We start from the raw sequence: 114,855 nt of genomic DNA, 5'->3' as shown, positions 1-114,855 counted from the left end.
GCGCCATCTGCATGCCAGCCGTCTTCAGTTCGGTTTCGAACGGAACGACTTCCTTGGCGCGATACTGCGGCGTGCTCGCATTGGCGATGTTCGTGGCGACAACTTCCTGACGGATTGAAAGCCACTCGGCCTGCCGGGAGGCCAGCGCAAACAGCTGAATGGGCTGCATGACAATTCTCCGTGTTTAATCTGCCTCCGGTCTAGACCCACAATCTTGCGCGGGACTTACCCGTGGGTCGGGCACTCATTTGGTGGGCGTCACTTCCACAATTCGCCGTGGCATTAACCATTTGTTTGCCATGGCGCTTTAGATTTCATTGATATTTCCGCCAGACGGACGGCTCTTACATCCCTGCGGGTTCGCAATGGCTCTTCATACGCAAACACATGTCGGTTCGGTTACGGAGCAGGCTGCGACAGGCAGATGGCGGCGTGTCGTCGTGCCCGCGGCTCTCGTTCTGATGTTCGCGACAGCGGGTGCTATCCTGCCGTCCGCATTCCTTCCATCGCCGTCTGCAGGATATGTCTCGCACGCCGTCGTCAGAGTTTCAGCCCCAGGCGGGAGCCCAGTCGATACCGGCCGGGTGGCTGCGTCCATGCAGCAGAGCCTGCTGTCCCCGGTGGCCCTCACGCTTGCCATTTCAGAGCTGAAGCTCAAGCCTGGCGATGTTACGGGCATTGTTGAAGAGGGACGCCTCGCCATGCTGGCGAACCTGCTTTCAGGCGACGTGCAGCCAGCAACCCCCGTCAACGCCATCGAAGACGCGCTTCGTCAGTCCGTCAAGATCACCTCGGCATCGAAGACGGACATCGATGTCGGTGTTACCGCCGCAACGCCTAAGGCCGCAGAGCGGATCGTCGATTATCTCGCTCGCCAGGTCGTCAAAGGCGTGGGCGGCGATCATGCCGAACCCGCCTTGCAAGCGGTGGAAAAAGCACGCACCGCGCTCGACGCGGCGGAGGGCGCCCTGACCGGATTTCAGATGCGCCACGGCAACGATATTGTCTCGCGTATCCAGGGCCTGCAGCAATCGCTTCACGAGGCGGACGCAACGATTGCGGCTTTGGGTGAGAAGGAGCACGACCTCGCCCAGGCTGTGACCAAAGTCTCGGCGATGAAGACGGACGATGTGCTCACGAAGGCACTGCCGCCGCTTCCCGTCTTCGAAACTCTCGCGCCCGTCAGAGACAACTACACCACTGCAAAGCTTGCGCTTGACGACGTCAATGTCGATCACGGACCGAAACACCCGCGCACCATTGCGGCCCAAGGCGCTGTCGATGCCGCAAGATCTGCCGCCATGCCGGCTCTGCGCCGTGCGCTGGACGGTGCCAAGGCGGAGTTGAAGGACGTTGCCGCCACGCTTGACGCTGAGACCCGCGCGAAAGCCGTCGTTGAAGAACAATTGCGCGCTATGGGTAATGCACCGGAAGAGCTTGCCAAGCTGGAAACGGCTCTCGAAAAAGCCCGGCGCGATTATCTTGCAGCAAGCGAAAAGGCCGGTCCCTTCGCAGCACCGACCGTGACGGCCGCGATCGCGAAGCCCGCATCACCCGCGGTGCTGCAGGAAGAGGGTATTCTGCCGCAGATGATACCTGGCGCGATGGCAGCCGCCGGCGCTCTGGTGGGAGTACTGCTCGCGCTCTTCCTCATCAGCTTCCGCCGCACGGAGACGCAGGACCGGGTCGGGGCCGCCATTCAAATGGCAATAGAGGCGGAGACGGCTTTCGAGGCAACCCCTGCAAAGGTTGAAGCGCATGATGAGCGGTTCGAGATCGAGCCGGACATCTTCCATGATCTGGTCGAGGACGATGTCGAGCCCGTCTACGCCAGCGAGCGCTACGATGTGACCGAAAACGATACGTGGGAATACGATCTCCACGATGAGCCTGCCAATGATATCCCGCTCGATGAACGTGTCCGCCAAGTCCTACTCGCCAACCGCGTCCGGTATGCGGAGACGGCGCAAAAGGAGGATGGCTTCCGTCTGCCGCCTTTGCTGGCCGCCGCTTTGGAAGGCAAGGCAGACCATGCACAGGCCGAAACGGACGAGCTACGAACGCTTCGACAGGAACTCGCTTTGCTCAAGCAAAGATTGAACGGCTTTGTCGAAGACGACATGCGGCGTCGCGGCTGATCCACTGATTTTCCCTTGCAATCTGTAGCTTCGCGCAGCATTAGGGGTTTTACCCCTCAAGGCTGGTTTGCGGGTTCTCAGGAGGCAGGCATATGGTGGTTGTGATCGACGGCAAGGCCAAGGCGGCATCCGTGACGGATGCTGTGCGAGACGCGGCTGAGCGTCTGGAGAATGAGACCGGCAAGAAGCCTGGTCTCGCTGTCGTCATCGTCGGCGATGATCCTGCAAGCCATGCCTATGTGAACTCCAAGAGCAAGATGGCCAAGCAATGCGGTTTCAACTCGGTCCAGCATACGCTGCCGGAAGAAACGACACAGCAGGAGCTCGCAGTCCTGGTCGCAACGCTGAATGCGGACGCATCGATCCACGGCATTCTCGTTCAGTTACCGCTTCCAAAACACCTCGATTCCGACCCGATTATCCAGTCGATTCTGCCGGAAAAGGATGTCGATGGTCTGAGCGTCTTGAATGCCGGAAAGCTCGCTGTCGGCGATCTGAAGACAGGCCTGCTCTCCTGCACCCCGGCCGGTGCCATGCTTCTGGTTCGCAGCATCCATGGGGATGATCTGTCCGGCCTGAACGCCGTGGTAATCGGTCGTTCCAACCTGTTCGGCAAGCCGATGGGTCAATTGCTGCTCAACGCCAACGCAACGGTGACGATGGCGCATTCGCGCACCAAGGATCTGGCCTCCGTCTGCAAGTCCGCCGACATTCTGGTTGCCGCCGTCGGGCGCGCGCAAATGGTGAAGGCCGATTGGGTCAAGCCCGGCGCTACCGTCATCGATGTCGGCATCAACCGCATTCCGGCACCCGAGAAGGGCGAGGGCAAGTCCAGGCTCGTCGGCGATGTGGCGTTCGAAGAGGCAAGTGCGGTCGCTGCGGCCATCACGCCTGTCCCGGGCGGCGTTGGCCCGATGACGATTGCCATGCTGATGGCCAACACGGTGATCGCTGCGCACCGCGCGCTCGGCAAAGACGCGCCGACGTTCTAATCCAGTTACCGAGGGGCGGGCCCGGTGGAGGCGCGCACCACCAGTTCCGCTTTCCAAAGCTCGTGAAACGGCTCATTTTGCCCGGTCTTGATCTGGGCAATCAGCCGTTCGGCAACGCGCATGCCTGCTGCCCGAAGCGAAGACCGTGTCGTGGTCAGCGGCACGGAAAAGTTCACCGGTTTCAAGAGTGGCAGCACGTCGTCATGGGCGATGAGGGAAATATCCCGCCCGGGACGCAGGCCCCGCTGGTTGAGCGATCGGATGGCGCCGAGCGCAAGTGCGGTGGAGGCACAGAGAACGGCGGTCGGCTGTTGCTGCTGGTCGAGCAGCCGTTCCATCATCAAGAACCCGGCCTCGTCGGTCATCACGCTGTGGCTGACCTTGTCAGGATCGAGTGAATGGCCCTGAGCGGCCAATGCCGCTTCCACACCGCGGTAGCGACGGAAGGTAAAGTCATAACCCTCCGGCCCATTGATCAGCGCGATGTTTTCATGGCCGAGTTGGAGCAGCAGCGATGCGGCGTCATGAAAGGCGCCCTCATTGTCGACATCGAGAAAGGGGTAATCCGGCTCGATCCCCCAGGAGCGGCCATGCACCATGAAGGGGATCGACAGGCTCTTCATCATCGCGATGCGACGATCGTTCTTTTTCATATAGGCGAGATAGATGCCGTCCACCGTGCCATTGGCGGCGAGATCCTGCAACGCTTCGTCCTCGTCACGCGGATCGGTCGGCATGATAACCAAGTGAAATCCGTTTCTCGCCGAGACCTCCCCAAGCCCGTTGAGGAACTCCCCGAAGTGAACGTCGGATTGATGTTCTGCACCCGTGGGCATCACGAGACCGATGGAGCCGACCTTGCCGGTCGCCAGCCGCTGCGCTGCCGCGTTGGGTCGATAACCGTTCTGGCGCGCCGCCTCGATGATCTTGCGGCGCGTCTCGGCATTGACTTCGGGATAGCCGTTCAAGGCGCGGCTGATCGTCGTCTGAGAGATGCCAAGCAACTGCGATAGTTGTTTCAGATTCATGCCCAGCCTCCCTCTGCTGCTCAAGCCTGCGGACTCTGGAAAGGGACGGCTCCTCCACCGTCTCCAAACCGCTTTGAAGGCTAGCAAGTGTTGGAGCGCTAGACAATTCAAAAAACTCTGCTGCAGCGCAAATACAGTCTCCCGCACAGCAAAAGAGGACCAAATTTGGGATGATCATCAACCCTCTTGACTCCGAGCAATTCTCAATGAGATGAATAGGCAGCCAAAGCGCTTTGAAAAGACGCGCCGAAGCCGATTAATGTGATGGGAGGTAGATCACATGAAAAAAATATTTTTAACGACCGTTGCCGTAGCCACGCTTCTGTCGGGCGCATCCTTTGCCGCCGAACTCAAATTCAAGCCGGGTGAAGACAGCAAGTTCAACTGGAAGAGCTACGAAGCCTTCAAGGCCGCCAATTCCAGCCTAAAGGGCGAAACGCTGACGATCTTCGGACCGTGGCGCGGCGAAGACGAAGCGCTGTTCCAGTCCGTGCTGGCCTATTTCGCCGATGCGACCGGCGTCAATGTCCGTTACTCGTCTTCGGAGAATTACGAACAGCAGATCGTTATCGATACGCAGGCTGGCTCGCCGCCAAACGTCGCGATCCTGCCGCAGCCTGGCCTTCTCGCTGACCTCGCCGCCAAGGGACTTCTCACTCCGCTCGGTGACGAGACGGCAAATTGGGTGAAGGAAAATTACGGCGCAGGCCAGTCCTGGGTCGATCTTGGCATGTACAAGAACAAGGACGGCAACAAGGCCTATTTCGCCTTCCCGTTCAAGGCCGACGTCAAGTCGCTGGTCTGGTACGTTCCTGAGAACTTCGAGGAAGCCGGTTACAAGGTGCCGGAAACCATGGAAGATCTCGTCAAGCTCAGCGACCAGATCGTTGCCGATGGCGGCACGCCATGGTGCATCGGTCTCGGCTCTGGTGGCGCGACCGGCTGGCCGGCAACCGATTGGGTGGAAGACTTCATGCTGCGCACGCAGCCGCTCGATGTCTACCAGAAGTGGACGACGAACGAGGTGAAGTTCAACGATCCGCGCGTCGTCGCCGCCATCGAGGAATTCGGCAAGTTTGCCAAGAACGACAAGTATGTTTCGGGCGGTGTTGCCGCTGTTGCCTCTACCGACTTCCGTGACAGCCCGAAGGGTCTCTTCGACATTCCACCGAAGTGCTACCTGCACCGTCAGGCTTCCTTCATTCCATCCTTCTTCCCCGAGGGAACGAAGGTCGGAACGGATGTCGACTTCTTCTACATGCCGACCTTCGCTTCCAAGGCAGATCTTGGCAAGCCGGTTCTGGGTGCTGGAACGCTCTTCACCATCACCAAGGATTCCAAGGCTGCGCGCGCGCTCGTCGAATTCCTGAAGACGCCGATCGCCCACGAAGTGTGGATGGCGCAGTCCGGCTTCCTGACACCGTTCAAGGGCGTCAACAAGGACGCCTATGCCAATGATCAGGTGAAGCGTCAGGGCGAGATTCTGACGACGGCCACCACCTTCGGCTTCGACGGTTCCGACCTCATGCCCGGCAAGATCGGCGCTGGCGCGTTCTGGACCGGCATGGTCGATTATGTCGGCGGCCAATCTGCCGAGCAGGTCGCCAACGATATCCAGAAGGCCTGGGACGGCTTGAAGTAATCCTCAGATCCAGCCCGGCAGTCATCGCTGCCGGGCTGTCATCGATAGAACGGCGCGGGAAACGCGCCGAATATAAGTAAGATCGGGGAGGGAATGATGATCACGCAAATCGTATCCGCGCTGGGTGTCGTTATTGTCGGCGTCTTTGCCTGCGCCGCCTATTACTGGCTGTCGGACAAGGCGTTGCAGCTTATTTTTCCGGTGCGGGACGGCGATGTCATTCATGCGTCGCGAAATCTCAACCGGCGCGCCGCCATTCGTCCCTGGCTCTTCGTCGGACCGGCCCTGCTGCTGCTTGCCGTCTATCTTGTCTACCCGGTCGTTGCGACCTTTATCCTGTCTTTCTACGATCGGACAGGAGCCAATTATGTCGGTTTCTCCAATTACGTCTGGGCCTTCTACGACGCCGGTTTCCGCCAGTCGATCTTCAACAACATTCTCTGGCTTGCCGTCGTCCCCGCCGCTTGCACCTTTCTGGGCCTCGTCATCGCGGTCATGACCGACCGCATCTGGTGGGGCAATATCGCCAAGTCCATCGTCTTCATGCCGATGGCGATCTCCTTCGTCGGCGCCTCCGTCATCTGGAAATTCATCTATGAGTATCGCGGTGAGGGCCAGACGCAGATCGGCCTTCTCAATGCGCTGGTGGAGTTCTTCGGCGGCAATCCGCAGGTGTGGATTTCCATGCCCTTCTGGAACAACTTCTTCCTGATGGTCATCCTGATCTGGATCCAGACCGGCTTTGCCATGGTCATTCTGTCGGCAGCGCTTCGCGGCATTCCGGAAGAAACCATCGAGGCGGCGGTCATCGATGGCGCCAATGGCTGGCAGATTTTCTGGAAGATCATGGTGCCACAGATCTGGGGAACCATCGCGGTCGTCTGGACCACCATCACCATTCTCGTCCTCAAGGTCTTCGATATCGTCCTGACCATGACCAATGGCCAGTGGAACACCATGGTTCTCGCCAACCTCATGTTCGACTGGATGTTCCGTGGCGGTGGCGATAGCGGGCGAAGTGCGGTCATTGCGCTCGTCATCATGGCGGCCGTCACACCGATCATGATCTGGAACATCCGCCAGGCGAACCGCGAGATGGAGGGCCGTTGATATGAACATCGCAACCCGTCTGCGCCGTATCGGCCTGCCCCGCCTCATCGTTCACGCCAGCGTCCTCTTCATCGTTCTGCTCTGGCTTCTGCCGACGCTCGGCATTCTCGTCAGCTCGCTGCGAGACAAGGACCAGATCGTCGTTTCCGGCTGGTGGACGGCCTTCTCCAGCTCCAACCAGACGCAGGCGCTGCGCCTTGGCGATCCATCGACCCAGACCCAGCAGGGCGATCGCTTCGTCATTGCCGGCAACGTCTTCGGTGAAGGCAAAAGCGGCCATGTTTCGGCCTACGGCGTGCGCGTTCAGGAACCGGCCGCCTTCAAGGCCGGGACGCCCGCCGATCTCGGTGATGGCGAAACGCTTCAGCTCAACGAGGACGGTAGCTATCAATATAGCAAGAATGCCAGCTTCGAAGGATCGCGCGCAAAACGCGTCTATGTCGTGGTTTCCACGCCACCGATCTTTACGCTCGACAATTACCGCACCGTTCTCCTCTCCGAAGGCATCGGCCAGTCCTTCGTCAATTCGCTGACGGTCGCCATTCCTGCAACGATCATCCCGATCCTGATTGCCGCTTTTGCTGCCTACGCGCTTTCATGGATGCGCTTCAGCGGTCGATCCTTGATGATTGCACTGGTCGTCGGTTTGATCGTCGTTCCGTTGCAGATGTCTCTCATTCCGTTGCTGCAACTCTACAATTCCATCGGCAACATATTCGGCATACCGTCCAAGACCTATGCCGGGATCTGGCTGGCGCACACCGCTTTCGGTCTGCCGCTCGCCATCTATCTGTTGCGCAACTATATCTCCGGTCTGCCGAAGGAAATCATTGAGAGCGCCCGTGTGGATGGCGCCAGCGATTTCGAGATTTTCGTCAAGATCGTGCTGCCGCTCTCCTTCCCGGCGCTTGCCTCCTTCGCCATCTTCCAGTTCCTCTGGACGTGGAACGACCTTCTCGTCGCCATGGTCTTCCTCGGCACGCAGAAGGATGAGCTGGTGCTGACCGGCGCATTGAACGCGCTGCTCGGTTCGCGCGGCGGCAACTGGGAAATTCTCACCGCGTCGGCCTTCGTCACCATTATCGTGCCGCTCTGCGTCTTCTTCGCGCTCCAACGCTACCTTGTGCGCGGCCTCTTGGCCGGCTCCGTCAAGGGAGGCTGATCGAACCATGAATGCTTTCAATCAACAGGACACTACCATGACCGCGACCGTTTCTTCTGCCCTTACTCCGGACAAGGATTGGTGGCGCGGTGCTGTGATCTATCAGATCTATCCGCGCTCCTATCAGGACTCCAACGGCGATGGCATCGGCGATCTGAAGGGCATCACCTCCAGGCTTGAGCACATCGCCAATCTCGGCGCGGATGCGATCTGGATTTCGCCGTTCTTCACCTCGCCCATGAGGGACTTCGGCTATGACGTGTCGAACTATGTCGATGTCGATCCGATGTTCGGAACGCTCGCCGATTTCGACGGTCTGATTACAGAGGCCCATCGCCTGGGCATCCGGGTGATGATCGATCTGGTTCTGTCGCACACCTCCGACCAGCATCCCTGGTTCGTTGAAAGCCGCTCCAGTCGCAGCAACCCGCGCGCCGACTGGTATGTGTGGAGCGATGGCAAGCCGGATGGCACGCCGCCCAACAACTGGCTCTCGATCTTCGGCGGCTCCGGTTGGCAGTGGGACCCGACCCGCATGCAATATTACATGCACAACTTCCTGACTTCCCAGCCGGATCTCAACCTGCATAATCCGGAAGTGCAGGAAGAGCTGCTGAACATCACCCGCTTCTGGCTGAAGCGCGGCGTCGATGGCTTCCGTCTCGATACGATCAACTTCTACTTCCACGACAAGGAATTGCGCGACAACCCGGCACTTGCGCCGGAACGCCGCAACGCCTCCACCGCGCCTGCGGTGAACCCCTACAACTTCCAGGAACATATCTACGACAAGAACCGTCCGGAAAACCTGGAATTCCTCAAGCGCTTCCGCGCCGTACTGGATGAGTTTCCGGACATTGCCGCCGTCGGCGAAGTCGGTGACAGCCAGCGCGGTCTGGAGATCGTCGGCGAATATACATCCGGCGATGACAAGATGCAGATGTGCTATGCGTTTGAATTCCTGGCACCGGATGCGCTGACCCCCGCCCGCGTTGCAGAAGTTCAGGCAGCCTTCGCTCAAGCAGCACCTGAAGGCTGGGCCTGCTGGGCTTTCTCCAACCACGACGTCGTGCGCCATGTGACCCGCTGGGGTGAGACGGTCGAGGACAAGGACGCCTTTGCCAAGGTGCTTTCGGCTCTGTTGATGACGCAGCGTGGCTCTGTCTGCATCTATGAAGGCGAGGAGCTTGGCCTGACGGAAGCCGATATCGCCTTTGAAGATCTCCAAGACCCCTACGGCATTCAGTTCTGGCCGGAATTCAAGGGTCGCGACGGCTGCCGCACGCCGATGGCTTGGGATGCCGGCCACGCGCAGGCGGGCTTTTCCACCTCGGATAAGACCTGGCTTCCCATTCCTGCCGAACATAAGAAGCGCGCGGTCAGTGCGCAGCAGGGCAATGAGGCGTCCGTTCTCGAGCACTATCGTCGCTTCCTCGCCTTCCGCAAGCAGCACCCGGCGTTCGCCAAGGGCAAGATCGAGTTCCAGGACGCGGATGCGACCGTCTTGAGCTACACCCGCACACTTGGCAACGAAACCGTGCTTTGCCTCTTCAACCTTTCGGCCGTGCCAGCAACGGCAAAGGTGCCGGATGGCGAGTGGAACGAGCTGGAAGGCCATGGCTTTTCGGCCGAACGGAATGGCACAACCGTAGAACTTCCGGCATGGGGCGCGTTTTTCGCCCGCCACGCGTAACACCATAGGGAGGAGCACCGCATGACTGGCCTTATTCTCAAGGGCATCCGTAAATCCTACGGTGAGGTGAAGGTCCTGCACGGGATCGACCTCGATATCAAGCAGGGCGAGTTCATCGTCTTCGTCGGCCCGTCCGGCTGCGGCAAGTCGACGCTGTTGCGTATGATCGCCGGTCTGGAAGAGATCACCGGCGGTGAAATGTATATCGACGGCCAGTTGGTCAACGAAATCCCGCCATCACGGCGCGGCATCGCCATGGTCTTCCAGTCCTATGCGCTCTACCCGCATATGACGGTCTACGACAACATGGCCTTCGGCATGAAGATCGCCAAGGAAAGCAAGCAGGAGATCGACCGCCGCGTTCGCGCTGCTGCCGAAATCCTGCAGCTCACGCAATATCTGGAGCGCCTGCCGAAGGCGCTCTCCGGCGGTCAGCGCCAGCGCGTCGCGATTGGCCGCGCCATCTGCCGCAACCCCAAGGTCTTCCTCTTCGACGAGCCGCTCTCAAACCTCGACGCGGCCTTGCGTGTCGCGACCCGCATCGAGATCGCCAAGCTCAGCGAGAAGATGGCCGATACCACCATGATCTACGTGACGCACGATCAGGTGGAAGCCATGACGCTAGCAGACCGGATCGTGGTATTGAATGGCGGCCGCGTCGAGCAGGTGGGAGAACCGCTGGAGCTTTACGAGAACCCCGCCAACCTTTTCGTCGCCCGCTTCATCGGCTCCCCGGCCATGAACATCATTGCCGGCACAGTGAAGGCGACCGGCGAAACTACCACGCTCGATCTCGCGGCCGGCAAGACACTCGTCGTGCATATTCCGACGCCATCGGGCGAAGAAGGCAAGGCAGCATCCTTTGGCGTGCGTCCGGAAGACTTGTTCATCGCCGACGGCGACGATTATCTGTTCGAGGGCAAGGTGTCGATCGTTGAAGCGCTGGGTGAAGTGACGCTGCTCTATCTTGAGGCACCCGCGGGTGAGGAGCCGGTCATCGTCAAGATCCCAGGCATTGCACCGGTGAAGAAGGGTCAGACGCTGCGCTTCTCCGCGCCACCGGAAAAGCTTCATCTTTTCGATGCGCTGGGAAAAACCTACCGCCGCTAACTCAGCTGGCGTGGTTGCAGCTCACGCCGTCAGGACATAAAAAAAGTGAGAGCAAATCAGTTGCCGCGAGGCCGCTTGAATTGCGCTCACTCTCTACGTGTGTCTTAGAGCGTTCTTTGGACGCACAAAAAACGCTCTGTCTTCTTTGATAGACGCATCGTGCTTTCCGAAAATCGATCCGACTTTCGGGCCGATGCTGTAAAGCTCGCCGGCGATCAGCTGAGCCCCGTAAGAACGGTCTGTTTCAACTTCACATCGGGCACTTCGCTGAAGGTCAGATCGTCACGGCCGAAATAGGATTTCTGATTGGTGGCCGACCAGTCGTTACAGACGAGCTTGTAACGGTCTTTCGCCGCAGGATTGTCCGGCATCGCATAGAGATAGTCGCCGGTGCGTTTGGCCAGTGGAATATCGCCATCCTGATTGCAGCGGCTCAAAATCTGCTTCAGCACCTCACCATCGACCTCGGTGACCATCAACTTGCCCTCGAAGCGCAGGCATGCGTTGAAATCGTAGCGGCGGATTTCCCCCTTCGGCAACCCAGCACCAAAAGAGGTATGGCCGATAAAGCCGACATCCGCACCGGCCTTTGCGGCAATAAGCTCGGCCACCTGACGACCCGCCTCATCGACCGTCATGGCACTCGTCGTTTTGGCGACGGTTTCCCGTTCCTCCGGTGTCAGATGCTGAGCGAGCGTCTTTTCGATCAGCGCGCCGAGAGCAAGGGAGGGTTTCGCACTGCGATCGATCGCCACCGTTTCTATGGTTGCGGCCTGGCCGGGGCCTGGAATGCTAGCAACCGCCATCGACGTGCCCCAAGAGCCGGTATGGACATAGCGTGTGGCGCCAGCTTCATGCACGAAGTTCAGGTGGTCGTGACCACCCACCACAAGCGTTCCGTCCGGCAGCAGAGGAAGGATGTCGCGGTCCGCCACCACACCGGCATGGCTCATCACGATGTTGATCGCATCCGGCTTGACGATCTCGGGAAGATTGACCTTTGCCCAGTCCACGGGCTGGGGAATGGTCAGCGCCTCGCGCGTCGCCTTCGGATAGGTGTTGATGGCGTTGGTGGCGAGCCCGGCCACAACGACCTTTTGTCCGCCAATCTCGAATGTCTTGCTCGCCGGCGCGTAAGGAGCACCGCTCCGCTTGTCGATGATGTTGGAAAGGACGGTGACTCCCAGCCCTTCAGCGCGGCTGACGAAATGGGCAAGGTCGCTATCAATATCCGGCTCGTGGTTGCCGATATTCACGACGGTAGGTGAGAGTTTCGCGAGGTCTGCGAGGAAGCTCCACTCGATCTCGCCTTGAGACCGCATCGCGACCGTATTACCGCTTTCGAACAGATCGCCATTCAGGAGAATGATGTGTGGGCTTTTCTCTGCGGAAATGCGCGTCTCGATCGCTGCCAGAAGCTGGCCCATGCGCTCATAGGCGGAGTGCAGGTCGGAGATGATGATGGCGCGCAGGGGAGCCTGCTGGTCGGCGGCTGCCGGTAAACGCAGTAGCGGCAGCATGGCAGTTCCGGCCATGAGCTTCAGCGAATTACGGCGTGTGCGTGAGAAAATCGTCATACTTGGCCCCGTCATGTCAGACTGCGCCACCGCCCCCACGGCTGGCTGCACAGGCCCTATAGGGCGATCATCACAGCCACATGACAGCAGAGGCGCTAGCCTTCACGTCAATAGGGGAGAAATGGAGAGGGGATGTCAAGGCATGATGCTGGAGCGCCCTTCGTCCTTTTGGACGCGCGAAGGACGCTTCTTCTTTCAAGCCACGCAGGGTGCTTTTGCGAAACTCGGTCTCGAGTTTCGCGCCGCTTTTGTCGCGGCATCGCGGATGCCCCAAACGGACCGCCATTGGTCAGATCAATGGAAGACGCTGGCGCCCTGGTCTGCGGTTCCGGCATTGCGACGGAACGGCGCGAAAAGCTCGCGGCCCATGCCCCACTCATTGCCGGAGAGATCGGCCCGCGCAGGTTCGCGCTTGGACAACTCCGCTGCCGACACCAGAACCTCGAGCGTGCCTGAGACCGCATCGAGACGGATGATGTCGCCATCGCGAATGAGCGAGATCGGCCCGCAATCGGAGGCTTCCGGCGTGACGTGAATGGCGGCGGGCACCTTGCCCGAAGCGCCAGACATACGGCCATCGGTAACGAGCGCCACCTTGAAACCGCGGTCCTGCAGCACGCCGAGCGGCGGGGTGAGCCGGTGCAGTTCCGGCATGCCATTGGCCTTCGGTCCCTGGAAGCGGACGACGGCGATGAAGTCGCGGTTCAGCTTGCCATCCTTGAAGGCATCCTGCAGTTCCTGCTGGTCGTGGAAGACGATGGCAGGGGCTTCGATAATGTGACGCTCTGGCTTCACTGCGGAAATCTTGATGACCGACTTGCCGAGATTGCCGGTCAGCATCTTCAATCCGCCGGTTGGCTGGAACGGTGTTTCGATGCGGGAGAGAACCTTCGGATCGTGGCTCTCTTCGGGTGCTGCTTGACGCTGGATGGCGCCGTTTTCACCAAGCTTGGCATCGATCGTATAGGCCTCAAGTCCGTGACCGAAGACGGTGCGCACATCATCATGCACGAAGCCCTGTTTCAGGAGCTGCTTGATGAGGAAGCCCATGCCGCCGGCCGCATGGAAATGGTTCACATCCGCAAGCCCGTTCGGGTAGACGCGGGCGAGAAGCGGCACGATGTCGGAAAGGTCGGAGATATCCTGCCAGGTCAGAATGATCCCGGCGGCCCGTGCCATGGCAATCAGGTGCATGGTGTGGTTGGTGGAACCGCCTGTCGCATGCAGGCCGACCACGCCGTTGACGACGGAGCGCTCGTCGATCATCTCGCCGGCAGGGGTAAATTCGTTGCCCTGTGCTGTGATCGCCAGCGCCCGCCTCACGGCTTCCTTGGTCAGCGCATCACGCAGTGGCGTGTTCGGATTGATGAAGGAGGAGCCGGGCATATGGAAGCCCATGATCTCCATCAGCATCTGGTTGGAATTGGCGGTGCCGTAGAAAGTGCAGGTACCAGGACCGTGATAGGACTTGGACTCGGCCTCCAGCAGTTCCGCACGGCCCACCTTGCCTTCCGCATAAAGCTGGCGAATGCGCGACTTCTCGTCATTCGGAAGGCCGGTCGTCATCGGTCCCGCGGGAATGAAGACGGCTGGCAGATGGCCGAAGGTGAGTGCTGCGATCACCAGACCGGGTACGATCTTGTCGCAGACGCCGAGATAGACGGCAGCATCGAACATGTTGTGTGACAAGCCGATGCCGGCCGCCATGGCGATGGCATCGCGGGAAAACAGCGAGAGCTCCATCCCGGGCTGGCCCTGCGTGACGCCGTCGCACATGGCAGGCACTGCACCTGCCACCTGCGCAATTCCGCCTGCCTCTTTCGCCGCATCGCGAATGATCTGCGGAAAGATCTCGTAAGGCTGGTGGGCGGAAAGCATGTCGTTATAGGCAGTGATGATGCCGAGATTGGGAATTCGATCGCCGGCAAGGATGTCCTTGTCGGCGGGGGAACAGACGGCAAAGCCGTGGGCGAGGTTGCCGCAGGACAGAGTGGAGCGATGAACGCCCTTGGAGATCTGCAGCCGCAGCCGCTCGAGATAGATTTCGCGATAGGGTTTCGAACGTTCAACGATGCGGGCGGTAATGTCCTGAACGCGTGAGTCGGCAGCCATGGGCTTCATCCTGTCCTTCTGTTGAGCGTCGGCCACAGGCTTGGGAGACCGGACCGACGATCATGTTTCATTCAAATGCCGGGCACCGCCGCCGCATGAATACGGGACGTTATGGCGCCCAGTAGATATTCACCGTCGAATCCGCACGGTTCAGCACGGAGCGGATCGGCATTTCGTCCTCATCGAGATCGGACTGTGCCTTCGCGAGCGTTTCCTTCTTCGCCGCACCTTCGATGTGCAGCACCAGGAAACGGGCGTCGTGAAGCGCTGCAAGGTTGAAGGTCAGCCGTTCCTCACCGGCATTTTCCGCAGCCATGGTCAGCACGGTGCGCGGCTCATCGAGATCGAGCGCTTCCTCGAGGTTGTCGCCGCCGGGGAAGAAGGAGGCGGTATGTCCGTCGGTCCCCATGCCCAGAATGACGATGTCGAAGGGGTCACAGATATCGGCGGTTCTTGCGGTTGCCAGCGTTGCCGCATCTTCAGGTGAGGCGGCAGACTGATAAAGCGGCACGAAATAGGCCGTCTTTGCTTCGTTCTGCAAAAGGTTCTCGGCGACCAGCTTGTGGTTGGAGCGGTCGTTATCCGGCGGCACGAAGCGTTCATCGACCAGCGTGATGCTGACGCGCGGCCATTCCAGCTGATGCTTGGAAAGCGTCTGGAAGAACAGTTTTGGCGTAGAGCCACCGGAGACGGCCATGCTGGCCGCCCCGCGTTCTTCGATGGCCGCTTTCAGGTGCGCAGCAACATCGCCTGCGAGCTTTTCGGCCAGTTCCGGACCGTCCTTGAAGATGTGCATGTTGGGTTCCATCCGCATCTTCCTTTAGTCGGCTTCATGCCAGGTACGACCGTCGCGCTCGATCAGCGCGATCGCGCCGCTCGGTCCCCAGGTGCCGGAGGTGTAACCCTGCACGCCCTGGCCGACGGCTTCCCAGCTTTTCAGGATCGGATCGACCCAGTTCCATGCCGCTTCCACTTCGTCGCGACGCATGAAGAGCGTCTGGTTCGAGCGGATCGTGTCCATCAACAGACGCTCATAGGCATCTGGATTGCGCACGTTGAAGGCTTGGGCAAAGCTCATATCAAGCGACACCTGACGCAGGCGCATGCCGCCTGGACCCGGATCCTTGATGAGCAGTGACTGCTTGACGCCTTCGTCCGGCTGCAGACGGATCACTAGCTTGTTGGCTTCGATCTTGCCGGCCGTATCGTCGAAGATCGAATGCGGGATCTGCTTGAAGGTGACGACGATTTCCGAAACGCGGGTTGCAAGTCGCTTGCCGGTACGGATGTAGAAAGGCACGCCTGCCCAGCGCCAGTTGCCGATTTCAGCCTTGAGGGCGACGAAGGTTTCGGTGTTGGAAACGCCGCCTTCCAGCTCTTCCAGATAACCCTTGACCGCTCCGCCTGCCGAGGCGCCAGCGCGGTATTGTCCACGCACGGTGTTCTTCTCGACATTGGCTTGCGTGATGGGTTTCAGCGAGCGCAGAACCTTCAGCTTCTCGTCACGCACCGCTTCGGCGTTCATCGAGGAGGGGGGCTCCATTGCAACAAGGCAAAGCAGCTGAAGAATATGGTTCTGCACCATATCGCGAAGCGCGCCAGCCTTGTCGTAGTAACCTGCACGACCTTCGAGCCCGACGGATTCCGCCACGGTGATCTGCACGTGGTCGATATGGGTGGAATTCCACAGCGGTTCAAAGAGCGCGTTGGCAAAGCGCAGAACCATGAGGTTCTGAACGGTTTCCTTGCCGAGATAATGGTCGATACGGAAGATCTGCTCTTCCTTGAAGACGTTACCAAGCGTGTCGTTCAGCTCCAACGCGGAGGCGAGGTCACGTCCGATCGGCTTTTCCACCACGATGCGGGTGGATTTGGTGATCAGCTTGTGATCGCGGATCTTGGAGGCGATGTCGCCGAAAATTCCAGGTGCGACGGCAAGATAGAAAGCGCGGATGCGATCCTTGCCTTCATCGAGAAGCTTCTTCAGCTTGTCCCAGCCATCGTCGGACTTGGCATCGACGGGAATGTAGAAGAGGCGCGCGCAAAACTTTGCGACTTGCTCCTCGTCATATTCGCCGGACTTCAAATGCTCCTTCAGGGCATCCTGCGCAAACTTCCGGTATTCCTCATGCGTCATGACAGAGCGGGAAGCGCCGATGATGCGGGTCGGTTCGGTCAGTTGGCCTTCCACTTGGCGGTGGTAAAGGGCGGGCAGAAGCTTGCGTTCTGCCAGATCGCCGGTGCCGCCAAAGACGACGCAATCAAAGGGGTCAACGGGAATAATTTGACTGCTCATGTCGATTCTCTCGATCTCTACACGTTAGGGGCATCCATAATCTAATCGATTTAAAAATGCCAGAGTTGATGTACGAAAATAATGAATTTTGCTGCTGGCCCGTCATGCCGGCAGGTGTCCAATCGTTGCTTTTGCACAATGCGAAGGCAGACGCGTTCAAAACCTGTCCCGTAATGCATACCACGTCAGCGCCAGAAACAGGAGTGGCGCCCGCAGCGATGTACCACCTGGAAAGGATGGAACATCGAGCGCCGCGAACTGGTCGAGTGCCTTGTCCTTATTGATCACCATGTCGGCGTAAAGCTTGCCGCAATAGTTGGACAGCATCACCCCGTGTCCGGAATAGCCGCCGATGGAAAGGACACCCGGCATGACCTCGCGCACGAAGGGCTGGCGTGTCAGCGTAATGCCAACGGACCCACCCCAGGCATGTGTCATCTCGATATTCGCAAGCGCGGGGTAGATTTCCGAAATCTGCTTGCGGATATGCTTGGAAATGTCGCGCGGCGAGTCGGCCGTATAGGCTTCCCGCCCGCCGAACAACAGGCGGTTGTCCGGCGTCTTGCGGAAGTAGCGCACCACGAAGCGTGAATCCGCCACCGCTTCCTTCTCTGGAATGATTGACGGAAACTGATCGAGCGGTGCTGTCGCCCCGATGAAGGAGCGGATCGGCATCACATGCGCTGCAGTGACGGGCTCCAGATTGCCGATATAGGCATTGGTCGCAATCAGCACTCGGGTTGCGGTGATCGTACCAGACGGCGTTTCGATCAGCGTCTTGCCGCCGGACTGGCGGATAGACTTGGCCGGTGTCATTTCGAAGATATCGGCACCCGCCGCTTTCGTAGCCTTCGCCAGTCCCACGAGAAGTTTCAGGGGGTGAATATGACCGGTGCCGGTGTCGCGCACGCCGCAATGATAATGCGACGATCCCAGCCGATCTGCGGTTTCTGCCTTCTCCATGAAGGCGATTTCCTCATAGCCGTAGCGGCCCACCATGGCCTCGACGCTATCACGATAGCTCTTTTCATAGGCACGCTTATGCGAGACGTTCAACTGCCCCGGCTGGAACTCCATGTCGATCTGGTTGTCGCGGGCAAAGTCGAGCACATAGTGCTTGGCGTTTTCCGCGAGATCGAACAGCGCCTTGGAGCGTTCGAAACCGATCTTTTCTTCAAGCTCGTCCGGCCAGGCGCGCTGGCCTGTGCCGAACTGTCCGCCATTGCGCCCCGACGCGCCATCACCGAAGCGATGGGCCTCGATCAGGGTAACGGCAATGCCGACGCGCGCCAGATTATAGGCCGCCTGAAGGCCGGTGAAGCCGCCGCCGATAATGGCGACATCGACCGTGCACGAGCCATCCATCGTCGGATACTCCGGACGCTCCGCAACAGTCTCCTGATACCATGAAACGCCCGGCGCTATCGGGCTCTGCCATGCCATATCGTTCACCTCACACGTTCAGCAGCAGGAACTCGCGCTCCCATGGGCTGATCACCTGCATGAAGGTTTCGAACTCGCCGCGTTTCAGGCCGGCATAAAGACCGACGAACTCGTTGCCGAAGATGCGTTCGAACTGCTGCTCCTGTTCCAGAAGTGCGACGGCTTCGAGCAGACCGCGTGGAAGCTCGATGGAGCCTTCATTGGCAGTCTCGTAGGTTGGCTCCGTCGGTTCGATATTGTTCATGATGCCAAGCCAGCCGCAGCCGAGCGATGCGGCAAGCGCGAGATACGGATTGGCATCCGAACTCGGCAGGCGGTTCTCCACGCGCCGTGCCTGCGGTCCGGAAATCGGTACGCGAAACGCCGTGGTGCGGTTGTCGTAACCCCAGGCATTGTTCACCGGGCAGGCCATATCCGGCGTCAGGCGACGATAGGAGTTCACGTAAGGCGCCAGCATCACCAACGCGTTCGGCACGTAGCGCTGCATGCCGCCAACGAAGGAGAAGAATTCCTTCGACGGGGTGCCATCCTTGTTGGAAAACACGTTCTGGCCGGTCTCGATATCGATGACGGACTGGTGGATGTGCATGGCCGAACCGGGCTGAGCCTGCATGGGTTTAGCCATGAAGGTGGCGTAGATGCCATGTTTCAGCGCGGCTTCGCGAATGGTCCGCTTGAAGAGAAACACCTGATCGGCAAGTTCGACCGGATCGCCATGGCGCAGGTTGATTTCCAGCTGCGCCGGACCCTCTTCATGAATGAGGGTGTCGATTTCCAGACCCTGCTTTTCCGAGAAATGATAGATATCGTCGATCAATTCGTCGAATTCGTTGATGCCGGCAATCGAATAGCTCTGACCGCCGACGATGGAGCGACCGGAACGACCCTTTGGCGGATGCAGCGGATAATCCGGGTCGTCATTCATCGCCACGAGATAGAACTCGATTTCCGGCGCCACGACCGGCTTCCAGCCCTTGTCCTGATAAAGAGACAGCACATTCTTCAAGACGTTGCGCGGCGTGTAGGAAACGGGTTTGCCTTCCTGATCCACAACATCACAGATGACCTGTGCGGTCGGATCGCTTTCCCACGGGACGACGGAGAGGGTGGAGAGATCGGGCACCAGCTTCAGGTCGCTGTCGCGCGGCTCATAGCGGAAGTTCGCAGTCTCATCCGGATAATCGCCGGAAATGGTATGACGATAAAGCGCGGAGGGCAGCGCCAGCGAGGTGTCGCCGGTGAACTTTGCCGTCGGCATCATCTTGCCGCGCGCAACGCCTGCCAGATCGGGGGTGATGCATTCAATGTCTTCGATCCCGCGTACCTTCAGCCATTGCGCCGCTTCGCGCCATGTGGAGACGCCGCGGGTAGAGGAGAGTTCAACGGGTGGTTTCTTCGCCATGGTTGCCGGTTTCTTCGGGCGGAGCATGGTTTTCTTGGGGGGCATAAATCACCGGTGTCTGTTTCGACTGGGGGCATAATAGTCAGACTTTGACAATTGGCGAGAGGGGAATGCGCATTGACAAGAAGCATGACTTCGAAAAGAGGGAGTGCAACAAGGATAAGGAAAATCCATGACGGAAAAATGTGATGTGCTGATTTTGGGCGCAGGCGCCGCAGGCATGATGTGTGCCATCCGTGCCGGTCAGCGCGGCCGCTCCGTCATCATCCTCGACCATGCCAAGGCGCCGGGAGAGAAAATCCGCATCTCCGGCGGCGGGCGCTGCAACTTTACCAACATCCACGCCGGGCCGAAGAACTATCTATCGCAAAACCCGCATTTCGCCAAATCGGCGCTCGCCCGCTACACACCGCGCGACTTTCTCGATCTGGTGGAGAAGCACAAGATCGCCTGGCACGAGAAGACACTCGGCCAGCTCTTCTGCGACGACAGCGCCAAAGACATCATTCGCATGCTGCTGACGGAGATGCAGGCTGTTGGTGCCAAGCTGCGACTACAGACTGAGATCACATCGGTCGAGGGCATGGCAACAGGTGGCTTTCGCGTAACGACCTCGCGAGGTACGATCGAGGCAAAGAGCCTCGTCGTTGCCACCGGCGGTAAGTCGATCCCCAAGATGGGCTCCACTGGCTTTGCTTACAAGCTTGCCGAGCAATTCGGGCTCCCTCTGGTCGAGCCGCGTCCCGGTCTGGTGCCGCTAACACTCGATCCGTCGCAGTTAGAGCGGCTGTCGCCTCTCTCCGGCGTCGCGGTCCCAGCCGATATCTCGCATGGGAAAACGACGTTTCGCGAAGCGCTGCTCTTCACCCACCGCGGCTTGAGTGGTCCTTCCATTTTGCAGATCTCATCCTATTGGCGGGAAGGCGATGCCATTCGCCTGAAGCTCGAGCCTGATATCGATATCACCGAGAAACTGAAGGCCGCCAAGAAAGCCAATGGTCGTCAATCCGCCCAGACGGCGCTTGGCGAGATTTTGCCGAAGCGGCTTGCGCAATATCTGGTGGAGCAATCGGGCCTCACCAGCCATCTCGCCGATCTTTCCGACAAGGCGCTGATGGCTCTGGCGGCCAGCGCGCAGGACTGGCAGATCAGGCCCTCCGGCTCGGAAGGATACCGGACCGCCGAAGTCACGCTTGGCGGCGTCGATACCGCCCACCTCGATTCCAGAACCATGCAGACAAAAGCTGTTCCTGGCCTCTATTTCATCGGCGAAGGTGTGGATGTGACGGGGTGGCTTGGCGGCTATAATTTCCAGTGGGCCTGGGCATCCGGTTACGCCGCAGGCGAGTCCGTTTAGGGCAAATCCCGTCAGCCTGTGTCCGCCGAATTTGCTTGAACGGCTTCCCCTGACGCATTCTGAGTGCAAAGCGGAAACCACTCTCGCCAGAAATGCTGCAACGCGGCGATGCTTTAACATCTTGTTAAGAGGCGCGAGTCATGCTGACCTCTATGCCAGCACAACGCGAGTTGGAACATGAGGTCTCGCTGGACGCCGGAACCCGGCATTGATCGGTCAAGTTTTTCGTTGGAAGCCGCTCATGATGATGTCCAGAAATCGCGCCCGCGCCGTCGCTATTGCCCGCACGCGTAATGACAACCTCCTCGTTACCTTTCGCCTCAGCCTGATCGCGGCTGGCGCTCTGGCCGCCCTGATCGCAATCGCGTTCTGAGCTGCGCCTGACGTCTTTAAAGGCTGAAACCATGCGGGTTAAGATGCTCGGTCCGCGAAATTCAGCGTAGAATTTTTCCTCCGCTTCGCGGCGCGCCTTTGGACCTTGAGGTTCGGGTGTCTTGATCATGCCATAGGCGAGATAGAGTCCGTGCATGGTGATCTCCGTTGATCGGTCGATCTGACTCTGCACCCAAATTTCTGCTTTATCTGCCGCCAGCATTGGCTTATGTTTTTCATTCATGAAAAACATCGGATGGGATTCCTACCAGCTTTTCCTCGACGTTGCGCGCGGCGGCGGCCTGACAGGTGCGGCGGCCACGTCTGGCCTCAGCCCGGCAACGATCGGTCGCAGAATGCTGGAACTCGAACAGCGGATCGGCAAGGTTCTCTTCGTCAGAAGCCAGACGGGCTACGCCCTGACGGCAGATGGGCGCATGCTTCTCGACAATCTTCATCTTATGGAAAACGCTGCGGGTTCGATCGAAGGCTGGCGAAAATCCAGCGCGACCTCTTCGCTGGTGCGCGTTGCGCTCGGCACATGGAATGCTCAACTGATCATGAGCAATTTCTCCGCCATTTGCAGCGAGCGAGACAGCTTTCGCATCGATCTTTTTATCGCCGAACAGAGAGCAGCGCTGACCCATCGCGAGAACGATATCGGTATCCGCGCTTTCGAGCCGGAGGAGCGCAATCTCGCTGCGATCAAGACTGGCAATGTCGCCTACGCCGCCTACAGACTGCGCAATGCGCCGCAATCTTTGGCGGATCGCTGGATTGTCGTGGACAAAGAAAATGCGATTTCCGCCTATTTGCGCTGGCCATATGAGGCGAGGGCGGAGCACATCGTCGTCACCGTGAACAGGCCTTCAGGTCTGCGCGAACTGGTTCTGTCCGGTGCCGGCACGGCAGTGCTACCATGCTTCATCGGCGATGCAGATGCGCGGCTGGTGCGAGAGGGCGCAGAGATCGATGAACTGCGTCATCCACAGTGGCTGGTCATGAACAATGAAGACCGCCACCGCCGCGATATACGGACGGTGGCGGACCGAATGGTGAGGCTCATCAAGCAGCATTCCGACCTTTATGCCGGACGCGGCGTACCGGACTAGGCCGCAGCCTTGCTCTGCGCGACGATGACCGGAATCAGCAGATCGCCCCAGTTTCCGTCGCCGCCATGGTGGCGGGCGGAGCGGACGAGTTCTACGGAGATTCCCGCCTCGACCGCATTCATGACCGCCTGGTTGAGGCGGTGCAGGTCGTTTGCCAGCATACGAATGGCAGCCTGTTGGTCCTGCGTCATGGCAGAGGACTGTTCTTCTGCCCGTTCTCTAACTCTCGAAATCGAAGCCATTGTCTTTCCTCCTCAAAGAGCATGCCGCGCAAAGCTGTTGAGCGGTTTGCGGATAACGACATGCGTTAACAAAAGTACCTGAAGCGTTTCACACTTCCGATGTTATTCTGCGGCCGGGCGGAACTGGTCGTGCTCGGTCGATTCCTTCATGGCGGTGGTGGATGAGGTGCCGCCGGAAATCGCGACGGAGACCGCGTCGAAATAGCCGGTGCCGACTTCGCGCTGGTGCTTGGTTGCGGTGTAGCCGTTGATTTCGGCTGCAAATTCCGCCTCCTGAAGCTCCGAATAGGCTGCCATCTGGCGATCCTTGTAGCCGCGTGCCAGTTCGAACATGCCGTAATTCAACTGGTGGAAACCGGCAAGTGTGATGAACTGGAACTTGTAGCCCATCGCTCCCAACTCGCGCTGGAACTTCGCAATCGTCGCGTCGTCCAGGTGCTTCTTCCAGTTGAAGGACGGCGAGCAGTTGTAGGCAAGCTTCTTGCCCGGATGAACCTTGTGAACACCTTCGGCAAACTTGCGGGCCTGCTCCAGATCCGGCTTGGATGTTTCACACCAGATCAGATCGCAGTAGGGCGCGTAGGCATTGGCGCGGGCGATGCAGGGCTCAAGCCCGTTCTTCACCTGATAGAAACCTTCGACCGTGCGGCCGGCATCGTAATCGACAAAGGGGCGGTCCCGCTCGTCGATATCGGATGTCAGAAGCTTTGCCGCTTCCGCGTCGGTTCTGGCAATGACCAGCGTCGGAACGCCCATGACGTCTGCTGCAAGGCGCGCTGCCGTGAGGTTACGGATATGCGCCGCCGTCGGGATCAGAACCTTGCCGCCGAGATGGCCGCACTTCTTTTCCGATGCCAGCTGATCCTCATAGTGAACGCCCGCCGCGCCCGCCTCGATGAAGGCCTTCATGATTTCGAAGGCGTTGAGCGGACCGCCGAAGCCGGCTTCGGCATCGGCAACGATCGGCGCGAACCATGTGTCGACCGAAAGCCCTTTGCCTTCGGCAGTTTCGATCTGGTCGGCGCGCTGAAGCGTGCGGTTGATGCGCTTGGCAAGTTCGGGTGCGGCATTCGCCGGATATAGCGACTGATCAGGATACATCGCGGATGCGGTGTTTGCGTCTGCCGCAACCTGCCAACCCGAAAGATAGATGGCCTTCAGACCGGCGCGAACCATCTGCATGGCCTGGTTGCCGGAAAGCGCACCGAGTGCATTGACGAAGCTTTCTTCGTTGATCAACTTCCAAAGGCGGTCGGCGCCCATTTCGGCCAGCGAATAGCGGATATCGACCGAGCCGCGCAGCTTCAAAACATCGTCCGCCGTGTAGGTGCGCTCGATGCCGTCGAAGCGTCCATTCGGAGCATTTGGAACAAGCTTGTAAAAATCAGTCACATCTCTCTCCCATATCTGTGTGCTGTCACTTCCCGCTGCTTTTACTTTGGATCGATAGCAGCGATCTGATGTGACTGAATTTACATTTATCGGTTTTCTATAGCTAGATGAAAAGGAAAAACAGTGACTTGAAACGGGTTATGGTGTATCGTCTTTGACAGAATGTCTTTGTAAAAATGTAAATTTTGTAAAAGAGAAGAGCGCTCATCTTTTGTGAGCTTTTGTCAAAGGGAAGGGATGATGGCGGAAACCAAGATCTTTGCAGGGCCGCGCGTGCGCCGGGTGCGAAACGGCTTGGGCCTGACGCAGACCGCCATGGCGGAAGCGCTGTCAATCTCACCTTCCTATCTCAATCTGATCGAGCGCAACCAGCGTCCCTTGACGGTGCAACTGCTGCTTAAACTTGCCTCCGTCTACAAGGTCGATCTCGACGATCTGCAAGGCGAAAGCGGCGGCACGGCCAGCCAGTTGCGGGAGATCTTCGCCGATCCGCTGCTGGCAGGTGAAATTCCCTCGCCACAGGAGCTTGTCGAAGTGGCCGAAGCCGCACCCAACGCCGCCATGGGCGTGGTCAAGCTCTACCGGGCCTATAGCGAACAGGCCAAGCGCCTTAGCGATCTTTCCGACCTTCTGGCGCGCGAGGGCCATCAGACGACCTTGTCGGCCACACGCCTGCCGATCGACGAGGTCCGGCAGATATTCGAGAGCAGACCCGCCCATTTCGCTCTTCTGGATGGCGCGGCGGAGAGTTTCCATGCGGCACTCGGAGCGAGCGACGATCTGGCATCGGCTTTGAAATCCTGGTTGCAGAAGAACCACGGCATCATCGTGCGCAGCCTGCCGGTCCATGTCATGCCGAATCTGCGCCGCCGATATGACCGGCATTCCATGCGTCTGTTTCTGTCCGAACGGCTGTCGATGCATGACCAGCTTCGGGAACTGGCGATGGAAGTGTCTTTGCTCGCGCTGACGGATGAAATCTCGCAGGAGCTGGAGGCGCTTGCGCTTTCAAATGAAGAAGCAAAGCGCATCGCTCGTTTTGAACTCGCGCGCTATGCCGCCCACGCTTTGATGATGCCCTATGCTGCCTACCTGGCTGCGGCCCAGCGGGCGCGCTACGATATCGACGTGCTGCGCGCGCGCTTCAACGTCTCTTTCGAACAGGCAGCCAATCGTCTTGTCTCATTGGCAAAGCCGGGATCGTCGGCAGTCCCCTTCTTCATGATGGAGACCGACAGTGCCGGAAACCGCTTTCGCAAGGCAGGCGCGCAGGGCTTTCCGCAAGCGAAATTCGGCGGTCTCTGTCCTAGGCTCAATATTCATGCGGCCTTTGCCCAGCCAGGGCAGATACTGGTTGAGAGTACGGAAATGCCGGACGGCGCTTCCTACATCACCATCTCACGCACGCTCGAAGGACCTCAGGCCGGTTTCGGGGAACGGGTGCGCCGTACGGCTCTGATGATCGTGACAGAAACGGCGCACGCGAAGGATATCGTCTATGGTGAAGCGCTCTCTGCTTCGGCCAGTGCAGTCGCCATCGGACCGTCTTGCCGATTGTGTGAAAGACAGGGCTGCCTGTCGCGAGCGGAGGCACCGCTGACACGTCCGCTCGGTCTCGATGAAATGGTGACGGGCCTCAGCGTCTTCGATTTTCAATAACTTGGCTCAAAGAGTCCAGCGTTGCCGGGCTTTTGTACAGGTCTTCAGCCACCTCGCCGAAATGTCATCTGCCTGAAATTTTCGCACTGCACATTTCTGCTTGCGGAGGCTGATTTTCCTTCTTAGTCTCTGCCAAAACAAAGGGGTTTGCGCAGTTTCTCGTCATGCGCCACATCAGGAGAAATCATGAGTTATCGATCGCTTCGTTTCACCCTGGCTTTTGCCACGGCCGTTCTCTCTGCCGGCGCTGCCTTTGCCCAGGAAAAGGTCGTCCACGTCTATAACTGGTCCGACTATATCGACCCTTCGATCCTTGAAGACTTTACCAAGGAGACGGGCATCAAGGTCGTCTACGACGTTTATGACGGCAACGAAGTTCTGGAAACGAAGCTCTTGGCGGGGAATTCCGGCTATGATGTCGTGGCCCCCACATCGCCCTTCCTCGCACGCCAGATCAAGCCGGGTGTTTATCAGAAGCTCGACAAGTCCAAGCTTCCGAACCTGAAGAACATGTGGCCGGAAATTACCACGCGTCTGGCGCAGTACGACCCCGGCAACGAATACGCCGTCAACTACATGTGGGGCACGACCGGCATCGGCTACAATGTCGCCAAGGTCAAGGCGGCTCTCGGTGACGTAAAGGTGGATAGCTGGGACATTCTGTTCAAACCGGAAAACGCAAAGAAGCTGCAGTCCTGCGGCATCAATATTCTCGACGCATCGGACGAGACCTTTGCAATTGCCATGAACTATTTGGGCAAGAACCCGGATAGCAAGGAGACAGCCGATCTGGAAGCTGGCGGCGATGTCTACAAGGCGATCCGTCCCTATGTGAAGACGTTCAATTCCTCCGCCTATATCGATGAGCTTGCCAATGGCGATAGCTGCATCACCATCGGCTGGTCCGGCGACGTGCTGCAGGCCAAAACCCGCGCCGAGGAAGCCAAGAACGGCGTCGAGGTCAACTACGTCATCCCGAAGGAAGGAACCTATATCTGGATGGACTCCTTCGCCATTCCAGCCGATGCCAAGAATGTCGAAGAGGCGCATGCCTTCATCAACTATATGATGAAGCCGGAAGTGGCTGCGAAGGCTTCGGACTTTGTTCAATACGCCAACGGTAATCTTGCGTCCCAGGCGCTGATGAACCCGGCGGTTGCGAAGAATCCTTCGGTTTATCCAGACGAGGCGACGATGAAGAAGCTCTTCACCATCTCGCCATACGGGCCGCGTGAACAGCGCGTTCTGAACCGTATCTGGACCCAGATAAAAACCGGCACCTGATCGGATTTGGACAAAAGGGGCAGGCGGTGACAGCCTGCCCCTTTCACGTTTGGCACTCTCGCAATCAAACAGAGCAGGTCATGGCGAAATCACTCGGCCCGGTAAAACGCAAATTCTCTCCCTGGACAGATCCATCCTCGGTCCCTTTCATCCGGTTCGAAAACGTGACCAAGCGATTTGGTGATTTCACTGCCGTCGACAATCTGACGCTGGATATTTACGAGCGCGAGTTCTTCTCCCTGCTCGGGCCATCCGGTTGCGGCAAGACCACGCTGATGCGCATGCTGGCAGGCTTTGAGGAGCCGACCTCGGGGCGTATTCTCCTACAGGGAAAAGACATTTCCGGCGTGCCTCCCTACAAGCGCCCGACCAATATGATGTTTCAGTCTTACGCGCTGTTCCCCCACATGTCGGTGGAAAAGAACATCGCCTTCGGTCTGGAGCAGGACGGCCTGCCGAAAGCCGATATTGCAAACCGCGTCGCGGAGATGCTGCGCCTCGTCAAGCTCACCGAGTTTGCCAAGCGCAAACCAAGCCAGCTTTCGGGTGGTCAGCGTCAGCGTGTGGCGCTTGCCCGTTCGCTCGCCAAGCGCCCCAAAGTACTGCTCCTCGATGAGCCGCTCGGTGCTCTCGACAAGAAGCTGCGCGAAGAAACCCAGTTCGAAATCATGGATCTGCAGCAGACGCTGGGCCTCACCTTCCTGATCGTCACCCACGACCAGGAGGAGGCGATGACCGTCTCGGACCGTATTGCGGTCATGGACAAGGGTATCGTCGTGCAGGTCGCAACGCCTGCCGAAATCTACGAGGCGCCGAACAGTCGCTACGTGGCCGACTTCATCGGCGATATCAATATTTTCGAGGCGAAGGTCGAGAGCAAGGCGCCCGCAGAAGGCAAGCCCGCTCAGGTCGTGCTGGATTGCGAGGGGCTGAAGGTGACGGTGGAGCAGGAATGTCAGGCCGCTGTCGGCAGCCAGGTGGCCTTTGCCGTTCGACCGGAGAAGGTCCGCATCTCGCTCGACGCGCCGGCCGATGAAACGGTAAATGTCGCGCATGGCGAGGTTTGGGATATCGGCTATTTGGGAGATTTCTCCATCTTCATCGTCAAGCTCGATGATGGGCGCATCATGCGTGCCGCCCAGGCCAATGTCTCGCGCCTGGTCGATCGCCCCATCACCTTCGATGACAAGGTATGGCTCACCTGGAAATCCGATTCCGGCCTGGTTCTGACGCGATAGGAGAGCGACAAATGGCGATCCCTTCTCCTGAAAGCCGCCGAAACCCACTGCAATGGCTTGTGGTGGCCGTTCCTTATTTTTGGCTGTTCCTGTTCTTCGCAGCGCCCTTCTTCATCATTGTGAAGATCTCGCTCTCCGATACCGCGATCGCCATGCCGCCCTACGTGCCGGTCTTCGAAGGCTTCAGCCGGATCGGTGAGTTCTTCTCTCAGCTCGATTTCGACAACTATATCTTCCTGACTGAAGACCCCCTTTACATCGAAGCCTATCTCTCCTCGCTGCGGATCGCCGTCATTTCAACGGTGCTGCTCCTTCTTGTCGGATATCCGATGGCGCTTGCTATGGCGCGCGCCCCGAGCCACGTCCGCCCGACGCTGGTGATGCTCGTCATCCTTCCGTTCTGGACGTCATTTCTCATCCGCGTTTACGCCTGGATCGGTATTCTGAAGCCGGAAGGGCTGTTGACCGTGCTGTTCCAGTCGCTCGGCCTTCTTGGGCCTGACGAGCAGGTGAACATTTTCCGCACCGAGACTTCGGTCTTCATAGGTATCGTCTATTCCTATCTTCCCTTCATGGTGCTGCCGCTCTATTCGGCGCTGGAAAAGCTCGACAACACATTGTTGGAAGCCGCCGCCGATCTTGGCTGCCCGCCCTGGAAAGCCTTCTGGAAAATCACCTTCCCCCTGTCGCTGCCGGGTGTCGTGGCAGGTTCGATGATCTGCTTTATTCCCATCACCGGCGAGTTCGTCATTCCCGATCTTCTCGGCGGCGCTCAGACGCTGATGATCGGCAAGACGCTGTGGACGGAGTTCTTCGGCAACCGCGACTGGCCGCTCGCCTCGGCGGTGGCCGTCATCCTGCTCCTCCTGCTGGTGGTGCCGATCGCCATCTTCCAGAACCAGCAGAAAAAGGTGGGTTGAGCCATGAAACGCGGCAAGTTCGATACCACGATCCTGACCATCTGCTTTGCCTTCCTCTATATTCCGATCCTCATTCTGGTGATCTATTCCTTCAATGCCTCCAAACTGGTGACGGTCTGGGGCGGATTTTCGCTGCACTGGTATCAGTCCATGTGGTCGAATGAGGGCCTGATGGACGCGGCATGGATTACGCTGCGCGTCGGCATGCTGAGCGCTACCATCGGCACGATTCTTGGAACGTTGGCGGCACTTTCGCTGACACGCTTTGCCCGCTTCCCGGGACGGGTCCTCTTCTCCGGCATGATCTATGCGCCGCTCGTCATGCCGGAGGTCATTACCGGCCTGTCCCTGCTGCTGCTCTTCGTTTCCATCGGGGTGGATCGCGGCTTCTGGACGGTCGTCATCGCCCACACGACCTTCACCATGTGCTATGTGGCGATCGTCGTGCAGTCCAGGCTTCTGACCTTCGATCGCAGCCTGGAGGAAGCGGCGCTCGATCTCGGCTGCCCCCCGGTCAAAACCTTCTTCCGCATCACTCTGCCCTTGATCATGCCGGCTGTCGTCGCCGGCTGGATGCTGGCTTTTACCCTGTCGCTCGACGATCTGGTCATCGCAAGTTTCACCACGGGACCGGGCGCCACCACATTGCCGATCAAGATTTACTCGCAGGTCCGTCTTGGCGTGACGCCGGAGATCAACGCCGTCTGCACGATCCTGATTGGTCTCGTCACGATCGGGGTGATCTGCGCGTCCATCACCTCCAAGCGGAGCGAACTCCAGCGCATGAGGGATGAGCACGCCGCTGCAAAAGGCTGAGTAGATTTGGGGGCAGGAGGAGGCCACCGTGACTGACACCAACCCACTTTGGACACCGTCGGCTGAGCGCATCGCGCACTCGCCCATGACGCACTTCATCGACTGGTGCGCCAACCGCTATAGCGTGAACTTTGTCGACTATGATGCCTTCCACCGCTGGTCTGTGGAGACAAGCGAAGACTTCTGGAGTGCGGTGTGGACTTATTGCGGCGTGATCGGAAAGGCAGGCGAACGCGTTCTCATCGAACGTGATGACATGCTCCACGCGCGGTTCTTCCCGGATGCGGAGCTGAACTTTGCTGAAAATCTGCTGAGCCGCAGCGGATCGGAGGATGCGATTATCTTCCATGGTGAAGACAAGGCCGAGGCGCGCTGGTCCTGGGATCGACTTCGCGAAGAGGTCTCACGCTTGCAGCAGGCCTTCGCCGAGAGGGGCATAGAAGCTGGCGACCGCATTGCCGCGATGATGCCGAACATGCCGCAGACCGTGGCGTTGATGCTGGCCGCCACATCTCTCGGTGCCGTCTGGTCCTCCTGCTCGCCTGATTTTGGCGAACAGGGCGTCTTGGATCGTTTTGGGCAGATCGGACCGAAACTCTTCATCGCCTGCGATGGCTATTGGTATAATGGCAAGCGGCAGGCGGTGGCGGACAAGGCCAAGGCGGCTGCCGAAAAACTCGGCGTTCCGCTACTGCTGGTGCCCTATGCGGGAACCACGCAGACCGACCAGGAGAATGAAGCCGGCACTCTCCACTATGATGATGTCATTCGGCCGTTCCAGGCCAAGTCGCTGACTTACGTCCGCCAGCCATTCAGCCATCCGCTCTATATACTCTTCTCCTCCGGCACCACCGGTGTTCCCAAATGCATCGTCCATTCGGCTGGCGGAACGCTGCTCCAGCACCTGAAAGAGCATCGCTTTCACTGTGAGCTGATAGAAGGCGAACGCTTCTTCTATTTCACCACCTGCGGCTGGATGATGTGGAACTGGCTGGTGACGGGCCTCGCTTCCGGCGCAACGCTCTGCCTTTACGACGGTTCGCCATTCGCGCCGGATGGCACTGTGCTCTTCGACTATGCAGAACAGGAGGGCTTTGCGGTCTTCGGCACATCGGCCAAATACATCGATGCGGTGCGCAAAGCCGGTCTGGAACCGGGCAAGACCCATGATCTTTCGGCGCTGAGGCTCGTGACCTCCACCGGATCGCCGCTATCGCCGGAAGGCTTCTCTTTTGTCTATGACGGCATCAAGAGCGACGTCCAGCTTGCGTCAATTTCGGGTGGAACCGATATTGTCTCCTGCTTTGTGCTCGGCAATCCGGTAAAGCCGGTCTGGAAAGGCGAGATCCAGGGTCCGGGCCTCGGTCTTGCGGTGGATGTCTGGGATGATGAGGGCAAGCCGGTTCGCGGCGAGAAGGGCGAGCTCGTCTGCACCGCACCCTTTCCCTGCCAGCCAATCATGTTCTGGAACGACCCAGATGGTGAAAAGTATCGTGCCGCCTATTTCGGCCGCTTCGACAATATCTGGTGCCACGGCGATTTCGCTGAATGGACGATGCATGGCGGGCTGATCATTCACGGGCGCTCGGATGCCACCCTGAACCCCGGCGGCGTGCGCATCGGCACGGCCGAGATCTACAACCAGGTGGAGACGATCGACGAGGTGCTGGAAGCGCTCTGCATCGGGCAGGACTGGGACGGCGATGTACGCGTCGTGCTGTTCGTTCGCCTGAAGGAGGGTGCAAGCCTGGATGATGCGCTGATCTCACGCATCAAGAACCGCATCAGAACAGGTGCATCGCCCCGTCACGTTCCGGCGAAGATCATTGCGGTGGCCGATATCCCCCGAACGAAGTCCGGCAAGATCGTTGAACTGGCGGTTCGCGATGTGGTCCATGGACGGCCAGTCAAGAACAAGGAAGCGCTTGCCAATCCAGAGGCGCTTTCCCTTTTCGAAGGTATCGCAGCGCTTCAGAGCTGAGTGTTGGGGTGGATAATGCGGGAAATCGCGCCCCGGATTTAACCATCGCGTGACAACCGATAGGAATTGTCGCCCGTCAAAGGTGGGATGCGGTTTTAACCTTCTCTTAAAGTGAATTGTCCAAAAATGAATCTAACGCGGGTCCATTCGATGACGGGATGGAGAGCCGGTGGCTCCAAAAAGACATGATGTATTTTCGATCCTACTCTCGTTGAAAGCACAAATTTAGTGGCAGCGTCAGCTGCCTCTTTTTTTGAGCATTAGCCCGGAAATCAAACGCGATTTTTTGGAAAGCACGATGCGGGAAATCAAGAACACTTCAAGCGTCAGCGTCCAGCGAATGTGAGACGAGGATGACTGGCACCAGCCCGGCCGCAATGATGACGAGCGCGGGGAGCGCTGCATCCTGCACACGGGAGCGCGACGCACTTTCATATACCATCGTCGACAGCGTGTTGAAATTGAATGGCCGCAGCATGATCGTGGCCGGAAGTTCCTTCAGCGACTCGATGAACACCAGCAGCGATGCTGTAATCGCGGCGGGTCGGATATTGGGCAGCAACACGCCAAGCAGCGTCTGAAGCCGGGTTCGGCCTAGTGTGCGTGATGCCATGTCGAGATGGGGCGACAGCTTTTGGAACCCGGCGTCGACCGTGCCTTCGGCAAGCGTCATGAAGCGCACGCTATGCGCATAGATGATCGCAAAGGCGGTGCCGGACAAAAGAAGCCCGGTGGAGATGCCAAGATGGCTCCGCATTATCCCATCCACCGCATTGTCGAGACCGGCAAGCGGAAGCAAAACCCCGATGGCAAGCACGGTGCCCGGTATGCCGTAACCGAGCGAGCCCACGCGAACGGCAAAGCGCGTCGGCCATGAGGGACGTTCCCGCTGCGCATAGGCCAGCAGAAAACCGCCGAATAACGTGATAACCGCCACTGGTAGCGAGACTTCCAGACTGTGAAGCAGCGCCTTGAGGAGTTTCGGATCGGCCAGCCCGTTCAGCCGTTTGAGAGCATAGCTGCCGAGTACGAGAACGGGGATCGCAAAGCCGGACAAGAAGGGCAGGGCGCAGACGAGCGTCGCGAGCCACCCACGGGCTGGCGACAGTTCTACTCTTGCGGAGCGCTGATGCATCGCCGTCGCTTTACCGGCTGCAAAACGCTGTCGCCTGCGCGCTCTCCGCTCGATGACGATAAGCGCTCCCACGATGAGGACGAGGCAAGCGGCGATCTGTGTCGCGCCAGCGAGATTGCCGCGATTGAGCCACGTCTCGTAAATGGTGAAGGTCAGCGTATGGACGCCGAGATACTCCACCGCGCCGATATCGTTCAGCGTCTCCATCATTACCAATGCGAGGCCGATGATGATTGCAGGACGCGCCATCGGCAGTTGGACGGAGAGAAAAAGGCGCAAAGGGCCGACACCGAGCGTCCTTGCCGCATCGGCCGCAAACCGCCCCTGCAAACCGAAGGCCGCGCGGGTGGAGAGATAGATGTAAGGATAAAGAACCGAACTCAGAACCAGTACGGCACCGCCAAGCGAGCGAATATCGGGAAACCAGTAATCGCGAATGGTCTGGTAGCCGAAGAGCGCGCGCAACGCACTTTGCACCGGGCCGGCAAAATCCAGAAACTCACCAAATGCATAGGCTGCGAGATAGGATGGGATCGCCAGCGGCAGGACCAGAGCAAAGGAGAGGAGCCGACGGAATGGGAAGTCGAACATCGTCACGAGCCAAGCCGTCGTGACACCGGTGATAGTGGTGAAGGCGCCTGTCATGAGGAGCAGAAGCAACGTCTGCGCGCCGGACCGCGGCAGCACGTTGACCAGAAGATGCTGCCAGCCGTTGGTGCCACCCGTCAGAGCGATGACGAAAATGGCAATCAGCGGCATCGCGACCAGCGGGGAAAGCAGCATCGCCGCGATTGTCAGCGGACTGACGCGCGATCCTGCCCGCATCGACGCGGCGGTTGGATGTTCGGCTGGATGCAAGGCGTTTATCCTTCCGTGACCGTAATGTGCCAGCCACGGATGTTGCTAACAGCTGTGCCGATCAGTTCGCAAGAACCCGCTGCGAGGGAAAGCTGATTTCCACCAGCGTTCCTTCATTCGGCGTGGAGGTGATGGAGAAGTTGGCGCGGTTGGCATCCACCATCGCCTTCGTCAATGGCAGGCCGAGACCCGTTCCATCGCCACGAACCCGGCTGCTGGAAGCCGAGACCTGGCGGAACGGCTTCATTGCCTGCTCCAGTTCCGAGCGCGTCATGCCGATGCCGGTGTCGCGCACCCTCAGCACGACGCTGCCATTCGCCTCATAGGCCGTCGACACGACGATCTGGCCCCCAGACGGCGTGAACTTGATGGCGTTCGACAGGATGTTGAGCAGGATCTGCTTGATCGAGCGCAGATCCGCAACGACCGGCGGGACCGATTGCGACAAGGCAGTCCGGATGATGACGCGCTGGTTGTTCGCCTGTGGCTGCACCAGCGAGACCGCTTCCGCGATGGTTTCGTTCAGCGCCACCGCCTTGAAATCCACATCCATCTGGCCGGCCTCGATCTTGGAGATATCCAAAAGATCGTTGACGATATCGAGGACATGGCGACCGGAGCGGACGATGTCGTTGGAGTATTCGATGTAACGCGGATGACCGATCGGCCCGAAACGCTCCGTCGCCATCATGTCGGCAAAGCCGATGATCGCGTTGAGCGGTGTGCGGATTTCATGGCTGACACGCGCCAAGAAGTCGGTCTTGTGTGCATTCGCGGTCTCTGCCGCGCGCTTGGCGTTGCGCAAATCTTCCTCGGTCCGCTTCCACTGGGTGATGTCGCGGATCACTGCGCAATAACCATTGGTGGATTTCAGCCGGCCGATCGTCATGAAGAGTGGCAGGAAACCGCCGGAGGCTTCACGACCGATCACTTCGCGACCGTCGTTCAGCACGCTTGCCACGCCATTATTGGCGAGACCCGAAAGATAATCGAGCACGGCCCGCTGGCTCTCATGCGCAAACAGCGTGACGAAGGGCTTGTTGGAGATTTCGGCACTGTCGTAATTGAAGAGCGCGCTGGCCGAGCGGTTGAGCGAGCGGATACTGCCATCCTCGTCCAACAGGACCACGCCATCGGTCGCCGTCTCCAGAATGGAGTGCAACTCCTCGATCTCGCCCTTCATCCGGTCGGAGTCTTCTACGTTGTCAGTTGTCGGCTCTTCGCCCGTCACATCAGCCGCGTGAACAGGCGCAGCATCCCGTACCGTTTCGGTCGGGATAAGCGACAGCATCAAGGCGCTTGCGTCTTCCCAACGAACCGACTGCAGCTTTGCCCGCACAGGAATGAGTTCGTTTTCGGCGCTCACCGCGACCATGCCGCCGCTGCGCTCGGACACATTGTCCAATTCTTCCCGCTGCAGCAGCGCATCCAGACCGCCGAGCGCTGTCAACTCGTCGAGATCCGTGTAGCCGGTCAGGCGCAGGAACTCGGGGTTGGCATGGATCAGACGATCGCCGCTGTGGATGAGAAGCGCCACCGGCATCTGGTCGACAGTCTCCGGCGTCAATCCCGTTGAAAGACGGGTGGAAGGTGCGAGCGCGACCTCCTCCTCATCAATGGCGGGATCGACGTCCTCATCCTGCGTGGCCGGTTCCTCGGCAGCAGCGGCCTCATCCTCATCATGGCCGCCTTCCATGCGGGTGCCGATGGGCGGATGGGTAAAGGCCACAGGCTCGTCACCACGCGTATAGGCGTGAAATGCATCGTCCTCGGTCGGCGCGGCTGGCTGATCGGCGTCGACGGCATCGGTGGCGACAACTGTGTCTTCGGCTTTAGCCTTGGCGTCGTCTGTCTCAATAGCAGCCGCAACAGCGTCTTCTGCTTCCGCCTCGACAGAAATCTCTTCGGCTCTATCGTCCGACGGTGAGTCTTCAGAAACAACCGGCGTCGCTTCTTCGTCTTCGACGGGCTTCAGGGTGCGGCCGATCTCACGAAATGCCGCCTGTTCGCTGGCCGTCAGGCCGTCGCGACGATTGCGGTGTTCATCGATATGCACGACCTTGTCGGAATAGGATTGAACCGGCTTCTCGGCAATCTTCAACACCGGAACCTCATGTTCCGGCGGCTGGTGGAAGCGCTGCGGCTGCGTCTCTTCCGGCACGGAATCCGTTTCGAGCACTTCCGTCTCGACCGCATCTGCCTCTGCCTCTGCCTCATCCTCATTCTCATCCACGAAGGAGAAAGGAACGGGTTCTTCGACGTGGGTTGGGGTGGCGTCAGCGGAGACATCGGGCTCTACCGCCGCCGCGTCATCCTGCTGCTCCTCGGCAATCGTTGGCACGTCGTCGGGATGGCTCTCTCCAGCCAACACAAGACCAGCCGCATGCGGGTCTTCTACCGCATCGGCGATCCGCACGATGCCGAAACCGCGAAAGCCGTCGAACTCACGTGCACGAGTATAGGTCGGAAGGGCGGCAAGATCGATCGGCACGGCGAGGGACGTGCCCTCGACAGGCCAGTAGATCGTCTTGCCCGACCAGGTGTCGCGACGCTTCAAGAGTTCGGCGATCTTGCCTTCCGGATCGAGGTTGAAGAGGGCGGCAAGGTCGGAAAAGCTCATGCCTTCGACAGCCGCAGCCTTCGGCCCCACGGCTTCGGCAAACTCATGCGAAATGGAGCTGAAGCAACCCGCAGCGTCGATCTTCCAGACGAATCGGCTTGCCCGGCCATTCGGATTGAATACGAAAGGCGAGAGGGGTGCTGGCTCGTCGGTCGGCTCTTGCGTGTCAATCGTCAGCGCCTGGGGCTCGGCGGCCTCCGGGAAGTGCGCTTCCTGTGCCTCGGGTGTATCGTCTTCCAGGCTCTGTGCGTCGTCGGTGTTATCGTGCGTGGCGCTATAGCTGGGCTCTTCTTTTGGTGTCGAAACCGCTGCCGGCTTTTTCTCGTCTGCCAAAAGAAAATCGTCTGCAGGCGAAACCGCCTCAACTGTTTCGAGCTCCTCGTCCGTATCCTGCTTATAGGCTAGGAAAACAGACTGGTCCTCGTTCGAGATAGCCTCTGCAACGCCGTGCTCGTCCGCCTCTTGCTGCTCATCATCCGTCTCTTCGATCTGTGCGACCGCGTCGAGAACGCTTTCGAACGCCAGCTGCTGCGAAGGCTTGGACGCCAACTCAGCCTGTTCTTCGACGGGGATAGCTTCTGGTTCAGGCCGCTCCTCGATGAACTCGGAGGAGGGATCGAGTCTGCCGAGCGCGGTCTCGACCACGAAAACGAGATTGAGAACGGGCTCCTGCGTCAGTTGCGCGGTCGCGGCAGGGAGGTAGCCCTTGCCCGTTGGCACGGGGCGCTTCACCAGCTTGCTGGTATGGCGCGCCGCCATCGATATCAAAGTCCTGGCGGTTTGCGGTGCAATTTCAAGATTAGCGAATTTGCCAGAGGCAGCAATAATCGCGCCGCTCTCATCCATCACGGCCATATGAATATCGGGATCATCGAATCCTTCGATCATCCTCCAGGCCCGTTCTTCCAGTGACAGGCCGGATTGATCCAACATAGCGGAGAAGAGAAGCACCGGCTGCTGCCGCTCGACTTCGATCACTTCGAGGGCGGCAGAGACGGCAACGCTGCGAAAGCCCGACGGAACGCGGATCATGAATTGTTGGCGATCGCCAATCTTCTGCAGCCGGCTCGCAGCACCAGCCACCTGACGGAAGGTCACATCCTGCGCTTTCGGCCCATGCTCGATGAAATCATAGATCATCGGCGTGCCGAAAAGAGCGGCACCGCGTCCGTTCGCCCACAGCGCGCTTTTGAGGTCCATCGAGAACAGCGCAAGCGCTTCGCCCTTGGCGAATTTCTCCCGAACGCGCTCATGCACGGCTATGTCGATAAACGGGTATTGAACGGCGGGCATGTCGGAACCTACTTTGGCACTACGTGACCTTCGCTGCCGCACGGCCTCCTCATGAGGCACCACACAGCCTGCATCGGCGTGACGTTAACAGAATCTTAAATAACTTCACAGGGCCGCCGGGTCCATAATCGCCTGAGGGAATTGGGAAATAGAGTTAATATCACGTGGACCGGGACGCCGCCGATCCGGGTGCTGGATGGACGCGGGAAAACGCGCTTGCTTTCTATATGTTTTTTCGCAAAAATTAGAGAAGGACTTGCAAAAGAGAAAAACTCCCCGTATGTGAGCCCCGTGACGCGCAAGCGTCTCTTGTGCGGTTGTAGCTCAGTTGGTTAGAGCGCAGGTTTGTGGCACCTGAGGTCGGAGGTTCGAGACCCCCCAACCGTACCATTCTCTTCTCTTGATAGGTCTGTAGAAACAGTGACTTACGAAGAGATGAGGTTTTTACCGCCCAGCCGCCAGGCGGTTTGTTGGAGCTTTTTACTCCTTATAGAGCCTCTCCGGAACATGCGCGCTGTATCCCCCCAGCCAAACTGTGTTCTCGCGCGATATTGACGCCATACGCACTTTGTTACAGACATCGTTCTCAAGGAATCATCAAAGGTTTAACAGAGGCCGCTATATGCAGTTTGAAGTTGTCGGCATTGATTACGATAATCGCATCAACAACTTTATGGTCAGTGCGCGTGCGGACTATGAATGGTATCTCGAAAAAACTCAGGGCTCCGAAGATAACCTCGAGATACAGCGGGATATTATTAAAGGTTCAAAGCCTTACAAAAATCTCCGGGCTGACCTGAGGATGGGCTGCATCCTACCGACAATTGTGCTTGCCGTTAGAGAAATTGACGCTTCGGTGACGGAAAAGTACAATCCAGCCACCGGATTTATCAAGGCTTCGAGGGAAGACCTTGATGCCCTAGAGTTTGCAATAGCTAACACGGTGCCAGCGAATGTGGACATCGTGGATGGTCTTCAACGTACGAACGCTCTGCGCCAAACGCTCGCTGAACTCTCCGAAGAGGAAGTAGATACATATCTTCGTCGGTCGTTGCGCCTCGAGATATGGATCAACATTCCGTTCTTCCCACTTGCGTATCGTATGCTGCTACTCAACGCTGGGCAACGACCCATGTCTATGAAGCACCAGATCGATATTCTATCGGGAGGGCTTGCTAAGGACTTGGAGGACTTGAACGGGCTTGAGATCATTAAGGTGCGCGACCACAAGCGACGGGTGAAGCCTGGGCAATTCCACCTTTCTACCCTAGCTCAAGCATTTCAGGCTTGGATGCAGCGAAGCCCGAATGTTGATAGGACCAACCTCGTTGTGGAAACGATGGTCGTTGATGAGGCGCTGGACTCTCTTGGGATTGATCTATCCGAAGATGACGCCAACCAGCGAGACGGTTTTCGTCAGTTTGTAGACTGGATGCTTCGACTCGATCGGGCGCTTGGTGATGAGAGAAACCGATTTTTTGGGAACGACACAGTGGTGCTGGGTTTTGCTGCCGCGGTCGGATTTGCCCATAAAAACGACTTGCTCCAGGACCGGCTATCCAAGTCCATGGAAAAGCTCGTTAAAGATACAGAATCCGGTTCTGATTTCGATCCGCTAGGGGTTGAGACGTTCGATCAAATTCGTCGCGCGGTAGACACCAAGCGGACAAACGTGGGCGAAGCTACTCGAGGATTAGTTTTTAGGGCTGTCCGCGAGTACATCATGCAGGATGGCACGAGTCCTATGACCGAGTGCTGGACGCAATCTGCAAGTATGATGTGACATATGACACTCGCAACTCTTCTGGGAGTACAATCTGCTGATGACCTTGATCCAAGCCGCCCGATAAGTTTGGGTCGTTTCGAGCTAGGTGTTGAGGCCACAGGTGAAGCGACTAAGATTCTCAGAGGAGAAGTAGAGCCACCCGTAGTGAATCTATTTCCTCGAAACTTTACGCGTCAGGCTTACTGGTCAATCTCACACAAGACAGCGGGTGAGGCCGAGCTCTTCGGTGTTCCAGGAGATGAAACAGGCGCGCTTGCCACCGCCCTCGAGGTAGCACTAGTCCGCGCCGCTGCTGGTGCTGATGCCCAAGATCATTCAGCTTTGCTACAAGGAAACGTGGAAGTAAGGCTCGGTCCAAGACTTGCTTGGGAGAAGTTCAGCGAGATCATTGGGGTTGTTGAGAAACCACTTGTTGGTGAAAGTTTACTTTTTGGTGGGGCGACCCAAGCAGTAATTTCTGATCAAGTGAAACGCCTCAACCAGACGTGCATCAGCTGCCTAGCAAACTCGTTTCGGACGTCTCCACTAAAGTTCAGGTTCCTAGAACTCTATCGAATGATAGAAGCTCTGTTTCTCGCTCAGGTGAAGGAGAAACTTTTTGCGTCGTTCGACGCGGAGCCGAGTGGCTCTATTCAAGAGGCTGCTGACGCATTGAAGTCAGAGATGGCTCAAATCAGGGCCCTGGCGGAACAACAGCAAGACGCCTTCGTAGCCTGCCGGACAGCACTTTATCCACTCCGGCAAACCAATCGCTTTGCCGCTGCGCTTTTTAAAAAGGTCAAGGGTAAAGGGCTAGAGAATGGATCGCAGTGGGAAGTAGGCGCAGCCCTCGTTTACCAAGTCCGTTGCGCGGTCGTGCATGCGGGTCAAAAAGACATAATATTTGAAAGCTATCCGGACGGGGACGAGGTCATCGCAGCACTGATTCCGGGAGTCGAGCGCGCAGCTCTGGAACTTGTTGGAGTGCAATTAGTGTGACGGGCCCACCTAGGCACCCGATGTCATGAGCGCAGCGAATGACTGTAGTCGGTCACTACACTCAAACTTTCTATTCCGCCGGTGAGATCTAGGTCCATGCTAAGTCATTCATTAGAGTGCTTAGGATGCCACGGCCTCCAATTTATTTCATGCTTGTCCGCCTTAATGATGGCGCTCCCGCGTCGTTGACGATCAAACGCGAGCCGACGCAGTTCTTTGCTCAATTGCGCTCATATGGCTTCATGGAACACTCGTGCGCGTCATCTCCCGCACTGGCAGATATGTCAACGGGCGCGTTTCTGGACATCGTGGCGGGCGTTTTAAGCGTCTCCCGCGACCGGTCATTCAGCTATATCGTCCCGACGGGATGAGTCGCGCCGACTGGCTGGCCGCGATGGAAGAGAAGGCTCGCGACCCGCGCTTCGGGCTCATGGAGCGCGACGCCGAAATCTCTCACTATATGATCGTGCCTCTGAAACGATGAGGCACGATCATGGCCTACCATATCCTTCTAGAATCTTGGTCACGTAAGCGTGACGCCAAAGGCAGGTCTACGGAGTTTATCTTCGACGAGGCGTCCCGCAAACCCGCCGCGTCTGTCCACATCGCCGATCCCAAGCCCCCGACGGTAGTCTACGGCGTAGGCATAGATGAAGTCCGCCGGATGCACGATGCGGCTGCAGCGTCGGCAATGACCCCTGGTGCGCATGGCAAGCTTCGGAAACTCGATTCCAAACAAAAGACCCTGCACACGGTCGTCGCCTCGCATCCATTTACGGTCGAGGAGGTCCGCGCCGATCCAAAAAAGGCGGCGGAAGTAAGGGATTGGGAGCGGAGGACGGTTGCATGGCTGCGGAAGCAATATGGTGCCGAACTGAGATCAGTCCTCCTGCACACCGACGAAAAACAATGGCATGTCCGTGTCTATTGACCTTGCACCTGCGAACTGTTTATTCGTAACGCGAAACGAAGGGCGCGATCTCTCGCGCGGCCAAAAATCGGTTGGCTAGAATGTCACATACTGGTAAGGTCACGCCAACGTAACCTTATGGACGCCAGCGGCATGCCTTTAGGCCTTTGCGCGGCGGAATGGAAAAAACAGTGATTGACCCCGGCAACGGCGTAAAGCCGTCGGAACCAGGGGCGTCGGTGGCAGAAAAAGGGAAGGCGAAGCGTTCCCGTCGTGGTAAGGGCAAGCGAGGCGGCAAGAACCGTTCCGCTCCTGCTTTGCCGCAACTGCTTGTTGCCGACTCCCGTCAGGAGCCTCCACCCCCAGGCGGTATCGAGCCTGGAGCAGAGCCGCGTAAGCGCAAACGCCGCAGGCGTTCCGGCGGGCAGGGCGCTCAGAAAACACCTCCAGGCATTGCGGCAGAAGCTCAGAAGCCGGACCTATCGGCGCGACCTGAGCAGCAACCATCCAGCAAAAGAAAAGCGCGCAATCGCAAGCGCCCGCACCGCGACCCGCAGGGCAGGCCACTGGTGCCAAGCCATGCGCCACGACCCGCCGCCAAGCAAAATGGCCAGGGAGCCAATGGTGCAACGGTTGTCGTGGAGCCCGCAGGCTTTGCTCATTCGCGGCATGGCGCCGGTCGGGAGGCTTTCGAGCCCAGTTCCGATATGTATGCGGCGCTCGACCTTGGTACAAACAATTGCCGCCTTCTGATAGCGCAGCCGACGCGACCGGGCCAATTCCGCGTGGTGGATGCCTTCTCGCGGATCGTGCGCCTTGGCGAGGGACTGGTGTCGACCGGACGACTATCCGATGATGCGATGGATCGTGCTGTCGAAGCGCTGAAGGTCTGCGCGGCAAAGCTTGCGGGACGGCCCATTCGCCGCATGCGGCTGATCGCGACCGAGGCCTGCCGCGCGGCTGCCAACGGCGAAGAATTTCTTGCCCGCGTGACGCGTGAGACCGGTCTTGATCTCGAAATCATTAGCCGTGAGACGGAAGCGCGCCTTGCCGTCTCCGGTTGTTCGTCGCTTGTCGGACGAGAAGCTCGCTCCGTCGTCCTCTTCGATATCGGCGGCGGCTCATCGGAAATCGCGGTCATTCGGCTGAATGAAAACCGCTCAAACCGGCTTGCCAACCACATCACCCATTGGACCTCGCTTCCTGTCGGTGTGGTGACGCTCTCGGAGCGCCACGGCGGTCGCGATGTGACGCCAGCGATTTTCGAGGCCATGGTGACGGAAGTCGAAGGCCTGCTCGATGCATTCCACTGCCCGCCACTGTCTGACCAGTCCACACTCGATGATTTTCATCTGATCGGCACCTCCGGCACGGTGACGACGCTTGCCGGTGTCCACCTCGATCTGCCGCGCTACGATCGCCGCAAGGTGGATGGGCTATGGCTGTCGGATGCCGAGGTCACGGCCATGCAGACCAAGTTGCTCGCCTGGGATTTTGCCGGACGCGCCGCCAATGCCTGCATTGGGCCGGATCGTGCGGACCTCGTTCTTGCTGGTTGCGCCATTCTGGAAGCGATCCGCAGGCGCTGGCCTGCACGGCGCATGCGGGTGGCAGATCGTGGGCTGCGTGAAGGCCTGTTGACCGATATGATGGCAGATGATGGCGCATGGCGCCGCAACAAGATACGCCGTGCCCAGACGCAGGGCAAAACAGAGCGGAAGGGTTGATATGAGCAAGGCGCCCACGAGCACCAACCGTACCGGACGCAAGATCGGTCAGAAGGTGAAGAAGACGAAGCTGAAGGCATCGTCCCGCCGGTGGCTGGAGCGGCATATCAACGACCCATACGTGCAGCGCGCTAAGCTGGAAGGCTACCGCGCCCGTGCGGCCTTCAAGCTTCTGGAAATCAACGACAAGCACCAGATCCTCAAAGATGCACGCCGCATCATCGACCTGGGTGCTGCTCCCGGCAGCTGGTCGCAGATTGCCGCGAAGGTGACGGATTCGACCGAAGACGATATTCGCGTCGCAGCGATCGACTTCCTCGAGCTCGATCCGATCCCCGGTGTAAAAATCCTGCAGCTCGACTTCCTCGATCCAAACGCGCCTGATCTTCTGATGGAAGCTGTTGGCGGTACGCCCGATCTCGTTCTGTCCGATATGGCGGCACCCACAACCGGCCACCAGAAGACCGACCACATTCGCACGATGCATCTGTGCGAAGTCGCGGCGGATTTCGCCGTTCAGGTTCTGGCGGAAGGCGGGCATTTCCTTGCCAAGACCTTCCAGGGCGGCACGGAGAAGCAGTTGCTCGACATGCTGAAGCAGAACTTCAAGCAGGTCCTTCACATCAAGCCCGCCTCGTCGCGCTCTGAATCAGTGGAAATGTTCCTGCTTGCGAAGCACTTCAAGGGCCGCAAGGCAGCCCCGGCTGAAGCGCCCGACGAATAGAACCCACGGAAAGGATCATTCAGCCGGCTGTGTGGCCTTGCTCCTGTGGCCGGAAACCTCGGCGCCGGCACCCCTGTCCATCGCAATCAGCGGCAGGGTGGCAAACAGCGAGACCAGCGCCACCACCACGAAGGCGAGATGGAAATCGGCAAGCTGGAGATGGCCGCCGGAAAAGTAGCTGCTGACTTCCAGAATTGTCGCTGCGAAGGCGACGCCGAGCGCCAGGCTGATCTGCTGCAGCACGGAGGCCATGGATGTGGCCTGGCTCGCCTGATGGTCATCGATATCGGAGTAGCTGAGGGCATTCGTGCCGGTGAAGAAGAACGAGCGGGCAAAGCCGGCGACCACCAGGCAGATCATGATCAGCGAATAGGGCGTCTGCGGCGTAAAGAAACTATTCACGACCGTCGTGCAGGCACCGACCACGCCAGCACTGATCAAAGTCGCTTTGAAGCCGGTCGCGGCAAAGACACGGCGCGCCATGAACTTGGTCGTGATGGCGCCGATGGCCCCGGCAAAGGTAATCATGCCCGACTGGAACGGGTTGAGGCCAAAGCCGATCTGCAACATCAATGGCATCAGGAAGGGAATAGCACCCGTCGAGATGCGAAAGACGGTTCCGCTGATGGAGGCAGTGCGGAATGTGGCGTTCCGGAAAATCTTGAAATCCAGGATCGGCGCCGGGTGGATTTTGGCGTGGCGGACGTAAAGCGCGCCGCAGATGAAGCCGATGATAATCGCTGCAATGCCGACATAGGGCGGTAGAGCGGGCAGGCTGACCACCGAAAAGCCGAACACCACGCCGGATGCGGCAAGGCCGGACAGGATGAAGCCGAGAAAGTCCATGGGCGGTGGATTGGTGGTCTCGATCTCCGGAAGATAGATCGTCGAAAGCCAGATGCCGATCACGCCGATCGGGACGTTGATCAGGAAAATCCAGTGCCAGGAAAAATAGGTGGTGATGAAGCCGCCGATGGGTGGACCGGTCAGCGGTCCCACAAGCGCCGGAATGGTCAGCAACGCCATGGCCGAAACGAGATCGGTGCGCTTGGTGGTGCGCAATAGAACGAGGCGCCCGACGGGCGTCATCATCGCGCCGCCCACACCCTGCAGGAAGCGCGAGACGACGAATTCCACAACAGAGCCGGACACCGCACAGCAGATGGAGCCGATGACGAAGACCGCGATGGCAAAGCGGAAAATCTTCTTCGCACCAAACTTGTCGGCCATCCAGCCGCTGATAGGAATGAAGATGGCAAGCGACACCATATAGGCGGTCAGCGCGAGCTTCAGCGTGATCGGGCCGACATTCAGATCCCTCGCGATCGCCGGCAAAGCCGTGGCGATTACGGTCGAGTCCATCTGCTCCATGAAAAGGGCGACGGCGAGGATAAGCGGAATGATTCTGTTCATGGCTTGACTGCGGCCCACCCCGCATCGACAAAGTTCGGACCACTTACTACTCCCGCATCGATGACTTGCCAACTAAACATTTGGCAAGAAAAGGACCGTTGTCCTCCTCACGACGCTGTGAGGAACTGCTAATGAACCGAATGCCGCAAATGCTCGTTAAACCCCTTGGTACCCTAACAAGTGGAGATAGTCATGACGGACAGGATGAACATCAGCCGGCGCGTGCTGCTCGGCACGGCAGGCGCCGGAGCAGTGGCCCCCTTTGTGCTCAGCGGCGCAGCAAGTGCCCAGACAACCCAGCCCCAAACGTCCATGGAGATCAACCACGCAATGCCGCCCGAAACCAATCGTTTCAAGCTTGGAGACTTTGAGGTTCTGGTCGTCAAGGACGGTGCGCGTCCTTCCGGCAAGCCCGGCGAAACCTTCGGCACGAACCAAAGTCCGGAAGCCGTCGGCGAGCTGCTGCAGAAGAACTTTTTGCCGACGGATCAATTCGTCAACAGCTTCTCGCCCGCCTTGATCAATACCGGGTCCGACCTCGTGTTGTTCGACACCGGCTTTGGCGAGCAGGGACGTGAATCCGGCAATGGACGGCTCCTCGAAGGACTGGCCGCGGCCGGTTATACGCCGGAAGACGTAACCGTTGTGGTTCTGACCCATATGCATGGCGACCATATTGGCGGCCTGATGGAGAAGGGCAAGCCAGCCTTCCCGAAGGCACGCTACGTCTTCGGCCAGAAAGAATACGACTTCTGGACCGACGAAAAGCGTGTCGGCACGCCTGCCGAAAATGGTCATAAGGCGGTGCTTGCCAATGTGAAGCCATTGGCGGAAAAGGCGACCTTCATCGGTGATGGTGCTGATGTCGTGCCTGGCATCAGTGCGATTGCCGCCTTCGGTCACTCTCCGGGTCACATGATCTTCAATGTCGAGTCCAGCAGCAAGCGGCTGATCCTGACCGCCGATACCGCAAACCACTTCGTGCTGTCGCTGCAGCGTCCAGAGTGGGAGGTACGCTTCGATATGGACAAGTCGGCGGCTGCCGCGACGCGCAAGAAGGTTTTCGACATGGTCGCGACAGACCGCGTCGCCTTCCTCGGCTACCACATGCCGTTCCCATCTGTCGGTTACGCGGAAAAACTCGATACTGGATACAGGTTTGTGCCGAAGTCCTACCAGTTCGATATCTGACCCGTAATCGATGATCCAAAGCAGTTCGAGCCGCGGCGACACCATCGCGGCTCGTCGCTCTATGGTGCATTGCACAGCATTCCGGGTTTTTTCTATTCCCTTCCCGTCATAACCGTGTTACCAGCCCTCGCCAACTTCCAAGCAATCCTTTGCAGGACCGCCGGGGTGAACATTCGTTCCGGATCGGCCATGCATTTCATAATGAAGGAATTTGGCCATGGCACGCATCATTGAAACTCCCACTGGTCTCGACGCGCTGACGTTCGACGACGTGCTCCTCCAGCCGGGGCATTCTGAAGTCATGCCCGGCCAGACGAACATCGCGACACGTATCGCGCATGATATCGAGCTCAACCTTCCCATTCTCTCTTCGGCAATGGACACCGTGACCGAAAGCCGTCTGGCAATTGCCATGGCGCAGGCCGGCGGCATCGGCGTCATTCACCGCAACCTGACGCCGGTCGAGCAGGCCGAAGAGGTTCGCCAGGTCAAGAAGTTCGAAAGCGGCATGGTCGTCAACCCGGTCACGATTGGCCCGGATGCAACACTGGCCGAAGCCCAGTCACTGATGAAGGCGCACGGCATTTCCGGTATTCCGGTCGTCGAAAACGGTGGCAGCGGCGGGCACAAGGTTGGCCGTCTCGTCGGCATTCTGACCAACCGCGACGTGCGTTTTGCCTCCGATCCGGGCCAGAAAATCTATGAGCTGATGACGCGCGAAAACCTCGTCACTGTCAAGGAAAGCAGCGTCGATCAGCAGGAAGCCCGCCATCTTCTGCATAAGCACCGCATCGAGAAGCTGCTGGTCGTTGATGGCAAGGGCAACTGTGTCGGCCTCATCACCGTCAAGGACATTGAGAAGTCGCAGCTGAACCCGAACGCCACGAAGGATGCGCAGGGCCGCTTGCGTGCCGCTGCCGCGATCAGCGTGGGCGACGATGCCATCGAGCGCGCCGAGCGTCTGATTGCGGTGGGTGTTGACGTTCTGGTCGTCGACACTGCACACGGTCATTCGCAGCGTGTTCTCGATGCGGTAAGCCACGTCAAGAAGATGTCGAATTCGGTTCGCGTCGTTGCCGGTAACGTCGCGACGTCGACGGGCACCAAGGCACTGATCGACGCCGGTGCGGATGCCGTCAAGGTCGGTATCGGCCCGGGCTCGATCTGCACCACGCGCATCGTCGCCGGTGTCGGCGTTCCGCAGCTTGCCGCCATCATGTCCGCTGTCGAAGCGGCGCAGGCGGCAGATATCCCCGTCATTGCCGATGGCGGCATCAAGTTCTCCGGCGACCTTGCCAAGGCAATCGCTGCTGGCGCATCCGCCGTAATGATCGGCTCGCTGCTGGCCGGTACGGATGAAAGCCCAGGCGAAGTGTTCCTCTATCAGGGCCGCTCCTTCAAGGCCTATCGTGGCATGGGCTCGGTTGGCGCCATGGCCCGCGGCTCGGCAGACCGTTACTTCCAGGCCGAAGTGCGCGATACGCTGAAGCTCGTCCCGGAAGGCATCGAAGGCCAGGTTCCTTACAAGGGCCCGGTCTCCGGCGTGTTGCATCAGCTTGCCGGCGGTCTGAAGGCGGCCATGGGTTACGTCGGCGGTGGAACGATCAAGGACTTCCAGGAACGCGCGACGTTCGTGCGCATCTCAGGTGCAGGCCTGCGTGAAAGCCACGCCCACGACGTGACGATTACCCGCGAGAGCCCGAACTATCCCGGCGCTGTTTGATATTCCGTTTCCTGCGAATAGACGATAAAGATGATCTCACGCTCTCCGAACCCGGTTCGGGGAGCGTCTTTTTGTAAGAAGGAGAAACGCCGCATGTCCACGACGAGCGCAATGTTCTGGCCAATGATTGCCCATGCCTTTCTCGTCTTCTGGCTTTATGGTCTGCTGGCGTATCGCCGAAAGAAATTCACCTTCCTCGACGGTGACGCCGTGCGCCGCTTCCGCGATGCTGGCGAAGAAGCGCCCGAGAGCAAGCTGGTCAACAAGAACATCGCTAACCAGTTCGAACTGCCGATGCTCTTCCACGCGGCATGTCTGCTGCTCTACATCACCGATGCGGACAATATCGTCACCGTCGTGCTCGGCTGGATTTTCGTTCTGTCGCGGGTCTTCCATTCCTACATTCACGTCACCAGCAACCGTCTGCGCTACCGCGGCCCGGCCTTCATTACCGGCTTTGTCGCTCTCGTCTTGATGTGGGGCTGGCTCTTCATCTGGCTCGCGCTGGAATAGGACGCACGGCGCTCTAGCGGATGCACTGCCGGATGGCATCCGCAAGGGCGGCGATGTCGCCTTTACGGCCGCTGGCCATGCGCCAGACGAGACCGATCTCTCGTGCAGGGGCCGGATCGGCAAAAGGAACGATGCGAAGATTATTGCGCATCGTCTCGGTCGGAATGGCAATCTCCGGGATTAGCGTCATTCCCATGTCATGGGACACCATCTGCAGCAGCGTCGCCATCGAGGTTGCGCCGTAATTGACAAGGCTGCGCTTGCCCGCCGCATCGCAGACCGCCAGGGCCTGATCGCGAAGGCAGTGGCCTTCCTCAAGAAGGAGCAGCCGGTCCATGTCAACCTGGCCTTCATTGACGGGAGAGACGAGCACCTTGTCGTCGCTCTTTGCGGTCGCCATGAAGAAGCGATCGGTGAAAAGGTGGCAGGTCTCCAACCCTTCGCCGACCACTGGGATGGCAGCAATTACCGCATCCAGCTTGCGTGCCGCGAGATCCGAGAGAAGACGGTCGGTGACGGTTTCCTTCAGCTCGATCTCGACCAGAGCGTGATGGGCGCGCAGGTGCGGCACGAGCTTGGGAACGAGATAGGGCGCGATGGTTGGAATGATCCCGATCCGCACCAGCCCTTCCAGCGCGCCTGAGGTCTTGCGCGCGGCGTCTTCCAGCCGTTCCACCTCCAGAAGAATGGTCCGCACATGCTGCAGCACCTCCTCGCCCTTCGGCGTGATGGTGATGTCACCGCGGCCGCGTTCCACCAGCTTGACGCCGAGATGCTCTTCCATGTCCATGATTTGTACGGAAAGTGCCGGCTGACTAATATGCGCCTCCGCCGCAGCCTTGCCGAAGTGCAGGGTGCGCGCCAAGGCGTCGAAATATCGCATCTGTCGAAGTGTGAGCATGATAGGTTTTTCCTATCACCCTGCGCTTCTTACGGAAAGATCAAACTATTGAACGAGGACGGGCAGAGCGAAATTACCAGCCCGGCGCGATATAGTTGGCTTTGAGCTTCTGCATGCCAGGCAGCATCTTCACCCGCGAGTCCATATCCTCCGGGACAGGACCCAGTGTGATGTTGTCGAGGCAGGCGGTAATATGATCGGTGATGGCATTGACCAGCGAGGGCGACAGGCCCGGACGCTTCATCAAGCCGATCTGTACCGGCGGCAGAGGCGGAAAGCCATCGGCAGAGGTCAGAACCCGCATGCCGGTCCGAAGCGTCGATTCCGGGAGAACCGACACGGCCATTCCGGCAAGAACTGCAGCAGCGATCACGGTCGAAGACCAGCTGGTGAAAAGGACCTGATAGTCGCGTCCGTCGGCATCGAGAGCCGAGCAGGCAAGCTGCCGCCAGTGGCAGTCGCGTCGCCCGACGGCAAGCGGCACGGGCGCATCGTCACGCAGTGGATGGTTTGCCGAGGTGACCCAGCAGAGTGGCTCGGTGCGGACGATATCCGACACGCGCGTCCGTGGGTTGTGCGTCACGAGCGCGATATCGAGTTCGCCGCGTGCCATCTTTTCGGCAAGGCTGATCGACGGCTCGCAGACGATATAGAGCTCGACATTGGGATGGGTCTTGGCAAAGCGCCCGATGATCTCTGGCATATAGCGGTCGGCATAATCGTCCGGCGTGCCGATGCGAAGCGTGCCTTCCAGCCGGTTGTCGTCGAAGGCTGCGACCGCCTCGTTGTTGAGGCGAATGATCCGGCGGGCATAATGCATCAGCTTCTCGCCTTCAGCGGTCAGCCTGTTTCCGCGTCCGTCCTTGGCGAAAAGCTGCTTGCCGAGCCGCTCTTCCAGCCTGCGCATCTGCATGGAGACCGCCGACTGCGTCTTGAACACCCGGTCGGCCGCCTTGGTAAAGCTGCCCGTATCGACGATGGCGATGAAGGTGTGAAGCTGATCGATATCGAGCGGAGCGGACATGATAGATCATCCATAAGAGCAATTGATATCTGACATTAGAAACATTCGTTGGACTGATCAATAGTCTTGCGACATTTTGACGCTCAAGACATCCGATCAACCCGCCGACGCTTACCCGCTGCGGCCTCAACCTCACCACTCTTCGTGCGAAAGCGCGAAGCGATATCTTCACGTGCCTCAAAGGAAGGACAGTGTCATGCGCACGGCAGAACGGAAAATGGAATTGCAGATTATAGCCCCCGCCATCTCGCTAGAGACGCGCTGGACCATGGCTATCAATCGTGTGGCGAAACTCGCGCGTTCCATCATGAACCGTCTGGCCGTTAACAAGCTGACGGAGATGACCGATCAACAGCTGGCCGATATCGGACTGGTGCGCAGCGATGTGACGAAAGCGCTTGAGATCGGCCTGCTGGACGATCCAACCCTGCAATTGGCGCGCGCCGCCAAGATGCGCGCGAGCTCCCGCTTCACGCGCATTCGCCGCCGCTGATTTCCAAACGCCGGGTTTAGACCCAGCGTCAAGTTTCCCCGCAGGGTGATTGCCAATAGCCCTGCCTTTGCCCGGTGTCAGGCTCAAGCCGCACCGGGCTTTTTTGCGTTCAGACCGTAAAGCCGGGGCTGCTGCCTCTGGCCGCCAGGGGCAGCGCTATCAATACTGATACTCTTCAAAGACGGGCAGAACCGACTGCTGCCAGCGGCCATGATAGAGCGCCAGAAGATCGTCAGCGAGCGTCGACTTCTTGGCAAGAACCTCTTCCAAGGGCGAGAGGAATACGCTCTCATCCTGTCCTTCACGGTTCAGACGCGTCCGGTTTTGCAGGCCCTTGCGCGAAATCGCCACCACATCGCGCGCAACGTCCAGGAGATCACGCCCGGCAATCATCGCCTTGAGACCTTCCATCGGCACGGCATTGCGAAGTCCGATCACATCGTCCACCTGCCAGTCTGCGGTGAACTGGTCGGCTGCGGCCAGCGCCTCGTCGTCATAGAGGAGACCGACCCAGAAGGCCGGCAGCGCACAGATGCGCCGCCATGGGCCGCCGTCGGCACCGCGCATTTCCAGAAAACGCTTGAGGCGCACATCGGGGAAAAGCGTTGACAGGTGGTTGGTCCAGTCACCGAGATTGGGTTCCCATTCGGCGATCTCGCCCTTCAAGGCGCCGGCCATGAACTGGCGGAAGGTAATGTTGGTACAGTCGCGATACTTGCCGTCGCGCACGATGAAATACATCGGCACGTCGAGCGCCCACTCGACATAATCCTTGAAGCCGAAATCCGGCTTGAACGTGAAGGGAAGAACGCCGGAGCGCTGATTGTCGGTATCGCGCCAGATATCGCCGCGCCAGGAGAGAAGCCCGTTCGGCTTGCCTTCGGTAAAGGGTGAGGACGCAAAAAGAGCGGTCGCAAGCGGCTGCAGTTTCATGGAAACGCGCATCTTGCGTCGCATGTCTTCTTCGGAAGAAAAGTCCAGATTAACCTGAATGGTGCAGGTCCGGTACATCATGTCCAGGCCCTTGGTGCCGACCTTGGGCATGTAGTTGCTCATGATCGCATAGCGCGACTTCGGCATTCGCGGCGTTTCTTCAAGCGTCCAGAGCGGGCTTCCGCCAATGCCGAGAAAACGAATGCCCATCGGCTCAGCAATGTCGCGCAGCGTCGCCAGATGCTGGTTGGATTCCCGGCAGGTTTCATGCAGGTTTTCCAAAGGGGCGCCGGAAAGCTCGAACTGGCCGCCGGGCTCGATGGAAATCGCGCCCATACCGCTCGGCTCGCTAAGGCCGATGATATTGTCGCCGTCCATGATCGGCTCCCAGCCGAGCTTTTCCTGCATGCCCTTCAGCAGCGCCGAAATGCTGGCATCACCGAAATAGGGAACCGGCTTATTGCCCTCACGGAAGAAGGCGAATTTCTCGTGCTCCGTGCCGATCCTGAACTTGTCTTTAGGCTTGCAGCCTCCGGCCAGATAATCTGTCAGTTCCTGCACGGAGGAAATTGGCGTCTGGTCGGTCGTGTCGCGGGCCATGAAATTACCTTGTTGTCTTTGCTGCCTGCGCAGCGATATTGCCATCGCTGATAGGGTGCCGTGCCTGCGCAAGCAAATGAATTTCTTTTAAGCATGAACTCATGCTGCGAATTTGCGCGAGCGCGACATCAACCGCTCAATTATTTCCAGTCGCCGATACTTGCCTGAATGACCGCAAGTGCTGCGACCGCTGCCGTATCGGCCCGCAAGATGCGCGGTCCCAAGGGGATTGGCGTCACAAAGGCCTTGCTGCGCAGCAACTGTCGTTCCTCCTCCGAAAAGCCGCCCTCTGGTCCGACGAGAAGCGCCAGTTGCTTTTCCTTGATCTCGCGAAGGGCAGGCAAGGGATTTTGCCCGGCATCGCCTTCGTCGCAGTAGATGATCCGGCGTGAAGGCGACCAGTCTTCCATCAGATCCTTCAGCCGCACGGGTTCCTCGACATGCGGAACGGCGAGAATACCGCATTGTTCCGCAGCCTCGATGACATTGGCCCGTAGTTTGTCGAGATTGGTGATCTTGCCCTGAATATGCTGGGTCAGAACAGGGCGAAGAACGCCGGCGCCCATTTCCACCGCCTTCTGCACCAGATAATCCAGGCGCCCGGTCTTCAGTGGCGCGAATATATAGTGCAGGTCCGGCTTTTCCGGTTGGGGCCGCGTCTCCTCCAGCGGAACAAGCATGATCTTCTTGCGCGTTGGGAAAGAGAGCTTCGCCTTCCATTCGCCGTCGCGCCCGTTGAAGAGCAGGATTTCCGCGCCGTCGCCCATGCGCAGCACATTGGCCAGATAGTTGAACTGGTCGCTATCGGCCTCGATACTCTCTCCCGCCCGCAAGGACTGGCTGACGTAAAGCCGCTGCATTCTGAAATTGGCACGCATGTCAGTACTTCGATACGTTGATGATCTGTCCGCTCATATAAACAGAAGATGGATAATTGCGTAGAGCGCGGCGGCAAGTGCAGCACTTGCCGGAAGCGTGATGATCCAGGCCGCGATGATCGTCATAAAGTGCGACCGGCGCACGAGATAGCGCCGCCGCGTCTCAGAAGCATTTTCGTCCGGCTCGTCAGTTGAAGGATCGACCGGCGCAAGGCTCTTACGCAGAGCCTCCTGCTGCTTTCGGCCCTGTGCCGTATACCATTCGCGGAAGAAGCCGACACCGAAGACGGCGCCGATCGCGGTGTGGGTGGTGCTGACCGGCATGCCGAAATGCGAGGCGGTGAGGACGGTGAGCGCCGTTGAGGTGGAAACGCAAAAGCCACGCATCGGGTTGAGCTTGGTGATCTGTTCGCCGACGAGCCGGATCAGGCGCGGCCCGAACAGCAGGATGCCGCAAGACAGGCCAAATGCGCCGATCAGCATCACCCATTGCGGCGCCGGCGCGAACACATCGTTGAGGTTGCCATAATCGGCCCTGACGATGGCAACGACGGGGCCGATCGCATTGGACACGTCATTGGCGCCGTGGCCGAAAGACATGAGTGCTGCTGCAAAAATCAGGGGCCACTGGAACAGCGTGCGAAGCGACTGGTTGCGATTTTCCAGACCCTCGGACTGATTGCGGATCAGCGGGATACAGAGGCGCCAGCCGATGAGACCGACGGCCAGGCCGGTTGCCAGGGAAACGCCGCTCGGCACATCGATCACCCGATGCAAGCCAAAACGCATGAGATAGGCGGTCATGACACCGGCCATCACGCCAAGCAGCACTGGCACCCACTTGCGGGCGGCGTCGATTTTGTCGTCGCGGTCGATGATGACTTGGTTGATGAAGGCGAGCAGGGCGACCGCGAAGAAGGCGCTGATGAACGGCGTTAGTACCCATGTCAGCGCAATGCCAATGAGTGACGCCCAGTCCACCGCACCGACGCCGAAGGCGGCCGTGCCTGCCCCTGCCACCGCACCGACGATGCTGTGCGTGGTGGAAATCGGCGCCTTGAGCAGATTGGAAAGATTGACCAGAAGAGCCGCCGCCAGAATGGCGCCGAGCATGGCCCAGGCAAAGACATGAGGATCAGGCACCGTCCTGACGTCAACGATGCCGCTTGCAATCGTCTCGACAACATTACCGCCGGTAATGAGAGCGCCGAACACCTCGCAGATCGCGGCGATGATGAGTGCTGCCGTCAGCGGCAGGGCCTTCGAGCCTACAGCCGGCCCGACATTATTGGCGACGTCCTTGGCACCGATATTCATCGCCATATAGGCGCCGATGATGGCCGCGGCGAGCGTGATAACTGCGCCCGGCGTCCCGCCGGCGTAGGAACTGGCGACCAGAGCCGTTACCACGAGGAACAGGAGTGCAGCACCCGGCGCCACGAACCGCTGGCCGAGATGGTTCACTGCTTCCTCGACGCGGGTCATCTTGTCGAGATCCTTGTCGAGTGTCGGCTTTTTACGGTTTTCGGGAAATTGCGTCATGGAAACGCTTTATAGCGACATTGAAAGCGCTTGGCTGGCGTATTCGCGACACGAAGTCGTCATTAGAGCGTTTCCATTAAACAAGGGAATGATCTAAGAATTGGCGGCCTTTTGCGGCACTGGTGGTGCGGTCCTCGCCATATGCTTGCCGAAAGCGACGAAAAGCTGCTTCAACTCGATTTCGTTGACGCGCTTTTCCGCTTCCTCGGGCGAAACCCATTCCAGCTTACGGCTTTCCCGTTCGGGAAAATTCTTGATGAGGTCTGCGACCTCCAGAAGGTGAACCTGCACCAGGCAGGTAACCTTCACCCCGTTCTTCAGCTTTTTCTCATAGTGGAAGAAGCCGAAGGGCTCCTTCTGCACGGTTCCCCGCACACCCGCCTCTTCGAAAGCCTCGCGTTCTGCGACCGCATACGCCTTCTTGCCTTCCATTGGCCACCCCTTCGGGATGACCCACCGTCCGGTGTCCCGGCTGGTAAGCAGCAATACCTCAACATCGCCGTGCTTCTTGTTACGGCGGTGGCATATGGCACCATATTGCTGTCGAGGGGGACGGCGCAGCATCAGGCCGACGTCTTGGGCCAGACGGCTCAGAAGGTTCAACGCGGGGTATTCCTTTCAGGGTAGAAGTGTGCAAAGGCCCGAACCACGAAGCGTTCGGCGAATTTCATTGTCTGCTTATGAAGAGAGTGGGTCAATGCAGATGTCCCACTCTTGCACCAATATTTCTGGGCTATTTTTGGGTCTCGGAAGAAGAAATCCAGTGCTTCAGCCCCGTTGTAACGCCGTCTGCTTCTTCTTTGAGCGTGATGATCATATTATGTTTACCGGCGGCAAAAGATTTCAGCTCTTCAAGCGCATTGGCGACGACCACGCCCCGCACGCCTGGCAGTTCGAACATGGCCCGATCGTTGCCGGTATCGCCCGCTACCACGGTTTCATCGAGCCCGATGCCAAGGTGATCGCAGAGCCAGCGAATCGCCGCTCCCTTGTCCGCGGCGCGGGGAAGGACATCGAGATCCCGTGCGCTGGAATAGACGATCCGCGCGGCAACACCATTGTCGTTGAGCCGCCGCTCGATGTCTGCCAGCATGTCGTCATCGGCATCGTGCAGATACCAGCTGGATTTCAGCCCATGCTGGTATCGGTCGGGCTGTAGACTGATGCCCGGAACATCTTTCATCACCGACGCGATCTTGTCGGCGTCAAACGCCGCGCCAAGCTGCGAGGTATAGGCTTGCGAAAGCCTCGGCTCGTCCTGGCGTGACAACATGGTGCCCACCCCGCCGATGATATAATCCGGGCGAGGCAGAGGCACAGAGTCCAGGAGTTCGAGCTGATCGTCGATCAGTCGCCCGCTGTTGAAGACCAAGAGCGGGCGTGTCTCTTTCGGTAGCGCGTGCCAGAAATCGCGAAAGCGCGCCGTCGCCTCATGATTGCCGACGACGGTGCCATCCAAGTCAGTGGAAAAGAGGCGAACGGGTTTCAATCGCCGTCATTCCATGGTTCGGCCCAATCGGATTCCTCCAGAACGGGCATCATCGTGCGGCCTTCGACCACAGACAGAAGCTGCTGCGCGATACCCGTCCAGGTAAACAGGCTGCGGGCCTTGTGGGCTCCCATACGCGACAGGCGGCCGTAGAGACGCTCGTGCTTGAACGGCTTCATCATGGTGATGCCAAGATCTTCCTTGTCGAAAGGATCGGCAAACAACGCATGGCGCCCATAGCTAACGGCTCGGAAGAGGCCGCCATGGATGGTCACCACGGTCGGCGTGCCGCTTGCCATCGCCTCGATCGCCGTCATGCCGAAGGGCTCGTAACGGCTGGACAGGACAAAGAGATCGGCAGCGCGGTAGATATCCGGCAAATCCTCATCCGAGACATAACCGGAGAAGACCACCTTGTCTTCCAGACCCAACTCGCTCACCCGCTCTTTCAGCTGGTTGAGGATCGTTGTCTCCTGCTGGTCCATATTCTCGCCGCCGACGGCAAGATGCAGACGTGCTTCGGGCTCGCGCTCGGCCAGCACGGAGAAGCCATCGATCAGAAGATCATAGCCCTTATTGGTGGCCAAACGACCAAGCGCCAGAACGGTCTTGCCTTCGAAGCCGAAACGCTGACGCAGCATCTGCCGCGAGGCTTCCGACACGGGGAAAAAGCGATTGTCGTCATATCCCGGCGGGATCATATGGACCTGCTTGCGCTTCAGTCCATAATCTTCGAGCAGCACATCGAGCTGCACCGGCGTCGTCGCAATCACCATGTCGCAGCTGCGATAGATGATCAGTTCGTGCTGGATGCGTTCCTTGAAATTGAACTCCAGTTCGAACGTGTCGGCCTTTTCCGGATAGTCGGTTTCCATCTGGCGTTTTTTCCAGATACCCAGCGAATGGGGCGTATGAAGGTGGGGAATCTTCAGCGCTTCGGAAAGCCGCTGTCCCGCGACACCGGCGTCCCAGTAGTGGCTGTTGATGAAGGAATAGGAGAGGTCGTTTTTTTTGATGAAGCGCAGCGCGTTCTCGCACCATTCCAGCAGATGGCGGTGGAGATATTCCTTCGGAATAAACTCTTTCCCGCCGCAGGGAATGCGAACGACGCGGACGCGATCGTCCACCTCATCGATTTCCGGTTGGTTCTCAAAGCGGCGGGTGTAAAGATCGACGGTATAGCCGAGCTGGCCGAGTTTCTTTGCAAGTTCGAGGACATAGACAACCTGTCCTCCGGTGTCGGCTGCGCCAAGCGGCGGGTGTGCGGCTACATAGCCATGCGTCGATATGAGTGCTATCCGTGGATAGCGTTCAGTTTCGCTCGTGGTAGTCATCGCGTCCCATCTTGGTAGAAATTTCCAATAACCCGTCAAGAACGTCTTGAAGTTGATAAAGTTCCCGGAAAAATTGCCGAACCAGGATTATTCGTTCTTTGGAAGCAGAAAGAAGGCGCCTCTGAACACGTCGTATTTTAGCAGTTGCCCTGCGTCAACTCGGCACCTGCCAATGCATCTTTTCATTTGATAAATCAGGTTGATCGAGACGGAGAATGCCGAATGGCCAGGGGACGATTTGCATTTGCCAGCGCACCGGAAAGGGCGCTGGCGCTTGGGGAAATTCATGCCAGACCGACCGTGCTGCTCGGTCCGTCACGCATCATCGTCCAACTGGCCTTCATGATGGATGGCGGTGCGTCGGTCCATCATTCGGCGATCGCGGAAATGTCGCGCAGCCGCGGCGTTGCGCCGCCGGAGCGTGACGCTCGCCACCACGCCATGCCCTGCGGTCTGGGAACCCTTCGATGGGAGCGGCACACCGAATTCTCCACATGGTTCTGGGATGGCCCGGCACCGGACAAGATCGGCGGGGATATCATCGGCGATCCCTTCGGTGACGGGTTCTCGCCGCCGGGCTCGCTGATTTCCGCGGTGAGATTGGAAATCCGCTCCGAGGGTCCGGAGACTGTCGACGCCGAGAGCCATTTCGATCCGATCAGCATCTGTCACTCGACCGTCCGCGAAGGGCAGGCCTCCATTCTGACCGACTTCCGCCAGGATCGCGACGGGCTGACGCAATTTCTTCTGCTCGACCGCGGGCTGACCGATTCCGCGCGTGGCGGTATCGTGCAGCGCCTACTCGACATCGAAACCTATCGCACCCTTGCCATGCTCGGCCTGCCATTGGCGCAGACGCTCTCGCCGGAAATCCGCCGGATCGAGGACGGTTTAACCGCAATCACCCAGCGGATGAAGAATGGAGCGAGGGAGGAAGCCGATGCGCTTCTTGCCGAAATGACCCGCCTTGCCGCGGAACTGGAAGCCAACGCGGCGCTCAGCCTCTACCGTTTCGGCGCCAGCCGCGCCTATGACGTTATTGTTCGCGAGCGCATTCGCACACTGGCCGAAACGCCGATCCATGGGCATGAGACCATGGCGACATTTCTGGAGCGGCGCCTGGCGCCCGCCATGCGCACATGCCAGTCGGTGGAGGAGCGTCAGGCGAACCTGTCGCGCAAGCTCTATCGCGCCACAGCGCTTGTGCGCAGCTGGATCGATGTCGAACTGGAACGCCAGAACACGGTGCTTCTAAATAACATGAACAAGCGCGCCGCGATGCAACTGCGCTTGCAGCAGACAGTCGAAGGCCTCTCGGTCGCGGCCATTTCCTATTATGTTGTGGGGCTGATCGGGTACCTGATAAAGGCTGTGACCCATGATCTCCTGCCGGTCGATCCGGCGGTGGTCACGGGTGCCTCCGTTCCGGTCGCCGTCCTCGGTGTCTGGTGGGTCGTGCGCAATATCCGCAAGCGCCATGCCGACGGGGCGCATTGACCTCTACAGCGCGTCCTTGTCCCAATAGGGCAGAGGGCCGTACAGTCCCGCCAGGTAATCAATGAACAGTCGAACCTTGGCGGGCAGGAACCGGCGGCTGGAATAGACCGCCGAAAGCGCGACGTTCCTTGATCCTTCATAGGCAGGCAAAACCTGAACCAGCGCGCCGGATTTCAGCTCGGGCCCGATATCCCATGTCGAGCGCAGCGCGATGCCGAGACCCGAGATCACCGCCTCGCGGATGACTTCCGACGAGTTGGTTACCAGCAGGCCCTCAGGCCGAAGGTTGAAAGCCCCCTCCGGTCCCTCGAGCCGCCAGAGATCGTTGTTATGTGCGGGCAGGCAGCGGTGATTTTTCAGGTCCTCGATCGTTTGCGGCAGCCCATGTTCCTCGACATAGGTACGGGAGGCGCAAAGCACGCGACGCACCGGCGCCAGCCGTCGCGCAACAAGGCTCGAGTCCGACAGGTCGGCGATGCGGATAGCGAGATCATAGCCTCCCGCAACAATGTCGATAAAGTCGTCGCTGAGCGTCAGATTGATGGAAAGCGACGGGTGCTGGTCCATGAAACCTTTGAGATGCGGTGCGACATGCATGCGTCCGAAAGAGGTGGAGGCCGAGACCTTCAATGTGCCGGTCAACATATTGGATCGGCCGGAAACGAAGTCTTCCGCTTCTTCCAGCCCTTCCAGCACGGCGAGAATTCTCTGGTGAAATCCCTGGCCGGCTTCGGTCAGGGAGATTTGCCTTGTCGTGCGCTGAAAAAGCCGCGCTCCAAGCTTCTCCTCCAGCCGCTTGATCCGCTTGGAGATGACGGCTGGAGAATAGCCCAATACCTTCGCAGCAACCGACATGCTGCCGGAGGCGGCGACGCTGGCAAAGACTTCAAGATCGCCGAGATTCGTCATCGGTCCACACCATTCTTTCCGGATTGGAAACAATCTCTAGCATTTGTGAGGCTTGCAACCAAGGCGCAAACGCCGCATAGGATTGTGTAGATGAGGGAGCATCTGCAGACCATGTCGCAATCCATTCAATTTTTGCAGCCGCGCGCCGCGGTGCTTTCCGCTCGGGACAGGATCGTCTCCGACCTTGCAGACCTGCTTGCGCCAGAGTGTCTTGTAAATGAGCCGCGAGAGCTCATGCCCTTTGAAACCGACGCCTTCGTTTCCTATCGCCGCATGCCGCTGGCTGTCGCGTTGCCGAAGACGACGGCCCAGGTTGCGGCGGTCCTGAAATACTGTCATCGCTATGGCATCCCCGTGGTGCCGAGAGGGGCCGGCACGTCGCTGTCCGGCGGCGCGATCCCGCAGGAAGATGCCGTGGTGATCGGCCTTTCGAAGATGTCGACCATTCTTGAACTGGACTTCTTCAACCGCACCGCAACCGTGCAGGCGGGTGTCACCAATCTCTCGATTTCCGACGCAGCAGGTCCTCAAGGCTTCTTCTATGCGCCCGATCCGAGTTCGCAGCTTGCGTGCACCATTGGTGGCAATATCGGCATGAATTCGGGCGGCGCGCACTGTCTGAAGTACGGTGTCACCACCAACAATCTTCTCGGAGTGAAGATGGTGCTGGTGGATGGCACGGTACTGGAGCTTGGTGGCAAACACCTGGATGCGACAGGCTACGATCTTCTCGGCCTCGTCTGCGGCTCGGAGGGCCAACTCGGCATCGTCACGGAAGCGACGGTGCGGCTGATCGCCAAGCCCGAAGGCGCCCGCCCGGTGCTCTTTGGTTTCGAAAGTTCGGAGGAAGCGGGCTCCTGTGTGGCCGACATTATCGGCTCCGGCATCATTCCCGTTGCCATCGAATTCATGGACAAGCCGGCGATCGAGATTTGCGAGGCGTTTGCCAAGGCGGGTTACCCGCTCGATGTCGCTGCACTGCTGATCGTCGAGGTCGAAGGCTCGGAAGACGAAATGGATGCCATGCTGGCGGACATCGTCGCGATCGCCCGCAAACATGCGGTGAAGACGGTGCGCGAGTGCCAGTCGGCGATGGAAGCGGCTGCGATCTGGAAAGGTCGGAAATCCGCCTTCGGTGCCACGGGTCGGATCGCCGATTACATCTGCATGGATGGCACGGTGCCACTCAGTCAGCTTTCTTATGTGCTGAAGAAAACCAGCGAGATCACCGACGCACTTGGGCTTCGTGTCGCCAACGTCTTCCATGCGGGCGACGGCAACATGCATCCTCTGATCCTCTTCAATGCCAATGATCCGGACGATGCAGCTCGCGCCGAAGAGGCGGGCAACCAGATATTGAAACTCTGCGTCGATGCGGGCGGCTGCCTGACCGGCGAGCATGGTGTGGGAATCGAAAAGCGCGACCTGATGCGTCATCAGTATTCCGATGCCGATCTGGCGCAGCAAATGGCGGTCCGCGCGGCTTTCGATGAGGGCTGGATCATGAACCCGTCCAAGGTCTTTCCGCTGGAGGGCAGAGGTTGATGGACGACACATACCCCGTCCTCACGCCGCAATCGGAAACGGAGGCGGCAGACCTCATTCGTGACCGTGCAGAAGCGGGTCGCCCGCTCGCCATCATCGGCAGCAACACGCGCTCCGGCTTCGGCAATTCCGTTGAGGCCGATGCGACACTCTCTTCGCGAGGTTTGAGCGGCATCGTTTCTTACAATCCTGCCGAGATGGTGATGACGGTCCAGGCCGGAACGCCAGTGGACGAGGTGAAAGCCGCCTTGTCCGACGCCCGGCAGATGATGGCCTTCGAGCCGATGGATCACCGCGCGATCATGGGAACGGTGGGAGAGCCCACAATCGGTGGCGTCTTTGCCGCCAACGTTTCCGGTCCGCGCCGTTTCGTGGCCGGTGCTGCGCGCGACAGCCTGCTCGGCATCCGCTTCATCAACGGCCGGGGCGAGGCGATCAAGGCCGGCGGGCGGGTGATGAAGAACGTGACCGGGCTCGATCTCGTCAAGCTTCTGGCGGGCTCCTACGGCACGCTGGGGTTCTTGACGGAAGTCACCTTCCGCGTGCTGCCGGTTCCGCCTGCTGAAGCAACGATGGTCATCTCAGGCTTGGAGGATGAAGCAGCGACCAACGCCATGGCGGCGGCGATGGCAACCAGCCTCGAAGTCTCAGGCGCGGTCCATCTGCCGGAAAGTGTGAAGTCGCGCTTTCTGAATGAATCACTGCCGGAAGGAGCGGCCACCGTGTTGCGCCTGGAAGGTCTTGCGGCCTCGGTCGGAGCCCGGTTGCATAAGCTGAAGACGCTTCTCGCTGCCTTCGGTCCGGTGGTCTCTCTTGAGCGTGACGAGAGCCGTTCACTCTGGCGGGAGATCCGCGACGTCGCGCCCTATGCGGGAAACCCCTCCAAACCGCTTTGGCGCGTGTCCATTGCGCCATCACAAGGCCACAAGCTTGTTGCGGCGTTGCGGCTGGAAGCTGGTATCGATGCCTTTTACGATTGGCAGGGTGGCCTTGTCTGGATGCAGATGGAAGCCGATCCAGAAGCGCCATTGCTCAGAGGCTACATCCGTTCGCTCGAAGGCGGCCACGCCACACTTCTGCGCGCGAGTGACGATGTGCGCCGAACAATTCCGGCTTTCGAACCGCTGAATGCCGTCGAAGTCGCGCTGTCATCGCGCATCAAGCAAAAGCTCGATCCGGCAGGGATCTTCAATCCGGGCAGAATGGGGATCTGACCATGCAAACCTCCTTCACGCCCGAGCAGTTGGCCGACCCGCAGGTTGCCGAATCCGAAAAGATCCTGCGCAAATGCGTCCATTGCGGTTTCTGCACCGCCACCTGTCCCACCTATGTAACGCTCGGCAATGAGCTCGATAGTCCGCGTGGCCGCATCTATCTCATCAAGGATATGCTGGAAAACGACCGTCCCGCCGACCGCGAGGTGGTGACCCATATCGATCGCTGTCTCTCCTGTCTGGCCTGCACCACGACCTGTCCCTCGGGCGTGGATTACATGCACCTGGTGGCTCACGCGCGCATCCATATCGAGAAGACCTATCACCGTCCGTTGATGGACCGGCTTATCCGCAGCCTTCTCGCCGCCGTCCTGCCGTATCCCGGCAGGTTCAGGCTCGCATTGAAGCTCGCAAAAATCGGCCAACCACTCGCCCCGCTGTTGCGCAAGGTCTCTGCTTTAAAACCGCTTGCGGCCATGCTCGATCTCGCACCGAACGCCGCTCCACCGCAGGCAGACCGACCTGCGGTTCACGTATCTGTTGCAGAAAAGCGAGGCCGCGTTGCGATCCTCACCGGCTGTGCGCAGCCGGTTCTCGATCCCGCCATCAACGAGGCGACCGTCCGGCTTCTGACCCGTCTCGGTATCGAGGTTGTCGCGCCAAAGGGTGAGGGCTGTTGTGGGGCGCTGGTCCATCACATGGGCCGGGAGGAACAGGCACTCGCCTTTGCCCGCCGCAACGTCGATGTCTGGATGCGCGAGGTGGAAGACGGCGGGCTGGATGCCATCATCATCACCGCCTCCGGCTGCGGAACGACGATCAAGGATTACGGCCACATGCTGCGGCTCGATCCGGCCTATGCGGAAAAAGCAGCACGAATCTCGGCACTGGCGAAAGACATCACCGAATACCTCGCCACGCTGGAGCTGCCCGCTCTGGAGCGCAATGGGCTGTCGGTCGCCTATCACTCTGCCTGTTCCATGCAGCACGGCCAGAAGATCACCATGGCGCCGAAACTTCTGTTGAAGACGGCGGGCTTTGTGGTGCGCGATCCGGCGGAAGGCCATCTCTGTTGCGGCTCGGCCGGGACCTATAACATCCTGCAGCCGGAGATTTCCGGCCAGCTGAAGGCGCGAAAGATCAAGAACATCGAGGCGACCAGGTCCGACATCATCGCAACTGGCAACATCGGCTGCATGACGCAGATTGCCACGGGCACGCAGATGCCGATCCTGCACACCGTCGAGTTGCTGGATTGGGCCTATGGTGGCGAAAAGCCACGAAAGCTTAGAGCGCCGTGCGTCCTTTAGGACGCACAAAGGACGCTCTAACTTTTTGAATCAACGCATCGTGCTTTCCGAAAATCGATTCCGATTTTCGAGCCGATGCTGTAGCCTGAAATAAAAAACGAGCGGTTGAGCCGCTCGTTTCTCACCGGTGGCTGCTAAAAGCGCTACCGTTCCCCCTGGCATCCCCCGCCAAGCTTGTGGAACGCAATCTAGCGTTTCCGCTGAAGGCCGCAAGTATAAGTGTAAAATCGAGGGGCTCCCGATCTCAAACTTATACTTTGGCGTTGCTATCAGATCACAATAACCTTCGTCCCGACTTTCACGCGCTCATAAAGATCGGTCACGTCCTCGTTGCGCATGCGGATGCAGCCGGAGGAATTGTTGCTGCCGATGGTCCATGGCTGGTTGGTGCCGTGGATGCGGTAGAGCGTCGAACCCAGATACATGGCGCGCGCACCCATGGGGTTTTCCGGTCCGCCTTCCATGAAGGCCGGAAGATAATGACCCTTCGCGGCCTCGCGGGTGATCATTTCCTTTGGCGGCGTCCAGGTCGGCCATTCCGTCTTGCGGGTGATGGAATGGGTGCCCGCCCATTCGAAGCCCGGCTTGCCGACGCCAACGCCATAACGGCGCGCCTTGCCGCCGTCGAGGACAAGGTAAAGCAGCCGGTTCGGCGTATCGATGACGATCGTGCCCGGTGCTTCGCTCGTGTCGTAATTGACGATTTGCGGCAGGAATTGCGGATCGATCCTCAACCGAGGCGCATTCGGTCGGGCGGCCACGACCTGGGGGCGCTGCTGCACGTCGCGACGTTGGAAAAGGGGCTGGCGCTGTGGCGGCTTTGGATAGACGACCGGTCGCACATTGCCACGACCCAACTGCGTAACCCACGGCGCCGTCAGATCGGGGCTGACGACGATCGGTGGACGCTCGCGATAACGGTCATTGGCCATTGCCGGATTGAGAGCGGCACACACGGCGCTCAACGCTAGAAAGACGGTTCTGCTCGACATCGGGTGGACTCTTTTACATGACACCGGAAAATGATTGCCACGTTCGCATGTGCCGACCAGCGAATGGTAAAGAGACGTCGGTCAATTCCGCTATTTTGCTGAAACTTTTCAATAAGGTTAGCAGGCAGTTTTAAAACAGGGTGAATCAATGGTAAGAACCGGGCGGAAAGAGACGGTGCCGCATGAGTGAAGACGGATTGTTGACGGGCGAGGATGGCAAGGTCCGCTGCTTCTGGCAGCAGGGGCTGGAGGATTACCGCCGCTATCACGATGACGAGTGGGGTTATCCGGTCACCGACGACAAGCGGCTGTTCGAGAAGATCTGTCTCGAAGGCTTCCAGTCCGGTCTTTCTTGGCTGACGATCCTGCGCAAGCGCGAGAGCTTTCGCGCCGCCTTTGCCGGCTTCGATTTCGACAAGGTCGCCAGCTTCGATGACGCGGATATAGAACGCTGCCTGGCCGACAAGGGTATCGTGCGTCATCGCGGCAAGATCGTTTCCACCATCAACAATGCCAGGCGTGCAGTTGCCCTTCGCGACGAGTTCGGTTCGCTGGCGCGCTATTTCTGGAGCTTCGAGCCGAAACAGGACGAACGACCTGAGGTCTTTGATTATGCGACTTTGCGCGCCAACCCAACGACCCCTGCGTCCACGCGGCTGTCCAAAGATTTGAAGAAGCGCGGCTGGAGTTTCGTTGGACCGACGACCGTCTATGCTTTCATGCAGGCGATGGGCATGGTCAACGACCATATCGAGGGCTGCCATTGCCGCCAACGGATAGAAGCGATGCGGCAGGAGTTCGTACGGCCGTGAAGACATTTTTAAGATGTGCTCTTGCCTGCTTACTGATCGCGTCCGTTTCCGTGCCGGCCGTTGCCGAACAGCGCAATGTGGACGGCATGTGGCTCGACGATGGGGAACAGTTGAAGGCCGTAGAAATGCCGGCCTCTGGAAATCTCAAGCTGAATGGCTGGACACGCCAGGGCAGGGGTGAGGTCTATCGGCTGAAGGTGAAGGCTGGCGAAACGTTGAAGGTTTCGCTCGCGAGCCGCAGCGAATTCGTTGTCATGGCGATTTTCGATTTCGGCAAGCCGGACGACGATGCGATCTTTTTCAGCGATACCGGAAACAACACCACGGTGCTGACGCCTGCGGCAGACACCGAGTGGCTGATCCGGCCGATCCTGGTGCTGAGTTCGTCACGCCGCGGACTTGGGGCCAATTATACGATCACGGTCGAGCGCCAACCGTAAGCCAATCAACCGGCGATCGCGATCAGCCCGACGGAAAGAGCGCAGAGAAGCAGAAGCGACGCGGTGGCGGCGACGATGACCTTGCCGCCTGCATGGCGCAGAGAGCGGATATCCACCGAAAGACCGAGTGCTGCCATCGACATAATGGTGAGCACATTGGCAAGGCCGCTGATGGGTGCCAGTGCAATGTTCGGGATTAGGCCGAAGGAGCGGGCCATGATCATCAGCACGAAGCCGATGATAAACCAGGGCACCATCCGCTGAAGATCGAGCCGACCGCTCGTACCCCGGCCGTGGATGATCGAAAGCGTGGTGACGACGGGACCCAGCATCAACACCCGGATGAGCTTGACGACGGTGCCTGTCTGAACCGCGACGGCTCCCATGGGCGCGGTCGCGGCCAGAACCTGCGGCACGGCATAAACGGTCATGCCGGCAAACAGGCCGTAATGCACGGCGTCCATGGAGAAAACGCCCGGGATTGCCGGCATGATGATGACGGCGGCAACGCCGAGGACGGCGGTAAAGGCAATGGCAGACGCGACATCCTGCGCCTTCGCGCCGATGGCGGGTGCCGCCGCGGCAATGGCGGAATTTCCGCAGATCGAATTGCCACAGGCAACGAGAATGGCAAGCTTCGGCTCAAGACCGATCGCCCGGCTGATCGCGTAGCTGCCGATGAGCGACAGACCAACGATGATGGCGATGCCGAAGATCAGCAATCCGCCGGCCCCTTTCAGAATCGACAGGCTGAGCGAAGCGCCGAGAAGAACGACGGCGACCTCCAGCAGCGTCTTGGCGCTGAACTTGATGCCAGCTCCAGTTGCTTCTGGCAGATGTGCGAAGCTTCTGAGAAGCACGCCGAACACGATCGCGATCACCAGATCACCAAGCCAGGCATGTCCGGCCAGTCGCACTTGAGCACTCTCTGCAAAAATGGCGGCAAGGCTGATGGCGCCACAGAGCGCGATCCCCGGCACGAAGCGCCAGGCAGGAACGCGAAAGAGAGAAAGCGATGAGGTGAGTGAACGATGATGTGCCATGGCCGACATCATCTTACAGACATCCATTTCATTCCATCAAATACTATGGCATGTTTCATTCGAAAAAATCGAATGATACAAGATGACCTTTGAACAATTAAAGATCTTCGTCGCCGTAGCGGAACGACAGCATTTGACACGGGCAGCGGAAGCGCTCGGCCTGACACCTTCCGCCGTCAGTTCGTCGATCAAGACACTTGAAGCCTATTACAATGTCGAGCTGTTTCATCGCGTCGGCCGGGGTATCGAGCTGACGGAAAGCGGTCGGGTGTTTCTGGACGAAGCACGCTCGACCTTGAACCGGGTGCGCAGCGCTGAACTTATTCTTTCCGAGATGGGCGGCCTGACCCGCGGTGAGATCCGTGTCTTTGCCAGCCAGACAATCGCCAGCTACTGGCTCCCGTCTATTCTCATGCAGTTCAAGCAGCTTTACCCCGGCGTGACGGTGACACTCGACGTCGGCAACACACGCACGGTCACCGAAGCGGTGCTCAAAGGCGTGGCGGAAATTGGCTTCATTGAAGGCGATATCGACGAGCCGGCGCTCTCAGTTCGTCCCGTCGTATCGGATAAGTTGCTCGTCGTGGTCGGTCCGCTTCACCCATTCTCGGACGGTCGGCAACTCAAAGCCGAGGATATTCGCTCGACGACGTGGGTTCTGCGCGAACAGGGCTCGGGCACCCGGTCGGCTTTTGAAGCAGCGCTGAAAGCCATGGGCATGTCTCTGGCTGATTTAAACGTGACGCTGGAATTGCCATCCAACGAGGCCGTCGTCGCAGCAGCGCGCGCAGGGGGTGCCGCAGCGGTGGTGTCGGCCTCCGTCGCAGCCTTGATGCTGCGTCAAGGACTGCTCACCCGCGTCGGCATCGATTTGCCCGCGCGTCAGTTTGCGCTCCTGATGCATAAAGAACGACATCCGAGCCGGGCATCGATGGAACTGGAACGCCTCAGTCGGGAATTCGCTGGTAGCTACAAGGCGGGCCTGACCGGGCTTTGATCGCCTTTTGGATTGAAGGGGAAGCGCCCGAAGGCACTTCCCCGTCATCTGTTTAGTAGCCCTTTGACTTCAGCCACGCTTTCATCATGGCGATTTCCGCTTCCTGAGCCTTGATCACCTCTTCGGCCAGTTTGCGGATTTCCGGATCCTTGCCATATTGCAATTGGACCTTCGCCATGTCGATCGCGCCCTGATGGTGCGGGATCATGCCGCGGACGAAATCAACATCGGCGTTGCCGGTATAGTCCTGCTCCATCGCAGCATGCATCTTCTTGGAAACATCCATGAAGGCCTGCGTCGAGGCGTTCTCCGCGGCCGCCTGTTTGGGCATGCTGTGCCCCGAATGGCCGGAAGCGTCCTGTGCCAGCGTCGGTACGGCGAAAAGCGCGCTGATGGCAGCGGCGATGGAAATGGTCTTGATAGACATGGGATATCCTTCCTCTGTCGGAAAATTTCGATTGCATCTGAATGTCGAAATCCGGTCAGGAACGGGGAGGCGGCAGAGGGGGTGCGGGCATGTTGCCGAGCAAGCTTGCCTGCAATGCTGGCAAGGGTGCTGCGTGAGGCGATCGCCCTTTTTCGGCAAAGACGAGGTCTGGAAGTAGAACAAGACAGGCTGCGCAGAATGGTGCGTGCGTCATGCTCTTTTCGTGAGGACAAGGGCTGCCTTGGTTTTCCGTATGGCCAGCGGTTTTGACTATGCCGTGACCGGCGTGCTCGTCCAAAGCAAGGCCGGAAGCAAACGCCTTGGCCGCCGGCATGGACATATCCATCGCAGCCGTGCCGGGCATGGCGCCATAGAGCAGGCAAGCCAGAAACATCAATGTGCGAACGACAAGGCGCATGCTGACACTCTAGCCTATCAAGCCACGCCAGGAAATGGGTTATCGGAGGTTGCTGGCAACGACTCTGTGAATGATCTGGTAGTCCTTGCTCTCTTCGCCGAACGGTGCGACGGGCCAATCCCATTGCTGCGCGATGGTCGGCACCTGCACGCCATGCAGCAGGTCCTCGTGTTGATGCACCTTGGCGGTCCTGTCGATGATGTCGAAGCCGGTATCGGTCAGAAGGCAGACTTTGCAAGGTAGACCGGAAAGACCATCGACATGGGCCTGGATGAGCCGAGGGAGCGTGTCTTCCGGTATGCTTGCTGCTCCTTCCTGCTCGATCCTGTGGCGCGCGCCGGTGCCGATCTGGGACAGCAGATTGGCCGACACAACGAGGTCCAGATAAGGCACCTGGCGGAGAAAGCTCAACGGCTCGATGTCTATCCCCTCTTTCAACATGTCATAGCCGGAGAGATCGCGGCTATTCAGCACGACATTGCGATACTTGCGCCAATAGAGTGTCGCTCGCACGCTGGATAGATGCACGAGATCGACGAGAACGAGTGTGTCGAACGCTGCAGAAAGCTGTCGCCAGGGCACGTCGCGTAAAAGGCCGGAGCCAAGGATGACCGCCGTGCGTCGCTGCTTCAATCTCGAGGCTGTCGAAAGGATGAAGCGCTTGCTGTTTTCTTCGTGCTCTCCCCAAGCCGTTGCGCATCGATTGGCGCGCGCCCATAGATTGACGGAGTAGCGAATATGCGCACGAAATGCCGGCTCGGTCTTCCAGTAAGTCCCGGCGTAGTTCAAGGCTTCGAGGATCATGTAGGCTTCACTCTGGAGTGCATGGTATCTGTGCAGGCTCAATCCGCCTGCACAGCCTATCGCAGTATCAACTGCGCTGCGGTTCGACCAGAGCGTTGACGATGCGGCGCACCAAGGGCAGCACCAGAAGCAGCGTCGGGAAGGCCACGAGCCAGGAAAGACCCCAGGCCGGCAGCCAGCGCGCCAGGAAATCCTCGGTAAGGCCGATGGCGCGGATCGTCGCGATGAGCGACACGACGAACGTCATCAGAATGGAGAGCACCATAGGCATGAGAATGGCGCCGTAGCGCGCGGGTAAGCGTGAGAATGTCATGAAACATGTCTTTCTAAACGTCGTCTTCAAAAGCGCACCTTGTTCGCGCCCCCAAAGAACGAGGGGGTTAAGGCGCGTTGCTTGACGTTAGACGCTTACGGTCGAAATCGACGACGATACAACGCTAACACTGCCGCTCTTGCCTTGCAAGCACTCGACAGGCTGGATCGCCGCTTCGAGTCAACGAGTTGTGGCAAATCCGCAAGCGCCCGCCCTTGCCGCACAGGGGCTCATCCTCTAAGACACCCACTTGATTTCAAGAGACAATTGGACTGGCATCATGAGCGAAAAAGCAAAAAAGCCTCAGAAACTGAAAGCCCGTCTGCCGCGCGGCTTCGTGGACCGTTCGGCTGCCGATATCCATGCCACCAATGAGATGATCGATAAGATCCGCAAAGTCTATGAGCTTTACGGTTTCGATCCCGTCGAAACGCCGCTGTTTGAATATACCGATGCGCTGGGCAAGTTCCTGCCCGATAGCGACCGGCCGAATGAGGGCGTGTTTTCGCTTCAAGACGATGACGAACAGTGGATGAGCTTGCGCTATGATCTCACAGCGCCGCTTGCCCGTCATGTTGCGGAAAACTTCAACGAGATCCAACTGCCGTACCGCACCTATCGCGCGGGCTATGTCTTCCGCAATGAGAAGCCAGGCCCCGGCCGCTTCCGCCAGTTCATGCAGTTCGACGCCGATACCGTCGGTGCCGCTGGCGTCCAAGCGGATGCCGAAATGTGCATGATGATGGCCGACACGCTGGAAGCGCTCGGAATCAAGCGCGGCGACTATGTCATTCGCGTCAACAACCGCAAGGTGCTGGATGGTGTGATGGAAGCCATCGGTCTCGGCGGTGAAGGCAATGCCGGTCGTCGTTTGAACGTTCTGCGCGCCATCGACAAGCTCGACAAGTTCGGGCCCGAAGGCGTGAAACTCCTGCTCGGCCCCGGTCGCAAGGATGAATCCGGCGACTTTACCAAGGGTGCAGGGCTTGACGAGGCGCAGATTGAAAAGGTTCTCTTCTTCGTCGGCATCAAGGATTATGCCGCAAGTGCTGCCGATCTTGCAAAGCTCGTCGCCGGCACCTCGAAGGGCGAGGAAGGCGTCGAGGAACTCAATGTCATCGGTGCGCTCGTTGCGAGTGCCGGTTACAAGGCGGATCGCATCAAGATCGATCCATCGGTCGTGCGCGGCCTCGAATATTATACCGGCCCCGTTTACGAAGCCGAATTGAGTTTCGATGTCACCAACGAAAAGGGCGAGAAGGTCGTCTTCGGCTCGGTCGGAGGCGGGGGGCGTTACGATGGTCTCGTGTCGCGCTTCATGGGCCAGCCTGTTCCCGCAACCGGTTTCTCGATCGGTGTCTCGCGCCTGATGACGGCGTTGAAGAACCTCGGCAAGCTTGGCCAGGCAAAGCCACTCGCGCCTGTTCTCATCACCGTCATGGATGGCGATGTGGAGAGCATGGGCCGCTACCAACGCTTCACCCAGGCGCTGCGCGCCGAAGGCATTCGTGCCGAAATGTATCAGGGCAACTGGAAGAAGTTCGGCAATCAGCTAAAATATGCCGATCGCATGGGCGCCCCGATTGCCATCATCCAGGGCGGTGATGAGCGAGCTGAAGGCGTGGTGCAGATCAAGGACCTGATCGAAGGCAAGCGCCTGTCCGGCGAGATCGAAGACAATGCGACATGGCGCGAAGCGCGTGTGGCGCAGGACGTTGTGTCCGAAGCCGATCTCGTCGCGAAGGTGAAGGAAATCCTCGAAGCGCAGGCGGAAGACCGACGCCGGGCAGAAGGCTGATCAGCCGTGACCATTCTCCGTCTGGATCACATCCAACTGGCGATCCCGGTAGGGGGTGAAGAGAAGGGGCGGGCGTTTTATGCCGGCCTTCTCGGTCTCGAAGAGGTCGAGAAGCCTGCCAACCTGGCAGGGCGCGGAGGATGCTGGTTTGTGGCTGGCGATGTTCGGGTGCATCTCGGCGTCGCCGGAGAGTTCGTCGCGGCTAGCAAAGCGCATCCTGCCTTTGTCGTCGATGATCTGTCAGAGCTTCGAAAAAGACTTGAAACCGCAGGCTACCCTGTGGTTGAGGATGAGCCACTGGAAGGATATCACCGCTTCTATGTGTATGATCCCTTCGGAAACCGCATCGAAATGATGCAACCGCTCGAACCGTGACGAAAAGTACTGCTTCATGCCCCTGATCGACATGCCGGAATTTTCCGGAGAGCTGCTGGACGAGTTTGCGGCGCGCAAGACGATGCGGGTCAATACACCCGTCATTCAGCCTGCCGCGCCCTTCCTGGATATGGCTGGCGAGGATTTGCGCCGTCGAATTTTTCTGACCGAAAGCGAGACTGGCGAAAGCCTGTGTCTGCGACCGGAGTTTACGATCCCCGTTTGCCTTCGCCATATCGAAACGGCAACCGGCACGCCGAAGCGTTACGCCTATCTGGGCGAAGTCTTTCGTCAGCGCCGTGAAGGTGGAAGCGAGTTCTATCAGGCCGGGATCGAAGATCTGGGTGATGGCGATGTCGCCGCCGCCGATGCGCGCGCGATAGGCGACGCTTTCGGCATTCTGAACCGGCTTCTTCCAGGGCAGACGCTTTCTGCTCGTTTGGGAGATCAGAAAGTCTTCGAAGCCGTGATTGCCGCACTCGGTCTGCCGCTTGGCTGGCAGAAGCGTCTCGTTCAGGCCTTTGGCGATACCGCGCAACTCGATGCGCTGCTCGAAAGCCTTGTCAGCCCCAAGCCGATGACAGGGCTCGATGCCCGCGTGGCGGGACTGCTCGCGACCGGCGAGGAAAAGGTTCTTGTCGATTATATCGACAGCGTCATGCAGGAGACAGGCTACTCCACCAATGCAAGTCGTGCACCGCAGGAGATTGCAAGACGCCTTCGCGAGAAGCTGGCGCTTGCCGCCACCCGTCTGCCGGATGACAGCTTCCAACTGCTAAAGCAGTTCCTCAGCCTCCAGGCGCCTCTGTCAGAGGCGTCGAAAACGCTCTCGGACTTCGCTGAAAAAGCAAAACTGAAGCTCGGGGTGGCCGTTTCCGATTTCGATGCCCGCGTAGCGGCTCTTGCCAATGGCGGCGTCGATCTTTGTTCGGTGACCTATGGCGCCGCCTTCGGCCGTCCATTGGACTACTATACGGGCCTCGTCTTCGAAATCACGCAGGAGGGGCAAACGGCCGTGCTCGCAGGGGGCGGACGTTTCGACCGGCTGATGACGCTGCTGGGCGCCAAGGACACGATTCCTGCCGTTGGTTTCTCGCTCTGGCTGGACCGCATCGAAGCTGCGAGGACTTCCGCATGACCATCACCATAGCGCTGCCCTCCAAGGGACGCATGAAGGACGACTCCTCGGCCATTCTCGAACGCGCCGGGTTGAAGATCACCGCGATCGGCAGCGATCGCTCCTATCGTGGTCGTGTCGAAGGACGAGACGATATCGAGATTGCCTATCTTTCGGCATCCGAGATCGCCCGTGAGATTGGCAACGGCACTGTCGATTTCGGCGTGACGGGTGAAGATCTCGTGCGCGAAGACTTGAGCAACGTCGATAGTCGTGTCGAATTCTGCGCCCGGCTTGGTTTCGGCCACGCGGATGTGGTGGTCGCGGTTCCGGAAATCTGGCTCGACGTGGATAGCATGGCCGACCTTGGTGACGTCGCCTCCGAGTTTCGCGCCCGCCACGGCCGCCGCCTGGCGATCGCCACCAAATATTGGCGCCTAACGCAGCAGTTCTTCTCTCGCCAGCATGGCATCCAGCTCTACCGTATCGTCGAAAGCCTGGGCGCCACAGAGGGCGCGCCCGCAGCAGGTCAGGCGGATATCATCGTTGATATCACCTCCACCGGTTCGACGCTGAAGGCAAACCACCTGAAGATACTGACCGACGGCATCATCCTGAGGTCGGAAGCCTGCTTCGTTCGTGCCCGTAAGGCGGAGCACGAAGGCGATGCTGTCGTTCAGGAGATCGTCTCGCGCGTCAAGACGGCGCTTGGCTGAGGGCATATTTTGTCTATGCTGTTCTCCTTATGAAGGAGAATGTCATGCGCATCACAGGCCAGTGCCACTGCGGCAGCGTTCGATATGAAGCGGAAGTCGATCCGGAGCATGTGGTCATCTGCCACTGCACAGATTGCCAGCGTCTGACGGGTTCCCCCTATCGCGTGACCTTGCGAGCGAAGCGCCAGGACATCAGCCTGACCGGCGCTGAGCCGAAGCTCTACAGGAAGAAGGCGGAAAACGGCAATGTCCGTCTGATGCATTTCTGTGGCGACTGCGGCGCGCCGCTGTTCAGCAGCGCCGAACAGGACAACGGCACCTGGGGCATACGGTGGGGCTCGATCAATGAACGAGCCGAGTTGGAACCGCGTGTGCAGATCTGGGCGCGCTCCAAGGCCGCTTGGGTTGACCATCTCGACGGGATCCCCGCTTTTCCCAAGGAACGAACATAAAGAAAAAACCGTCGGATTGCTCCGACGGCTCATTTTATCCGCTTTGAAATTCAGGCGTGGGCAAGCTTCGGCCCGCGCATCGCGTCGACCGAATAGGCACCGGCACCGGAGGCTCCGAGGAGGATATAGGCGCCAGCCAGCGTGATGTTCTTCATCAGCATGATGCCGTTCAGGGTGTTGATCCAGCCGAGAGCCGCATCTGGCCAGCCGGGAACGGCAACGGTGCCGCTGTGGAAGACAAGACCGGTGAAGACGCAGAATGCAGCCAATGCGAAGGCGGCAATCTTGGTCTGGAAGCCAACGAGAACGGCAAGGCCGGTGACGAGCTCAAACAAACCGGCAAGGTAAGCAAGAGCGGTTGCCGCAGGCAAGCCAGCGCCGGTGATCATACCGGCCGTGCCGGCAGGGTCCATCAGCTTGCCGAAGCCGGAATAGACGAAAATGAAGGAAAGAAGGATGCGTGCGACGAGCACGAGAGCGTTCTGACTGCTGGACATTTGATGTCTCCGTTGTGAGCTTTCGTTCAAGCCGTTGCGTGAACTCTGGAGACAGTTCTGACGGATTTTTTAAATTGACGAAAGATAAACGCACGGAGACTCTTCGTCTTCAAAAAGTGAACAATCAGCCGGACGCGTTGTGCCGATCGAGCATGGTGACAGACCTCTGCTTATGCTGGAGACGCTGCGAGACAGATGACAAGGAGGAGAGAGGATGAAAATTGTTAGAGGCACCATCGACAATGTCGACTCATGGACGCGTTTACGCGCTGCACTCTGGCAGGACGGCTCCGTCGAGCAACACCGCGAGGATGTCATCGAGACCTTTTTACAGAGAGCCGACAGGGCCATCGCCTTTCTCAGTGAAAGCGAGGAGGGTGAGATCGTCGGTTTTGCCGAAGGCAGTCTGCGCCACGATTATGTCAACGGCTGCAAGACGTCGCCCGTGGCCTTCCTGGAAGGTATTTATGTTCTACCGTCGCATCGGAAGCAAGGAATCGCGCGGCTGCTTTGTGATGCAGTTGGGGACTGGGGTAAGTCTCAAGGATGCATGGAGTTTGCCTCCGACGCCCCGCTTGAGAATGAGGTGAGCCGAAAGTTTCATGCCGCTCTCGGTTTTGCGGAGACGCAGCGCGTCGTCTTTTTCCGCAAGGATATTGAGGCCTGATGCAGCGAAAGTTAAACGAGAAATAATGGCCCTTTATTGCTGGGCTTTATGGGTAGGACTACAAGATTCTCGGTTTTCCGATCTTGAACCACGCCTTTGCGATCTTGCCGAGAGCGACCTCGTAGATATAGACAACATCGACTTCGCCACGTCCTTCGGGAAAATTGCGCGTCACGGTCTCGTGGTCGATGACCATGTCTTCGAGAATTATGCGCGATAGCAGTTGCCCATGAAGATCTGGTTCTTTGAAGCGCTCGATGTGGCGCTCGCGAATTTCGAGAGCGTTGCGCGCCAAGAGCGTCGAGGGAAAAGCAAAGTACTGACAGTCGTCAGCCCACCACCGCATGAATTCATCGATGTCACGGGCATTATAGGCCTCGAGCTGTTTCTGCACCGGAAGTTCGACGGCACTGTTCAAGGGACACCTGTTCCACATGCTCGCATCGGGGGCGATGTTTTATTCGACGGATTTGTTTAGCGGTAAGCACGTTCCAAGATCAAGCAGGCCTAGAGTGTTGCTGCTGATGGATGGCTCGCGATGCTGGAATGAGCTGAGGGGAATTTGATGGCGACGGCGGAACGACCCAAACAAAAAGGGCGATCCGAAGACCGCCCTTTCGTATTCCAGAGGGAATGGACTGATTAGAAGTCCATGCCGCCCATGCCGCCGCCCGGCATTGCAGGCATTGCGGAGTCCTTCTTCGGCAGCTCGGCAATCATGGCTTCCGTGGTGATCAGCAGCGAAGCAACCGAAGCTGCGTTCTGCAGAGCCGTACGGACAACCTTGACCGGGTCGACGATACCCATGGCAATCATGTCGCCATATTCGCCGGTCTGAGCGTTGTAACCGAAGTTATCGTCATCCTTGTCGAGAAGCTTGCCAACAACGATAGAAGCTTCGTCACCGGCGTTGTCTGCGATCTGGCGAACCAGAGACTGCAGAGCGCGGCGAACGATGTTGATACCAGCTTCCTGGTCATCGTTCACACCCTTGACGGTGATCTTCTGAGCGGAACGAAGCAGAGCGGTACCACCGCCGGCAACGATGCCTTCTTGAACAGCAGCGCGGGTTGCGTTCAGAGCGTCGTCGATACGGTCCTTGCGCTCCTTCACTTCAACTTCCGTTGCACCGCCGACGCGGATGACGGCAACGCCACCAGCAAGCTTGGCAAGGCGTTCCTGCAGCTTTTCGCGGTCGTAATCGGAAGAGGTTTCTTCGATCTGAGCCTTGATCTGGGCAACGCGGCCTTCGATGTCGGTCTTCTGGCCGGAGCCGTCAACGATCGTGGTGTTTTCCTTGGAGATGGAAACCTTCTTGGCCTTGCCGAGCATGTCAAGCGTGACATTTTCGAGCTTGATGCCGAGGTCTTCGGAGATCACGGTACCACCGGTCAGGATCGCGATGTCTTCGAGCATGGCCTTGCGGCGGTCGCCGAAGCCAGGAGCCTTGACGGCAGCGATCTTGAGGCCGCCACGCAGCTTGTTGACGACGAGCGTTGCAAGAGCTTCGCCTTCGACGTCTTCAGCGATAATGACGAGCGGCTTGCCGGTCTGAACAACGGCTTCGAGAACTGGAAGCATGGCCTGAAGGTTGGAGAGCTTCTTCTCGTGAAGGAGAATGTAAGCGTCTTCCAGGTCGGCAATCATCTTCTCAGGGTTGGTCACGAAGTAAGGCGACAGGTAGCCGCGGTCGAACTGCATGCCTTCGACGACTTCGAGTTCGGTCTCAGCGGTCTTGGCTTCTTCGACGGTGATGACGCCTTCGTTGCCAACCTTCTGCATGGCTTCCGCGATGTCGCGGCCAACCTGCGTGTCGCCGTTAGCGGAGATCGTACCGACCTGAGCAACTTCCTCAGAGGTGTTGATCTTCTTTGCCTTCGCTTGCAGGTCCTTGACGACTTCTGAAACAGCGAGGTCGATACCACGCTTCAGGTCCATCGGGTTCATGCCGGCTGCAACAGCCTTCTGGCCTTCGCGAACGATCGCCTGGGCAAGAACGGTTGCAGTCGTGGTGCCGTCACCGGCGATGTCGTTGGTCTTCGAAGCAACTTCGCGGACCATCTGTGCGCCCATGTTCTCGAACTTGTCTTCCAGTTCGATTTCCTTGGCGACGGAAACGCCGTCCTTGGTGATGCGCGGTGCGCCGAAGGACTTGTCGATAACAACGTTACGACCCTTCGGGCCGAGCGTGACCTTCACTGCGTCAGCGAGAATGTCGACGCCCTTGAGCATCTTTTCGCGCGCCGAGCGGCCGAATTTTACTTCTTTGGCTGCCATGTTTCAAAACTCCTGGTTTCGAATGGCCGGAACAGTGTCCGGCTTCAGATTACGGAAATGGGGAAGGCGGCTAAATCAGCCGATGATGCCCATGATGTCGGCTTCCTTCATGATGAGAAGGTCTTCGCCGTCGAGCTTTACTTCCGTGCCGGACCACTTGCCGAACAGGATGCGGTCGCCGACCTTGACGTCGAGAGCGACGATCTTGCCGGACTCATCGCGTGCGCCGGAGCCAACTGCGACGATTTCGCCTTCCTGCGGCTTTTCCTTGGCGGTATCAGGAATGATGATGCCACCCTTGGTCTTAGCTTCAGACTCAACGCGACGAACCACAACGCGGTCGTGCAGCGGGCGGAAATTGGTGCTTGCCATTGTCTATTCCCTCGATCAAATGACATTCGCGGATCGGAAACGACCCGCCTGGATTGATGTTAGCACTCTCATTTGCCGAGTGCTAGCGAGACGGAGATAAGCAGGGTGTCGGGTGCTGTCAAGAACGGCCTGTCGGAAAAATTTCATGTAAAATGGTTACTGCGATTGCATGACAGATTTTTTGCGCTCCGAAACTTCCGCTACCCACCCGACTCTGTCGGAACTCTTTTTTGTCTTCGGCCGTGTCGGCCTGTTGAGCTTCGGCGGTCCAGCGGGCCAGATCGGCATGATGCACCGCGTGCTGGTCGATGAGAAACGCTGGCTTTCCGAAGAGCGATTCCTGCACGCGCTGAATTACTGCATGCTTCTCCCAGGACCGGAGGCCCAGCAACTGGCAACCTATGCCGGATGGCTCCTGCATGGCAGACGCGGCGGCATCATCGCTGGCACGCTCTTCGTTCTGCCGGGCTTCCTCGTCATCGTCGCACTTGCCGCAGCCTACGCGCTCTATCAGGATACGCATTGGCTGCCCGCCCTTCTCTTCGGTCTGAAGGCAGGCGTGCTCGCCATCGTCATCGAAGCCTTGCTGCGCGTGGCAAAACGCGCGCTGAAGAGCCGCTTCCTTATCGGTATCGCGGCCGCAGCCTTCGTTGCTCTGTTCTTTTTCGGCGTTCCCTTTCCGCTCGTTATCCTCGCTGCTGGTATTTCGGGTTTCCTGAAAGCCCGAGGAGGGCGCTCGACAAAGCCTGATGTCGAAAGCAAGGCGCCACCCCTGCTGCGGCAGATCCGAGGGGTTCTCGTCGGCATTCTCATCTGGCAAATGCCGCTTCTGCTGTTCTGGCTTCTGGCCGCGCCGAGCTCGCTCATCGAACTGCAAGAGTTCTTCTCAAGGCTTGCAGTCGTCACCTTTGGTGGCGCCTATGCGGTTCTTGCCTATGTGGCGCAGGTGGCGGTGGAAACGCATCACTGGATGACGGCAAGCGAGATGCTGGACGGTCTGGCGCTTGCAGAGGCGACGCCCGGACCGCTCGTTCTGGTTCTTTCCTATATTGGCTTTCTTGCAGCGTTTCGGCATCCGGGCATGCTCGATCCGATGCTGGCGGGTGTTCTGGGCGCAAGTGTTGCCGCCTGGGCAACATTCGTACCGAGCTTCATCTTCATATTTCTCGGTGCGCCTTACGTGGAAAGGCTGAGAGACAATGCGGCTTTATCCGGCGCCTTGTCCGCCATTACCGGCGCGGTGGTGGGCGTCATTCTCAATCTTTCGGTCTGGTTTGGTCTGCATGTGCTTTTTGGCAAAGTCGAAAGGGTTGAACTTCTGCCTCAGATCAATTTCGGCATGTCCTTGCCCGAATGGCATTCGCTCGACCTTGCATCACTTGCGCTCTTCGTCGTCTCGGCCATCATGCTGTTTCGCCTGAAATTCGGTATGCTGCCGGTGCTCGGCCTGTGTATCGGGGCAGGTTTCATCCGGCTTTGGCTCGGCTGAGGTATTAGTTTCGCACAGGCACCCGCTGTCTTTTTCGCTTGCCATCGCAACCAGCCTTTGCGATGTCACGAGCTCGAAAATGATGGAAAGAGTTGGAAGATTCATGGCCCACCGCATTGCCACCCTTGGCGACATCACCTCCCAATTCGATGTCATCCTCTCCGATGTGTGGGGCGTGCTGCACAATGGCGTGACCGCTTTTCCCGCAGCCGGTGTCGCATTGGCCGAAGCGCGCAAGAACGGCAAGACTGTCGTCCTCATCACCAATTCCCCGCGTCCGGCCATCGGCGTCATTCCGCAGTTGCGTGCGCTTGGCGTGCCCGATGAGGCCTATGACCGCATCGTCACCTCGGGTGACGTGACCCGCGAGTTGATTGCCGAGGGACCGAAGAAGGTCTTCCTGCTGGGTCCCGAGCGCGATATGCCGCTGTTCGATGGTCTCGACGTGACGGTGGTGGGTGAGAGCGATGCGGAAGCCGTTGTCTGCACTGGTTTCTTCGACGACGAAACCGAAACGCCTGAAGATTATACCGAGATGCTAAAGGGTTTTGTCGCCCGCTCCGCGCCGATGATCTGCGCCAACCCTGATCTGGTGGTCGAGCGTGGCGAGCGCATCATCCCCTGCGCAGGCGCCATGGCGGCCTACTTCGAACAGTTGGGCGGCGAAGTGCGCATTGCCGGCAAACCGCATGCGCCGATCTACGAGGCCTGCTTTGCCGCGGCAAAGGAAGTGCGCGGCGAGTTCAGCAAGGACCGTGTTCTGGCAATCGGCGACGGTATGCCGACCGACGTCAAGGGCGCCATCTCCGCCGGTCTCGATCTCCTCTACATCAGCGGCGGCATTCATGCGGCGGAATACACGTTGAATGGCGAGATCGATGAGGCGCTTCTTAATAGCTATCTGAAAAGCCAGAATGCGGCGCCCGGCTGGTGGATGCCGCGTCTGGCCTAAAGCGAGTCGCGATCTTTCAGATCCGCGCTTTACGCTTTAGGTCCTTGTTTGTCGCATGTCGTTATCGCAAAACCGATGGCCACTTTTGCGCGACACGCTTTAGAAAGTTTCCGATGACCGTGTTCCATCGCAATGAGAAGAAAGAACCGCTTCCGGACGCATTGAAGGGTGGCGTTGTCGCGATCGGTAATTTCGATGGTGTGCATCGCGGCCATCGCGCCGTGCTGGATCAGGCGCTGGAGCTTGCAAGATCGCGCGGCGTTGCAGCCCTTGTCCTGACATTCGAGCCGCATCCGCGCACGGTTTTCCGGCCGGAGACGCCGGTCTTTCGTCTGACGCCGGCGCCGCTGAAAGCCCGCCTTCTGGAGGCGGAGGGCTTTCAATCCGTCATCGAATATCCCTTCGACAAGACATTCTCGCAGCGTTCGGCAGAAGACTTCGTCAAGTCCATTCTGGTCGACTGGCTGGGTGCTGGTGGCGTCGTCACCGGCGTCGATTTCCATTTCGGCAAGGGCCGCGAGGGTGGTCCGGCCTTTCTGATGCAGGCCGGCAAGCGCCATGGCTTCGATGTGACGCTGGTAGATTCGTTTCGTGATGAGGGCTCGGACGTGATTTCATCAAGCCGTATTCGGGACTGTCTGGCCAAGGGCGATGTGGTCGGTGCCGCTGGTCTGCTTGGCTATCGCTTCACGGTGGAAGCAGAAGTTATTCGCGGGCAGCAGCTTGGCCGCACACTCGGTTACCCGACAGCCAACATGGCGCTGCCACCCGAAACGGAGTTGAAGCCTGGAATCTATGCGGTGCGCTTCAGACCGGCCGACGGAACGCTGCATGACGGTGTGGCAAGCTTCGGCTATCGCCCAACGGTAACAGAGAATGGCGCAGCCCTTCTTGAAACCTTCGTCTTCGATTTCAGCGGCGATCTTTACGGCCAGGTCTGCTCGGTTTCCTTCTTCGGCCACCTGCGCGATGAGCTGAAATTTGATGGGCTGGAGGCGCTCGTCGTTCAGATGAAGAAGGACGAGGAGGAGGCAAGAGCGCTTCTTTCAGGTGTCACGCCGCTCAGCGAAGTGGATGCCAAGATCGCTTTTTGACGAAGCGGGCCACTCCTGCGATCAATTCCCTTTTCAAACAGGCTGAAACGTCCTAAACAACCGGCCATGATCCAATATCGGTCGACGTTCATATCCCGAATTATTGGCCCGGCCTTCCGCCCGCTCTGAGAGCCGGAAGGTCCGGGATTTTGGCGCTTGTCTCAAGCATGTCGTCCGGACATGCGTCAGACAATCCAGGCGCCTTCGCTAAGCCCTCTTTTTTTGATGAGACGGCGCGAGCCTCATTCGGCGCCGCGATAATGGTACGATCATGAACGACACCGCAGAAAAAATCGATTACTCCGCAACGCTTTACCTGCCGCAGACGGACTTCCCGATGCGCGCCGGTCTGCCGCAAAAAGAGCCGGAGCTAGTCAAGCGCTGGCAGCAAATGGACCTCTACAAGAAGCTGCGCGCCTCCGCCGCCGGCCGCGAGAAGTTCGTGCTGCATGATGGCCCTCCTTACGCAAACGGCAACATCCACATCGGCCACGCGCTGAACAAGATCCTGAAGGACGTCATCACCCGTTCCTTCCAGATGCGTGGTTACGACTCCAACTATGTCCCCGGTTGGGATTGCCACGGCCTGCCGATCGAATGGAAGATCGAGGAAGCCTACCGCGCCAAGGGCAAGAACAAGGACGAGGTTCCGATCAACGAATTCCGCAAGGAATGCCGTGACTTTGCCGCTGGCTGGATCAAGGTTCAGTCGGAAGAGTTCAAGCGTCTCGGTATCGAAGGCGATTTCGACAATCCCTACACGACGATGAACTTCCACGCCGAAGCGCGCATCGCCGGCGAGCTGTTGAAGATCGCCAAGAGCGGCCAGCTCTATCGCGGGTCCAAGCCTGTCATGTGGTCGGTCGTCGAGCGCACGGCGCTGGCGGAAGCGGAAGTCGAGTATCACGATGTCGAAAGCGACACGATCTGGGTGAAATTCCCGGTCGTCGAGGGTTCGGCTGAGCTTGAAGGCGCCTCGATCGTCATTTGGACCACGACGCCATGGACGATCCCGGGCAACCGCGCGATCTCCTTCTCGTCGCGCATCCAGTATGGCCTTTACGAAGTCACGGCTGCTGCCAACGATTTTGGCCCGCAGCCGGGCGAGAAGCTCGTCTTTGCCGACAAGCTGGCAGCCGAATGCTTTGCCAAGGCGAAGCTGGAATTCAAGCGCGTCCGGGATGTTTCTTCCGACGAGCTAGGCAATCTTGTCAGCGCCCATCCGCTTGCTGGTCTCGGCTACGATTTCAAGGTGCCGCTGCTCGATGGCGATCACGTCACCGACGATGCCGGTACGGGCTTCGTGCACACCGCTCCCGGTCACGGTCGCGAGGACTTTGACGCCTGGATGGCGCAGGCGCGCCAGCTGGAAGCGCGCGGCATCTCGGCAAAGATCCCCTTCACCGTCGGTGATGATGGCTTCTACACGGAAGATGCCCCCGGCTTCGGCCCCTCGGCAGAGGGCGGCGCTGCCCGTGTCATGGACGATAACGGCAAGAAGGGCGATGCCAATGAGCGCGTCATCAAGGCGCTGATCGCGGCCAACAACCTGTTTGCCCGTGGACGCCTGAAGCACAGCTATCCGCATAGCTGGCGCTCCAAGAAGCCGGTCATCTTCCGCAACACGCCGCAATGGTTCGTCTATATGGACAAGGAACTGGGCGATGGCACCACGCTGCGCTCGAGAGCCCTGTCTGCAATCGACGACACGCGTTTTGTTCCAGCCGGTGGCCAGAACCGCCTGCGCGCCATGATCGAAAACCGCCCGGACTGGGTCCTGTCGCGTCAGCGCGCCTGGGGCGTTCCGATCGCCGTCTTTGCCGATGACAAGGGCGAGGTGCTTTTGGACGAAGCCGTCAACGCCCGCATCCTCGATGCTTTTGAAGCTGAAGGTGCCGATGCCTGGTTCGCCGAAGGCGCCAAGGAGCGGTTCCTGGGCAACGACCATGACCACGCCAAGTGGCACCAGGTCATGGACATTCTCGATGTCTGGTTCGACTCGGGCTCCACCCATACCTTCACGCTGGAAGACCGCCCGGACCTGAAGTGGCCGGCGGACGTCTATCTCGAAGGCTCAGACCAGCATCGCGGCTGGTTCCATTCGTCGCTGCTGGAAAGCTGCGCGACGCGTGGCCGCGCGCCCTACAACGCCGTCGTCACCCATGGCTTCACCATGGATGAGAAGGGCGAGAAGATGTCGAAGTCCAAGGGCAACGTCGTTGCGCCCCAGGATGTGATGAAGGATGCGGGCGCCGATATCTTGCGCCTTTGGGTCATGACCACCGATTACTGGGACGATCAGCGTCTCGGTAAGGCGATCATCCAGACCAATGTCGATGCCTATCGCAAACTGCGCAACACCATCCGCTGGATGCTCGGCACGCTCGCCCACGACAAGGGCGAGGAGATCGCCTATGCCGATCTGCCGGAACTGGAAAAGCTCGTTCTGCACCGCTTGAGCGAGCTCGATAAGGTAGTACGCGAAGGCTACGACAGTTTCGAGTTCAAGAAGATCGCCCGTGCGCTGGTGGATTTCTCCAACGTCGAGCTCTCGGCCTTCTACTTCGATATCCGCAAGGATGCGCTCTACTGCGATGCGCCGTCTTCATTGAAGCGCCGCTCGGCGCTCTACGTGATCGCCAAGCTTTTCGATTGCCTCGTGACATGGCTGGCACCGATGCTGCCATTTACCACCGAGGAAGCCTGGCTTTCGCGCCATCCGGGCGCCGAGTCTGTTCATCTTGAACAGTTCCCGACCATCCCGGCAGAATGGCACAGCCCGGCAGTCGATACCAAGTGGGAGAAGATCCGCAAGGTTCGCACGGTGGTCACCGGCGCGCTGGAAGTCGAGCGACGGGAAAAGCGCATTGGTTCCTCGCTGGAAGCGGCACCGGTGGTCCATATTGCCGATCCGGAGCTGATGGCGGCACTTGAAGGCCAGGACTTCGCAGAGATCTGCATCACCTCGGCAATCTCCGTGGTTGCGGGCGAAGGTCCGGCGGATGCATTCCGTCTCGGTGAGGTGCAGAAGGTCGCGGTTGAGCAGAAGCTGGCGGAAGGGCAGAAATGCGCTCGCTCCTGGCGGATCACGACCGATGTTGGCTCCGACCCGCAATACCCGGACGTTTCGGCCCGGGACGCGGCAGCGCTGCGCGAACTGGGCGTCGGCGTCTGAAACCTCGTTTGCTCAAGAAAATTGCCGGATGAATTGCGCTTTTGCCCTTCATCCGGTAAACCTGCCTGAAAATGGTCGGAATTGCGCATCAAGGGGTGCATCCGGTCGTCGGGACAGCCGCGCGCGCATAAGAAGATCAGGGTGATTTTCGTCAGGCATATCGCGTGGTTTTAATATGTAGAGCGTCTGTTTTGCGTCATTCGTGCCGCGCGGCGTTCTTGGGCGGAAGGGTTTCATGAGCATGACGCAGAGTTTTCGCATGTATCGCACCGTGGCAGGCATTTCCTTTGCCTGCCTGGCGCTGAGCGCGTGCACCAGCCCGACCTATGGTACGGGCAAGTCTGCAAGCGAACAGCTCCTGGACGATCTTGGTAACGCCACCTCGATCACCGGTGATCAGACCAAGCGGAATGTGAAGTACAATCCGCGCCCGGGTCTTGTCGTACCGGCCCAGGCCCGTGCCGAGCAATTGGCTCAGCCACAACAGAGCCTTGCCAACCGCGAGACCAATCCGCAGTGGCCCGAAACTCCGGAAGAGGCACGTGAGCGTCTTCGTGCGGAAGCCGAGGCCAACAAGGACAACCCGAATTATCGTTCGCCGCTCTTGGCTGGCAATGGCACCAACGGCCAGATGACAGAAACCCAGAAGTGGGAAGCCTTCCGCAAGGCCAAGGCCGATGCGCAGGGAGGTACGGTGGTCAACACCAATACGCGCAAGTATCTGACCGATCCTCCAGTCGAGTACCGCAATGTTTCCCAGGATCAACTGGCCGATCTCGGCGAGCCTGAGCTGAAGAAGGAGAAAGAGCGCAAGAAGAACGCTGCTCTGGCCGGAACCGGCAAAAGCTGGTGGAACCCCTTCCAGTAATCCTCCCAAGGTTCATCTTACAAACGCGACGCTTCTGACGTCGCGTTTTTGTTTTCGGTATCTTTGTCTACGGAGTTTGTCGTGACGCTGCTGATCAGGGACGCGATTGCCGCCGATGCGCCCACCATTTTGCGCTTCATTCGTGAGTTGGCCATCTACGAGAACGCCGAGCACGAGGTGAAGGCCACTGTCGAAAGCATCACGGCCTCCATTTTCGGTGAGGGCTCCGTTACCTCTGCGCTGATCTGCGAGCGCGAGGGTCAGCCGATCGGCTTCGCCGTCTGGTTCCTCAGCTACTCCACATGGCTTTCCCGGAACGGCCTTTATCTGGAAGACCTCTATGTCACGCCCGATGCGCGTGGCTCCGGCGCTGGGAAGGCGCTGTTGAAGCGTTTGGCTGCCATTGCAGTGGAAAAAGGCTGTGGTCGTTTCGAGTGGAGCGTTCTGGATTGGAACGAACCGGCCATTCGCGTCTATCAGGCCATTGGTGCCGAGGCGCAGGACGAATGGGTGCGGTACCGTCTTTCCGGTGACGCGCTCAAGGCTTTTGCCTCAGGCGATTGATGTTCAGCGCCTTCAGTCGCGCTTGTTTTGAAAGAAGGCCCGCAGAATTTCGGCACTCTCCACCTCGGCAAAGCCGGAATAGACCTCCGGTGCATGATGGCAGGTCGACTGGTTGTAGAAGCGAACGCCGCTCTCAACGCCGCCGCCCTTCGGGTCGTTCGCGCCATAATAGAGACGGCGGATGCGGGCAAACGAGATTGCCGCTGCGCACATAGTGCAGGGCTCCAGCGTGACGTAAAGATCGGCACCGGGCAGCCGCTCCTGGCCAAGCTCTTCGCAGGCCATTCGCATCACGGCAATTTCGGCATGGGCGGTAACGTCGTTCAATTCACGCGTGCGATTGCCGGAACGGGCAAGCACGCGGCCTTCATAAACGAGGACGGCACCGATCGGCACTTCGCCACGCGCACCCGCTGCCTGCGCTTCTTCCAGCGCAATGTCCATGAAATGCATCGTTTCCGCCATGCTTCTTGCAATTTCCTCTTAACCGTCGCCGCGTGACCTGATAGGACACGGCAAACAACAGGCAAACAACAAATGACATTCAAAGACAAGCCGAAGCGCGCCGGTGGCAAGACGTTCGACCGTGACAGGAAGCCGAAATCATCGGCAAAGCCGTCATCTGACGCGTCGGCGGGACGTGACAAGAAGACTTTTAAAGAAAAGCCGGAAGCAGCAGCCGTGGTAGAAACGGTCGCCTCCAAGCCGGAACGCATTTCCAAGATCATGGCGCGCGCAGGTGTAGCCTCGCGCCGCGATGTCGAGCGCATGATCATGGAAGGTCGCGTGTCTTTAAACGGCGTCAAGCTGGATAGCCCAGTCGTCAATGCGACGCTGGATGACAAGATCGAAGTCGATGGCGTTCCGATCCGTGGCGCTGAGCGCACGCGCCTGTGGCTCTATCACAAGCCTGCTGGCCTCGTGACCACCAACTCCGATCCGGAAGGTCGTCCGACCGTCTTCGACAACCTGCCGAAGGAACTGCCGCGCGTTCTCTCAATCGGTCGTCTCGACATCAATACCGAAGGCCTGCTGCTGCTGACCAATGATGGCGGCCTGTCCCGTGTGCTTGAACTGCCGACCACTGGCTGGCTGCGCCGCTACCGCGTGCGCGCCCATGGCGAGGTCGATCAGGCAGCACTCGACAAGCTGAAGGACGGCATTGCGGTGGACGGCGTGCTCTATGGCGCGATCGACGCGACGCTCGACCGCACGCAAGGTCACAACGTCTGGATCAGCATGGGCCTTCGTGAAGGCAAGAACCGCGAAATCAAGAACGTGCTCGGCGCCCTTGGTCTTGAGGTCAACCGCCTGATCCGCGTATCCTATGGACCCTTCCAGCTGGGCGATCTGCCGGAAGGTCATGTCATCGAGGTTCGCGGTCGTATGCTGCGCGACCAGCTTGGACCGCGCCTGATCGAGGCTGCCGGCGCCAATTTCGATGCGCCGATCTATGATCACAAGTCCGAAGAGGACGAGGAAGAGGCGCCCGCCAAGCCGGCCAAAGCCGAGTGGGGCAAGCAGGCTGCCGGCGACCGCAATCCGCGCGACGGCGACGAGCGTTCTTCCGGTCGTTTCGATGGAAAGCGCTCCGATAAGCCTGCTGGCAAGTTCGCACCCAAGGCAGGCGGCAAGCCCGGCGGCAAGTTTGCCGGGAAGGGCAGGGACGAAGCCGAGACCGACGATCGCGGTCCGAAGCGTCCGCCGCTCGGTAGCAACCGCACCGCCAATGTCTGGATGGCGCCTGGCGCCAAGCCGACCCGTGATGGCAAGGCCCGTAAGCTCTCCGCGCGTGCCGAAGCCGAAAGCGCTTTCAAGCAGCCATCGGCACAGGCTGAGGCCCGCCGCGCAGTCGTGCGCCACGCCGATGATGAGGGCGAATGGATTCGTTCCGATTCGAGCAACGAGGCCGGGCGTGATGAAGGTCGCGGTCGTGGCCGTGGTGATCGCTCCTTCGGCGATCGCAAGCCACGTGAAGCGGGCGATCGTCCCGCGCGTGGTTCGTTCGGGGATAAGCCTCGTGGTGAGCGCAAGTTCGGTGATCGTCCCTTCGGTGACCGCAAGCCGCGCGAAGATGGCGAGCGCAGTGAGCGCCCACGCAATGACCGCCCCCGGGGCGAAAGATCCTTCGGCGAAAAGTCCTCCGGCGACAGAACCGAGCGTTCGGATCGGCCAGCCCGTTCGTTCGACGATCGTCCTGCCCGTACTGACCGCTCCTTTGGTGATCGCAAGCCGCGTGAGGACGGCGATCGTCCAGCACGCAGCGAACGTCCCTTTGGCGACAAGCCCCGCGGCGGCAAGCCCTCCGGTGGAAGACCATCGGGCGGCAAGCCTGGCTTCGGCAAGCCGCGCGGCGAACGCTCTGAAGGCGGCAGCGGCCCGAAGGGCTTTGGCGGCAAGGGCGGCAGCAGAGGTTCCGGCGGCAAGGGTCAAGGTGGCAAACCGTCGGGAGGCGGCGGTCGTGGTCCCGGTGGCAAGCCATCGGGCGGTAGACCGTCCGGCCCAAGAGGCGGCTCGCGAGGGAACGGCGCGTAATGCGGATCGTTGGCGGTGAGTTTCGCGGCCGCAGTCTGGCCGCGCCCAAGTCGAATGCCATCAGACCCACGATCGACCGGACGCGGGAAAGCCTGTTCAATATTCTGAGCCATGCTTACCCCGAAAGCCTGGACGGCACCCGCATTCTCGATGTTTTCGCAGGCACCGGTGCCGTTGGTCTGGAAGCGCTCTCGCGCGGCTGTCGTGTTGCCCTTTTTGTGGAAAACGGCGTCGAGGGCAGGGGGCTTTTGTGGGAGAACATCGATGCGCTCGGGCTGCACGGCCGCGCTCGAATCCTGCGCCGCGATGCGACGAAGCTTGGTGGGGTCAACAATATCGAGCCCTTCGACCTTCTCTTCGCCGATCCGCCCTATGGTCAGGCGTTAGGTGAGAAGGCCTTCCAGGCCGCCCATCTCGGCGGTTGGCTCGTACCTGGTGCGCTGGCGATTCTGGAAGAGCAAGGCGATGTGGCCGTGATGGTCGATCCCGTCTTCAAGCCGCTGGAAAGCCGCACCTTCGGCGATACCAAAATGCATTTCTACCGCTACGAGCCCTGAAGCACCTCAGTGGACGCGAGAGGAGACCTCCGCGTCACTGTCCTGTCGTCTTTATGTCATAGAGCCAGTCTCAGTATGACCGTCGCGTCGCTTTGCCCAGATGCATTGCTGAGGCGCGATCGCATGACAGGAAATGAGGCTGTTCTCGTGGCTGCGAAGAAAAAGAAACTCTCCGACAAAAAGCGTAAGCGCAAAGAAACGGCAACGGAAAGAAGCGATCCCACCTTTGCGGTGGCTTTCGGTGGCGGCGGTGCACGTGGCATCTGCCACATCAATGTTATCGAAGCGATGGATGAACTCGGCATTCGCCCAAGCGCCATTGCCGGAGCCTCCATCGGCGGCATCATGGGCGCCGGTATGGCCGCCGGGATGAGCGGCAAGGACATTCGCGATTACACGCTGGCGCTGATGGGCAAAAAGGGCAGCGTCGCCAACAAGCTCTGGAGCCTCGGTCCTGCCTCCATGCGCCATGCCGCCTTCGGCTTTCGTTTGGGCCAGTTCAATCTTGAACTCATTCTCGATGCGCTTTTACCCTCCGCACTGCCGCGCGATTTCGCCGAACTCGGTGTTCCGCTGAAGGTGATCGCAACCGACTACTACGCACAGATGGAAGTCATCTGCCAGGACGGCGATCTGCGCCAGGCGCTTGCGGCCTCCGCCGCCATTCCAGCTCTCTTCATGCCGATCCGCATGAATGACCGCATCATGATCGATGGCGGGATCTTCAATCCCGTTCCCTACGAGCATCTCCTCGACGATGCCGATATCGTTATTGCTGTCGATGTCGTGGGCGGACCGGAGGGGGACGGCACCACCATGCCAAACCGAATCGAAAGCCTTTTCGGCGCCAGCCAGTTGATGATGCAATCGGCCATCGGACTGAAGCTGCGCATGCGCCCGCCGCATATTTTCCTGCGCCCGCCGGTCAACCGTTTTCGTGTGCTGGATTTCCTCAAGGCCCACGAGGTGCTGGCCGAATCGGATGGCATCAAGGACGACCTGAAGCGGCAGATCGACATGCAGATCGAGCTGTTTCACCGGGGGCGTGGCCTGGATATCTGAGCGCTTCTGCTCAAATGCAGGTGAAATGGCGCTTTGACCTTGATGCGGCAAAAGCTCGGCCATAAATGAAGGTCAACGAAAGGCCCGCCTCATGTCCTCAGAAATCGATTCTTCCAAGCTTCTAGACCGTGCAAGCGAACTCGTCACTCTGGCCAAGCGCGCCGGTGCCGATGAGGCGGATGCCGTGATCGTGCGCTCCCGTTCGCAGTCGGTGGGCGTCAGGCTCGGAAAGGTCGAAAGCACAGAATCCTCCGAGAGCGACGATTTTTCCTTGCGCGTCTTCGTCGGAAAGCGGGTTGCGAGCGTTTCGGCCAATCCCGGCTTCGACCTGACGACGCTTGCGGAGCGCGCCGTTGCGATGGCCAAGGTTTCGCCAGAAGATCCCTTTGCGTGTCTTGCCGACAAGGAGCGTCTTGCGACATCCTATGACGACCTTCAATTGTTCGATCCGACGGAGGTCTCCACCGACCAGCTTCGCGATGCGGCGCTGGCAGCAGAAGAGGCAGCACTTGCGGTGAAGGGCGTGTCGAACTCCTCCGGAGCCGGTGCCTCGAGCGGCATGGGTGGCCTTGTGCTTGTCACCTCTCACGGCTTTTCCGGCAGCTATATGGGTAGCCGTTTCGGCCGCTCCGTCAGCGTCATTGCTGGTGAAGGCACGAAGATGGAGCGCGACTACGATTACGACAGCCGTCTTTATTTCGCCGACCTCGATGCACCGGAAGACATCGGACGCCGGGCGGGCGAAAGGGTCGTCAGGCGTGTTAATCCAAGACAGATCGATACCGGCAGCAACATCACGGTTGTGTTCGATCCTCGCATTGCGCGTGGCTTTGTCGGCTCGATTGCGGGCGCGATCAATGGCGCATCGGTAGCGCGTAAAACCAGTTTCCTGCGCGACAAGATGGGCCAGCAGATCCTGAAAAAGGGCCTCTCCATCACGGACGATCCGCAGATCATCCGCGGCCCGTCCTCGCGTCCGTTCGATGGCGAGGGCGTACGGGGTGAAAAGCTGGTGATGATCGAGGATGGTGTCTTGAACCACTGGTTCCTCTCCACCTCTACCGCGCGGGAAATCGGTCTTGAAACCAATGGTCGTGGCGTTCGAGGCGGGACCTCCGTATCGCCCGCATCCACCAACCTGGCCTTGGAACCTGGCGACATCTCGCCGCAAGACCTGATCCGTCAGGTCGGCACGGGTTTTTACGTCACCGAACTGATCGGCCACGGCGCCAATATGATCACCGGTGAATATAGCTGTGGCGCAAGCGGTTTCTGGATCGAGAACGGGGAAACCTCTTTCGCCGTCTCAGAGGTGACGATCGCTTCCAACCTCAAGAACATGTTTATGCGCGTCACGCCCGCTAACGACGTGGACCGCAAATATGGTGTGGCAGCACCCACGCTTGCCATCGAAGGCATGACGATTGCGGGACGCTGACATCGCCATTCGGCGGTTGCTTTCGCGTCTTGCCCATGCGCATGTGAAAGCACAAATGGAAATGTGCGACACGCGCAGAACGACGGTATGATAGTTGAGACTTCTGGAGCCGATTGGCGCTCCGATCTGAATCTTGTTTTGAACGCCTCCCGCGAGGCTGGACAGGAGGCCCTACGGCATTTCCGTAAGGACCCCGAGGTCTGGTGGAAAGATGGCGGTCGCTCGCCGGTGAGTGCCGCCGACTATGCCGCCAATGACATCCTCGAAAGGCTGCTCCGCTCCGCTCGCCCGGATTACGGCTGGCTGTCGGAAGAAACCACCGATGATGACACGCGCCTGTCACGCGATACGCTCTTCGTGGTCGACCCGATCGACGGCACCCGCGCCTTCATCAACGGCAAGGATACGTGGTGTGTCAGTGTCGCTGTGGTTCATAAGGGCAGACCTGTGGTCGCGGCCCTCGTGGCACCGGCGCTGGGTGAGGAATTCACGGCGGTTCAAGATGCGAAAGCTGAAAAAAATGGTGAGGTGCTTCGGATCACCGACGCCGCCAGTGGACCGATCCAGCTTGCCGCTCCCGAGGAAGTGATTGCGCGCCTTCCGTCAGACTTCAAACCATCGGTTCGGCGCATCCCGCACGTACCCTCGCTGGCTTATCGCCTCGCCATGGTAGCCGACGGGCGGATCGATGGGACGCTTGTCCTGCCGAATTCGCATGACTGGGATCTCGCCGCCGCCGATTTGATCCTGCATCAGGCAGGTGGCCAGCTCGTCGATCTTGAGGGCAAGCCGTTGATCTACAATCGCGCGCAGGTCAAACACGGCGCTCTTTGTGCCGCGGCGAACCACATCCTGCCGACCCTGTTGATGCAGCTTGGGCGATCGGCCAGAGGTTGATTTTTACGTCAAAATCCAGCAGATGAAGGCTTCCTTGAACGCCTTTGAGAAGAAAGAAGAGACGACAGGACATGACCGAAGCGAATAACAAGAAACAGCTCCTTCACCTCGTATTTGGCGGCGAACTCGACAATCTCCAGGAAGTGCAGTTTCGCGATCTGAAAGCACTCGATATCGTCGGCATTTTCCCGGACTACGCGACGGCACTCGGCGCCTGGAAGTCAAAGGCACAGCAGACTGTCGATAACGCCCACATGCGCTATTTTATAGTGCATATGCACCGCCTTCTCGACCCCGAGAGCAAATAACGGCTTTCCACCCACTTGTTCTCCACTATAATCCGGCATGCATATTGGTAGTGCATCCCCCAGTCGGGGATGCACAATATATTGGGTATTGAGCGACAATTTTTTGCCGGGACCCAATCATAACAAAAAAGACGCATTTTTATCAGAAGTAGCCGGCCACGTTAATCGGGGGAAAAGCATTGCGCAGAGTGATCGAGGGCAGCATCGTATGAACAGCCGGATCGCACGTTTTGCCCTGTCGGGTTACAGAATGGCGGGAATGGCCGCCTATCCTTTCGCCCGGCCCTACCTGTCCTATCGGGCAGCGAAAGGCAAAGAGGATAAGCAGCGGCGTCTTGAACGGTTCGGCTATTCGAGTGCCGAGCGCCCGCGCGGTCCGCTGGTCTGGTTTCATGCGGCAAGTGTCGGCGAAACCCTGGCGCTGATCCCGCTCATTCGCGAAATCCGCAAGCGTGACATCCACGTGCTATTGACCACCGGCACGGTAACGTCGGCCGATATCAGCCGCACACGGCTTGGCAACGATGTCATCCACCAATATGTGCCGCTCGACATCAAGATCTGCATCAATCGCTTTCTCACCTATTGGGCTCCCGACGCCGCCATCACCGCTGAATCTGAGATTTGGCCGGTCACGATGATGGAACTGGAGCGCCGGCACATTCCGCAAATCCGCGTCAATGCCCGCATTTCCGACCGGTCCTTCGACCGGTGGAAGCGCTATTCCGATTTTGCCGAAGCGCTGTTTAGCAAGCTGGCGCTGGTCGTCGTGCAGTCGGATGTGGATGCGGAACGTTTCAGAGACCTCGGCTCATGGCCGGTGATCACGTCGGGCAATCTCAAGGGCGACACCGATCCGCCGCCCTGCGATCAGGCGCAATTGGACCTCTATAAGCGCCAGATCAGCAACCGAAAGACCTGGGCAGCGATCTCCACCTTCGACGGTGAGGAGAAGGCGGCAGCCACCGTTCATGCCGCGATCAAATCCCGCAATGGTCAGTTGACGATCATCGTTCCGCGCCATCCGGAACGGGCGGATGAGATCGAGGCCATGCTCAAGGGCATGAACCTCAAGGTGGCGCGCAGAAGCCGCAACGATGTGATCACGCCTGAAACCGATATCTTCCTCGGCGACAGCATCGGGGAAATGGGTCTCTACCTCCGTTTGACGGAGCTGGCATTTGTCGGGCGATCGCTGATGGCGGAAGGCGGTCAGAACCCGCTGGAGCCGGCCATGCTTGGCTGTGCGGTTCTGTCCGGCGCCCATGTGCAGAACTTCCGCGAAGCCTATCAGAAACTTCTGCGCTCCGGCGCTGGCCGCATCATCCGCGATGTGGAGATGTTGGCTAAGGCGGTGCACTACCTGTTGGCCAATGATAATGAGCGCTACAAGATGATCGATGCCGGAGGCCGGGTCATCCAGGACATGCGCGGCGCACTGTCGTTGACGCTGAAGGCGCTCGAGCCCTATATCAACCCGCTGACGGTGTCCGCCAAGCTCCAGCCACGCAGCGCGGTGGGCTGACGCCTTGGACCAGAACAATTCGATGAAGTCCGCCGCCGACATTGCCGCCGTTCTCTTCGATAAGGACGGCACCCTGATCGGCTATGACGCCAGTTGGGGTCCGGTCAATCGCGAGCTGGCAGCGATTGCCGCCGAAGGCGACGCAAAGCTTGCGGACCGTCTTCTTCTCGCCTGCGGCATGGACCCGGTCACCGGCCATGTCAAACCGGACAGTTTGCTGGCAGCAGGCAATACCGCGGAAATTGCAGCCGGCCTGATTGCAGCCGGATCGCCTTGCGCCCTGCAGCCTCTGACGGAGCGGCTGGATCGGCTGTTTACCGAGGCGGCGGGCAAGTCCGTTGCCGTGACTGATCTGCAAGCCTTCTTTGGACGGCTGAAGGACAGAGGTTACAAGCTTGGTGTTGCTTCCAGCGACAATGAAGCCTCCATTCGGGAACTGGCAAAACGCTTCGGCTTCGATGTCTATCTCGATTTCGTCGCAGGCTATGACAGCGGCCATGGCGTCAAGCCGCAACCGGGCATGGTGCTGGGCTTCTGCGAGGCGACCGGCCTGAAGCCTGAGCAGGTGGCGGTGGTAGGCGACAATAATCACGATCTGCATATGGGCCGCAATGCGGGGGCGGGGTTGCGCATCGGTGTGCTCACGGGCACCGGATCGCGCGAGAGCCTGGCTGCCGATGGCGATTATTGTTTCGATGATATTACCGGGCTCGAAGCCCTGCTGCCGAACCGCGCTTTCGTCTGATTTCGGACGACTGTGCCGGTATCCTCACCGTGTTGCATGTCTTTGTCACAAAAGGGCTGGACACTTTTGCGCGACATGCTTTAGCTCTTGCTACCATAAAATGTAACTGGGATTCATAGGCCAATGGTTTCGGAAGCGCCGCCCTTCTGGTGGAGAAAAGCTGGCTGGGAAGCCTGGGCTCTCAGCCTCTTTTCCTATCTCTATGGCCGGGTGGCGGGCCATCGCATGAAGACGGCAAAACGAGCCTCGGTTCCTGTTCCGGTCATCTGCATTGGCAACTTCACCGTGGGCGGTGCGGGCAAGACCCCAACGGCGATTGCCATTGCACGCGCAGCACTCGACAAGGGACTGAAGCCCGGCTTCCTCAGCAGAGGTTATGGCGGCACGCTGGACGTAACGACGCTGGTCGATCCGGATCATCATCGCTCTGCTGCCGTGGGGGATGAACCACTCCTGCTTGCGCGCGAGGCGACGACGGTGATTTCGCGCAAACGCGTCGAGGGCGCCGAGCGTTTGGTCAAGGAAGGCGTCGATCTGATCATCATGGATGACGGCTTTCAAAGCGCGAGGTTGACGCTCGATTACGCCTTGCTGGTCATCGATACACGACGGGGAATTGGCAACGGCCATCTCGTGCCGGGTGGTCCGGTGCGGGCACCTTTGGCCGAACAGATGCGCCAGGCCAACGCTATTTTGAAAGTCGGGGATGGAAGTGCCGCGGATGGGATTATCCGAACGGCAGCCCGCGCGGCAAAACCGGTCTTTGTCGCATCGACCGAGCCCCGCCCGCTCCCGGGCTTCGCCGGAAAGCGCGTTCTGGCCTTCGCCGGTATCGCCGATCCCAGCAAGTTCTATCGCACCGTCGAAACCTTGGGAGGCGAGATCGTCATTGAACGGTCGTTTCCCGATCATCATCAGTTCAGCGAGGACGAGCTTGCCGATATGGTGAAGGAGGCGAAGGATCTTGATCTGCTGCCGGTAACGACAGCGAAAGATGCCGTGCGCCTTGCGGGCCTTCCCGGACAAGCAGCAGAGCTTCTTTGGAGCGGCCAGGTGGTCGAGATCGATATGGTCTTCGACGATCCAATGGCAGCGTCGACAATGATCGATGCGGCAGTCGAAAACTGCAGGACGCGGCGTCTTTTGCAGAAATAAAGCGCTTCCCTGTCACGCGCATCAGCGAGTGTAAGGAACAATCGACCGTTGCAACTCTTTTACCTCTCAGTGAAGCACGAGTTGGGCTCTGATCCGAGGAGGAGAGAGATTATGCAGCATACGAATGTGGAGAAGAAAGCATTCACCCCGCGCGAAACCCGTCAGGGCTTTAAGGGTAAGCCGGTCCTGGTTATTCTTGTCGTCAGCCTGTTTCTAGCAATGGCAGTATGGCTGGCCGCGGAAATCTGGGGTGAAAGCACTGCCCCTGCGACAACGGAGACGCCACCGCCTCCGGGTCCTGCAACGTCGAGCCAGACGGTCAATCCGGGCGCGCAGGGCAGCCAGACCTTCGATAACAACCCGCCATCCGGCGCAACGCCGCCGACGGAAGGTGTTGATCGTAACCCTTCGACACAGGCGCCGTAAGGCAACTCGCCGATCTTGACGAGAGTCGAGGTTGGTAGAGCGCAAGCAATACCCATCAACAAACAAAAAAGCCGGAGCAAATGCCCCGGCTTTTTTCATGGCTGCACCGGTGTCAGGCGGCTTTCTTGCCAGATGCGTTGAGAGACGCTGTTGCAAGCGACGACAGGTCTGCGTCGGTCTTGGTCTCTTCCTTCAACGTTGCGTCCAGCAACTGGACTGCCTGCTTGTGACCAAGCTGCTCTGCCCATGCCCTCAGCGTACCATAGCGGGCCATCTCATAATGTTCGACAGCCTGTGCCGAGGAGATGAGGCCGGCATCGAGAGCCGGGCTGCCCTTGAAGTCTTCCATGATCTCTTCGCCTTCGGCGATAATGCCCTGGATTGCTTCGCAGGTCTTTCCCTGAGCGCGCTTGCCGAGAAGTTCGAAGATCTCCTGCAGCCGCTCGATCTGGCCCTGGGTTTCTTCCTTGTGCTTCTCGAATGCGGCCTTCAGCTTGTCGCTGCTGGCCGCCCGCGCCATCTTGGGCAGCGCCTTCAAGATCTGGCGTTCTGCAAAATAGATATCCTTCAGCGTGTCATAAAAAAGATCGTCGAGCTGTTTCTCTGCCATGTGTATCTCCCAAGTGTTGGTGCTGATGATCGCACGGCACACCGAACATCAGCGCCCCTTGATGGTTCCGGAGATAGCCAGAAGAGTTAAAGGTGAGTGACATCTTCTGCGTCAATCGACGACAAGGTGAGGCACGAAGCGCGAGAGGTTGGTGGTGATACGGCTTTCGTCCTCGCGAATGCTCAGGCCGCACGCCACGTCCCCAACGATCCAGCTTCCGAGAATGGCATGGACATCGTCGACATCGAAAAGCGGCGCAAGCGCCTGCACGACGTAACCTTCAGCGCCATAGATGCCGGGGTTTTCAACAACCAGCTGCTGGTCTTCAAACAGGGAGACGCTCTCTCCCTCCCGCGAGAAAAGCGGTTTCCTGACGTAATCGGCAAGGTTTTGCGCCTGCGGATCGTCGGTGAAATAGCTCGGCAGAAGATTGGGGTGTCCTGGATGACGCTCCCACAGAAGCGGAAGGATGCCCTTATTGGAGAGAACTGACTTCCATAAAGGTTCGATGAACACGTCGCCTGCCGTTGGAAGGTGAACCGAAAAAGGCTCCTTGAACATCACTTCCCACGGATAGAGCTTGAAGCAGCGCTCGATCAAACGGTCCTGAAGGTCGGTAAAGCGGCCGGTTCGATTCACGCCGATATCGCGAATATCCATGAGTTCCACCTGATGACCGGCCTGTATGGCGCAGTCCATCAGATAGGTGGTGGTGCCGCGATCCTCTTCATTGTCCAGGAGCGTCGAAAAGTGAAAGACGCCCTCAGACGGGAACTGGCGAAACGCCTCCACGAGGCATTCCTGAAGAGAATTGAACTGATCGGCGTCGTCGGGGAGCGTGCCTGCAGCAATCTGGTCGGTCAACCAGTCGTATTGGAAATAGGCACTCTCGAATATCGAGGTCGGCGTGTCGGCATTATATTCGAGAAGCTTTGCCGGACCTTTGCCCATATAGGCAAGATCGAACCGGCCATAGAGATGCCGGTCACCCCGAAGCCAGGACTGCCTTACCGCGTCTCGCATCTCGTCTGGAATTTGAAGCTTCTCAAGCGCCTCCTCGCTGGTAACGACATCCGCCACAAGGTCCATGCACATCTCATGGAGTTCCTGCGAGGGCGCCTCGATGTCCTCTTCGATCTGCTCGTAATTGAATAGGTAAGCCGCATTGTCGACCCAGTATGGCTCGCCATACATTTCATGAAACCCGAAACCGACGGACTTTGCCTGTTCGCGCCAGTCGGGTCTTTCAGGAAGGGCGATGCGTTTCATTTAACTGCCATGATGGCTGGACGAACTCCAATGGCCAAAACCGCTCCGTGCGGTTGTTTCCGGGACGCCGTAGCTGACATTCTTCAGGAAGCGATAGGAGTTGCTGCCAGCCTGGTCGCCTTGGCTTCGCGCGACCATGGCGGTGCCCTGCCGATCCTTATAAACGGCCGAGCCGCTGCCGGAGCGAAATGAACCGCCGCTGCCGCCGCCACCGCCACCGCCGGAGCTGGCTGCGGCTTCCTCGTCTTCTTCCTGCCGCTTGCGATCCGCATAGTAATCTGAAACCGAGCGAACGTTGCGCGCCAAGTAAAATCCGGTCAGTGCTGGAATGAAGGGCGCGACATCCTGCGCTGTCCGTGGAGATCGAGTACACAGTCCGCTGCCGAAGCTGTCTTCGCAACTCGCCTGGTTGGCAAAGCGCGGCGCGTTCGCTTTGTAGTCGGTGGTCGCATCGCGAAAGGCCACATCGCAGACATCCGCGCCGATCCCGCTCATCACGCATTGCTGCGTCGACTTGAAGACGAAGGCATCGGGAGGCTGTTCGCCGCAGCCTGCGAGCGCCAGCCCCGATACCGTGATCGTTCCGAGTGCGAGAACCGGCCTTGCGTGACTTCGCATCCGTCTTTTCATGCGAAGTCTCCTCAGTAGGTCATGCAGGCAGCGTTGAGGATGCCGATGATAAGCGCGATGCCGCCGCCCCACACGCCTGCGGAAACCTCGCCTCTGCCGATCTTCTCATGAATGCCGGGCAGGCTGGCGCGCGCCACATAGAAGGCCAGGATCTGCACGACGATGCCGATGATCGACCAGATGATGAAGTCGATAATGTTGACGGAGTTTGCAGCCGCCGATGCCATCGGCAGGCCAAAGCCTGCAAGCGCTCCCAGAAATGCGATCGTGGCGGAAAGATTGCCGGAGCGTATCAGCCTCATTTCGTCATGCGGTGTCAGCCGCGTGTAGATGCCGGCAAACACCGCATAGGCAAGCAGTCCGAATGCGAAGTAGCTAAGAAATGCAGGCAGCCCCGCAACATATCCGAACATATCGGCTCTCTCACAATGACGAGTTGGACATCAAGGCTTGTGTGTTTTTGCTTCAAGCGCGCTTCTGGTTCGGTAGAGCGCCCGCCCTTTTTTCCGCCTCTACGGAGGCCGCGGCATCCGCGTAAGGCTCCTGGCGTACAACGCTCCAGTAGCGCAATTCATCAACGGGAATTTGAACGCCCGTCATGGCGCAAACCACATAGGAGCCGGTCTGGACGATACGCAGGTCGCCATCGAGATATTCGATTTTCGCTTCCCTCTGTCCACCGTCAAATCTGTTCATGCGCGTGCGTCTCCTCGGTCTTCTCATGTCTGGATGCGATCTCTATTCCTACGCAGCCTGTAATTCTAGTATCCTCAGCTTCTGCCGAAGAGCATTTCGATGTCGGTAAGCTTCAGTTCGATGTAGGTCGGACGGCCATGGTTACATTGGCCGGAGCCTGGCGTATTTTCCATTTGCCGCAGGAGGGCATTCATCTCCTCCGGCCGCATCCGCCGTCCAGAGCGGACGGAGCCATGGCAGGCCATGGTGGCGGCAACATATTCCAGCTTGCCGGACAGACTGCTTGCCGTATCCCATTCGGCGATCTCATCGGCCAGTTGCCGAACGAGCCCCTGAACATTGACCTCGCCCAGCATGGCTGGCGTTTCGCGAACCGCGACCGCGCCTGGTCCGAAACGCTCGATGGCAAACCCCATCTTGTCGAAGCCTTCCGCATGCTCCATCAACCGGTCGCAATCCTCTTCGGGAAGATCGACAATTTCAGGGATAAGCAGCACCTGCGAAGCGGGCCGTTTGGCGTGCAGCGCCTTGCGCATCTCCTCGAAGACGAGCCGCTCATGCGCGGCATGCTGATCGACGATCACCAACCCGTCCTCGGTTTGGGCAACGATGTAATTGGCATGCACCTGCGCGCGCGCTGCCCCCAGTGGATAGCGCGACGGCTCGACGGTTGTAGCGACCGACTTTTCATCCGTGTGAAAGACGTCCGACCGGGCCGTCGGCATGGTGATGTCGATAAATTGCGACTGCGCCGGTTCGCGCAGAGCCAGCCCATCCGACATTTCCAGCGGCCTGGACGGGGAGTTGGCAGGCGTCCAGGCCTGTGAGGCAAAGGGTCTGACTGTCGATGGGCTGTAGCCAGGCCGAAATGCGCTCATCATCTGCGAAGCACCCGTGGTCGCGGCACGGTCGCCCTCGCGGGAAAGGGCCTGGCGGATCGCGCCGACGATCAATCCTCGGACGAGGCCGGGATCGCGAAAGCGCACATCCGATTTCGCCGGATGCACATTGACATCCACCAGCGCCGGATCGAGCCGGAGCGACAACACCGCAACCGGGTATCGCCCATGCGGCACCGTTTCGGCGTAGGCGCCCCTGATGGCCGAGAGTAGCAGCTTGTCCTGCACCGGGCGGCCGTTGACGAACATATATTGATGCGCGGAGTTACCCCGGTTGAAGGTGGGAACGCCGGCAAAGCCGGTAAGCTCGACATCTTCTCGCACGGCATCGATCTCGATAGCATTATCCTTGAACTCGGCTCCAAGGATCTGCGCCATGCGGGCGAGATGGTCGTCCCCGGTCGATGGCAATTCCAGCGTCGAGCGATCCGTGCCCGAGAGCACGAAACGGATATGCGGGAAGGCAATCGCCATGCGTTTGACGATTTCTGTGATGGCGGCAGCCTCCGCCTTCTCGGTCTTGAGAAATTTTAACCGGGCCGGGGTGGCGAAGAACAGGTCGCGCACTTCGACGATCGTACCGGTATTGGCAGCCGCTGGTCGCACCGTCGAGACCTTGCCGCCGGTAACCGATATGATCGCGCCTTCGGTCACGCCTTGCGCGCGACTGGTGATCGTCAGCTTGGCGACCGAACCGATCGAGGGGAGGGCTTCGCCTCGAAAACCAAGCGTGCGGATATCGTCGAGTGTCGAGGAAATCTTCGAGGTACAATGCCTGCGGATCGCGAGTTCGAGGTCGGGCGTGGACATGCCGCAGCCATTGTCGGTGATGCGGACCAGGCCTTTGCCACCGCCCGCCGTGGCGATCTCGATCCGGGTCGCTCCGGCATCGATGGCGTTTTCGATGAGTTCTTTCGCGGCGCTCGATGGGCGCTCGATCACTTCACCCGCGGCGATCTGGTTGATCAGGGTTTCTGAAAGCTGCTTGATGGACATGCTGCTATTGTCGCGGATTCGAAGGCGTAACGAAAGAGAAATCGCACCTCTCCACCGAAAGCACGCTCGCTGTCTCGCCAATCCTGGATTGTTCTTTTTTCAAATTTAAGAGGTCTTTAATCCCGAAACGATATCACTGATCCTGCTTGAATGAATGATTTATTTGTCTTTTCAGGATGCTTGATAAGGACAGGACGGAAGCGCTGGGGCCGTCTTGTTTGATCCCGAAGGACTGTCGAGCATTTTGCCCGCATGTTCCCGTTATATCCAAAGCCTATTGCTATTGCAGGTTTTCAAGATGAATTGAGCGCGTTCTCGAAACGTGTGTAGGGAATTGTCATGAATGATTTAGCGCCAGACGGCGTGGCCATTCAAGCAGCGATGCTAGACGCTATTAGCGATGCAATGTCTGCAGCGATTCTCATCTATGATCGTGACGACAACCTTGTGTTTGCCAGCCACCGTCTTTTCACGCTTCTGCCGCTCGAGAAGGCAGAGGTGGCACCTGGCGCAAGACTGAAAGATGTTTTAGGCGCAATCTACGATCGCGCCGGCTTCGGCGAGGCGTCTTCGCGTGGCAACCGTGTTGATCGCGAAGAGTGGATCGCCAAGAGCCTTGCGGCTCATTGGGCGGAACGGTCCGAAACGGTGGAGCAGCGCCCTGGCGACAGATGGCTGCGTTTCACCAAGCGGCGCGTTCCTTCCGGTTTCTGCATTTGCGCCATCGCCGATATCACCGAGCAGAAAAGACGCGAGGAACATTGGCGCGCCGACATCGAACGCGTCCAGATCACCGAGGAAATCCTCGACAATCTGCCACTGTCCATCTTCGTGAAGGACAAAAACCGCATTTACTCGGCCGTCAACAAGGCTGGCTGTTCTCTGATTGAAACCTCACCGGACCTGATCCTCGGTCGCAACGTCTTCGATATTCATTCGGATGAGCTTGCGACACGCATAGACGCGATGGACAGGCAAGTGCTTGAGACCGGCGTGCCGGCCATCCTGCCGGAAATGGTCACGCTGTTGACGGGTGACGAGATCCTCGTCATCACCAGAAAGCACAGGGTCGGCAAGCCTGGTCAATATTTTCTCGTGACGACGATGGATGACGTCACAGCCTTTGCCGTGACCCAGCCGGATGGCAGGCGTATCATCCCGGGGCTGGAGCATCTGTCCTTCCTGCGCAGTTCCTACATGGATGACGAAAACCACCAGGCTTCATTGGTGATGAAGGGCCGTCGCGTCCTTCTCGTCATGCCGAATGCCGAGGCGGGCCAAGCGGCCTGCAAGCGATTGTCGACGATCGGTGTGGATTGCGCGGTCGCCGTCGGCCTCCAGGAGCAGGAAGCCTTTTTGAGCCTCTCCGCATCCATGGGTGTCAAGATCGACCTCGTTGTGGTTGACGTGCAATTGCCGCTCGAATGTCTGGACCTGCCGACGACATTCGGCATCGGCGTGATGATGGCGGATGAGTTCGAGATCGGCAGTTCGCTGGTCAATATGCTGACACATCATTTTCGCTCGCTTGAAAACACGCAGCAGGGCAGGGGCAAGGACGACGATTGGGTCGTTATCAACAGCGATGACGAATCGCTCAACCGACCAAGGCTCGATGTTCTCGTCGTCGAGGACAACAAGATCAACCAGATCGTTTTTTCGCAGATACTGGAAGGTCTTCAGATCGAGTACAGGCTGGCGCAATCCGGCAACGAAGCGCTGGCGCTCTTCCAGTCGGAAAAGCCGTCGGTCGTGCTCCTGGATACCACGCTACCGGATATCGATGGCTTTGAGGTTGCTAGACAAATCCGCAGGCTGGAATCCTCGACGGGCGAAAGAACACCTTTGATCGGCGTCGTTCCTTTGGCTTTCGAGGGAGATCAGCGTGCCTGCCTCAATGCCGGCATGGATGAAATGTTGCTCAAACCAATTAGTCCGGATATAATCGATATGTTGCTGAAGCGTTTTCTGCCGCGTTTCTCTCACAGCCTTCATGGATGACCGCACACATGTTCGTGGTGGTGGGATCTCGTATTCGCGGCGATATTCTTTGTTAATTGCGGGCCACCGATAATAGCGACCACCACAGGCCCACAGGATATGTGAATGAACCCGCCCGCGCCGACTCTTCCGCTCATCAGCCAGCATGAATTGCAGGCGATGGCGTATAGCGATCCGCTCACGGGGCTCGGCAACAAGTATCGACTGCGTGACAAGATAAAGCTGCTGGCGGCTGAACGGGCCGCCGATCCCGCACCGTTTGCTGTCGGCATTGTCAATATTGACGGATTCAAGCCCATCAACGACCTGTTCGGCGCGCATGCCGGAGACGAAATTCTCTGCCAGGTGGCGCATCGCTTGAAGGCTTGCATGATGGATGGCTCGATCGTCACGCGCCACGATGGCGATGAGTTCGCCTTCATCCTGCCGCTTATTTTCGAGCGCAGCGGTGCAGAGCGCATCGGGCAGATGATCAAGGATGTGTTGTCGGCACCCTACGATCTTGGCGATCGCAACGTGCGCCTGTCTTCCTCATTCGGCTTTGCCATCCATCCCTTCGCGGGAGAGGAGTTCGAGGACTTGATGAAGAGTGCGGAAACCGCGCTCTATCGCTCGAAACGTCGCGGACGCGGCCAGATCACCGTCTACTCCCGCGAGATCGCCCAGGAGATGAAGCGTGCCACGCAACTGGAGCAGGCACTTCGAAACGCGATCATCAGCGACACCATCGACGTACACTTCCAGCCGATTGTCAGGCTGGCCGATAGCACGGTGATCGGTTTCGAAGCATTGGCGCGATGGCACGATCCGGATCTCGGTTTCGTGCCGCCGGATGTATTCGTGCCTTTGGCGGAGGAGCGTGGGTTTATCGACGCGCTATCCGAGACCCTGCTGCGAAAGGCCGCCGAAACCGCGTTGTCTTGGCCGCGCGAACTCTTTCTCTCCTTCAATCTCTCGTCCGCTCAATTGATGGACCCATCGACAGCGGCCAATATTCTTTCCAGTCTGCGTCGCGTCGGCCTCGACCCCCGGCGCCTGGAGCTCGAAATTACAGAGACGGCGGTCATGAGTTCGGCGGATACTGCGCAGCGCATTATCTCGGAGCTTCAGCATGCGGGCGTGCGCATCTCTCTGGATGATTTCGGAACCGGACAATCCAGCCTGGGCCGCTTGCGCGACTTCACCTTCGACAAGGTCAAGATCGACCGTGCCTTCGTTTCCCGCATCAGTACCGACCGCCCCTCGGAGCACATCATCAAGGCGATCGTCGCCATGTGCGATGGTCTCGACCTCGAGGTCGTCGCCGAGGGGATCGAAGATGGCAGCGAGGCCGAAAAGTTGCGAGGGCTCGGTTGCGCCATGGGGCAGGGATATTTCTACGGACGCCCGGCAGATGCCGCCTCTACTCGCCGCTACCTGCACGACAGCTATCGCGTAGCCAGCGCAGATCTGAACTGATCTGATGGTTCTAGGGGCGAGGGGTCTTTGACGACCGCCTTCGCACCCACTTCGTCTTTGCCGTATCGCGCGAAGCTGATTTCTAAAAGCATTTTCTTATAATCTGAGGACGCCATTAATGTACATGGCGCCCTTTTGAAGCGCGTCGCGGTCTTTCAGATCGCTCCGGACGCTTTAAGTTCCTGTTTTGTCGCATGTCGGCACCGCAAAACCGCTACACGCTTTTGCGCGACATGCTTGAGTTCGCAAACCTTACAGCTTGTAAATACCGTCGAGCCTGCCCTTGACGGTAATGCCGAGATCGAATGTGGCGCCGTGCATTGGGTTGGCCTTGATCTCGTCGTCTTCCAGTCCTTCGCATGCGGACGTCACCAGCAGGCGGTCCGCCGAAGCGGCGAAGAAGGCCGGGCAGGTCGTTTTAGATGCCGGAAGCTCGTAATGGTCGGTGTGCCGGCCGGTTGGATCATAGCGATCGACAGCACCTTCGCCCCAGCGTGCGTTCCAGATGTTGCCCTCGGCATCGCAGACCGCACCATCGATGCCGCCTTCATCCTCGGATCGATCGAGGAAGATGCTCGGAGTGCCGGTCGGAAGTCCGGTTGCGGGGTCGAGCGCCACTTTCATCAACCGGTTCACATTGGTGTCGACAAAGTAGGCCGTCGCGCCATCCGGCGAAAAGCAGATGGCGTTCGGAATGCTGATCGCGTCGAAAAGCGTCGTTACGACGCCCTTGGCGACGTGATAGATCGCCCCTGCGCCATCCTCGGCCTTTTTGCCCATGGTGCCGATCCAGAGCGCGCCGCTTTGATGCACTCTGCCATCATTCGACCGGTTGCCGGGCTTGTTGGGCTCGAAATCGACATGCAGCGAAAGTTCGCCCGTGGAGCGGTTGCGGATGAAGAGGCCATCTTCCGTTCCCAGCAACTGCTGCTCCGCATCGATGGCGGCGACCACGCTTGCCATGAAGGGCAGGGACGTAACGGTCTTCTCGCCCGATGCCGGGTCGAGTTCATGCAACTCCTTGCCGATAATGTTCAGCCAGCCGATCCGCTTGGAGATCGGATCGAAGCTTGGTCCTTCACCCAGCATCAATTGCGTGCTGTCGAGAACCTTCCCCTGAAACGGATGATTGGTCGCCATATATCTTATCCTCCCACTGCCACGTCATAAGCCTCGATGGTGATCTCTGCCCGCTCGCGGGCCTCGCTTGCACTCATACCAGGCTTGTAGAGACTTGTTCCCAGGCCAAACGCCTTGATACCGACACTCGTATAATCGGAGAAGTTCTTGTCCGACACACCGCCGACCGCTGCGACCAGCGTGTCCTTCGGCAAAATAGCGCGAATGGCATTGATGCCCGACGGCCCTAGCACACTTGCGGGGAAGAATTTGAGGCCGGTCGCACCGGCTTTCAATGCGAGCAAGGCCTCGGTCGGCGTGAGAACACCCGGCATCGTCACCATGCCTTTGTCGCGCGCCGCCGTGATCACGTCGGTATCTACATTCGGGCTGACCATCAGTTTTCCACCGGCGCTATCCAGCCGTGCCACGTCATCGACGGTCAGGACTGTACCGGCACCGATCAGTGCATCGGCAGGCGCAAGCTTGGCTGCGGTTTCGATGGAGCGGAACGCATCCGGCGAGTTCAAGGGGATCTCGATGGCGCGAAGGCCGCTTTCAAGCAGGGCGACAACAACGCCCTCGGTCTCTTCAGGACGAATGCCGCGCAAAATGGCAACGAGCGGGTATTTCATTTCGGGAAAGGGAACGTACACGGGCTTGAAACTCCTCAGTGCCAGATGGATGTCGCAGCGGCAATCAGCCCCCGGCGAACCGCATCATCGGCGTCAATGGTGATAAAGTCGATGGAAAGAGCGTGGAACGCGGCCTTGTAAAGTTCACCCAGACCGCCCGAGGCGATCAGGATGACAGAGGAATCACGCGGTGCACTGGCATGCGCACCGGCAATTTCCAAGCCGATCAGCGTTCCGGAGAGTTTGGCTTTCGCATCCGTCGCAGAAAGACCATGCAGCAATTGCCCGGAACGCAAGGTGAAGAAGCGGTTCGTCGCCATTTGCGGATTGTTGTAAATGTCGATCACCGCATTGCTGAACGCGGGAAGATCGCCGCTGAAGGGCTCTGCGTCCGCCATGGCGTGGGACAGGATCGTGTGCTTCGAGACGACATCGAAAATCTCGCCGGTCATGAAGGTCGAAAATTGCGTGACGTTGAGATCCCTGACGCGAACCCATTTCGAATGGGTGCCGGGCATGCAGACGAGCGGGGCGCCGGTGCGATGATCGGTCGATAGCGCTCCGAGAAGTTGGGTTTCCTCGCCGCGCATCACATCCGGCATACCTTCTGCCCTTTGTGCGAGACCGGGAAGAATGCGGATATCGCTCTTCTGATCCGGAACGCGGGTCGCACGATCCATGACTTCGGAAAGATTGGCGGGCACATCCACATAGCCTGCCTCGATCCAGCCCTGCCGTGCCCCTGCCATGCCGCAAACAATCACGGGCAGGCCTTCCGGCGCGGAGATGGCTGCAAGATGCGATGCCAGAACCTCGGCAAAGCCCGTGTGCATCGCCGTCGTCATCCCTTCGGAACTACGGCGCTCGGTAAGAACATCGCCCGACCGACTCAAAAGCCACAGGCGAAAGCTCGTCGTACCCCAGTCTACGGCAACGAATGCAGCATCTGACATTATAGAAGACCTCCATCGATAATCATTGTTTGTGCGGTCATGGCGGCGGAGGCATCCGAAGCCAGAAAGAGGCAGGGACCAACGAGGTCCTCACCGGTCAAAGTCCGCTTGAGGCACTGTCGGTTGATGGTATGGGTGATGGACTCGTCGGTGAGCCAGAGATCCTTCTGTCGCTCGGTCACGATCATCCCGGGCAGGATGGCGTTGACGCGGATGTTTTCGGGCCCAAGCCTTCCTGCAAGGCTCTTCGTCAATCCGATAATGCCCGCCTTGGCCGCCGTATAGGCAGGTAGCTCGCCCATATTGAGCAGATAGGAAATCGACGAGAAATTGATAATGGAGGCGCCCTGTTCTTTTCTCAGATAGGGGAGGGCGGCTTGCGTGACGAAGAAGACCTGCTTCAGATTGACGGCCTGGTTCGCATCCCAATAGTCGCTGGTGACGGTGTCGATATCGTGTCTGTCGTCCCAGGCGGCGTTGTTGATCAGAACTCTGATCCCACCGAGCGCGTCCCCTGCCGATTTCACGGCCTCCGCAAGTTCAGCCTGGTTCCTCAAATCTGCCTTGAAGAAAAGTGGTGCAGTGCTGGCTCCCGGCGAAAGCTTGTCGACAAGTGCTTCGCTTGCGCGCACATCGATATCGATGAAAGCGACCTTTGCGCCAATACGGACGAATGCCTCCACTAGGGACGCACCGATACCGGATCCGCCTCCGGTGATTAGAACGCCTCTGTTGGAAAATTCTGGTGACGGGTTGAAATGGCTGTTCATGACGACATCAACATAGAGGTTGAAAGTTCCAATATTTGGAACTAAGTTTTATTAAATGGAATAATCGCCCTCTGTTGCTGGCTATGTCAAGCGCAGGCGTGCGGTCTTCGGAGAAAATCTGGTGCCCACCTCTCGTGACGATGGAAACAAAGACAGTTCGACCGGCACGCTCGGCAAAGCCATCTCCGTTCTCGAGATGGTGGTGATGGCGCCAGAGCCGCCCCGTTTTACCGAGATCCTGAAAAAAACCGGCCAGCCCCGTGGGACACTGCACAGGCAACTGTCCCATCTGGTGGAAGAGGGTCTTCTCGAGCAAAACGTCGATCAATCCTATAGTGCCGGGATCAGGCTGCTGAAATTCGCTGCCAAAGCCTGGAGCGGGAGCGATCTGCGCTCGGTAGCAGCGCCTCACTTGCGTGCCTTGCATGAAGAGACCGGCGAATCCGTCCATCTTGGCGTCATTCGCGGCTCCGAAATCATCTATCTCGACAAGATCGACGGTAAGCACGCGGTGCGGATGTATTCGCAGATCGGCCGCACCTCGCCGCTCTATTGCACCGGCGTCGGCAAGGCGGCCTTGTCACTCTTTGCGCATGACGAGTTGCTCGAAACCGTCAAGGCACTGTCGCTGAAGTCTTTCACGCCAAACACGATCATCAGCGTACCGGCCCTGCTGAAGGAGATCGAGACAATACGCGAGCACGGCTATGGCTTCGATCTTGAAGAGCATGAGCAAGGAATCCAGTGCATCGCGGTCCCGATCGAGACGAACAGGCCGGGGCTCTATGCTGCGATCTCCGTGACCGGCCCGGCGTACCGGTTGACGAGGGAGCGACTGGAAAGCTGGGCTCCGCTCGTCAAAGAGATTGCGAGACGTATTTCCGCTGACGCGGCACTTCGGCTTGCACCCACCCCCTGAGGTAGAATTTTGCTCGTCTCCACAACGGCTTACAACCCGGAAAAGGCGATGTACGAACCTGTACCAACTTTCATTTGCGTTAGACTTGTATTTTGCTAACGATAGCAGTCATCTTTTTCTTCTTGGCCCTTTCTTAATGTAGCCTATTATAAAGAACTTGCGAATGCCGGTCGCCGAACCAGAAAAATTTTCTCCTATGGGGGCAGACAGCGTCTCCGAACTGACGTGCCTGGAAAGTCAGTATGATGTGTTCCGTTTCATGAAGCGCGTGACGGAAAGCTGGGGCATGAAGGCCTTCATGGTGATGAACCTGCCCATGCAGATGTCGCTGACCCTGTCACAGTGCACCGTCATCACCAGTTGGCCGGCGGACCTGCTGCAGCAGTATGACAATGACGGGCTTCTCGTCGACAGTAACGTCTACAGTGCTCTGAAGAAGGCGAGCGCGCCTTTCGTGGTCAATCAAGATTTCAGGGGTCATGGTCTGCGCCCGGTTGTCGCAGACAAGTTCAAAGATCTGTTTGCCCGCTTCGATATGGTGAATTCGGTCTGGTGTCCGGTTCAGGATATGACAGGCATGCGCGGTGCGGTGTCGCTCTCGGGAGCCAAGTCATCCTTCTCTCGCTCAGAGGTGGCGGAAATCTTCTATCTGGCGGCACACGTGTACGGCCATCTCGCCCATGTACGCAGCCTGGACTCGCGAATCAGCGACACATTGACCGACCGCGAAATCGATTGCCTCAACTGGACTGCGGCGGGAAAAACAAGTGCCGAGATCGCCGATATTCTCACGCTCTCCGAGCATACCGTCAATCATTACCTCAATCGCGCGACAAAAAAGCTCGATACCGTCAATCGGACCCAGGCTGTCGCCAAGGCACTGCGCGTCGGCTTGATAAAATAGGGATTTTTTCTTTTTCCTGTTGTTATCCGTGGCGGTGTGGGTGATCCTGTGTCTCTCGGCAAAGAGGAGACTGATTTGGCAGGAACACGGCGCTTCAGGGCAGCGTTTTCTCCTACCGTAGACTGCGCTATTCTCGTCGCAGCGTTTGAAAAGGGTTTTGCCGCCGACGAAGGCGTCGCCCTTGAACTGATCAGAATGAACGAACCGCGCGAAATTCTGGGCGCGTGGTCTTCAGCCGAACTCGATGGCGCACATCTATCCGTCTCGTTGCCGGTTGCTCTCGCTCTACCAACGGCTGACGTTGAAGCCGATCTCCTCGTTCCCTTCATTCTCGCGACCGGCGGCTCTACGCTCGTGGTCAGCTCTCTATTGTATGATGATCTGGTCGAGCAGGGTATGAAGATCCCGGACCCAGGATCGGTTGCCCGTGCGCTTTCGCGCGTTGCCATGGCGCGTCAAAAAGCCGACCTGCCACCCCTGATCTTCGCCACGGAGCACTCCTCCTCGACATCGACCTACGAGCTTCTCTATCTCATCGCCAGTACCCGCCTGATCGGCAAAGACGATGTGACGATCATGGAAGCGGCACCCGCCAACATGCCGAGCCTGCTGCGAGACGGCAGCATCGACGGCTTCTATGTGGGTGAGCCCTATGGAAGCGCGGTCACGATGGAAGGGGAGGGGCGGATCGTCACCACCAAATCGCATATCTGGCAAAATGGCCCCGAAAAGGGGCTCGCCGTTTCGAGGCAGTGGGCAGACACGAATGAGCAGACGCTGCACGCGATAATTCGCGCCTTCTATCGCGCAGGCGAATGGTGTGCCTCCGCCGCAAACAGAGAGGAGCTGGCCGATCTTTTAGCGTCGCCCACCTATCTTGCCTGCGAGATCGAGCACGTTCTTGCCTCGCTATCCGGTTTCATCCCGCACTCGCCCGCCCGATTGCTGGAATGCCACGACTTCTTCTGCGTGAGTGGGAATGCTGCGAACTTCCCATGGCAAAGCCAGGCTCTCTGGTTCTTCAACCAGATGATCCGCTGGAACGAATGCCCGCCACAGGTCGCCGCCGCTGAGAGCGTTCGAGACGCCGCTGCCGAAGTCTTCCGGCCGGACATATTCCGCAGGGCCGTGCGACCGCTCTTTGCGCCGGTACCGGCGGCGAATATGAAGCTGGAAGGAACGCTCAACACGCGGGTCTATGTTGGCGCCGATCGCGCACCCCTTCTTCTCGGGCCGGATACCTTCTTCGATGGTGAGATCTTCGATCCGGAGAGCTTTGCCACTCATCACGAAAGCTGATGGCGCTTTCGATCGAGATCGTATCGGTAGCGACAGGCCTTGGCGCATTGTGACGCATGCCGATTTGCACGGCGATGCGTTTCTCTGTTAAACCCGATGCGCTGATATTGGCGAATAGCGTGGGCTCCCTTATCTAACCCTTGCTGAAGCGGATGGGGTTGGGCATGGCACAGGCGGATAAAAAACAGATCGAGCAGGCTCTGGAGCAGGTCATCTATCCAGGGAGCGACAAAAGCATCGTCGCACTCGGCATGGTCTCGGAAATCTTTCTGAGCGATTCGAAGGCCTACTTCTCCCTTACCGTGCCCGCGGACCACGCCAAGGAGCTGGAGCCTCTGCGGCTTGCGGCGGAAAAGGCGACACTTGGGGTTCCAGGCGTCAAGGCAGCCGTGGTGGCTTTGACCGCCAATAGCAGGCCGAGCAACGCCTCCAATACCCCGGCGCCAAAGGCCCCACCGGCAGCACCGAGACCTGCGCCACAGCAGCAGGCAAAGGCTGGCGTTCCGGGCATCGGGTCGATCATTGCGGTCGCCTCCGGCAAAGGTGGGGTTGGAAAATCTACCACCGCCGTCAATCTCGCTTTGGGTTTGCAGGCGCTGGGTTTGCGCGTCGGCGTTCTCGACGCCGATATTTACGGCCCTTCCGTCCCTCGGCTTCTCGGCATATCAGGCCGACCAAAGCAGGGCGAAGGCCGCACCATCATGCCGATGGAAAATTACGGCCTGAAAGTCATGTCCATGGGTTTCCTCGTGGATGAAGAAGCAGCCATGATCTGGCGCGGGCCTATGGTGCAATCGGCCCTGATGCAGATGCTGCGCGAAGTCGTCTGGGGAGACCTAGACGTGTTGGTTCTCGATATGCCACCCGGAACCGGTGACGTACAATTGACGATAGCTCAACAGGTGCCTCTGGCAGGTGCTGTCATCGTCTCCACGCCTCAGGATCTGGCGCTCATCGATGCGCGCAAGGGCATCACCATGTTCCGCAAGGTCGAGGTGCCGCTCCTCGGCGTGATCGAGAATATGAGCTACTTCATCGCGCCGGATACCGGCAAGCGCTACGACATTTTTGGCCATGGCGGTGCGCAAGCCGAGGCGGAGCGTATCGGCGTGCCATTCCTGGGTGCTGTGCCTCTGACCATGTCGATCCGCGAAACGTCGGATGCCGGGACGCCGATCGTCGTCTCCGAACCGGACGGCCCACAGGCGCAATCCTACAGGGAGATTGCACAAAAGGTGTGGACAGAGATCGGAAGAGGCACCGCCCGCACGGCGCCGAAGATCATATTTGAATAGAACCCCTTGAAAATCTTACGGAAAATGGGCCGATATCGATGCACTGACTGCATATCTATCGAGCACGGCAAGCAGGCCCGCAAGATTTAGGCTGAGTAAAAAGCCTTTTAGTAGCTTGTATTTAATGATTTTTTCTTAATTGTTACGAGTGCAGACGCAGCACAGCCTAAAGCCTTAGACGAAAATACCGCTTGATTCTTTACCCTGTTGGGAGCATAGCCCGGCGCCGTTTGAACCGCAGTCTTGCTCATGCGTTTGCGGACGCTACGGATGATGTGTTAGATCGACCAGCCGATGACAATCGGCGCCGCGGACCGGAGAAACTGATTGATAAAAGCCTATCGCTCGAATTGCGAGGCGATCAGCCTGTCTGCTGACGGGGATCTTGCGCATTTATCCGACGACATCGTCTGGATCGATCTCATCAACCCCCACCGTGACGAAGAGAAGCGTGTCGAAGCCCTGCTCGGCGCCGAG

General features: G+C 58.8%; 104 protein-coding genes and 1 tRNA gene (2 of these 105 running past the window's edge). 61 read left to right on the top strand and 44 right to left on the bottom strand.

What is annotated here, in order from left to right; genetic code table 11:
• Positions 1-169 carry the 5' end (the start) of a flagellar basal body rod protein FlgB gene (gene flgB, locus PVA19_RS00765; protein ID WP_062426046.1) on the bottom strand. The gene continues 221 nt to the left of window position 1, outside the view, so the window shows 169 of its 390 coding nt (coding positions 1-169); its start codon is at positions 167-169; its stop codon lies beyond the left edge, outside the window.
• A gap of 196 nt (positions 170-365) precedes the next feature.
• Between flgB and PVA19_RS00760 the strand changes: the two genes are divergently transcribed.
• Entirely contained in the window at positions 366-2,138 is a 1,773-nt protein-coding gene (locus PVA19_RS00760) for a hypothetical protein (RefSeq protein ID WP_274100878.1), read from the top strand.
• A gap of 92 nt (positions 2,139-2,230) precedes the next feature.
• Positions 2,231-3,130, top strand: a complete 900-nt coding sequence (folD, locus tag PVA19_RS00755) for a bifunctional methylenetetrahydrofolate dehydrogenase/methenyltetrahydrofolate cyclohydrolase FolD (RefSeq protein ID WP_274100877.1) — start codon at positions 2,231-2,233, stop codon at positions 3,128-3,130.
• 5 nt (positions 3,131-3,135) lie between these two features.
• On the opposite strand, the gene PVA19_RS00750 is transcribed toward folD, so the two are convergent.
• Positions 3,136-4,284 carry a LacI family DNA-binding transcriptional regulator gene (locus tag PVA19_RS00750; RefSeq protein WP_440598479.1) on the bottom strand — a complete coding sequence of 383 codons (1,149 nt, stop codon included), beginning with the start codon at positions 4,282-4,284 and terminating at the stop codon, positions 3,136-3,138.
• Between the two features lie 154 nt (positions 4,285-4,438).
• Between PVA19_RS00750 and PVA19_RS00745 the strand changes: the two genes are divergently transcribed.
• From PVA19_RS00745 to PVA19_RS00725, 5 genes are all read left to right on the top strand, one after another.
• Positions 4,439-5,800: an ABC transporter substrate-binding protein gene (locus PVA19_RS00745; RefSeq protein ID WP_274100876.1), complete on the top strand. Its 1,362-nt coding sequence runs from the start codon at positions 4,439-4,441 to the stop codon at positions 5,798-5,800.
• 96 nt (positions 5,801-5,896) lie between these two features.
• A complete protein-coding gene (locus tag PVA19_RS00740; RefSeq protein ID WP_274100875.1) occupies positions 5,897-6,910 on the top strand; it encodes a carbohydrate ABC transporter permease in 1,014 nt (337 codons plus the stop codon).
• A 1-nt stretch (position 6,911) separates the two neighbouring features.
• On the top strand, positions 6,912-8,072 hold the full coding sequence (locus PVA19_RS00735; protein WP_274100874.1) for a carbohydrate ABC transporter permease: 1,161 nt from the start codon (positions 6,912-6,914) through the stop codon (positions 8,070-8,072).
• Between the two features lie 37 nt (positions 8,073-8,109).
• A complete protein-coding gene (gene bglA / locus PVA19_RS00730; protein ID WP_274100873.1) occupies positions 8,110-9,765 on the top strand; it encodes a beta-galactosidase BglA in 1,656 nt (551 codons plus the stop codon).
• 21 nt (positions 9,766-9,786) lie between these two features.
• Entirely contained in the window at positions 9,787-10,875 is a 1,089-nt protein-coding gene (locus PVA19_RS00725; RefSeq protein WP_144621702.1) for an ABC transporter ATP-binding protein, read from the top strand.
• Between the two features lie 215 nt (positions 10,876-11,090).
• Here the strand turns inward: PVA19_RS00725 and PVA19_RS00720 are convergent, their stop codons facing one another.
• From PVA19_RS00720 to PVA19_RS00695, 6 genes are all read right to left on the bottom strand, one after another.
• Positions 11,091-12,452, bottom strand: coding sequence for a metallophosphoesterase (locus tag PVA19_RS00720; protein ID WP_144621701.1), 1,362 nt, complete (start codon positions 12,450-12,452; stop codon positions 11,091-11,093).
• A gap of 294 nt (positions 12,453-12,746) precedes the next feature.
• Entirely contained in the window at positions 12,747-14,564 is a 1,818-nt protein-coding gene (edd, locus tag PVA19_RS00715; RefSeq protein ID WP_274100872.1) for a phosphogluconate dehydratase, read from the bottom strand.
• 109 nt (positions 14,565-14,673) lie between these two features.
• Complete coding sequence (gene pgl, locus PVA19_RS00710) at positions 14,674-15,372, bottom strand: 6-phosphogluconolactonase (RefSeq protein WP_274100871.1); 699 nt, start codon at positions 15,370-15,372, stop codon at positions 14,674-14,676.
• 12 nt (positions 15,373-15,384) lie between these two features.
• Positions 15,385-16,860 carry a glucose-6-phosphate dehydrogenase gene (zwf, locus tag PVA19_RS00705; RefSeq protein ID WP_062438714.1) on the bottom strand — a complete coding sequence of 492 codons (1,476 nt, stop codon included), beginning with the start codon at positions 16,858-16,860 and terminating at the stop codon, positions 15,385-15,387.
• A gap of 156 nt (positions 16,861-17,016) precedes the next feature.
• Positions 17,017-18,303, bottom strand: coding sequence for an NAD(P)/FAD-dependent oxidoreductase (locus PVA19_RS00700; RefSeq protein WP_274100870.1), 1,287 nt, complete (start codon positions 18,301-18,303; stop codon positions 17,017-17,019).
• Between the two features lie 10 nt (positions 18,304-18,313).
• A complete protein-coding gene (locus tag PVA19_RS00695) occupies positions 18,314-19,750 on the bottom strand; it encodes a glutamine synthetase family protein (protein WP_062426035.1) in 1,437 nt (478 codons plus the stop codon).
• A 127-nt stretch (positions 19,751-19,877) separates the two neighbouring features.
• Between PVA19_RS00695 and PVA19_RS00690 the strand changes: the two genes are divergently transcribed.
• Positions 19,878-21,062 carry an NAD(P)/FAD-dependent oxidoreductase gene (locus PVA19_RS00690; RefSeq protein ID WP_274100869.1) on the top strand — a complete coding sequence of 395 codons (1,185 nt, stop codon included), beginning with the start codon at positions 19,878-19,880 and terminating at the stop codon, positions 21,060-21,062.
• A 124-nt stretch (positions 21,063-21,186) separates the two neighbouring features.
• Here PVA19_RS00690 and PVA19_RS00685 read toward each other — a convergent pair whose 3' ends face one another.
• Positions 21,187-21,687 (bottom strand): hypothetical protein, encoded by a 501-nt coding sequence (locus PVA19_RS00685; RefSeq protein WP_274100868.1) that lies wholly within the window; start codon positions 21,685-21,687, stop codon positions 21,187-21,189.
• Here PVA19_RS00685 and PVA19_RS00680 point away from each other — a divergent pair.
• A complete protein-coding gene (locus tag PVA19_RS00680) occupies positions 21,677-22,546 on the top strand; it encodes a LysR family transcriptional regulator (protein WP_274100867.1) in 870 nt (289 codons plus the stop codon). The genes PVA19_RS00685 and PVA19_RS00680 overlap by 11 nt on opposite strands.
• On the opposite strand, the gene PVA19_RS00675 is transcribed toward PVA19_RS00680, so the two are convergent.
• Both PVA19_RS00675 and aceA read right to left on the bottom strand, forming a co-directional pair.
• Positions 22,543-22,788, bottom strand: coding sequence for an SMc00767 family acetate metabolism repressor (locus PVA19_RS00675; RefSeq protein ID WP_062426031.1), 246 nt, complete (start codon positions 22,786-22,788; stop codon positions 22,543-22,545). The two genes, PVA19_RS00680 and PVA19_RS00675, sit on opposite strands and share 4 nt — an antisense overlap.
• A gap of 102 nt (positions 22,789-22,890) precedes the next feature.
• Complete coding sequence (gene aceA / locus PVA19_RS00670; RefSeq protein WP_274100866.1) at positions 22,891-24,180, bottom strand: isocitrate lyase; 1,290 nt, start codon at positions 24,178-24,180, stop codon at positions 22,891-22,893.
• A gap of 240 nt (positions 24,181-24,420) precedes the next feature.
• On the opposite strand from aceA, the gene PVA19_RS00665 reads away from it, so the two are divergent.
• The 6 genes from PVA19_RS00665 (at position 24,421) to PVA19_RS00640 (ending at position 32,078) form a co-directional block, all read left to right on the top strand.
• Positions 24,421-25,839 carry a helix-turn-helix domain-containing protein gene (locus PVA19_RS00665; protein WP_062426189.1) on the top strand — a complete coding sequence of 473 codons (1,419 nt, stop codon included), beginning with the start codon at positions 24,421-24,423 and terminating at the stop codon, positions 25,837-25,839.
• Positions 25,840-26,025: 186 nt separating this feature from the next.
• Entirely contained in the window at positions 26,026-27,123 is a 1,098-nt protein-coding gene (locus PVA19_RS00660; protein ID WP_274100865.1) for a polyamine ABC transporter substrate-binding protein, read from the top strand.
• An 80-nt stretch (positions 27,124-27,203) separates the two neighbouring features.
• Positions 27,204-28,361 (top strand): ABC transporter ATP-binding protein, encoded by a 1,158-nt coding sequence (locus PVA19_RS00655; RefSeq protein WP_274100864.1) that lies wholly within the window; start codon positions 27,204-27,206, stop codon positions 28,359-28,361.
• Between the two features lie 11 nt (positions 28,362-28,372).
• A complete protein-coding gene (locus PVA19_RS00650; protein ID WP_062426027.1) occupies positions 28,373-29,281 on the top strand; it encodes an ABC transporter permease in 909 nt (302 codons plus the stop codon).
• A 3-nt stretch (positions 29,282-29,284) separates the two neighbouring features.
• Positions 29,285-30,097: an ABC transporter permease gene (locus tag PVA19_RS00645; protein WP_274100863.1), complete on the top strand. Its 813-nt coding sequence runs from the start codon at positions 29,285-29,287 to the stop codon at positions 30,095-30,097.
• 28 nt (positions 30,098-30,125) lie between these two features.
• Positions 30,126-32,078, top strand: a complete 1,953-nt coding sequence (locus tag PVA19_RS00640; RefSeq protein WP_274100862.1) for an acetoacetate--CoA ligase — start codon at positions 30,126-30,128, stop codon at positions 32,076-32,078.
• A 319-nt stretch (positions 32,079-32,397) separates the two neighbouring features.
• Here the strand turns inward: PVA19_RS00640 and PVA19_RS00635 are convergent, their stop codons facing one another.
• Complete coding sequence (locus PVA19_RS00635) at positions 32,398-34,038, bottom strand: ABC transporter permease (RefSeq protein ID WP_274101074.1); 1,641 nt, start codon at positions 34,036-34,038, stop codon at positions 32,398-32,400.
• 94 nt (positions 34,039-34,132) lie between these two features.
• The gene (locus PVA19_RS00630) at positions 34,133-37,984 is read right to left on the bottom strand and encodes an ATP-binding protein (protein ID WP_274100861.1); all 3,852 of its coding nucleotides are present in this window, start codon (positions 37,982-37,984) and stop codon (positions 34,133-34,135) included.
• 313 nt (positions 37,985-38,297) lie between these two features.
• On the opposite strand from PVA19_RS00630, the gene PVA19_RS00625 reads away from it, so the two are divergent.
• The 6 genes from PVA19_RS00625 to PVA19_RS00600 all read left to right on the top strand — a co-directional run bounded on the left by PVA19_RS00625 (position 38,298) and on the right by PVA19_RS00600 (position 44,109).
• A tRNA-His gene (locus PVA19_RS00625) sits at positions 38,298-38,374 on the top strand.
• Between the two features lie 232 nt (positions 38,375-38,606).
• Positions 38,607-39,767: a hypothetical protein gene (locus PVA19_RS00620; RefSeq protein ID WP_274100860.1), complete on the top strand. Its 1,161-nt coding sequence runs from the start codon at positions 38,607-38,609 to the stop codon at positions 39,765-39,767.
• A 3-nt stretch (positions 39,768-39,770) separates the two neighbouring features.
• Entirely contained in the window at positions 39,771-40,748 is a 978-nt protein-coding gene (locus tag PVA19_RS00615; protein WP_274100859.1) for a hypothetical protein, read from the top strand.
• A gap of 493 nt (positions 40,749-41,241) precedes the next feature.
• The gene (locus PVA19_RS00610; RefSeq protein ID WP_274100858.1) at positions 41,242-41,679 is read left to right on the top strand and encodes a hypothetical protein; all 438 of its coding nucleotides are present in this window, start codon (positions 41,242-41,244) and stop codon (positions 41,677-41,679) included.
• Between the two features lie 158 nt (positions 41,680-41,837).
• On the top strand, positions 41,838-43,385 hold the full coding sequence (locus PVA19_RS00605; RefSeq protein WP_337993127.1) for a Ppx/GppA phosphatase family protein: 1,548 nt from the start codon (positions 41,838-41,840) through the stop codon (positions 43,383-43,385).
• A 1-nt stretch (position 43,386) separates the two neighbouring features.
• The gene (locus tag PVA19_RS00600; protein ID WP_062426022.1) at positions 43,387-44,109 is read left to right on the top strand and encodes an RlmE family RNA methyltransferase; all 723 of its coding nucleotides are present in this window, start codon (positions 43,387-43,389) and stop codon (positions 44,107-44,109) included.
• A gap of 15 nt (positions 44,110-44,124) precedes the next feature.
• Here the strand turns inward: PVA19_RS00600 and PVA19_RS00595 are convergent, their stop codons facing one another.
• Complete coding sequence (locus PVA19_RS00595; protein WP_274100856.1) at positions 44,125-45,522, bottom strand: MDR family MFS transporter; 1,398 nt, start codon at positions 45,520-45,522, stop codon at positions 44,125-44,127.
• 192 nt (positions 45,523-45,714) lie between these two features.
• Between PVA19_RS00595 and PVA19_RS00590 the strand changes: the two genes are divergently transcribed.
• The 3 genes from PVA19_RS00590 (at position 45,715) to PVA19_RS00580 (ending at position 48,949) form a co-directional block, all read left to right on the top strand.
• The gene (locus tag PVA19_RS00590; RefSeq protein WP_274100855.1) at positions 45,715-46,713 is read left to right on the top strand and encodes an MBL fold metallo-hydrolase; all 999 of its coding nucleotides are present in this window, start codon (positions 45,715-45,717) and stop codon (positions 46,711-46,713) included.
• A 217-nt stretch (positions 46,714-46,930) separates the two neighbouring features.
• The gene (gene guaB, locus PVA19_RS00585; protein WP_274100854.1) at positions 46,931-48,436 is read left to right on the top strand and encodes an IMP dehydrogenase; all 1,506 of its coding nucleotides are present in this window, start codon (positions 46,931-46,933) and stop codon (positions 48,434-48,436) included.
• A gap of 111 nt (positions 48,437-48,547) precedes the next feature.
• Positions 48,548-48,949 (top strand): MAPEG family protein, encoded by a 402-nt coding sequence (locus PVA19_RS00580; RefSeq protein WP_112956090.1) that lies wholly within the window; start codon positions 48,548-48,550, stop codon positions 48,947-48,949.
• Positions 48,950-48,962: 13 nt separating this feature from the next.
• On the opposite strand, the gene PVA19_RS00575 is transcribed toward PVA19_RS00580, so the two are convergent.
• A complete protein-coding gene (locus tag PVA19_RS00575; protein WP_116493190.1) occupies positions 48,963-49,850 on the bottom strand; it encodes a hydrogen peroxide-inducible genes activator in 888 nt (295 codons plus the stop codon).
• 73 nt (positions 49,851-49,923) lie between these two features.
• A complete protein-coding gene (locus PVA19_RS00570) occupies positions 49,924-50,874 on the bottom strand; it encodes a LysR substrate-binding domain-containing protein (RefSeq protein ID WP_062426017.1) in 951 nt (316 codons plus the stop codon).
• Positions 50,875-51,070: 196 nt separating this feature from the next.
• On the opposite strand from PVA19_RS00570, the gene PVA19_RS00565 reads away from it, so the two are divergent.
• Positions 51,071-51,367: a DUF1127 domain-containing protein gene (locus tag PVA19_RS00565; RefSeq protein ID WP_274100853.1), complete on the top strand. Its 297-nt coding sequence runs from the start codon at positions 51,071-51,073 to the stop codon at positions 51,365-51,367.
• Positions 51,368-51,526: 159 nt separating this feature from the next.
• Here the strand turns inward: PVA19_RS00565 and PVA19_RS00560 are convergent, their stop codons facing one another.
• The 6 genes from PVA19_RS00560 to PVA19_RS00535 form a co-directional block, all read right to left on the bottom strand.
• On the bottom strand, positions 51,527-52,900 hold the full coding sequence (locus tag PVA19_RS00560; RefSeq protein ID WP_274100852.1) for a glutamate--cysteine ligase: 1,374 nt from the start codon (positions 52,898-52,900) through the stop codon (positions 51,527-51,529).
• 140 nt (positions 52,901-53,040) lie between these two features.
• Positions 53,041-53,778, bottom strand: a complete 738-nt coding sequence (locus tag PVA19_RS00555) for a 16S rRNA (uracil(1498)-N(3))-methyltransferase (protein WP_274100851.1) — start codon at positions 53,776-53,778, stop codon at positions 53,041-53,043.
• A 33-nt stretch (positions 53,779-53,811) separates the two neighbouring features.
• A complete protein-coding gene (locus tag PVA19_RS00550) occupies positions 53,812-55,320 on the bottom strand; it encodes an inorganic phosphate transporter (protein WP_274100850.1) in 1,509 nt (502 codons plus the stop codon).
• 93 nt (positions 55,321-55,413) lie between these two features.
• Positions 55,414-55,884, bottom strand: a complete 471-nt coding sequence (locus tag PVA19_RS00545) for an NUDIX hydrolase (RefSeq protein WP_062439064.1) — start codon at positions 55,882-55,884, stop codon at positions 55,414-55,416.
• Positions 55,885-56,053: 169 nt separating this feature from the next.
• On the bottom strand, positions 56,054-56,809 hold the full coding sequence (locus PVA19_RS00540; protein WP_062438670.1) for an HAD-IIB family hydrolase: 756 nt from the start codon (positions 56,807-56,809) through the stop codon (positions 56,054-56,056).
• Positions 56,806-58,143, bottom strand: a complete 1,338-nt coding sequence (locus tag PVA19_RS00535; RefSeq protein WP_274100849.1) for a glycosyltransferase family 4 protein — start codon at positions 58,141-58,143, stop codon at positions 56,806-56,808. Before PVA19_RS00535 ends, PVA19_RS00540 begins: the two co-directional genes overlap by 4 nt.
• A gap of 222 nt (positions 58,144-58,365) precedes the next feature.
• Between PVA19_RS00535 and PVA19_RS00530 the strand changes: the two genes are divergently transcribed.
• Positions 58,366-59,640 carry a DUF3422 family protein gene (locus PVA19_RS00530; RefSeq protein WP_274100848.1) on the top strand — a complete coding sequence of 425 codons (1,275 nt, stop codon included), beginning with the start codon at positions 58,366-58,368 and terminating at the stop codon, positions 59,638-59,640.
• Positions 59,641-59,643: 3 nt separating this feature from the next.
• Here PVA19_RS00530 and PVA19_RS00525 read toward each other — a convergent pair whose 3' ends face one another.
• Positions 59,644-60,549 carry a LysR family transcriptional regulator gene (locus PVA19_RS00525; RefSeq protein ID WP_274100847.1) on the bottom strand — a complete coding sequence of 302 codons (906 nt, stop codon included), beginning with the start codon at positions 60,547-60,549 and terminating at the stop codon, positions 59,644-59,646.
• Positions 60,550-60,660: 111 nt separating this feature from the next.
• On the opposite strand from PVA19_RS00525, the gene PVA19_RS00520 reads away from it, so the two are divergent.
• From PVA19_RS00520 to glcF, 3 genes are read left to right on the top strand one after another with little or no spacing between them, the layout of a single operon-like run.
• Positions 60,661-62,094 carry an FAD-binding oxidoreductase gene (locus tag PVA19_RS00520; protein WP_274101073.1) on the top strand — a complete coding sequence of 478 codons (1,434 nt, stop codon included), beginning with the start codon at positions 60,661-60,663 and terminating at the stop codon, positions 62,092-62,094.
• The gene (gene glcE, locus PVA19_RS00515; RefSeq protein ID WP_274100846.1) at positions 62,094-63,308 is read left to right on the top strand and encodes a glycolate oxidase subunit GlcE; all 1,215 of its coding nucleotides are present in this window, start codon (positions 62,094-62,096) and stop codon (positions 63,306-63,308) included. The genes PVA19_RS00520 and glcE overlap by 1 nt, the downstream gene beginning before the upstream one ends.
• A 2-nt stretch (positions 63,309-63,310) precedes the next feature.
• Complete coding sequence (glcF, locus tag PVA19_RS00510) at positions 63,311-64,618, top strand: glycolate oxidase subunit GlcF (protein WP_274100845.1); 1,308 nt, start codon at positions 63,311-63,313, stop codon at positions 64,616-64,618.
• Between the two features lie 269 nt (positions 64,619-64,887).
• Here glcF and PVA19_RS00505 read toward each other — a convergent pair whose 3' ends face one another.
• The gene (locus tag PVA19_RS00505) at positions 64,888-65,610 is read right to left on the bottom strand and encodes a L,D-transpeptidase (RefSeq protein WP_274100844.1); all 723 of its coding nucleotides are present in this window, start codon (positions 65,608-65,610) and stop codon (positions 64,888-64,890) included.
• 182 nt (positions 65,611-65,792) lie between these two features.
• On the opposite strand from PVA19_RS00505, the gene PVA19_RS00500 reads away from it, so the two are divergent.
• Both PVA19_RS00500 and PVA19_RS00495 read left to right on the top strand, forming a co-directional pair.
• Entirely contained in the window at positions 65,793-66,422 is a 630-nt protein-coding gene (locus tag PVA19_RS00500; RefSeq protein ID WP_274100843.1) for a DNA-3-methyladenine glycosylase I, read from the top strand.
• Positions 66,419-66,862, top strand: coding sequence for a hypothetical protein (locus tag PVA19_RS00495; RefSeq protein ID WP_062599369.1), 444 nt, complete (start codon positions 66,419-66,421; stop codon positions 66,860-66,862). The genes PVA19_RS00500 and PVA19_RS00495 overlap by 4 nt, the downstream gene beginning before the upstream one ends.
• A gap of 5 nt (positions 66,863-66,867) precedes the next feature.
• Here the strand turns inward: PVA19_RS00495 and PVA19_RS00490 are convergent, their stop codons facing one another.
• Positions 66,868-67,905 (bottom strand): YeiH family protein, encoded by a 1,038-nt coding sequence (locus PVA19_RS00490; protein WP_274100842.1) that lies wholly within the window; start codon positions 67,903-67,905, stop codon positions 66,868-66,870.
• A gap of 82 nt (positions 67,906-67,987) precedes the next feature.
• On the opposite strand from PVA19_RS00490, the gene PVA19_RS00485 reads away from it, so the two are divergent.
• Entirely contained in the window at positions 67,988-68,902 is a 915-nt protein-coding gene (locus PVA19_RS00485; RefSeq protein ID WP_116493202.1) for a LysR family transcriptional regulator, read from the top strand.
• Positions 68,903-68,954: 52 nt separating this feature from the next.
• Here PVA19_RS00485 and copM read toward each other — a convergent pair whose 3' ends face one another.
• The 4 genes from copM to PVA19_RS00465 all read right to left on the bottom strand — a co-directional run bounded on the left by copM (position 68,955) and on the right by PVA19_RS00465 (position 70,864).
• Entirely contained in the window at positions 68,955-69,329 is a 375-nt protein-coding gene (copM, locus tag PVA19_RS00480; RefSeq protein ID WP_274100841.1) for a CopM family metallochaperone, read from the bottom strand.
• A gap of 55 nt (positions 69,330-69,384) precedes the next feature.
• Entirely contained in the window at positions 69,385-69,747 is a 363-nt protein-coding gene (locus PVA19_RS00475) for a hypothetical protein (RefSeq protein WP_113178471.1), read from the bottom strand.
• 39 nt (positions 69,748-69,786) lie between these two features.
• Positions 69,787-70,551: a hypothetical protein gene (locus PVA19_RS00470; RefSeq protein WP_274100840.1), complete on the bottom strand. Its 765-nt coding sequence runs from the start codon at positions 70,549-70,551 to the stop codon at positions 69,787-69,789.
• Positions 70,552-70,618: 67 nt separating this feature from the next.
• Positions 70,619-70,864, bottom strand: a complete 246-nt coding sequence (locus PVA19_RS00465; RefSeq protein WP_062438634.1) for a DUF2798 domain-containing protein — start codon at positions 70,862-70,864, stop codon at positions 70,619-70,621.
• Positions 70,865-71,144: 280 nt separating this feature from the next.
• Here PVA19_RS00465 and hisS point away from each other — a divergent pair, with 280 nt between their 5' ends.
• Genes hisS through PVA19_RS00440 form a run of 5 tightly spaced genes read left to right on the top strand, consistent with a single transcriptional unit; the run spans position 71,145 to position 75,322 of the window.
• On the top strand, positions 71,145-72,662 hold the full coding sequence (gene hisS, locus PVA19_RS00460; RefSeq protein WP_274100839.1) for a histidine--tRNA ligase: 1,518 nt from the start codon (positions 71,145-71,147) through the stop codon (positions 72,660-72,662).
• 6 nt (positions 72,663-72,668) lie between these two features.
• Complete coding sequence (locus PVA19_RS00455) at positions 72,669-73,037, top strand: VOC family protein (protein WP_274100838.1); 369 nt, start codon at positions 72,669-72,671, stop codon at positions 73,035-73,037.
• A gap of 16 nt (positions 73,038-73,053) precedes the next feature.
• Positions 73,054-74,175, top strand: a complete 1,122-nt coding sequence (locus PVA19_RS00450; protein ID WP_274100837.1) for an ATP phosphoribosyltransferase regulatory subunit — start codon at positions 73,054-73,056, stop codon at positions 74,173-74,175.
• The gene (hisG, locus tag PVA19_RS00445; protein WP_274100836.1) at positions 74,172-74,870 is read left to right on the top strand and encodes an ATP phosphoribosyltransferase; all 699 of its coding nucleotides are present in this window, start codon (positions 74,172-74,174) and stop codon (positions 74,868-74,870) included. The genes PVA19_RS00450 and hisG overlap by 4 nt, the downstream gene beginning before the upstream one ends.
• A 44-nt stretch (positions 74,871-74,914) precedes the next feature.
• Complete coding sequence (locus tag PVA19_RS00440; RefSeq protein WP_274100835.1) at positions 74,915-75,322, top strand: GFA family protein; 408 nt, start codon at positions 74,915-74,917, stop codon at positions 75,320-75,322.
• Between the two features lie 50 nt (positions 75,323-75,372).
• Here PVA19_RS00440 and PVA19_RS00435 read toward each other — a convergent pair whose 3' ends face one another.
• Entirely contained in the window at positions 75,373-75,819 is a 447-nt protein-coding gene (locus PVA19_RS00435) for a DoxX family protein (RefSeq protein ID WP_274100834.1), read from the bottom strand.
• A gap of 214 nt (positions 75,820-76,033) precedes the next feature.
• Between PVA19_RS00435 and aac(6') the strand changes: the two genes are divergently transcribed.
• A complete protein-coding gene (gene aac(6'), locus PVA19_RS00430) occupies positions 76,034-76,486 on the top strand; it encodes an aminoglycoside 6'-N-acetyltransferase (RefSeq protein ID WP_274100833.1) in 453 nt (150 codons plus the stop codon).
• Positions 76,487-76,544: 58 nt separating this feature from the next.
• Here aac(6') and PVA19_RS00425 read toward each other — a convergent pair whose 3' ends face one another.
• From PVA19_RS00425 to groES, 3 genes are all read right to left on the bottom strand, one after another.
• Positions 76,545-76,904 (bottom strand): nuclear transport factor 2 family protein, encoded by a 360-nt coding sequence (locus PVA19_RS00425; protein ID WP_274100832.1) that lies wholly within the window; start codon positions 76,902-76,904, stop codon positions 76,545-76,547.
• Between the two features lie 224 nt (positions 76,905-77,128).
• Positions 77,129-78,763 (bottom strand): chaperonin GroEL, encoded by a 1,635-nt coding sequence (gene groL / locus PVA19_RS00420; RefSeq protein WP_062425990.1) that lies wholly within the window; start codon positions 78,761-78,763, stop codon positions 77,129-77,131.
• Between the two features lie 75 nt (positions 78,764-78,838).
• Entirely contained in the window at positions 78,839-79,135 is a 297-nt protein-coding gene (gene groES / locus PVA19_RS00415) for a co-chaperone GroES (RefSeq protein WP_062425989.1), read from the bottom strand.
• 169 nt (positions 79,136-79,304) lie between these two features.
• Here groES and chrA point away from each other — a divergent pair, with 169 nt between their 5' ends.
• From chrA to PVA19_RS00385, 6 genes are all read left to right on the top strand, one after another.
• Positions 79,305-80,624, top strand: coding sequence for a chromate efflux transporter (gene chrA / locus PVA19_RS00410; protein WP_274100831.1), 1,320 nt, complete (start codon positions 79,305-79,307; stop codon positions 80,622-80,624).
• A gap of 103 nt (positions 80,625-80,727) precedes the next feature.
• The gene (locus PVA19_RS00405; RefSeq protein ID WP_113225484.1) at positions 80,728-81,576 is read left to right on the top strand and encodes a TIGR01459 family HAD-type hydrolase; all 849 of its coding nucleotides are present in this window, start codon (positions 80,728-80,730) and stop codon (positions 81,574-81,576) included.
• Positions 81,577-81,689: 113 nt separating this feature from the next.
• Complete coding sequence (locus PVA19_RS00400; protein ID WP_274100830.1) at positions 81,690-82,670, top strand: bifunctional riboflavin kinase/FAD synthetase; 981 nt, start codon at positions 81,690-81,692, stop codon at positions 82,668-82,670.
• 271 nt (positions 82,671-82,941) lie between these two features.
• A complete protein-coding gene (gene ileS / locus PVA19_RS00395) occupies positions 82,942-85,845 on the top strand; it encodes an isoleucine--tRNA ligase (RefSeq protein ID WP_112955955.1) in 2,904 nt (967 codons plus the stop codon).
• A 235-nt stretch (positions 85,846-86,080) separates the two neighbouring features.
• Entirely contained in the window at positions 86,081-86,713 is a 633-nt protein-coding gene (locus tag PVA19_RS00390) for a hypothetical protein (RefSeq protein ID WP_062425984.1), read from the top strand.
• 81 nt (positions 86,714-86,794) lie between these two features.
• The gene (locus tag PVA19_RS00385; protein ID WP_274100829.1) at positions 86,795-87,277 is read left to right on the top strand and encodes a GNAT family N-acetyltransferase; all 483 of its coding nucleotides are present in this window, start codon (positions 86,795-86,797) and stop codon (positions 87,275-87,277) included.
• A 12-nt stretch (positions 87,278-87,289) separates the two neighbouring features.
• On the opposite strand, the gene PVA19_RS00380 is transcribed toward PVA19_RS00385, so the two are convergent.
• Complete coding sequence (locus PVA19_RS00380) at positions 87,290-87,742, bottom strand: nucleoside deaminase (protein ID WP_116493219.1); 453 nt, start codon at positions 87,740-87,742, stop codon at positions 87,290-87,292.
• 72 nt (positions 87,743-87,814) lie between these two features.
• On the opposite strand from PVA19_RS00380, the gene PVA19_RS00375 reads away from it, so the two are divergent.
• The 10 genes from PVA19_RS00375 to PVA19_RS00330 all read left to right on the top strand — a co-directional run bounded on the left by PVA19_RS00375 (position 87,815) and on the right by PVA19_RS00330 (position 97,925).
• Positions 87,815-89,812 carry a pseudouridine synthase gene (locus PVA19_RS00375; RefSeq protein ID WP_274100828.1) on the top strand — a complete coding sequence of 666 codons (1,998 nt, stop codon included), beginning with the start codon at positions 87,815-87,817 and terminating at the stop codon, positions 89,810-89,812.
• On the top strand, positions 89,812-90,369 hold the full coding sequence (gene rsmD / locus PVA19_RS00370) for a 16S rRNA (guanine(966)-N(2))-methyltransferase RsmD (protein ID WP_062438589.1): 558 nt from the start codon (positions 89,812-89,814) through the stop codon (positions 90,367-90,369). The genes PVA19_RS00375 and rsmD overlap by 1 nt, the downstream gene beginning before the upstream one ends.
• Before the next feature lie 123 nt (positions 90,370-90,492).
• Positions 90,493-91,431 carry a patatin-like phospholipase family protein gene (locus PVA19_RS00365; protein WP_082447255.1) on the top strand — a complete coding sequence of 313 codons (939 nt, stop codon included), beginning with the start codon at positions 90,493-90,495 and terminating at the stop codon, positions 91,429-91,431.
• Between the two features lie 91 nt (positions 91,432-91,522).
• Positions 91,523-92,869, top strand: a complete 1,347-nt coding sequence (locus PVA19_RS00360; RefSeq protein ID WP_274100827.1) for a TldD/PmbA family protein — start codon at positions 91,523-91,525, stop codon at positions 92,867-92,869.
• 90 nt (positions 92,870-92,959) lie between these two features.
• A complete protein-coding gene (locus tag PVA19_RS00355) occupies positions 92,960-93,766 on the top strand; it encodes a 3'(2'),5'-bisphosphate nucleotidase CysQ (RefSeq protein ID WP_274101072.1) in 807 nt (268 codons plus the stop codon).
• Positions 93,767-93,837: 71 nt separating this feature from the next.
• Positions 93,838-94,074, top strand: coding sequence for a DUF4170 domain-containing protein (locus tag PVA19_RS00350; RefSeq protein WP_062425978.1), 237 nt, complete (start codon positions 93,838-93,840; stop codon positions 94,072-94,074).
• A 208-nt stretch (positions 94,075-94,282) separates the two neighbouring features.
• On the top strand, positions 94,283-95,599 hold the full coding sequence (gene waaA / locus PVA19_RS00345) for a lipid IV(A) 3-deoxy-D-manno-octulosonic acid transferase (RefSeq protein ID WP_274100826.1): 1,317 nt from the start codon (positions 94,283-94,285) through the stop codon (positions 95,597-95,599).
• A gap of 22 nt (positions 95,600-95,621) precedes the next feature.
• Positions 95,622-96,344 carry an HAD family hydrolase gene (locus PVA19_RS00340; RefSeq protein WP_274100825.1) on the top strand — a complete coding sequence of 241 codons (723 nt, stop codon included), beginning with the start codon at positions 95,622-95,624 and terminating at the stop codon, positions 96,342-96,344.
• Positions 96,345-96,467: 123 nt separating this feature from the next.
• On the top strand, positions 96,468-97,499 hold the full coding sequence (gene lpxK / locus PVA19_RS00335; RefSeq protein ID WP_062425975.1) for a tetraacyldisaccharide 4'-kinase: 1,032 nt from the start codon (positions 96,468-96,470) through the stop codon (positions 97,497-97,499).
• Positions 97,500-97,610: 111 nt separating this feature from the next.
• Entirely contained in the window at positions 97,611-97,925 is a 315-nt protein-coding gene (locus tag PVA19_RS00330) for a hypothetical protein (protein ID WP_062425974.1), read from the top strand.
• Between the two features lie 112 nt (positions 97,926-98,037).
• Here the strand turns inward: PVA19_RS00330 and PVA19_RS00325 are convergent, their stop codons facing one another.
• The 6 genes from PVA19_RS00325 to mutL all read right to left on the bottom strand — a co-directional run bounded on the left by PVA19_RS00325 (position 98,038) and on the right by mutL (position 103,025).
• Positions 98,038-98,535: a YciE/YciF ferroxidase family protein gene (locus PVA19_RS00325; RefSeq protein ID WP_062438578.1), complete on the bottom strand. Its 498-nt coding sequence runs from the start codon at positions 98,533-98,535 to the stop codon at positions 98,038-98,040.
• Positions 98,536-98,646: 111 nt separating this feature from the next.
• Positions 98,647-99,804, bottom strand: a complete 1,158-nt coding sequence (locus tag PVA19_RS00320) for a glutathionylspermidine synthase family protein (RefSeq protein ID WP_274100824.1) — start codon at positions 99,802-99,804, stop codon at positions 98,647-98,649.
• On the bottom strand, positions 99,805-100,434 hold the full coding sequence (locus PVA19_RS00315) for a DUF1190 domain-containing protein (RefSeq protein ID WP_113178436.1): 630 nt from the start codon (positions 100,432-100,434) through the stop codon (positions 99,805-99,807).
• Positions 100,435-100,445: 11 nt separating this feature from the next.
• Positions 100,446-100,847, bottom strand: coding sequence for a DUF350 domain-containing protein (locus PVA19_RS00310; protein ID WP_062438573.1), 402 nt, complete (start codon positions 100,845-100,847; stop codon positions 100,446-100,448).
• Positions 100,848-100,899: 52 nt separating this feature from the next.
• Positions 100,900-101,130, bottom strand: coding sequence for a DUF2093 domain-containing protein (locus PVA19_RS00305; protein WP_062425969.1), 231 nt, complete (start codon positions 101,128-101,130; stop codon positions 100,900-100,902).
• Between the two features lie 74 nt (positions 101,131-101,204).
• Positions 101,205-103,025, bottom strand: a complete 1,821-nt coding sequence (mutL, locus tag PVA19_RS00300) for a DNA mismatch repair endonuclease MutL (protein ID WP_274100823.1) — start codon at positions 103,023-103,025, stop codon at positions 101,205-101,207.
• Between the two features lie 339 nt (positions 103,026-103,364).
• Here mutL and PVA19_RS00295 point away from each other — a divergent pair, with 339 nt between their 5' ends.
• Both PVA19_RS00295 and PVA19_RS00290 read left to right on the top strand, forming a co-directional pair.
• Positions 103,365-105,026 (top strand): response regulator, encoded by a 1,662-nt coding sequence (locus PVA19_RS00295; protein ID WP_062438568.1) that lies wholly within the window; start codon positions 103,365-103,367, stop codon positions 105,024-105,026.
• A gap of 105 nt (positions 105,027-105,131) precedes the next feature.
• Positions 105,132-106,484, top strand: a complete 1,353-nt coding sequence (locus tag PVA19_RS00290) for a putative bifunctional diguanylate cyclase/phosphodiesterase (RefSeq protein ID WP_062438565.1) — start codon at positions 105,132-105,134, stop codon at positions 106,482-106,484.
• 252 nt (positions 106,485-106,736) lie between these two features.
• On the opposite strand, the gene PVA19_RS00285 is transcribed toward PVA19_RS00290, so the two are convergent.
• From PVA19_RS00285 to PVA19_RS00270, 4 genes are read right to left on the bottom strand one after another with little or no spacing between them, the layout of a single operon-like run.
• The gene (locus PVA19_RS00285) at positions 106,737-107,624 is read right to left on the bottom strand and encodes an SMP-30/gluconolactonase/LRE family protein (RefSeq protein WP_274100822.1); all 888 of its coding nucleotides are present in this window, start codon (positions 107,622-107,624) and stop codon (positions 106,737-106,739) included.
• Between the two features lie 5 nt (positions 107,625-107,629).
• Positions 107,630-108,238, bottom strand: coding sequence for a 2-dehydro-3-deoxy-6-phosphogalactonate aldolase (locus PVA19_RS00280; protein WP_274101071.1), 609 nt, complete (start codon positions 108,236-108,238; stop codon positions 107,630-107,632).
• Between the two features lie 35 nt (positions 108,239-108,273).
• A complete protein-coding gene (locus PVA19_RS00275; protein WP_274100821.1) occupies positions 108,274-109,191 on the bottom strand; it encodes a 2-dehydro-3-deoxygalactonokinase in 918 nt (305 codons plus the stop codon).
• Complete coding sequence (locus tag PVA19_RS00270; protein WP_274100820.1) at positions 109,191-109,961, bottom strand: SDR family NAD(P)-dependent oxidoreductase; 771 nt, start codon at positions 109,959-109,961, stop codon at positions 109,191-109,193. Before PVA19_RS00270 ends, PVA19_RS00275 begins: the two co-directional genes overlap by 1 nt.
• A gap of 121 nt (positions 109,962-110,082) precedes the next feature.
• Here PVA19_RS00270 and PVA19_RS00265 point away from each other — a divergent pair, with 121 nt between their 5' ends.
• From PVA19_RS00265 to corA, 5 genes are all read left to right on the top strand, one after another.
• Entirely contained in the window at positions 110,083-110,880 is a 798-nt protein-coding gene (locus PVA19_RS00265; RefSeq protein WP_274100819.1) for an IclR family transcriptional regulator, read from the top strand.
• Positions 110,881-111,043: 163 nt separating this feature from the next.
• On the top strand, positions 111,044-111,784 hold the full coding sequence (locus PVA19_RS00260; protein WP_062425960.1) for a helix-turn-helix transcriptional regulator: 741 nt from the start codon (positions 111,044-111,046) through the stop codon (positions 111,782-111,784).
• Between the two features lie 75 nt (positions 111,785-111,859).
• Complete coding sequence (locus PVA19_RS00255; RefSeq protein WP_274100818.1) at positions 111,860-113,083, top strand: CmpA/NrtA family ABC transporter substrate-binding protein; 1,224 nt, start codon at positions 111,860-111,862, stop codon at positions 113,081-113,083.
• A 164-nt stretch (positions 113,084-113,247) separates the two neighbouring features.
• Complete coding sequence (apbC, locus tag PVA19_RS00250; RefSeq protein WP_274100817.1) at positions 113,248-114,378, top strand: iron-sulfur cluster carrier protein ApbC; 1,131 nt, start codon at positions 113,248-113,250, stop codon at positions 114,376-114,378.
• A 327-nt stretch (positions 114,379-114,705) separates the two neighbouring features.
• Positions 114,706-114,855: the beginning of a magnesium/cobalt transporter CorA gene (gene corA / locus PVA19_RS00245; RefSeq protein WP_062425958.1), read on the top strand. The gene runs 828 nt beyond the window's last position; the window shows 150 of its 978 coding nt (coding positions 1-150); it begins with the start codon at positions 114,706-114,708; the stop codon falls past the right edge of the window.

Origin of the sequence: Agrobacterium sp. CNPSo 3708, assembly GCF_028674915.1 — a bacterium.
Classification (GTDB): Bacteria; Pseudomonadota; Alphaproteobacteria; order Rhizobiales; family Rhizobiaceae; genus Agrobacterium; species Agrobacterium cavarae.
Note: the sequence above shows the minus strand (reverse complement) of the source record. Positions and strands in the feature narration are given on the sequence as shown.

Excerpts from the sequence above, each read along its gene's own strand:
- PVA19_RS00760 (WP_274100878.1), top strand. The coding sequence starts at position 366 with ATGGCTCTTCATACGCAAACACATGTCGGTTCGGTTACGGAGCAGGCT.
- folD (WP_274100877.1), top strand. The coding sequence starts at position 2,231 with ATGGTGGTTGTGATCGACGGCAAGGCCAAGGCGGCATCCGTGACGGAT.
- PVA19_RS00745 (WP_274100876.1), top strand. The coding sequence starts at position 4,439 with ATGAAAAAAATATTTTTAACGACCGTTGCCGTAGCCACGCTTCTGTCG.
- PVA19_RS00740 (WP_274100875.1), top strand. The coding sequence starts at position 5,897 with ATGATCACGCAAATCGTATCCGCGCTGGGTGTCGTTATTGTCGGCGTC.
- PVA19_RS00735 (WP_274100874.1), top strand. The coding sequence starts at position 6,912 with ATGAACATCGCAACCCGTCTGCGCCGTATCGGCCTGCCCCGCCTCATC.
- bglA (WP_274100873.1), top strand. The coding sequence starts at position 8,110 with ATGACCGCGACCGTTTCTTCTGCCCTTACTCCGGACAAGGATTGGTGG.
- PVA19_RS00725 (WP_144621702.1), top strand. The coding sequence starts at position 9,787 with ATGACTGGCCTTATTCTCAAGGGCATCCGTAAATCCTACGGTGAGGTG.
- PVA19_RS00720 (WP_144621701.1), bottom strand. The coding sequence starts at position 12,452 with ATGACGATTTTCTCACGCACACGCCGTAATTCGCTGAAGCTCATGGCC.
- edd (WP_274100872.1), bottom strand. The coding sequence starts at position 14,564 with ATGGCTGCCGACTCACGCGTTCAGGACATTACCGCCCGCATCGTTGAA.
- pgl (WP_274100871.1), bottom strand. The coding sequence starts at position 15,372 with ATGGAACCCAACATGCACATCTTCAAGGACGGTCCGGAACTGGCCGAA.
- zwf (WP_062438714.1), bottom strand. The coding sequence starts at position 16,860 with ATGAGCAGTCAAATTATTCCCGTTGACCCCTTTGATTGCGTCGTCTTT.
- PVA19_RS00700 (WP_274100870.1), bottom strand. The coding sequence starts at position 18,303 with ATGGCATGGCAGAGCCCGATAGCGCCGGGCGTTTCATGGTATCAGGAG.
- PVA19_RS00695 (WP_062426035.1), bottom strand. The coding sequence starts at position 19,750 with ATGCCCCCCAAGAAAACCATGCTCCGCCCGAAGAAACCGGCAACCATG.
- PVA19_RS00690 (WP_274100869.1), top strand. The coding sequence starts at position 19,878 with ATGACGGAAAAATGTGATGTGCTGATTTTGGGCGCAGGCGCCGCAGGC.
- PVA19_RS00680 (WP_274100867.1), top strand. The coding sequence starts at position 21,677 with ATGAAAAACATCGGATGGGATTCCTACCAGCTTTTCCTCGACGTTGCG.
- PVA19_RS00685 (WP_274100868.1), bottom strand. The coding sequence starts at position 21,687 with ATGTTTTTCATGAATGAAAAACATAAGCCAATGCTGGCGGCAGATAAA.
- PVA19_RS00675 (WP_062426031.1), bottom strand. The coding sequence starts at position 22,788 with ATGGCTTCGATTTCGAGAGTTAGAGAACGGGCAGAAGAACAGTCCTCT.
- PVA19_RS00665 (WP_062426189.1), top strand. The coding sequence starts at position 24,421 with ATGGCGGAAACCAAGATCTTTGCAGGGCCGCGCGTGCGCCGGGTGCGA.
- PVA19_RS00660 (WP_274100865.1), top strand. The coding sequence starts at position 26,026 with ATGAGTTATCGATCGCTTCGTTTCACCCTGGCTTTTGCCACGGCCGTT.
- PVA19_RS00655 (WP_274100864.1), top strand. The coding sequence starts at position 27,204 with ATGGCGAAATCACTCGGCCCGGTAAAACGCAAATTCTCTCCCTGGACA.
- PVA19_RS00650 (WP_062426027.1), top strand. The coding sequence starts at position 28,373 with ATGGCGATCCCTTCTCCTGAAAGCCGCCGAAACCCACTGCAATGGCTT.
- PVA19_RS00645 (WP_274100863.1), top strand. The coding sequence starts at position 29,285 with ATGAAACGCGGCAAGTTCGATACCACGATCCTGACCATCTGCTTTGCC.
- PVA19_RS00635 (WP_274101074.1), bottom strand. The coding sequence starts at position 34,038 with ATGCGGGCAGGATCGCGCGTCAGTCCGCTGACAATCGCGGCGATGCTG.
- PVA19_RS00630 (WP_274100861.1), bottom strand. The coding sequence starts at position 37,984 with ATGCCCGCCGTTCAATACCCGTTTATCGACATAGCCGTGCATGAGCGC.
- PVA19_RS00620 (WP_274100860.1), top strand. The coding sequence starts at position 38,607 with ATGCAGTTTGAAGTTGTCGGCATTGATTACGATAATCGCATCAACAAC.
- PVA19_RS00615 (WP_274100859.1), top strand. The coding sequence starts at position 39,771 with ATGACACTCGCAACTCTTCTGGGAGTACAATCTGCTGATGACCTTGAT.
- PVA19_RS00610 (WP_274100858.1), top strand. The coding sequence starts at position 41,242 with ATGGCCTACCATATCCTTCTAGAATCTTGGTCACGTAAGCGTGACGCC.
- PVA19_RS00605 (WP_337993127.1), top strand. The coding sequence starts at position 41,838 with ATGGAAAAAACAGTGATTGACCCCGGCAACGGCGTAAAGCCGTCGGAA.
- PVA19_RS00600 (WP_062426022.1), top strand. The coding sequence starts at position 43,387 with ATGAGCAAGGCGCCCACGAGCACCAACCGTACCGGACGCAAGATCGGT.
- PVA19_RS00595 (WP_274100856.1), bottom strand. The coding sequence starts at position 45,522 with ATGAACAGAATCATTCCGCTTATCCTCGCCGTCGCCCTTTTCATGGAG.
- PVA19_RS00590 (WP_274100855.1), top strand. The coding sequence starts at position 45,715 with ATGACGGACAGGATGAACATCAGCCGGCGCGTGCTGCTCGGCACGGCA.
- guaB (WP_274100854.1), top strand. The coding sequence starts at position 46,931 with ATGGCACGCATCATTGAAACTCCCACTGGTCTCGACGCGCTGACGTTC.
- PVA19_RS00580 (WP_112956090.1), top strand. The coding sequence starts at position 48,548 with ATGTTCTGGCCAATGATTGCCCATGCCTTTCTCGTCTTCTGGCTTTAT.
- PVA19_RS00575 (WP_116493190.1), bottom strand. The coding sequence starts at position 49,850 with ATGCTCACACTTCGACAGATGCGATATTTCGACGCCTTGGCGCGCACC.
- PVA19_RS00570 (WP_062426017.1), bottom strand. The coding sequence starts at position 50,874 with ATGTCCGCTCCGCTCGATATCGATCAGCTTCACACCTTCATCGCCATC.
- PVA19_RS00565 (WP_274100853.1), top strand. The coding sequence starts at position 51,071 with ATGCGCACGGCAGAACGGAAAATGGAATTGCAGATTATAGCCCCCGCC.
- PVA19_RS00560 (WP_274100852.1), bottom strand. The coding sequence starts at position 52,900 with ATGGCCCGCGACACGACCGACCAGACGCCAATTTCCTCCGTGCAGGAA.
- PVA19_RS00555 (WP_274100851.1), bottom strand. The coding sequence starts at position 53,778 with ATGCGTGCCAATTTCAGAATGCAGCGGCTTTACGTCAGCCAGTCCTTG.
- PVA19_RS00550 (WP_274100850.1), bottom strand. The coding sequence starts at position 55,320 with ATGACGCAATTTCCCGAAAACCGTAAAAAGCCGACACTCGACAAGGAT.
- PVA19_RS00545 (WP_062439064.1), bottom strand. The coding sequence starts at position 55,884 with ATGCTGCGCCGTCCCCCTCGACAGCAATATGGTGCCATATGCCACCGC.
- PVA19_RS00535 (WP_274100849.1), bottom strand. The coding sequence starts at position 58,143 with ATGACTACCACGAGCGAAACTGAACGCTATCCACGGATAGCACTCATA.
- PVA19_RS00530 (WP_274100848.1), top strand. The coding sequence starts at position 58,366 with ATGGCCAGGGGACGATTTGCATTTGCCAGCGCACCGGAAAGGGCGCTG.
- PVA19_RS00525 (WP_274100847.1), bottom strand. The coding sequence starts at position 60,549 with ATGACGAATCTCGGCGATCTTGAAGTCTTTGCCAGCGTCGCCGCCTCC.
- PVA19_RS00520 (WP_274101073.1), top strand. The coding sequence starts at position 60,661 with ATGTCGCAATCCATTCAATTTTTGCAGCCGCGCGCCGCGGTGCTTTCC.
- glcE (WP_274100846.1), top strand. The coding sequence starts at position 62,094 with ATGGACGACACATACCCCGTCCTCACGCCGCAATCGGAAACGGAGGCG.
- glcF (WP_274100845.1), top strand. The coding sequence starts at position 63,311 with ATGCAAACCTCCTTCACGCCCGAGCAGTTGGCCGACCCGCAGGTTGCC.
- PVA19_RS00505 (WP_274100844.1), bottom strand. The coding sequence starts at position 65,610 with ATGTCGAGCAGAACCGTCTTTCTAGCGTTGAGCGCCGTGTGTGCCGCT.
- PVA19_RS00500 (WP_274100843.1), top strand. The coding sequence starts at position 65,793 with ATGAGTGAAGACGGATTGTTGACGGGCGAGGATGGCAAGGTCCGCTGC.
- PVA19_RS00490 (WP_274100842.1), bottom strand. The coding sequence starts at position 67,905 with ATGGCACATCATCGTTCACTCACCTCATCGCTTTCTCTCTTTCGCGTT.
- PVA19_RS00485 (WP_116493202.1), top strand. The coding sequence starts at position 67,988 with ATGACCTTTGAACAATTAAAGATCTTCGTCGCCGTAGCGGAACGACAG.
- copM (WP_274100841.1), bottom strand. The coding sequence starts at position 69,329 with ATGTCTATCAAGACCATTTCCATCGCCGCTGCCATCAGCGCGCTTTTC.
- PVA19_RS00475 (WP_113178471.1), bottom strand. The coding sequence starts at position 69,747 with ATGCGCCTTGTCGTTCGCACATTGATGTTTCTGGCTTGCCTGCTCTAT.
- PVA19_RS00470 (WP_274100840.1), bottom strand. The coding sequence starts at position 70,551 with ATGATCCTCGAAGCCTTGAACTACGCCGGGACTTACTGGAAGACCGAG.
- PVA19_RS00465 (WP_062438634.1), bottom strand. The coding sequence starts at position 70,864 with ATGACATTCTCACGCTTACCCGCGCGCTACGGCGCCATTCTCATGCCT.
- hisS (WP_274100839.1), top strand. The coding sequence starts at position 71,145 with ATGAGCGAAAAAGCAAAAAAGCCTCAGAAACTGAAAGCCCGTCTGCCG.
- PVA19_RS00450 (WP_274100837.1), top strand. The coding sequence starts at position 73,054 with ATGCCCCTGATCGACATGCCGGAATTTTCCGGAGAGCTGCTGGACGAG.
- hisG (WP_274100836.1), top strand. The coding sequence starts at position 74,172 with ATGACCATCACCATAGCGCTGCCCTCCAAGGGACGCATGAAGGACGAC.
- PVA19_RS00440 (WP_274100835.1), top strand. The coding sequence starts at position 74,915 with ATGCGCATCACAGGCCAGTGCCACTGCGGCAGCGTTCGATATGAAGCG.
- PVA19_RS00435 (WP_274100834.1), bottom strand. The coding sequence starts at position 75,819 with ATGTCCAGCAGTCAGAACGCTCTCGTGCTCGTCGCACGCATCCTTCTT.
- groL (WP_062425990.1), bottom strand. The coding sequence starts at position 78,763 with ATGGCAGCCAAAGAAGTAAAATTCGGCCGCTCGGCGCGCGAAAAGATG.
- groES (WP_062425989.1), bottom strand. The coding sequence starts at position 79,135 with ATGGCAAGCACCAATTTCCGCCCGCTGCACGACCGCGTTGTGGTTCGT.
- chrA (WP_274100831.1), top strand. The coding sequence starts at position 79,305 with ATGACAGATTTTTTGCGCTCCGAAACTTCCGCTACCCACCCGACTCTG.
- PVA19_RS00405 (WP_113225484.1), top strand. The coding sequence starts at position 80,728 with ATGGCCCACCGCATTGCCACCCTTGGCGACATCACCTCCCAATTCGAT.
- PVA19_RS00400 (WP_274100830.1), top strand. The coding sequence starts at position 81,690 with ATGACCGTGTTCCATCGCAATGAGAAGAAAGAACCGCTTCCGGACGCA.
- ileS (WP_112955955.1), top strand. The coding sequence starts at position 82,942 with ATGAACGACACCGCAGAAAAAATCGATTACTCCGCAACGCTTTACCTG.
- PVA19_RS00390 (WP_062425984.1), top strand. The coding sequence starts at position 86,081 with ATGAGCATGACGCAGAGTTTTCGCATGTATCGCACCGTGGCAGGCATT.
- PVA19_RS00380 (WP_116493219.1), bottom strand. The coding sequence starts at position 87,742 with ATGGCGGAAACGATGCATTTCATGGACATTGCGCTGGAAGAAGCGCAG.
- PVA19_RS00375 (WP_274100828.1), top strand. The coding sequence starts at position 87,815 with ATGACATTCAAAGACAAGCCGAAGCGCGCCGGTGGCAAGACGTTCGAC.
- rsmD (WP_062438589.1), top strand. The coding sequence starts at position 89,812 with ATGCGGATCGTTGGCGGTGAGTTTCGCGGCCGCAGTCTGGCCGCGCCC.
- PVA19_RS00365 (WP_082447255.1), top strand. The coding sequence starts at position 90,493 with ATGACAGGAAATGAGGCTGTTCTCGTGGCTGCGAAGAAAAAGAAACTC.
- PVA19_RS00360 (WP_274100827.1), top strand. The coding sequence starts at position 91,523 with ATGTCCTCAGAAATCGATTCTTCCAAGCTTCTAGACCGTGCAAGCGAA.
- PVA19_RS00350 (WP_062425978.1), top strand. The coding sequence starts at position 93,838 with ATGACCGAAGCGAATAACAAGAAACAGCTCCTTCACCTCGTATTTGGC.
- waaA (WP_274100826.1), top strand. The coding sequence starts at position 94,283 with ATGAACAGCCGGATCGCACGTTTTGCCCTGTCGGGTTACAGAATGGCG.
- PVA19_RS00340 (WP_274100825.1), top strand. The coding sequence starts at position 95,622 with ATGAAGTCCGCCGCCGACATTGCCGCCGTTCTCTTCGATAAGGACGGC.
- lpxK (WP_062425975.1), top strand. The coding sequence starts at position 96,468 with ATGGTTTCGGAAGCGCCGCCCTTCTGGTGGAGAAAAGCTGGCTGGGAA.
- PVA19_RS00330 (WP_062425974.1), top strand. The coding sequence starts at position 97,611 with ATGCAGCATACGAATGTGGAGAAGAAAGCATTCACCCCGCGCGAAACC.
- PVA19_RS00325 (WP_062438578.1), bottom strand. The coding sequence starts at position 98,535 with ATGGCAGAGAAACAGCTCGACGATCTTTTTTATGACACGCTGAAGGAT.
- PVA19_RS00320 (WP_274100824.1), bottom strand. The coding sequence starts at position 99,804 with ATGAAACGCATCGCCCTTCCTGAAAGACCCGACTGGCGCGAACAGGCA.
- PVA19_RS00315 (WP_113178436.1), bottom strand. The coding sequence starts at position 100,434 with ATGAAAAGACGGATGCGAAGTCACGCAAGGCCGGTTCTCGCACTCGGA.
- PVA19_RS00310 (WP_062438573.1), bottom strand. The coding sequence starts at position 100,847 with ATGTTCGGATATGTTGCGGGGCTGCCTGCATTTCTTAGCTACTTCGCA.
- PVA19_RS00305 (WP_062425969.1), bottom strand. The coding sequence starts at position 101,130 with ATGAACAGATTTGACGGTGGACAGAGGGAAGCGAAAATCGAATATCTC.
- mutL (WP_274100823.1), bottom strand. The coding sequence starts at position 103,025 with ATGTCCATCAAGCAGCTTTCAGAAACCCTGATCAACCAGATCGCCGCG.
- PVA19_RS00295 (WP_062438568.1), top strand. The coding sequence starts at position 103,365 with ATGAATGATTTAGCGCCAGACGGCGTGGCCATTCAAGCAGCGATGCTA.
- PVA19_RS00290 (WP_062438565.1), top strand. The coding sequence starts at position 105,132 with ATGAACCCGCCCGCGCCGACTCTTCCGCTCATCAGCCAGCATGAATTG.
- PVA19_RS00285 (WP_274100822.1), bottom strand. The coding sequence starts at position 107,624 with ATGGCGACCAATCATCCGTTTCAGGGGAAGGTTCTCGACAGCACGCAA.
- PVA19_RS00280 (WP_274101071.1), bottom strand. The coding sequence starts at position 108,238 with ATGAAATACCCGCTCGTTGCCATTTTGCGCGGCATTCGTCCTGAAGAG.
- PVA19_RS00275 (WP_274100821.1), bottom strand. The coding sequence starts at position 109,191 with ATGTCAGATGCTGCATTCGTTGCCGTAGACTGGGGTACGACGAGCTTT.
- PVA19_RS00270 (WP_274100820.1), bottom strand. The coding sequence starts at position 109,961 with ATGAACAGCCATTTCAACCCGTCACCAGAATTTTCCAACAGAGGCGTT.
- PVA19_RS00260 (WP_062425960.1), top strand. The coding sequence starts at position 111,044 with ATGCCGGTCGCCGAACCAGAAAAATTTTCTCCTATGGGGGCAGACAGC.
- apbC (WP_274100817.1), top strand. The coding sequence starts at position 113,248 with ATGGCACAGGCGGATAAAAAACAGATCGAGCAGGCTCTGGAGCAGGTC.